Raw genomic sequence first — 113,842 nt, 5'->3', positions numbered from 1 at the left:
CGAAGGTCCGCGCGCGGAGACGTCGCTCGAAGGGCTCGCGAAGCTGAAGACGGTGTTCGCGAACAAGGGCTCGGTGACGGCGGGCAATAGCTCGCAGACGTCGGACGGCTCGGGCGCGCTGCTCGTCGTGTCGGAGAAGGTGCTCAAGCAGTTCAACCTGACCCCGCTCGCGCGCTTCGTCAGCTTCGCCGTGCGCGGCGTGCCGCCGGAGATCATGGGCATCGGCCCGAAGGAAGCGATTCCGGCCGCGCTGAAGGCGGCGGGCCTCAAGCAGGACGACATCGACTGGATCGAGCTGAACGAGGCGTTCGCCGCGCAATCGCTCGCCGTGATCCGCGATCTCGGCCTCGATCCGTCGAAGATCAACCCGCTCGGCGGCGCGATCGCGCTTGGCCACCCGCTCGGCGCGACGGGCGCGATTCGCGCGTCGACGGTCGTGCATGGCCTGCGCCGCCGCAACCTGAAGTACGGGATGGTGACGATGTGCGTCGGCACCGGCATGGGCGCGGCGGGCATCATCGAGCGGCTCTGATCGGCGCGCGCGACGCATGACCACGGTGCGCGGGCGGCGGGCTCGCGCACCGTTTTTTTGTCGATCGAATGAAAACAGTCATGGAGACGGCTCAAATGGATATCCAGGTCGAAAACGCAGGCGGCGTGCTGACGATCACGCTCGCGCGCCCAGCGAAGAAGAACGCGATCACGGCGGCGATGTACCAGACGATGGCCGATGCGCTCGCGGCGGCGCAGGACGACAAGTCGGTGCGCGCGATCCTGATTCGCGGCAGCGACGGCAACTTCAGCGCGGGCAACGATCTCGACGATTTCATGAAGGCGCCGCCGAAGGACGAGCACGCGCCCGTGTTCCAGTTCCTGCGCCAGATCGCGAGCGCGCAGAAGCCGATCGTCGCGGCGGTCGCGGGCGTTGCGGTCGGCATCGGCGTGACGATGCTGCTGCACTGCGATCTCGTCTACGCGGCCGATACCGCGCAGTTGTCGCTGCCGTTCACGCAGCTCGGCCTGTGCCCGGAGGCGGCGTCGAGCCTGCTGTTGCCGCGCCTCGCCGGCCATCAGGTCGCCGCGGAGAAGCTGCTGCTCGGCGAGCCGTTCGACGCGCTCGAGGCGCACCGGATCGGCCTCGTGAACCGCGTGCTGCCCGCCGCGGACCTCGACGCGTTCGCTGCGCAGCAGGCGGCGAAGCTCGTCGCGCTGCCGGCTTCGTCGCTGCGCGCGACGAAGGCGTTCCTCAAGAAGGGCAGCGGCGCGGAAATCGCCGCGCGGATGTCGGAAGAAGGCGATCAGTTCGGCGAGATGCTGCGCTCGCCCGAAGTGCGCGAGGCGATCACCGCGTTCTTCGAGAAGCGCAAGCCGGATTTCCGGCAGTTCGACTGAGCGCGATCGCGGCGGCGGCGCGCTACGCGGTGCCGTAATCGACGTAACCCGCCTCGCGGCAGAAGCTCACGAGCCGCAGCCCGGCCTGCCGCGCGATCTCGATCGCGAGCGACGACGGCGCGGAGATCGTCGCGACCATCGGAATGCCGACGCGCGCCGACTTGCGCACGAGCTCGTAGCTCGCGCGGCTCGACAGGAACACGAAACCGTTCGTCATGTCGGCGCGCGTGAGCGTCAGCGTGCCGATCAGCTTGTCGAGCGCGTTATGGCGGCCGATGTCCTCGAACGCATGGACGATCGCGCCCGACGCATCGCACCACGCGGCCGCGTGCAGGCCGCCCGTCTGCTGCGTGAGCGCCTGATGCGCGGGAAGCTCGCGCGCCGCGCGTGCGATCGCATCCGGCGCGAGGCGCGCGAGAAAGCCGGTATCGGGCAGGCGCTGCGGCACGAGATCGAGCAGATCGATGCTTTCGATCCCGCAAACGCCGCAGCCGGTGCGCCCCGCGAGCGCGCGGCGCCTTTCCTTCAGCGCGGCGAACGCCTGCTGGACGACCGTCAACTGCACTTCGGCGTGCGGCAGCGGCGCGTCGCCGTGCAGCGCGACCTCGATGTCCTTCACGTCGCTGCCGCGCCCGACGATGCCTTCCGACACCGCGAAGCCGACCGCGAACGCTTCCAGATCGCGCGGCGTGCACATCATCACCGCGTGCGAGATGCCATTGAACACGAGCGCGACGGGCCATTCCTGGCCGACGCGGTCGACGGCCGCCTCGATCGCGTCGCCGCGCCGCCTGCGCACCGAGAGCTCGACGATGCCGCTGGGTTCGACGGTTTCGGACAGACTCACGGGGGGCTCCTTCGATGGGACGGCTGGACGGGCGAGCGGGGCGCGACGCCGGGCGGCACGCTCGATGCCCGCGAAGGTTCTAAAATACTCCACACGGGCCAAACGTGCCGGCAAACGTCATAGTGGGTGCAAACATGGGACTGAGCGACGCGCCGTTGCTGTTCAATTTCGAAATCGAATCGTCGGAGGATCTGACCTACATTCCGATGATCGTCCGCTTCAACCTCGACCGTTTCGGGCTGAGGATCTCGCTCGAGCAATGGCAGATGCTGCCGCTCGAGGATCGCAGGCTGCTCGCGCGCTTTCCGGCCGACGAAGACGTCGTGATCGAGCCGAATTTCGATCATGCGCTGTTCGAGATGCTGCGCACGCACGCGAACGTCGAGCCGACCTGGTTTCAGCCGGACGAGCATCCGGCGTGGCGCAGCGCCGATGCCGTGCCGGACGCGCTCGTCGCGCAGAGCGGGCTCGCCGGCCTGCCGGCGCCGTCCGCCTCGCAGTGGTCGACGCTCACGCCGTTTCAGCGCTACGTGCTCGCGAAGCTGTCGCGCAAGCCGAAGCTCAACCACGACTTCGTTCCCGCGATGCGCGAGTTCGGCCTCGCCGCGCACTGAGCGGGCGAGGGGCGGCGGCACGCGCCGCCTTGCGATGCGCGCGTGCGTGCGGCGATGCGTGCGCCGCGCTTATTCGAGCGGCGGCAGCGCGCGCGGGCGGCGATCGGCGTCGGTCGCGACGTAGGTGAGGGTTGCTTCCGTCACCTTGACGATCTCGCTCATCAGGCTCATCCGCTGCGCGTAGACCTCGACGTCGACCGTCACCGACGTGTTGCCCGTCTTCACGATGCTCGCGTAGAAGCTGAGCAGATCGCCGACGAACACCGGCTGCTTGAACAGGAACGAATTGACCGCGACCGTCGCGACCCGACCGTTCGCGCGGCGGCTCGCCGGGATCGAGCCCGCGATGTCGACCTGCGCCATGATCCAGCCGCCGAACACGTCGCCGTGGACGTTCGCGTCGGACGGTTGCGGGACGACGCGCAGCGCGGGCGGTTTTTGCGGGAGTTGCATGGGCGAGTCGGTCATGGTTGAAGCTTCCATCTTGTAAGAAAAGCGGCCGGCTTGCGCGTATTCGGCGGCCGTCGCCGGAGATGCGGCGGACAGCGGCGTGAACCGGCTTCTGAGACAATACAGAGTTCTGAAATTGTACGAGAAAGTGTGGATTTGGGCCGGGCCGCGCAGGCCGGGCCTCGCCGCGCACGCGCCGCCGCGTAGCGTGATGCGCGCCGCATCGACGGCCGGCCAGGAAAGCCCGACACGCCCACTTTCACCGACGAAGCGAACCCACGAACTCCCCATGCGCCGCTATCCCGCTTCCTCCGAGCCCGCGCCCGCCGCGACCGGGCCGCGCAACGACTGGCAGACGATCCGCTCGCTGCTGCCGTACCTGAGCGCCTACAAATGGCGCGTCGCGTTCGCGCTTTCGTGCCTGATCGGCGCGAAGGTCGCGAATCTCGGCGTGCCCGTCGTGATGAAGCGGATCGTCGACAGCCTCGCGGCCGTCCAGCATCTGACCGCGCTCGGCCGCGCCGAGCAGTCGGCGACCGTCGTGCTCGCGGGCGGCGTCGGGCTCCTCGTGATCGCCTATGCGCTCGTGCGGCTGTCGACGTCGCTCTTCACCGAGCTGCGCGAGATCCTGTTCTCGAAGGTGACGGAAAGCGCGGTGCGGCGGCTCGCGCTGCAGGTGTTCCGGCATCTGCACGGCCTGTCGCTGCGCTTTCATCTCGAGCGGCAGACGGGCGGCATGTCGCGCGACATCGAGCGCGGCACGCGCGGCATCCAGCAACTGATCTCGTATTCGCTGTACAGCATCCTGCCGACGCTCGTCGAAGTGGGGCTCGTGCTCGGCTTCTTCGTCGTCAAGTACGAGGCGTATTACGCATATGTGACGTTCGCCGCGCTCGTCGCTTACATCGCATTCACCGTGAAGGTGACCGAGTGGCGCACGCATTTCCGCCGCACGATGAACGAGCTCGATTCGCGGGCGAACTCGCGCGCGATCGATTCGCTGATCAACTACGAGACCGTCAAGTACTTCGGCAACGAGGAATGGGAGACGCAGCGCTACGACGAAAACCTGAAGCGCTACCGGAAGGCGGCGATCCGCTCGCAGAATTCGCTGTCGTTCCTGAACTTCGGCCAGCAGGCGATCATCGGCACGGGGCTCGTGTTCATCCTGTGGCGCGCGACGCAGGGCGTGCTCGCGGGCAGGCTCACGCTCGGCGATCTCGTGCTCATCAACACGTTCATGCTGCAACTGTACATTCCGCTCAACTTCCTCGGCGTCGTCTATCGGGAGCTGAAGCAGAGCCTGACCGACATGGACCGGATGTTCGGGCTGCTGTCGGCCGCGCGCGAAGTCGACGACGCGCCCGGCGCAAGCGCGCTGAAGGTGAGCGGCGCGCGAGTGCGTTTCGAGCGGGTCGATTTCAGCTACGAGCCGTCGCGGCAGATCCTGCGCGGCGTCGACTTCACGATCGAGGCGGGCTCGACGACCGCGGTCGTCGGCCACAGCGGCTCGGGCAAGTCGACGCTGTCGCGCCTGCTGTTCCGCTTCTACGATCTCGATCGCGCGACGGGCGGCGCGATCACGATCGACGGCCAGGACATTCGCGACGTGAAGCAGGATTCGCTGCGGGCGTCGATCGGCATCGTGCCGCAGGACACCGTGCTCTTCAACGACACGATCTACTACAACATCGCGTACGGCCGGCCGTCGGCGACGCGCGACGAGGTGATCGCGGCCGCGCGCGCCGCGCACATCCACTCGTTCGTCGAGAGTCTGCCGAAGGGCTATGACACGCCCGTCGGCGAGCGCGGGCTCAAGCTGTCGGGCGGCGAGAAGCAGCGCGTCGCGATCGCGCGGACGATCCTGAAGAATCCGCCGATCCTCGTGTTCGACGAGGCGACGTCGGCGCTCGATTCGCGTTCCGAGCGCGCGATTCAGCACGAGCTCGACCAGATCGCGCGGCACCGGACGACGCTCGTGATCGCGCACCGCTTGTCGACCGTCGTGCATGCGGACCAGATCATCGTGATGGACCACGGGCGCATCGTCGAGCGCGGCACGCACGCGGAGCTGCTGCGCGCGGACGGCCTCTACGCGCAGATGTGGGCGTTGCAGCAGCAGCGCGCGGCGGCCGACGGCGCGGCGGCGGAAGAGGTTTGACGAAGCGGGGCGGGACGGGCGACGACGCCGCGCGTTTCGGCGAGCCGGTCGATCCGGCAGCGAAGCGACCGGGCCGGCGCTCTCAGCGGGCTGCCTTCAACGCCGCATCGAGCTCGCCCAGTTGCGCGGCCGTGCCGACGTTCTCCCACGCTCCGGTGTGGAGCTCGCCCGTCGCGCGGCGCGCGGCGATCGTCTCGCGGTAATAGGGGGCGAGCGCGCGGCGCGTGCCGGCGGGCAGATCGCGGAACATCCGCGTGTCGTACAGCGCGATGCTGCCGAACGTGACGCGCGCGGCGCCGTCGAGCGACAGCCGGCCGCTGCCGTCGAGCGCGAAATCGCCCGCCGGATGGAACGGCGGGTTCGGCACCATCACGAGATGCATGCCGGGCTCGGATGCCGAGGCGAGCGCGGCTGCAGGCTCCCGCAGCGCCGCGTAATCGAAGTCCGCATAGATATCGCCCGCGACGCCGACGAACACCTTCGGCCCGCCGCCGCCCTCGATGAGCGGCAGCGCCTGCGCGATCCCGCCCGCGGTCTCGAGCGCCTCGCGCTCGGCGGAATACAGGAGCCGCACGCCCCAGCGCGAGCCGTCGCCGAGCGCGGCCTCGATCTGCGCGCCGAGCCACGCATGGTTGACGACGATCGTGCGAATGCCCGCCGCGGCGAGCCGCTCGATCTGCCAGACGATCAGCGGCTTGCCGCCCGCGACGAGAAGCGGCTTCGGCGTCGTGTCGGTAAGCGGGCGCATCCGTTCGCCGCGCCCGGCGGCGAAGATCATCGCCGTATCGAGTGTGTGCGTCATCGTTCAGAACGTGTAGCCGACGTCGGCCGTCTTGCCTTCGAGATCGTCGAGGAGCCTCGCGAACGGCGCGAGCGGCCGGTAGCGCAGCGCGACGCGCTGCGCGTAGCCGAGAAAGCGCGGCAGATCGGCGAGATAGTGCGGCTTGTGATCGCGGTAATTGATGCGCGCGAACAGGCCGAGCACCTTGATGTGGCGCTGCAGGCCCATCCATTCGAGCTGCCGGTAGAACTCGCCGAAATCCGGCTCGACGGGCAGCCCCGCCTTCTTCGCTCTTTCCCAGTAGTACGCGAAGCAGTCGAGCTCGAACGCTTCGTCCCAACTGATGAACGCGTCGCGCATGAGCGACACCACGTCGTACGTGAGCGGCCCGTAGACGGCGTCCTGGAAGTCGAGCACACCCGGGTTCGGCTCCGCGATCATCAGGTTGCGAGGCATGAAGTCGCGCAGCATGTAGCCCTGCGGCTGCGCCTTCGCGCTCGCGATCAGCAGCGCGAACGTGCGCTCGAGCACGCCGCGCGCGTCGTCGGACAGCGTCTTGTCGAGATGCCGGCCGACGTACCATTCGGGCATCAGCTCCATCTCGCGGCGCAGGAACGCTTCGTCGAACGGCGGCAGCACGCCCTCGCGCGACGCGCGCTGCCAGCGGATCAGCGCGTCGAGCGCGTCGCGCATCAGCGGCCGCGCGGCGGCGGGCGCCGCCGGGTCGAGTGCCGAGATGTACGAGCGCGTGCCGAGATCGGTGACGAGCATGAAGCCCGCATCGAAGTCGTGCTCGAGCACCTTCGGCACGTGGACGCCGGCCGCGTCGAGCAGTTGCGCGATCTGCGCGAACTCGCGGCATTTCTCGGGCGGCGGCGCGTCGACGGCGATCGCCGTGCCGCCCGGCGCGGCCGCGCTCGCGACGCGGAAATAGCGGCGGAAGCTCGCGTCGGCGGACGCCGGGGCGAGCGACGCGAGGTCGAGCGCGTAGCGGTCGGCGAAAGTGGCGAGCCAGGCGGCGAGGCGGGCGAGACGGGGATCGGCTGGGGGCTGCGTCATTGAAAGTCGGGGAGGGGGAACGTCTTGCCATATAATACCCCACGACTTTTTTGACGCGTCCCGTGTCAATTCCCGCCGGCGCGGGCCCGCAGCCCGTCACGCCGTCCGTTTGCCCGTTTCCCCCGGTATGCGCGAAGCCGCAGTCACGGTTCGATTGCGCGGGCGCGGCATGCGGAGGCCGGGCTTGACAGGGGCGATTCGCCGAACGATAGATGCCGCCTAAAACGTTATTCCCGCTCGTCCCAGCTTGCGATGCCGCGCCGCGCAAAAAACGGCTCGCGGTCGCGCTTTTGGCCGTACCGGGCCTCGTGCCGGCGGTGTCGCAGGCCCAGTTGTCGGGCGCCGCGGCCGAGCCGCAGACGTTCGGCTCGCCGTGGGACCTGCGCCTCGCGCCGCAGCTCGACGAGCATCCGCAAAAACAGGGCGGCAAGCCCGCGACGTTCGTGCTCGCCGATCACACGGGCGGCACCGCCGACCAGGATCTCGCCGCGAAGGGTTCGGCCGAGATCCGCCGCGGCAACGCGGTCGTCAAGGCGGATGCGATCCACTACGATCAGGACACCGACATGGCCGACGCGTACGGCAAGGTCACGGTGGCCAACGGCGGCACGACGTTCTCGGGGCCCGAGGCGCATCTGAAGGTCGAGGCGAACCAGGGCTTCATGACGACGCCGAAGTACCATTTCACGGCGACGGGCGGCTCGGGCAGCGCCGAGCGCGTGCAGCTCCTCGACAGCGAGCGCTCGGTGTTCACCAACGGCACGTACACGGGCTGCCAGTGCGCGACGAATCCGGCGTGGTACATCAAGGGCAGCGAGTTCGATTTCGATACGGGCGCGGACGAGGGCGTCGCGCGCAACGGCGTGCTGTTCTTCCAGGGCGTGCCGCTCTTCGGCAGCCCGTGGCTCACGTTTCCGCTGTCGGGCGAGCGGCGCAGCGGCTTCCTGCCGCCGACGTTCTCGCTCGATTCGTCGAGCGGCTTCGAGCTCGCGCTGCCGTACTACTTCAACATCGCGCCGAACCGCGACCTGACGATCACGCCGCACGTCATCTCGAAGCGCGGGATCTTCACGCAGGCGACGTTCCGCTACCTGTCGACGAATTACTCGGGCACGCTGACGGGCGAATACCTGCCCGACGACCGTGTCGCGAAGCGCAACCGCTACGCGATCTACTGGCAGCACCAGCAGAATTTCGGCAACGGCTTCGCCGGCTACATCTACTACAACAAGGTCTCGGACAACACGTATCCGGAGGATCTGGGCTCGACGAACCAGTTCCTGAACGGGATCCAGACCGTCTACCAGCAGGAAGCCGGCCTCACGTACAACAACGGGCCGTGGTCGGTGCTCGGGCGCTACCAGCACTGGCAGACGCTCGCGCCGTCGATCGCGCCGTACGGGCGCGAGCCGCAGTTGAACGTGAAGTACACGAAATACAACGTCGGCGGCTTCGACTTCGGCGCGGAAGCCGACTATTCGCGCTTCCGGATCACGACGGCCGACCAGCCGGAAGGCGACCGCGTGATGTTCAACCCGTACGTGTCGTACGGGCTGTACGGTCCCGGCTACTTCTTCGTGCCGAAGGCGCAGTTGCACATCGCGTCGTACGACCTGACGACGACGACGGGCGGCGTGCCCGATCAGGCGAAGCGCTTCACGTACTCGATCCCGACGCTCAGTCTCGACACCGGGCTCGTGTTCGACCGCTCGGTGCGCCTGTTCGGCCAGGATTTCATCCAGACGCTGGAGCCGCGCCTGTACTACGTGTACACGCCGTACCGGAACCAGTCGAACGCGCCGCTCTTCGACACGGCCGTGTCGGACTTCGGGCTCGCGGAGATCTTCACGCCGAACACGTTCGTCGGCAACGACCGGATCGCCGACGCGAACCGCCTGACGGCCGCGCTCACGACCCGCTTCATCAATCCGACGACGGGCGACGAGCGCGCGCGCTTCGTGATCGCGCAGCAGTACTACTTCACCGATCAGCGCGTGACGCTTCTGCCGACCGAGGCGCCCGCGACCGCGCGGCACTCGGACCTGATCCTCGGCGCGTCGGTCAAGCTCGGCGCGGGCTTCGCGTCGGAGACGGCGTTCCAGTACAACGTCGACAACAACCAGCTCGTGAAGTCGAGCGTCGGCTTCGGCTACAGCCCGGGCGAGCGGCGCGTGATCAACGTCGGCTACCGCTACACGCGGCAGAATCCGACGCTCAGCAACGAGCCGATCAACCAGATCCTCGTGTCCGCGCAGTGGCCGCTCACGCGGCGGCTCTACACGGTGGGCCGCTTCAACTACGATCTCGCGAGCAGCCGGGTTGTCGACGGTCTCGTCGGCTTCCAGTACGATGCCGACTGCTGGGCGTTCGGCGTCGGCATCCAGCGCTACGCGAACGGCGTGAACTCGTCGGGGCAGCAGCATTCGTCGACCCGCGTGCTCGCGCAACTCGTGCTCAAGGGGCTGACGAGCATCGACAACGGCCTCGTGTCGGCGTTCCGCGCCGGCGTGCAGGGCTACACGCCGCTGCCGCCCGCGCCTGCGCCGCTGTCGCGCTTCAGCAATTACGATTAACCGCCGACGAGGCGTTCGCGGCGAGCGGCGTTTGCGCAGCCCGCTTTCAATGGAGTACCTGTGGCAATGAAGAAAACCCTTCGCTTCGCGGCTGTCGCATCCGGTCTGGTCGCGTCGCTCATCACGGTCGCGCCGCCGGCGTCCGCGCAGGCGCTGCGCGCGCAGGGCGCGTCGCTCGCCGACGAGGTGGTCGCCGTCGTCAACAACGACGTGATCACCGGGCGCGAGCTCGATCAGCGCGTGGGCCTGATCGCGCGCCGCCTGCAGCAGCAGAAGGCGCCCGTGCCGCCGACGGACCAGTTGCGCGCGCAGGTGCTGAACCAGATGGTGCTCGAGCGCATCCAGGTCCAGCGGGCGAAGGACGACGGCATCGTCGTCGACAACGCGACCGTGCAGGCGACGCTCGGCCGTCTCGCGCAGGCGAACGGCATGCCGCTCGACCAGTACAAGGCGCGCATCGAGGCGCAGGGCGTGCCGTGGGACCTGTTCGTGCGCGACGCGCGCACCGAGCTGATGCTCTCGAAGCTGCGCGAGAAGGAGGTCGACAGCAAGATCACCGTGTCGGACGCCGAGGTCGCGAGCTACATCGCGAGCCAGCGCGGCCCGAACGCGGGCTCGCAGCAGGATCTGCGGCTCGAGCACATCTTCGTGAAGGCGCCGACCAACGCGCCGCAGGCCGACATCGACGCCGCGCAGAAGAAGGCTGACGGCCTGCTGCAGCAGGCGCTCGCGTCGGGCGCCAATTTCGAGCGGCTCGCGAAGAGCCAGTCGGAAGCCGACGATGCGAAGAAGGGCGGCGATCTCGGCTTCAAGTCGCCGTCGTCGCTGCCGTCCGACGTCGTCGACGCCGTGTCGAAGCTGCGTCCCGGCGAGGTCAACCCGGCGCTCATCCGCGTGCCGGACGGCTTCGAGATCGTGCGCCTCGTCGAGCGCCGCGCGAGCCAGAATCCGGCCGCGTCGCCGAAGATCGTGCAGACGCACGTGCGCCACATCCTGCTGCGCGTCGGCGAAGGCAAGTCGGAATCGCAGGCGCGCCAGCAACTGATCGACATCCGCCGGCAGATCGAGGCGGGCGGCGATTTCGAGAAATTCGCGCGCACCTACTCGCAGGACGGCTCGGCGTCGCAGGGCGGCGATCTCGGCTGGATCAGCCCGGGCGAGACGGTGCCCGAATTCGAGCGCGCGATGAACACGCTGCAGGACGGCCAGGTCAGCAACCCGGTGCGCACCGAGTACGGCTACCACCTGATCCAGGTGCTCGGCCGCCGCGACGCGGAGGGCTCGGTGCAGCAGCAGATGGACATCGCGCGCCAGGCGATCGGCCAGCGCAAGGCCGAGCAGGCGTATTCCGACTGGCTGCGCGAGCTGCGCGACTCGTCGTACGTGCAGATCAAGCTGCCCGTCGTCCAGTAGGCACATAGGCGCATCATGTCCGCCCGTCCGCAGCCGCTGCGCATTGCGATCACGACCGGCGAGCCGGCCGGCGTCGGCCCCGAGCTGACGGCCCGCGCGCTCGCCGACGCGGCGGCGCGCTGGCCGGATGCGCACTTCACGGTGCTCGGCGACGCGAGCCTGATCGCCGAGCGCGCGGCGGCGGCGGGCGTCGACTGGGCGCGCGTGACGGCGGGCGGCGCGAACGCGCACGTCGCGAACGCGCATGTCGCCGTCGCGCATCGCGCGCTTGCCGCGCCCGCCGAAGCGGGCAAGCTGAATCCGGCGAACGGGCGCTATGTGCTCGATCTGCTCGATGCGGCGATCGACGGCGCGCTCGCCGGCGAATACGACGCGATCGTCACCGCGCCGCTGCAAAAGAGCACGATCAACGATGCCGGCGTGCCATTTACCGGCCACACCGAATATCTCGCCGAGCGCACGCACACGCCGCGCGTCGTGATGATGCTCGCGGGCACGGGCGAGCGGCCGCTGCGCGTCGCGCTCGCGACGACGCACCTGCCGCTCAAGGACGTGCCGGCCGCGCTGACGATCGACGGCCTCGTCGACACGCTCTCGATCGTCGATCGCGACCTGCGCCGCAGCTTCGGCCTCGCCGCGCCGCGCATCCTCGTGACGGGCCTCAATCCGCATGCGGGCGAGAACGGCTATCTCGGCCGCGAGGAAATCGACGTGATCGGGCCTGCGCTCGAACGCGCGCGGGCGGCGGGCATCGACGCGCGCGGCCCGTATCCGGCCGACACGCTGTTCCAGCCGCGCCACCTCGAGCACGCGGATTGCGTGCTCGCGATGTTCCACGATCAGGGGCTGCCGGTTCTCAAGTACGCGACGTTCGGCGAGGGCATCAACGTCACGCTCGGCCTGCCGATCATCCGCACGTCGGTCGATCACGGCACGGCGCTCGATCTCGCCGGCACGGGCCGCGCCGATCCGGGCAGCCTTGTCGCGGCCATCGACACCGCGGTGACGATGGCGCGCCATCGGCGCGCGGCCTGAGTTTTCGCGTCATCCGTTTTTCTATCTTTCGATGTCGAACAGCAGACAGCACCAAGGGCATTTCGCGCGCAAGCGCTTCGGGCAGAACTTTCTCGTCGATCACGGCGTGATCGACGCGATCGTCGCGGCGATTCGTCCCGAACGCGGCGAGCGGATGGTCGAGATCGGGCCGGGCCTCGGCGCGCTCACGGGGCCCGTGATCGCGCGGCTCGCGACGCCCGATTCGCCGCTGCATGCGGTCGAGCTCGACCGCGATCTGATCGGCCGCCTCAAGGCGCGCTTCGGCGAGCTGCTCGAGCTGCACGCGGGCGATGCGCTCGCATTCGATTTCGGCTCGCTCGCGCGGCCGGGCGACCAGCCGTCCCTGCGGATCATCGGCAACCTGCCGTACAACATTTCCAGCCCGCTGCTGTTCCATCTGATGGCGTTTGCGCCCGTCGTGATCGACCAGCACTTCATGCTGCAGAACGAGGTCGTCGAGCGGATGGTCGCCGAGCCGGGCACGAAGGCGTTCAGCCGGCTGTCGGTGATGCTCCAGTACCGCTACGCGATGGACAAGCTGATCGACGTGCCGCCCGAATCGTTCCAGCCGCCGCCGAAGGTCGATTCGGCGATCGTGCGGATGATCCCGCATGCGCCGCACGAGCTGCCGGCCGTCGATCCGTCGGTGCTCGGCGAAGTCGTGACGGCCGCGTTCTCGCAGCGCCGCAAGATGCTGCGCAACACGCTTGGCGGCTATCGCGATCTCGTCGATTTCGATGCGCTCGGCTTCGATCTCGCGCGCCGCGCGGAAGACGTCGGGGTCGACGAGTACGTGCGCGTCGCGCAGGCGGCGGGCGCGGCGCGGGCGGGCCGCTGAAAGCGATGGGCCGCCGGGCGGGCGACGCGTCGCGGGATCGCTCGTCCGGCGTCGGCGATCGCGCCGCCGTTTCCCGCTTCGCCTATGCCTATTTGCGACCGCCGCGCGGCGGCGCGTTGACGAGCGCGATGCCCGCGAGCACGAGCGCCGCCGCCGCGACGAAGCGCGGGCCGATCGCGTCGCCGAGCAGCAGCACGCCGAAGCTCACGCCGAAGAGCGGTGCGAGAAACGTGAACACGGAGAGCCGCGCCGCGCTGTAGCGCGTGAGCAGCCAATACCACGCGAGATAGCTCGCGAACGCGACGATCACGCCCTGATACGCAAGGCTCGCGACGGCGAGCGGCGTCACGTTCGCGAACGTCGTCTGGCGGGTGACGACGGCGAGCCCGAGCAATACCGCCGACGACACGGTCAACTGATAGAACAGCGTCTTGCTCGCGCTCGCGCGCGCGAGCGGCGTCGAGCGCACGACGACCGTCGTCGCCGCCCACATCACGCCGCCTAGTACGCCGAGCGCGTCGCCCGCGAGTCCGGCGAGCGCCGATGCGCCGCCGGCGGCCGGCCGCGCGAAGCCGTCGGCGAACGCGACCGCGATGCCCGCGAACGCGATCGCGACGCCCGACCATTGCAGGCGGCGCATCTTCTCGCCTGGCGCGAACAGGTGAAGGCCGAGCGCGGTGAAGCACGGCGCGGTGTACAGAAAGATCGCCATGCGCGCGGCGCTCGTCAGCGTGAGACCGAAGAACAGGCAGACGAATTCGCCCGCGAACAGCGTGCCCGCGACGATGCCGGCCGCGAACGTGCCGTCCGCGCGAAAGAGCGACGTGCCGCGCGCGCTCGCCCACGCCCATACGCCGAGCGCCGCGATCGCGGAGCGCAGTCCGGCCTGGAGCATCGGCGGGATCGCGTGGGTCGCGCTCTTGATCGCGACTTGCTGAAAGCCCCAGATCGCGCACAGCAGGACCATCACGCCGATCGCGCGCAGATCGAGCGACGGACGCGCCGGCGCGCCGGCGACGGCGCTCATCGGGCGCTCCTGAAGGCGGCGCGAGCCGCGGACGTGCCGGCGGCCGGGCGCCCGGTGGGCAGGCTCGGTTTCAGGAAGACCAGGAAGCGGGTTCGCACGGTTTGCAAGCCGACGGACTCGGCTGTTGGAAAGAGTGGTGGAAAGAGCGGTTCGATTCGCCGCGCGCTGCCGGGCTGCCCGACGCGACGATCTTAACCGATCGACATGCGCGCCGCGCATCGTCCCTGCCGCGCGGATGGGCGATGCGGCGCCCGGCGGAAATCGCGCGGGTCTGGTACATTCGCACGTTCAAGCAAGTCCCCACGGAGTACCCATCATGCGTTTGCTTCACACGATGCTGCGAGTCGGCGATCTCGACCGCTCGATCAAGTTCTACACCGAGCTGCTCGGCATGAAATTGCTGCGCCGCCAAGACTATCCGGACGGGAAATTCACGCTCGCGTTCGTCGGCTACGGCGACGAGCGGGACCACACGGTCATCGAGCTCACCCACAACTGGGACACGAAATCGTACGAGCTCGGCACGGGCTTCGGCCATCTCGCGCTCGAGGTCGAAGACGCGTACAAGGCGTGCGAGCAGATCAAGGCGCAAGGCGGCAAGGTCACGCGCGAAGCCGGCCCGATGAAGCACGGCACGACGGTGATCGCGTTCGTCGAAGATCCGGACGGCTACAAGATCGAGTTCATCCAGCGCAAGGCTCACTGAGCGCTGTTTCGCCGCGCGGGGCGCCGCGGCGCCCCGCGCCGGCCTGCGTTTGGGCGCGCGATGCGCTCATGCATGCGCGCGCCGCTCAGAGCGCCGGCAGCAGCTCCGGCGGATGGTGCTTCAGCGTGTGCCGCGCTTCGCGGAATTCCGGGAAGATCGATTCGACCGTCTGCCAGAACGCCGGGCTATGGTTCATCTCGCGCAGATGCGACAGCTCGTGCGCGACGACGTAGTCGACGATCGACATCGGGAAGTGGATGAGCCGCCAGTTCAGGCGGATCTTGCCGTCGCTCGAGCAACTGCCCCAGCGCGTCGCGGCCGACGACAGCGCATACATCGAATACGTGACGCCGAGCTTCTGCGCATACACGGCGAGCTGCTCGCCGAAGATCCGCTTGGCCTCGCCCTGCAGCCAGCCCTGCACGCGGTCCTTGATCTGCTGCTCGCTCGCGTGCGCGGGCAGCCCGAGCTCCAGCGTCGCGGCAACCGGATCGAAGCTGAGCGCGCCCTTCGCCGACGCGAGCACGATGCTGACGGGCCTGCCGAGATACGGAATCTGCGCGCCTTCCTTCCAGTCGATCTGCGGCAGCGCGCGCTGCTCGGCGCGCGTCTGCCATTCGGCGAGCTTGTTGAAGATCCAGCGGCGCTTCTCGGCGATCGCCGCTTCGATGTCGGCGAGCGTCACCCAGCGCGGCGCGGTGATCGTGAGACCGTTGCCGTCGATCGCGAAGCCGATCGTGCGGCGCGCGGAGCGCTTCAGCTTGTATTCGAGCACGCGGCCGTCGAGCGCGAGCGTGCGGCGGCGGGAGCGGTCGGCCTCGGGCGGCGTCGCGGGCGGGACGGGCGAGGCGGGCGGCGCGGCGGAAGGGGAAGCGGGGGGCGGCGCGGCGGCCGGCCCGTCGAAGAGCGGCAGGTCGAGCTGGCGGTGATCGAGAGCCACGACGGCCGGCCGTGGCCTGGGACGCTTCGGCATCAGTTCGCTTCGTTTGGCAGTGCGCAATGGGTGAAACTCGCTTGACTTCAGGGATGCGCGGCGTCGGACGCGCGCTCGGCGCCGCGTGCGCCGTCGCGCTCGTGCCGGTACGCGTCCGGATCGATGCGGCGCATTTCCGCTTCGATCCAGTTCTCGACGCGATCGTTCAATTGGTCGGGGGTGAGGCCCTGCGTGTCGATCGGCTTGCCGATCGACACCGTGACGGTGCCGGGGTACTTCGTGAACGAGTTGCGCGGCCACACGCGCCCCGCGTTGTGCGCGATCGGCACGACGGGCGCGCCCGCGCCGAGCGCGAAGCGCGCGCCGCCCGTCTTGTACTTGCCCTGGCTGCCGACCGGCGTGCGCGTGCCTTCGGGGAACATGATGACCCACGCGCCGTCCGCCATCCGCTTGCGGCCCTGGCGGATCACCGAGTCGAACGCGTTCTTGCCGTCCTTGCGGTTGATGTGGACCATGTGCAGCATCCCGAGCGCCCAGCCGAAGAACGGCACGTACAGCAGCTCGCGCTTGAACACGTAGCAGAGCGGCTTCGGCATCAGCGCGGGCAGCGCGATCGTTTCCCACGCGGACTGATGCTTCGGCAGCAGCACGGCCGGGCCGTCGGGCAGGTTCTCGTAGCCTTCGACGCGGTACCGGATGCCGGTGAGCCAGCGCGCGGCGAAGAGCGTCGACCTGCACCAGCCGACCGCCATCCAGTAGCGCGCGTTCGGGCGCAGGAACGGGAACGCGATGAAGCACGCGGTTGCGTACGGCACCGTATAGACGATGAAATAGACGAGCAGCAGCAGGGAGCGGACGAAGCGCATCGGCGTGACGTTACGGTGAGGGAGGATGCGCGCGGGCCCGCATCACTCGTGTTCTTCGGAAAGGAAATCGAGCGCGAACGCGCGCAGGTCGTCGTGCACGCGCGTGCCTTCCGGCAGCCCGCCCGCGGCGAGCGTCTTCTTGCCCTTGCCCGTCAGCACGAGATGCGGCCGAAAGCCGAGCGCCGCGCCCGCCTGCAGGTCGCGCAGCGAATCGCCTACGACCGGCGTATCCGCCGGGTCGATCTCGAAGCGCTCGGCGATCAGCTTCATCATCCCGGGCTTCGGCTTGCGGCAATCGCAATGGTCGTCGGCCGTGTGCGGGCAGAAGAACACCGCGTCGATCCGGCCGCCGACCGCGGCCGCCGCGCGATGCATCTTCAGGTGCATCGCGTTCAGCGTCGCCATGTCGAACAGGCCCCGGCCGATGCCCGACTGGTTCGTCGCGACGACGACGCGGTAGCCCGCGTGATTGAGCCGCGCGATCGCCTCGAGGCTGCCGGGCAGCGCGACCCATTCGTCGGGCGACTTGATGAACGCCTCCGAATCGACGTTGATGACGCCGTCCCGATCGAGGACGACGAGCTTCTTGCTGAGACTGATCGGCATCGCGTGGCTCCGGGCCTTCAGGCGGCGAGCTTCGAGATGTCCGCGACGCAGTTCATCTGCTGATGCAGCGCGGACAGGAGCGCGAGCCGGTTCGCGCGCAGCGCGGGGTCCTCGGCGTTGACCATCACGCCGTCGAAGAACGCGTCGACGGGCGCGCGCAGCGCGGCGAGCGCGGACAGGGCGCCCGTGTACGCGCGCGCCTCGAGCTGCGACTGCACGCGCGGCGTCACGTCGGCGAGCTGCTCGGCGAGCGCCTTCTCGGCCGCTTCGACGAAGAGCGCCGGCTGCACCGCGCCGTTCGCGCTGCTTTCCGACTTCTTCAGGATGTTCGAGATCCGCTTGTTCGCGGCCGCGAGCGCTTCGGCCTCCGCGAGGCGCGTGAACTCGCGCACCGCGTCGAGGCGCGCGACGATGTCGTCGAGGCGCGTCGGGTTCAGGCTCAGCACCGCGTCGACTTCGCCCGCCGTGTAGCCGCGCTCGCGCAGCAGGCCGCGCAGGCGGTCGACGAAGAACGCGTAGATCGCGTCGGTCGATTCGGCGACGCCCGGCACCGCCGCGAAGCGCTCGTACGCGGTGCGCAGCAGCCAGACGAGATCGAGCGGCAACTGCTTTTCGAGCAGCAGGCGCAGCACGCCGAGCGCGTGGCGGCGCAGCGCGAACGGGTCCTTCTCGCCCGTCGGCGCGAGGCCGATGCCCCAGATGCCGACGATCGTCTCGAGCTTGTCGGCGAGCGCGACCGCGGTCGACACGGGCGTCGCCGGCAGCGCGTCGCCGGAGAAGCGCGGCCGGTAGTGCTCGCTGCACGCGATCGCGACGTCTTCCGGCTCGCCGTCGTGGCGCGCGTAGTACGTGCCCATCGTGCCTTGCAGCTCGGGGAATTCGCCGACCATGTCGGTCAGCAAGTCGGCCTTCGCGAGGCGGGCCGCGCGGATCGCGACCGTCGCGTCGGCGCCGATCGCGGGCGCGATCTCGCCCGCGAGCGTTTCGAGGCGCTCGACGCGCGCGAGCTGCGAGCCGAGCTTGTTGTGATAGACGACGTTCGCGAGGAGCGGCACGCGCTCGGCGAGCGGCTTCTTCTTGTCCTGCTCGAAGAAGAACTTCGCGTCGGCGAGACGCGGGCGCACGACGCGCTCGTTGCCCTCGATGATCTCGCTCGGCGTCTTCGTCCCGATGTTCGACACGATCAGGAAGCGCGAGCGCAGCTTGCCCGCCGCGTCGGTGAGCGCGAAGTACTTCTGGTTCGTCTGCATCGTGAGGATCAGGCATTCCTGCGGGACCTGCAGGAACTCGTCCTCGAAGCGGCACGGATAGACGACCGGCCACTCGACGAGCGACGTCACTTCGTCGAGGAGCGCCTCGGGCATCACGACCTGGTCGCCGTTCGCGTTCGCTTCGAGCTGCGTGCGGATCGCTTCCTTGCGGCCCGCGAAGTGCGCGAGCACGCGGCCTTTCTCGCGCAGCGTGTCCGCATAGGCGCTCGCGTGCTGGATCGCGACGAGGCCGTCGGACAGGAAGCGGTGGCCGAGCGTCGTGTCGCCCGCGTCGATGCCGAACGCGGTGACGGGCACGATGCGATCGTCGCGCAGCACGGTCAGGCGGTGCACGGGGCGCACGAACTGCACGTCGGTGCCGTCCGGGCGCTGATAGGTCATCACCTTCGGGATCGGCAGCTTCGCGAGCGTTTCGTCGAGCGCGGCCTGCAGGCCGTCGGCGAGCGTCGCGCCGGGCGCCGCGTAATTGACGAAGAACGCTTCGGCCTTGCCGTCGTGCGCGCGCTCGAGATCGGCGATCGACAGGTTCGGGTGGCCGAGCGCCGCGAGCTTCTTCGCGAGCGGCGCGCTCGGCTTGCCCTCGGCGTCGAGCGCGACCGATACCGGCAGGACTTTTTCGCGGACCTGCTTCTCGGGCGCGACGGCGCGCACGTTCTGGACGACGACCGCGAGGCGGCGCGGCGTCGCGTAGCGTTCGAACGCGAGCTCGCCTTCGATCAGGTCGCGTGCGGCGAGGCGCTGCGCGATGCCTTCGGCGAACGCGTCGGAGAGGCGCGCGAGCGCTTTCGGCGGCAGCTCTTCGGTCAGCAGCTCGACGAGCAGGGATGCGGAATGGTTTTGCGTCATGGTGTGAAGAATCTCGTCAGTCCTGATCGATCTTGCGTTCGGCTTTCAGCGGCGGCGCCCACGCGGGCTGCGCGGCCTCCTGCGCGTCGGTGGTCAGGCCCGGCACGCCCGGCACCGGGTTGCCGATCATCGGGAAGCCGAGCTTCTCGCGCGAATCGTAGTACGCCTGCGCGACGAGCCGCGACAGCGCGCGGATGCGGCCGATGTACGCGGCGCGCTCGGTCACGGAGATCGCGCCGCGCGCGTCGAGCAGGTTGAACGTGTGGCCGGCTTTCAGCACGAGCTCGTACGCGGGCAGCGCGAGCTGCGCCTCGATCATCCGCTTCGCTTCGGATTCGTAGCTGTTGAAGAACGTGAACAGCAGTTCGACGTTCGCGTGCTCGAAGTTGTACGTCGACTGCTCGACTTCGTTCTGGTGGTAGACATCGCCGTAGGTGAGGCGCCGCAGCTCGGGGCCGTTCGGGCCCGGCTCTTCCCACTCGGTCCAGATCAGGTCGTAGACGTTCTCGACTTTCTGCAGATACATCGCGAGGCGCTCGAGGCCGTACGTGATCTCGCCGAGCACGGGCTTGCAGTCGAGGCCGCCCACCTGCTGGAAGTACGTGAACTGCGTGACTTCCATCCCGTTCAGCCACACTTCCCAGCCGAGGCCCCACGCGCCGAGCGTCGGGTTCTCCCAGTCGTCCTCGACGAAGCGCACGTCGTTCTGCTTCAGGTCGAAGCCGAGCGCTTCCAGCGAGCCGAGGTACAGGTCGAGGATGTTCTCCGGCGCCGGCTTGAGCACCACCTGATACTGGTAGTAGTGCTGCAGGCGGTTCGGGTTCTCGCCGTAGCGGCCGTCCTTCGGGCGGCGCGACGGCTGCACGTACGCGGCGCGCCACGGCTCGGGACCGATCGCGCGCAGGAACGTGTGCACGTGCGACGTGCCGGCGCCGACTTCCATGTCGATCGGCTGGAGCAGGGCGCAACCCTGCCTGTCCCAATAGGACTGGAGCGTCAGGATGATTTGCTGAAACGTAAGCATGAGAGGCCTTCGTGGCGCCGGGCGCTCCGCTTCGGGCAGACGGCGGGGGCGATGAGCCGCGCCGGCAGCTCGCGCGGCGCGCGGCTTGGGTCTGTGCTGAAACGCGTAATTTTACCGGATCGGCGGGCGGGTGCGGCCGCAACGGGGTGAGGCCGCCTTCATGCGCGTGCGCGGGCGGGGAAATCGCCGGAAAACACGCGGGCGTCGAACGCGGCGCGGCGGCGCGCGGCTCGTGCGGCAGGCGTCAGCCGCGCCGGCGCAGCCCCGGGCCGAACGCGAAGCCGAATGCGAGCAGCAGCAGCGACAGCGCGAGCACCGTCGCGTTGCCGCTCGTCACGTACGGCGTGCGGCCGGCGGTGCCCTCGATGCGCACGTCGAGGGAGCCGATCGTGAAGGGCTTCAGCCGGCCGATCACGCGGCCCTGCGCGTCGATTGCGGCCGTCATCCCGGTGTTCGTCGCGCGCAGCATCGGCCGGCCCGTTTCCAGCGAGCGCATCCGCGCGATCTGCAGGTGCTGGTCGAGCGCGATCGTGTCGCCGAACCACGCGAGGTTCGTCACGTTGACGAGCACGCCGGGCGACACCGGGTTGTCGCGGATCGTCGCCGCGATCTCCTCGCCGAAGATGTCCTCGTAGCAGACGTCGGCCATCACCGGCTGGTTGCGCACGATGAACGGCTGCTGGACGGGCGCGCCGCGCGCGAAATCGCCGAGCGGCATCTTCATCAGGTCGACGAACCAGCGAAAGCCCCACGGGATGAACTCGCCGAACGGCACCAGATGATGCTTGTCGTAGCGGTAGATGTCGCGCGAATGCGGCGTCACGCCGTACAGGCTGTTCGTGTAGTCGACGATCCGGCCGTCGTCCGTCACGGTGCCGCCGACCGCGCCGAACAGCACTGCTGTGTTGGTCGCGTCGCTGAAATTGCGCACCGCGCGCGCGAACGGCTCGGGCAGTTCCTGGATCAGCACCGCGATCGCGGTCTCGGGCGTGACGACGAGGTCGGCGGGTTTCTCGGTGATCATCTTCTGGTACATCGCGATCGCCGCCTTGATGCCCGCTTCCTCGAACTTGATGTCCTGCTTCACGTTGCCTTGCAGCAGGCGCACCGTGAGCGGCGCGTTCGCGGGCACGGTCCACGGCACGAGCGCGAGCAGCGGGCCGAGCGCGACGAGCGCGGCGGCCGCGAGCGCCGGCGCCGCGACGCGCGGCGCGCGCAGCGCATGCGGCGCGGCGCCGGCCGGCGCGTCGATTCGGCTGTTTCCGCCGCCGCTGTTGCGATCGTTGCCGCGGCTGCGGCCGCTTTCACGCGCGCGGACGATCGCCTGCACGACGAGCGCTGCGACGAGCGCGAGCACCCAGCCGATCCCGTAGACGCCGACGATCGACGCGTAGCCGGCGAGCGGCCCGTCGACTTGCGCGTAGCCGCTCGCGAGCCACGGAAAGCCGGTGAGCACGTTGCCGCGCAGCCATTCGCCGACGGCCCACGCGCTCGCGAACGCGAACGCGCCGTGCCAGGTCGGCGAGAACGGACGCGGGTCGGCCGCCTTGCCGTTTCGCGCGTGCCCCGCGCAGAACGACCAGAGCCCCGCCGAGAACGCCGGATAGATCGACAGGTACAGGCAGAACAGCACGAGTGCGCCGCCCGCGAGCGGCGCGGCCATCTCGCCGTACACGTGCATGCTGATGTAGAGCCACCAGATGCCGGTGACGAAGTTGCCGAAGCCGAACGCGCCGCCCGTGGCCGCCGCGTGCTTCCAGCTCGTCGTGCGCGTCAGTTGCGCGAACAGCCATGCGAACACGACGAGCTGCAGCCAGCCGCCGTGCGGCGTCGGCGCGAACGTCAGCGTGTTGGCCGCGCCCGCGAGGAGCGCGGCCGGATAGTGCCAGACGGGCAGCGCACGGCCGGCGGCCGTTGCGGAGACGCTCGATTGCGAGCGGGTCGAGATCGGTTCGGCCATGCGTTGCGTCGAAGGAGCGGGTGGGGAGGCGTGGGCGCGTCAGTCTTCGCCGGCCGAGCCGCTGCGCCGGCCGGCGAGCGGCGCGCGGCGCACGAGCAGCACGTGAATCTGGCGGGCGTCGCCGCGCTGGATCTCGAACAGCAGGTCGCCCAGGCGCACTTTCTCGCCGCGATGCGGGACGCGGCCGAAATGGTGCGTGATGAGGCCGCCGATCGTGTCGACTTCGTCATCGGGGAAATCGGTGCCGAACGTTTCGTTGAACTGCTCGATCTCGGTCAGCGCGCGCACGCGGTAGCGGCCGTCGGGCGCGGCGATGATGTTGCCGGCTTCCTCGTCGAAGTCGTATTCGTCCTCGATGTCGCCGACGATCTGCTCGAGCACGTCCTCGATCGTGATGAGGCCGGCGACGCCGCCGTATTCGTCGACGACGATCGCGAGGTGGTTGCGGTTCACGCGGAAGTCGTGCAGCAGCACGTTCAGCCGCTTTGATTCGGGGATGAAGACGGCGGGGCGCAGCATCCCGCGCACGTCGAATTCATCTTCCGCGTAGAAGCGCAGCAGATCCTTCGCGAGCAGCACGCCGATCACGTTGTCGCGGTTGTCTTCGTATACCGGATACCGCGAGTGCGCCTTTTCGAGCACGAACGGGATGAAGTCCTCGGGCTTGTCGGCGATGTTGAGCGCGTCCATCTGCGCGCGGGGCACCATGATGTCGCGTGCGCACAGGTCGGACACCTGGAACACGCCCTCGATCATCGACAGCGAATCGGCGTCGATCAGGTTGCGTTCGTGCGCATCCTGCAGGATTTCGAGGAGCTCGGCCCGCGAATCGGGCTCGGGCGAGATGAAGTCGGTCAGACGCTCGAGCAGTGAGCGTTTTTCAGGCGGTTTGTCGGCGGATTTTCGACTGGGATACGAATCGTTCATGGTGGTGCGCCCCGCGAATCGGGAGCGCGCTGTCACGGAATAGGCAAGGATACACCAAGGTCGTGGCGCGTCCGTGTCGACGGGCGGGCGCGCTGGCCGAAGCGGCATGTCGCGCGGTTCCGGCCGGGCGGCGCGGCCTCGGGCGTGCTTCCATCGTAGCGCAGAAACGCCTGCGCGGGCAGCGGCGGAAAAAAAAGGTTCATCGCAGGAAACCGTGGAGGGTTTGATGGCGATTGCGTAACCTGACGCCTGACTTTAAGGAGGTCAGGAGGCAGAATTGCTCGATCGCAAGGCACTTCAAGCACTGGGTTGCTGGACCGGCTATCGGTTAGAGGGGGTGGAATGGCCGGAAGGAGAAGGCCGTACGCTGTCGCTGTATTTGAAGCCGGTCAGCAAGGTCATGTACTGCGAACAGTGCGGTGCACGCTGCCAGCAGATTCATGAGACGACGGTTCGCCGGGTGCGCGATCTGCCACTGTTCGAGTACCGGGTGGTACTGCACGTCCCCCGCCGCCGAGTCTGGTGCGAACGCTGCGGCGGTCCGCGACTGGAGAAACTGGCGTGGCTGGGCCGTTACCAGCGAGTGACGGAGCGATTTGCCAAGGCCTGCGAGAAACTGCTGCAGGCGGCCAGCGTGCAGGCGGTCGCCGCCTTCTACGATTTGGGCTGGCACACGGTCAAATCGATCGACAAGATGCGCTTGCGAGCGCGTGTGGCTGATCCTGACTGGTCGACGATCCGCTATCTGGCGATGGACGAGTTCGCGCTCCATAAAGGTCATCGCTACGCCACGGTGGTGGTCGATCCGATTGGTCGGCAAGTGCTCTGGATTGGAGCGGGACGCTCGCGCGAGACGGCCAGAGCCTTCTTCGAACAGCTTCCCCAGGGTGTTGCCGAGCGCATCGAAGCAGTGGCCATCGACATGACCACGGCCTACGAGTTGGAGATCAAAGCGCAGTGTCCGCAGGCTGAGGTCGTCTACGACCTGTTCCACGTCGTGGCCAAGTACGGGCGTGAGGTGATCGATCGGGTACGGGTCGATCAGGCCAATCAGTTGCGCCATGACCGGCCGGCCCGGAAGGTCCTGAAGTCCAGCCGCTGGTTGCTGCTGCGCAACCGCCACAACCTGAAGCCCGAGCAGTCCGTGCATCTGAAGGAACTGCTGGCCGCCAATCAGCCATTGTTGTGCGTCTACGTGCTACGTGACGAACTCAAGCGGCTCTGGTTCTACCGCAAGCCTGCCTGGGCGGAAAAGGCCTGGGAACAATGGATCGAGCAAGCCCGGCAAAGCGGAATTGCCGCGCTGCAACTGTTTGCGCAGCGCCTGCAGGGTTACTGGCACGGAATCGTGGCCCGCTGCCGACATCCGCTTAATACCAGCATCGTCGAAGGCATCAACAACACCATCAAGGTCATCAAGCGTCGGGCTTACGGGTACCGCGACGAGGAATACTTCTTTCTCAAGATCCGCGCCGCGTTCCCCGGTAATCCGCGATGAACCAAAAAAAAGCGGCGGATGCGATGCGGCGCGCGCGGCCGCTCGTCGCACTGGCCGTCCGCGTTCGCGTTCGCCGACGGCCGATGGCTTCGAACGCTTCAGCCTCCGGCGGCTACCGGCATCTACCGGCAGCGCGCGAGCAGCGCTTCGAGCGCGCGGTCGGGCATTCCGCTGTCGCGCAGCGCATCGACGGTGCGGCTCACGTAGTCGAGCGTCGTGCCGTAGCGGCCGCTCGCGCAGCCGAACACGGCTCTCACGACGTCGTCGGTCAGCTTGCCGGTGTAGGTCGGCACGTCGCGCCGCATCACGAACGCGAGCGCGCGGACCCGCTCGCCGCCCGCGAGCGCGCACGGCAGCCATGCAGGCCGGTACGAGCCCATCGCCATCTCGCGCCGCCAGAGCGCTTCGAGGTGCGCCACCGCGGTGCCGCCGGCGAGCCGGAACGCGAGCCCCGTGCACGAGCCGCCGCGGTCGAGCGCGAGCACGAGCCCAGGCTGCTCGGGCGTGCCGCGGTTCACGCGCGACCACAGGTAGAGCCCGCGGTGGTAGCCGTGGACCTTCGCGCGCAGCGCCTCGACGGCCGGCATCCCCGGGTTCCAGATCAGCGAGCCATAGCCGAACAGCCACAGGTCGCTCGTGCGATCCCAGCCGGCGAGCGTCGCGTCGAGCGATGCCGCGAGCTCGTCGTCGCTCAGGTGGCGCGCCTCGCCGAGCGACGGAGGATAGGGGCAGCGGGTGGAGGCGGAGCGGTTCACGGCGGCGGAGCGGTCAGCGCGGCGCCAATCAGCGGTACGGATTCGGGAAGCCGAGCTTCGCGAGGATGTCGATTTCGAGCGCTTCCATCTCGGCCGCGTCTTCTTCGCCGCGCTCGTGGTCGTAGCCCTGCGCGTGCAGCGCGCCGTGCACGAGCAGATGCGCGTAATGCGCGACGAGCGTCTTGCCCTGCTCTCGCGCTTCCTTTTCGACGATGGGGCAGCACAGCACGAGATCCGCGACCGTGACGCCGTCCGGCTCCTCGCCGTACGCGAAGGTCAGCACGTTCGTCGCGTAGTCCTTGTGCCGATAGCTGTGGTTGAGCGCGCGCCCCTCGTCGGCGCCGACGAAGCGCACGGTGAACTGAGCGTCGGAGAAGATCGCGGGTTCGAGCCATTCGGCGATCACCTTGCGCTTGGGCAGCGGCTTGCGCTGCGCGTCGCCGATCTCGTCGCCGTACTGAACCGCGAGATCGAGCTCGGGCTCGCGGTCCGGCGCGTCTTCGCCCGCCTCGCCCATGTCGCCCGCCTCGTCGTGCGCGAAGCCGGGGTTCTCGTCGGCGCCGGCTTCGACCGTCACGCTATCGTAGTGCTCGGGGCGCAGCGCGATCGTCGCGCGCCGCGACGGGTCCGCGTGCTGCGCGACGATCGCGACGGCCGCGTCGCCCGAACTGCCGGACAGGTCGAACGTCAGGCTGCGGCCGTCGGCGAAATCGACGCGCAGCGCCTGCGCTTCGACCGTCCTGACTTTGCCCTTCGCATCGAACAGCGACAGGCGGGGACACTCGGGTTGCGCCGCTTCGGCGCGTACGGACTTGGAGGAACGGGACGATTTCATCACGCTGACGTCGGTTTGAACGCGGTTGAGGATACACCAAACGGACGAGCGTCCGGAGGGCGTTTCGCCGATCGCCGCAGGCCGGCGAGCGACCGGCGCGGGGCCGTTCGGAATGCCGGCGGGTGGCGCTGCGGGCGGTGTGGCGGCAGGCATTTTGCGACGCGAATGGCCGATGCGCGGTCGACGGTTCGCCGATATGCGTCGCGCGTGCGCCTCGCCCGGCTGGAGAGCATCGCCCGGGCGCGGCGCCGGCCGGCGCGCGGTTGTCGAAGGAACGACGCGGGATCGGCAAGCATGGCGCCGTGTGGCTCGGAATCCGATGATCACCCACGGCTGCGCGGTTCTGATCGATGCTGTTGCAATGCGAACGGCGAACGATCGATCGGACATCCCGGCGATCAAAGTGACCCATCGGCCCTATCGGCCCAATGGGCCCAATGGGCCCAATGGGCCCAAATGGGCCCGTGCCCCGATGATCAAGCGCCTGAACGAACGGCGCAAAGCGGACACGGTGCATGGAGCGCGCGGCTCGCCGAGCGCGTCGCGCGACCGCGGCCGTCTGCCGACCGCGTCGGCCGCCCACCGGACCGGCTCGCCCGTCTCCGCCCCGCTTATTCGTCCTTGTGCTGCGCGTGGAACTCGTCGTAAGCCTCGACGATCCGCGCGACGAGCGGATGCCGGACCACGTCCGCGCTTGTGAAGCGCGTGAGCGCGATGCCGCGCACGCCGGAGAGCACCTGCTGCGCCTCGACGAGCCCGCTCTTGTGCCCGCGCGGCAAGTCGACCTGGCTCGTGTCGCCCGTGACGACCGCCTTCGAGCCGAAGCCGATCCGCGTGAGGAACATCTTCATCTGCTCGGGCGTCGTGTTCTGCGCCTCGTCGAGGATGATGAACGCGTGGTTCAGCGTGCGGCCGCGCATGTACGCGAGCGGCGCGATCTCGATCATCTGGCGCTCGAACATCTTCGCGGTCTTGTCGAAGCCGAGCAGGTCGTACAGCGCATCATAGAGCGGCCGCAGGTACGGATCGACCTTCTGCGCGAGGTCGCCCGGCAGGAAGCCGAGCCGCTCGCCCGCCTCGACGGCCGGGCGCGTCAGCACGATGCGCTTGACCTGGTCGCGCTCGAGCGCGTCGACCGCGCACGCGACCGCGAGATACGTCTTGCCGGTGCCCGCCGGCCCGACGCCGAACGTGACGTCGTGCGACAGGATCTGCTTCAGATACTCGCGCTGCGCGGGCGTGCGCCCGCGCAGATCGGCGCGGCGCGTGTAGAGCTTCGGCGCCGCTTCGTCGGCGTGCGGCGCTTCGCCGATGTGCACGACGGGCTCGTCGAACGGATGGTCCGGATCGCCGCGAAAGCGCACGTCGAGCGCTTCGGTTTCGCCTTCGCCTTCGCCTTCGCCGTTGCCTCTGCGCCGCGGATTGCCCGGATGGCGGGCCTCGACGAGCGCGAGCTGGATGTCGTCGACCGACAGCGGATCGCGCGCGCGGTTGTAGAAGTTCTCGAGCGCCACGAGCGCGGTTCTCGCGCCGCGGCCGCGAATCGCGATCCGGTGGCCGCGCCGCGAGAGCGTCACGTCGAGCGCCTGTTCGATCTGCCGCAGATTTTCGTCGAGCGGGCCGCAGAGATTCGCGAGGCGCGCGTTGTCGTCGCGCGGCGCGGTGAATTCCAGTGCTTGAGCAGTTTTCAAAGTGGCGTCGGGTTCCTGTAGCGTCAGTGCGTGGCGGCGCTCGCGCCGTCGTGCGCGAGCACGAGCTCGCCGCGCAGCGAGTGCGGATACGCGTGATTGATCTTCACGTCGATCATCTGGCCGATCAGGCGCGAGTGCGCCGCGAGCGGCGCGGGGAAATTCACGACCCGGTTGTTCTCGGTGCGGCCCGCGAGCTCGTTCGGGTCCTTGCGCGACGGCCCCTCGACGAGGATCCGCTCGACCCTGCCGACCATCGACTGGCTGATGCGCGCGACGTTCTCCTCGATCGTCGCCTGCAGATGTTGCAGGCGTTCGAGCTTGACCCCGCGCGGTGTGTCGTCGGCGAGGCTCGCGGCCGGCGTGCCGGGGCGCGGGCTGTAGATGAACGAGAAGCTCGTGTCGTAGCTCATCTCGTGCACGAGCGCCATCGTCTTGTCGAAGTCGGCCTCGGTCTCGCCGGGGAAGCCGACGATGATGTCCGTCGACAGCGACAGGTTCGGGCGGATCGCGCGCAGCTTGCGAATCAACGATTTGTATTCGAGCACCGTGTAGCCGCGCTTCATCGCCATCAGGATGCGATCCGAGCCGTGCTGGACGGGCAGGTGCAGATGGTCGACGAGCTTCGGCACCTTCGCGTAGACGTCGAGCAGGCGCTGCGTGAATTCCTTCGGGTGCGACGTCGTGTAGCGGATCCGCTCGATGCCGGGGATGTCGGCGACGTATTCGATCAGCGTCGCGAAATCGGCGACGTCGTGCGCGCCCGCCGGCAGCGCGCCACCGAATTTTCCACGGTAGGCGTTCACGTTCTGGCCGAGCAGCGTGACTTCGCGCACGCCCTGATCGGCGAGGCCGGCGATCTCGGTCAGCACGTCGTCGAGCGGGCGCGAGACTTCGTCGCCGCGCGTGTACGGCACGACGCAGTAGCTGCAGTACTTCGAGCAGCCTTCCATGATCGACACGAACGCGCTCGGGCCCTCGACGCGCGCGGGCGGCAGGTGATCGAACTTCTCGATCTCCGGGAACGTGATGTCGACCTGCGCGCGGCCGCTTTCGCGGCGCGCGTCGATCATCTGCGGCAGGCGGTGCAGCGTCTGCGGGCCGAACACGAGGTCGACGTACGGCGCGCGCGCGACGATCGACGCGCCTTCCTGGCTCGCGACGCAGCCGCCCACGCCGATCAGCAGATCCGGCTTCGCCTCCTTCAGCTCGCGCACGCGGCCGAGATCGGAGAACACCTTCTCCTGCGCCTTTTCGCGCACCGAGCAGGTATTGAACAGGATGATGTCCGCGTCTTCCGGGGTGTCGGTCTTCTCCAGCCCTTCGGCCGCATTGAGCACGTCGACCATCTTGTCGGAGTCGTACTCGTTCATCTGGCAGCCGAAGGTCTTTACGTAAACTTTCTTGGTCATGAGGATTCGCCGTTCGCAGTGGTTGACCTGGGGGCGTCGTTCAAAATGAATCAGGGGGACGGATCAGCGCGCCGCCAGCCGCGCGATGCGTACGGGAAGATGCCGCCGGGAAAGCTTTCCATTATAGCTTTTCAGGCCCCGCCGGGCGGGGCAGGCTGGCCCGGCGTCACCGGCACGCGTTCAATAGATCCTCGAGCGCCTTTTCCTCCCGCGCGAAGCGCTCGACGAGAAAATCGAGCAGCACCCGCACGCGCGGCGCCATGTAACGCTTGCTGTGATAGATCGCGTGCAGCGGCGCGTCGTGGTGCCGCCACTCGGGCAGCAGCACCTTGAGCCGGCCCGCGCGGACGTCGCGCGCGATGTCCCAGATCGATTCCAGCGCGATTCCGTAACCGCGGATCGTCCATTCGCGCGTGAGGCCGCCGTCGTTCGTCTCGTGCGCGGTTGCGAGCGGCACCGTGTAGGTCTGCGTGTCGTCGCCGCGCGTGAAGCGCCACACGTTGATCGGTCCCGACGCGACCGTGATCACGTTGCATGGAAAGCGGGCCAGATCGAGCGGCTCCTTCGGCGAGCCGTACTTGTCGACGAACGCGGGCGACGCGCACAGCACGCGCCGGTTCGCCGCGAGCCGCCGCGCGATCAGCGCGCCGTCGGGCGGCGCGGCGAAGCGGATCGCGAGATCGATCTCGTCTTGCCACAGATTCGACGACGAATCCGATGCCGTCACCGAAAACGTCACGTCCGGATAGCGCGCGTTGAATTCGTCGAGCCAGTCGAGCAGTTGATTGCGCCCGAAATCCGCCGTCGACGACAGCCGCACCTTGCCGCTCACGACGTTGCGCCCTTCCTGCAGCATCGCGTCCGCGTCGTCGAGCGCCCGCAGCGCTTGCCGGCAGCAGTTCAGGTATAGGCGGCCCTCGTCGGTGAGCCGCAGCCGCCGCGTCGAGCGCTCGAACAGGCGCGTCGACACTTGCGCCTCCAGCTTCGCGAGCCGCGCGCTCGCTGCGGCGGGCGTCAGGTTCAGCTTGCGCCCGGCGGCCGACAGGCTGCCGAGCTCCGCCGCCTCGACGAACAAGCGGATGTCGCCCAGTTGATCCATGCTATTTCCAGATAATTTTTGAAAATGATTCAAATGCTACGCCAATTATCAAAAATCTTCGGATTCGGGACAATGCGCGCTCGTCAGATTTTTTGATGCGGTGCGGCATGGGTCGCGCCGCGTCCGTCCCGCACCGGAGCGTCTCATGCCTTTACCGTTACTCGCGCTCGCGATCAGCGCGTTCGCCATCGGCACCACCGAATTCGTCATCATGGGCCTGTTGCCCGACGTCGCGCGCGACCTCGCGGTCACGCTGCCGTCCGCCGGCCTCCTCGTGAGCGGCTATGCGCTCGGCGTCGCCGCGGGCGCGCCGCTCCTCGCCGTGCTGACGAGCCGGATGCCGCGCAAGGCCGCACTGCAACTGCTGATGGCGATCTTCATCGCCGGCAACGTGCTGTGCGCGCTCGCGCAGAGCTACGGGATGCTGATGATCGCGCGCGTCGTCACGTCGTTCGCGCATGGCTCGTTCTTCGGCATCGGCGCGGTCGTCGCCGCATCGCTCGTGAGCGTCGACAGGCGCGCGAGCGCGATCGCGCTGATGTTCACGGGGCTCACGCTCGCGAACGTGCTCGGCGTGCCGTTCGGCACCTTCGTCGGTCAGACGCTCGGCTGGCGGGCGACGTTCTGGATCGTCGCGGCGCTCGGCGTCGCGGCGCTCGCCGGCATTGCCGCGCTCGTGCCGAAGCAGCGCGACGCGGCGGGCGCGGCGCTCGGCCGCGAGCTGCGCGTGCTCAAGGAGCCGCAGGTGTGGCTCGCGCTCGCGATGACGGTGCTCGGCTTCGGCGGCGTGTTCGTCGTGTTCACTTACATCGCGCCGATCCTCGAGGACGTGACGGGCTTCTCGCCGCACGCGGTGTCGCTCGTGCTCGTGCTGTTCGGCGCCGGGCTCACGGTCGGCAACATGATCGGCGGCCGGCTCGCGGATCGCGCCCTGATGCCGTCGCTGATCGCGATTCTCGTCGCCCTGATCGCCGTGATGGCGGTGTTCGCGAAGACGAGCCATCTGCCCGCCGCGGCCGCCGTCACCGTGTTCGTCTGGGGAGGCGCTGCTTTTGCGACGGTTCCTCCGTTACAGTCTCGTGTCGTCGAGAAGGCCGCGCACGCGCCGAATCTCGCGTCGACGCTGAACATCGGCGCGTTCAACGTCGGCAATGCGGGCGGCGCATGGCTGGGCGGCGTCGCGCTTTCGCACGGGGTGCCGCTCGACGCGCTGCCTTGGGTGGCGGCCGTCGTCACGCTCGCCGCGCTCGCGGTCACGGTGCTCGCCGCGCGGCTCGATACGCGCGTCTCATCGGGTGCGGCTGCAACGGCGCAATGACGCATTGCAAAACGCAGTCCTCTGCGATCCTGATAACAGTGTGAAGATAACTTTGTTTGATGGCCCCGTAGCGGATGTTAGTCTTTGCCTCACCTGAAACCGCTGGGCCCGCTCGGGCCCTGGAGGCGACGTCATGCATTCACCGTTGGCGCTTGTGCGCGATGTGTCTTCACCGGATGCCGCTGCGGCGGCCGACGCCGATGCGTCGCACGCGTCGTTCGATGCGCTCGAGCGGCTCGTCGGCGTGAATCTCGCGCGGCTGCGCGCGGAACGCCAATTGTCGCTCGACGCGCTCGCGCGGCTCTCCGGCGTGTCCCGCGCGATGCTCGCGCAGATCGAATCGGCGCGCAGCGTGCCGTCGATCAAGGTGCTCTGCAAGGTCGCGGCCGCGCTGAAGGTGTCGGTCGCCGCGTTCCTGCGCCGCCATGCGGTCAACGGCTTCGAGCATTTGAGCGCCGAGCGCGCGGTGCGCGTCGTCAGCTCGAACGGGCGCTTCTCCGCGCGCGCGCTGTATCCGGAAGGCGAGCCCGCAGTCGCCGAGTTCCACGAGCTGCGGATCGCGCCCCTGCACACCGAGCCCGGCGCGCCGCGCGCGCCCGGCACCAGCGTGAATCTCGTCGTCAGCGAAGGCACGCTCGAAGTCAGCATCCACGATCGCCGCCAGTTGCTCGCGACGGGCGACGCGATCGTCTTCGACGCCGATCAGCCGTACGCGCTGCGCAACCCGGGCGACACCGAGGCGCGCGCGTTCCGCGTGACGGTGAACGCCGAAGTGCCGCCGCGCTGGCACGTGCCGGCGTGACGTGATGTCGCGATTCGCAGCGCGCCTGCGCGCGGCGCGGTTTAGACGGATTCGTCAGTAGGGCCTTGTCGGGTTCCCGCTGCGGAGAATCCGTAGCTGTTGTATGCTTCACCGGCCGGTTCGTCCGGCAATCAGTGCGTCTTCAGGGCGGGGCGAAATTCCCCACCGGCGGTAGGCCGGCATGTTGCCGGCGAGCCCGCGAGCGCCCGCGCGATGCGCGGGGTCAGCAGATCTGGTGCGATGCCAGAGCCGACGGTCATAGTCCGGATGAAAGAAGATGTGCAGATAGTCATGTGCGCCCAGCCTCGTCCGCGGCGCGCGCGATGTCATGCGCGCGGTGCGGAAGCGGCGTCGCGCTGTCTGTTTGCTGAGCCCTGAAACGTTTTTCGCCCCAATCTTTTCCGCGAGGAGCGTTTCACATCATGTCGTTTCCGTTGCCTTCGAAGTCGGCGCCCGCCGACGCTTTCTCCGATTTCCCGTTGCTCGATGCCGAACCGGCGCCGCCGCGCATTGCCGCCGCGCTCGCCGCGCTGCGCGAAGGGCGCGCGGTCGTGCTGCAGGACGATCACGACCGCGAGAACGAAGCCGATCTGATCGTCGCCGCCGAGCGGCTCACCGACGAGACGATGGCGCTTTTGATCCGCGAGTGCAGCGGCATCGTCTGCCTGTGCCTGACGGACGAAAAGGTGCGCGCGCTCGAGCTGCCGCCGATGGCGCAATTGAACGAGAGCAAGAACGGCACCGCGTTCACGGTGTCGATCGAGGCGCGCGCCGGCGTGACGACGGGGGTGTCGGCCGCCGATCGCGTGACGACGATCCGCGCGGCGATCGCCGACGATGCAAAGCCGCACGACATCGTGCGCCCCGGCCACGTGTTTCCGCTGCGCGCGGCGCCGGGCGGCGTGCTCGCGCGGCGCGGCCACACCGAGGGCACCGTCGATCTCGCGATCCTCGCCGGGCTGAAGCCCGCCGGCGTGCTGTGCGAGCTGATGAATCCGGACGGCACGATGACGCGCGGCGCGGATGTCGAGCGGTTCGCCGCGCAACACGGGCTGCCGATGCTGACGATCGCCGAGCTCGTCGAGTTTCGCGAACGGCTCGCGTCGTTGCGCGAGCGGGAACGCGACGCGTGCTGCGAGGATGTTGCCTGATCGGCTCCGGTTCGGCGGGCGATACGCGATCCGCGTGCGGCGCGCGAGCCGCGCCGCACGCGAAGCGGCTCCGCCCGGCTACGACTGCGCGTCGCCGAATTCGCCGCGCACGCCCGCCTCGACGAGCGCGGGCAGCTCGTCCATCGAGCGCATGATCCGTGTGACGCCCATCTTGCGCAGCGCATCCTCATAGCCGCCGGGGATGTGGCTCGCGCCGACGAACGCGATCGTCTTCATGCCGGCCGCGCGCGCCGCGTTCAGCCCCGATACGCTGTCCTCGACGACGACGCAGCGCGCCGGCTCGACGCCGAGCGTGCGCGCCGCGTGCAGATACACGTCCGGATAGGGCTTCGGCCGCGCGACCTGCTCGGCGCTGAACACGCGCTCGCCGAACACGTCGGTGAGCGCCGCGCGCTTGAGCGAGTTGCGCACGCGTTCGAGCCGGCTGTTCGACACGACGGCGGCGGGCAGCGCGATTCTTGTCAGCGCGTCGCGCACGCCCGCGATCGGCGCGAGCCATTGCGCGAGTCCGATCTCGATGTTGTGCTCGATCGTATCGAGGAAATCCGCCGGCATCGCGATGCCGTGGCGCGCTTCGAGACCCGCGAGGAAGCGCGATGTCTGCTGGCCGAACGCGGCTTTCGCGTCGGCCGCGAAATCGATCGCGGGGAACGTGGCCGACAGCGTGTCGAACAGCACGCGATCGGCGATCACTTCGCTGTCGACGAGCACGCCGTCGCAGTCGCAAATGAGGTGGTCGAGCATAGGGACAACAAAAAGGGTGAGGCGACGAAGCGCCATGATACGTGCTTTGCCGGCGGCGGGCGCGGTTTGTCGAAGGCGGCGGGGGCAGGGGCCGCGCGGCGTGCGGTGCGGCGCGCTCGTTCGCGCGCGCCGCCGCTACGCCGCTACGCCCGCCGCGAGCGCTTGCGGCGTGATCTTCAGCATCACGACGCCGGCGATGATCGTCGCGATGCCCACCCATTGCAGCGCGCTCGGCCGCTCGCCGCGCACGAAGAAGCCGAGCAGCGCCGTGACGCCGCTCGCGAGCGAGCTCAATACGGTGACGATCGCGACGTGTCCCGTCGTCGAGCCGTATGCGAGCGAGAAGAAGCCGACGAGGCTGAACACGCTGATCGACAGGATCAGCAGGACGATCGAGCCGGGCGGCGCGGACAGGTTGCGCGCGCGGGCGAGCGCCGCGAACAGGATCACGACGGCCGTCAGGTAATAGATCCACAGCGCGCTGACGACGCCCAGGCTCTTGACCGCGAACGCGCCCTGCAGCCAGAAGCCGAGCCCGAACATCGCGGCCGACAGCAGCGCGAAGCCGATCGACGCGGGCGATTCCGTCTTGCCGTCCGCCGACTTCGAGATGCTCGCGAGGCTCGCGCCGACGATGCAGAGCGCGAGGCCCGCGATCGCGAATTGCGTGATCGACTGGCCGGTCGCGAGCGACAGGATCGTCGTCACCGCGCCGTACAGCGACACGATCGGCGCGACGACCGACGCCTTGCCGATCGCGAGCGCCCTGAGCAGCGCGGCCATCGCGATCAGGTTGCAGACGGCCGCGAGGATGCCGACGCCGAAGCCCGCGTCGATCGTCGCGATGCGCAGCGAAGACGGATGCAGCGCGAGCGACGCGGTGAGGATCAGGAACCCGAACGACTGGCTGTAGAACAGCGACTTCGTGACGCCGACGCGTCGCGCCGCGTGTCCCGCGAGAAAATCGGTGCTGCCCCAGCATAGTGCCGACAGCAAGCCCATCAGAATCGCCATGTCGTTCCCTCGTCTGTCTATCGTGTGTCTTTCCATCTTCCATCGTCGTGCCGGCGCTTGCGCGTCGCGCGGCTCAGCCGAGCTCGACGCGCACGGCGTCGGCGAGCGCGCGCGCGTGGCGCATCGCTTCGTCGCAGGTTCGGCCGTGCGCGAGCACGTAGCCGATCACCGAGCCGAAATTCCTAGATGCGCACGTCGATTCGAGCGGCAGCTTCCGGAAGCCGCTCGCGACGTAATGCGCATTGCCCGGCGCGAACGTCACGTCGCGCACGACGCCCGCCGCCGGCGCGAACACGAACGCGTCCGCGACGAAGTCGTAGCGAGCGGGCTCTCGCGGCGCGACGGGCCGATCGATTCCGCAGACGAAATCTATCAGATGCCCGACCATGTCGATACCCGTCGTCAGCGCGATCTGCCTGACGGCGCGCGCGCCCGCGATCCGCAGGTTGATCTCGACGAGCACCGGCCCGGCTTCCGCGAGGATGAATTCGACGTTCAGCGCGCCGCCCGCGAGGCCGAGCAGGTTCACCCAGTCGACGATCTCGTCCGCGATCGCTTCTTTGTCGACGGCGGGCAGATCGGACGGATGCGAGATGCCCGTCATGCACAGGCTGTCGTGCGGCGACACGAAGATCCGGTTGATCCCGAGCACGTGCCAGCGGCCGCCGTTGTGCAGCAGCTCCGCGCCGTAGAAGGGCCCTTCGACGAAGGCTTCGGCGAGGAACTCGCGGTGCCGGGTGCCGAGCATCGACACGCCCTCGCCCGAGCGGAAGCGCTCGACGGCGGCGCGATAGTCGGCCTCGTTCGTGCACAGGCTGACGCCGTAAGCGCCCGCGTCGCGCAGCGGCTTGAGCACGCATGGAAAGCCGATGTCGGGGCGCGGCGCGAAGCGGTCGGCCGACAGCACCTGGTATCCCGGCTGCCGGTAGCCGTGCTCTCGCAGCTTGTCGCGCACGCGCGCCTTGCCGTATGCGTTGCGCAGCCCGGCCAGCGACGGATGCGGCAGACCGAGCACGTCGGCGAGCTCCGACGCCGGAATCATCACGTCGTCGTAGCAGCCGAGCACGGCGCCCACCGGCAGCCGCAACGCGTCGATGCGCTCGCGCATCGCGCCGGCGTCGCGCGTGTCGACGTGATGGACCGCGTCGAAGAGATTCAGATCGAGGTCGTCGAACAGCACCTTGTTCCTCGCGTGCATCGACGTGAACAGCACGGGCGCGTAGCCGAGCGAACGGATGTAGCCGATGCCCGCGCATTCGATCGGGCGGGCTTCGACGAACAGAAAGGTCTTCATGGGCATTCCCCGGGCGGGCGCGACGGCGCGGCCGCCGCCGCGACGCGGGCGGCGCGCGGTTCGCCGCGCCCGTGCGTCACGAGATGAAGTTGAAATATCCGGATTCCGAAAAATCCTTGCCGGCCTGCTTGAACCGCTGCGTCGGAAACGGGAAGTTACAGTCCAGATACTTCTGCGCGAAGAAGAGCGCCGAGCGGTCGGACAGCCCGATTTCGCCGAGCCGTCTCGCCGCGTCGGTGGGCGGGGCGTCGCCGAGACTGTCGATGTGATCGATGATGACGTTCTTCACGCCGCTGCCGTCTGGCATCCGGATTTTCGGGCGATCGATGATGTAGTCCGGCAGCACGTCGCGGAACGCCTCGCGCAGGATGTGCTTCTCGACGCCGCGGTGCAGCTTGTAGGAAAAGTCGAGGCTCAGCACGTAATCGATCAGCTCGGCGTCCATGAACGGCACCCGCGCCTCGACCGTGTTGCGCATGCTCGCGCGATCGACGCGCTGCAGATCGGTCCGGTGCAGGTTGTTGAGCCGATAGAGCGACAGCGCGCCGGGCTGCGCGTGGGTCTTGAAGAGATCGTAGCCGCCGAAGATCTCGTCGCTGCCCTCGCCGCAGAGCGCCACCTTGAAGCCGAGCTTGTTCGCGATGTAGTAGCCGAAATGCGCGATCGTCGAATCGATTGCGTCGATCTTCTCGAAGAATTCGCCGTAATAGACCGCGTCGTCGATGTTCTCGAGCAGGTCCTGCTTCGTGAACGTGTAGATCACGTGGCGAATGCCGTGCTCGGCGCAGTAGCGGTGCGCGATCTCGATGTCGTTCGAGCCGGGCAGGCCGAACGAGATCGCGGTCACGTCCGGATGATGGCGATGCGCGAGCTGCAGCACGATCGCGCTGTCGATGCCGCCGCTGAACATCACGCAGATCGGCAGGTCCGTGTCGACGCGGCGCCGCACCGAATTCTCAAGCAGCGCGCGCACGCGCGCCTTCGCTTCGTCGAAGCTGTCGCGGCTCACCGGATGGCTGTTGTCGTACGACACGTACCTGATCGTTTCCTGGCCGTCGAACAGCGTGCCGGGCGCGAGCGTTTCGATCCGCGCGTTCACGTGCGTGAGCGCCTTGAGCTCCGACGCGACGTGCCAGACGCCGTCGCGCTGCGCGTAATAGAGCGGCTTGATGCCGACGTGGTCGCGCCCGATCAGGAATCTACCGTTCAGGTTGTCGAACAGCACGAAGCTGAACATGCCGTCGAGCTTCGTCGCGAACGACGGGCCGTACTCGAGGTACGCGCGCAGCAGCACTTCGGCGTCGCCCGCGTGGCTGAAGCGGTGGCCGCGCGCGGCGAGCTCGTCGCGCAGTTCCTTGTAGTTGTAGATTTGCCCGTTGAGCACGACGTGCAGGTCGCGCTCGTGATCGGACACCGGCTGGCGTGCATGGTCGCGCTCGACGATCGCGAGGCGGTTCGTCGCCAGTCCGAAGCGTTCGCGAATCAGATTCTCGTTGAAGCGCGACGCGTCTCCGCGGTGCGCGATCTTCGACATCAACGCGGTCAGCGAACGCTCGATGCCGTCGACCGCCGCGCGCTGCGTGCTGAAAATTGCCCCAATTCCGCACATGTCTTTTCTCTCTCGTGAGTGGATTCGATGGCGCGGCCGGCGCTCACGCGCGCGCCGCGGCGACGTTCGGATAGATCAGCTCGTCGACGTTCGCGCCGATCGAGCCGATGTCGGCGAAGTAGTCGGGATACGTCTGTCCGACGTGATGCGGCTCCTTGATCAGCACCGGATGCTCGCAGTGCAGGCCGATCGTCGTGAGCGCCATGATGAGCCCGTGGTCGTAGTGGCCGTCGACGACCGCGCCGCCGCGGTAGCCGCGCGGATTGCCGTGGATGATCAACTGATCGAGCTTCTCCTCGGAGCGCACGCCGAGCTTGTCGAGCTCGCGGCGGAAATCCGAGATGCGGTCCGATTCCTTGTAGCGGATGTGCTCGATGTTGTAGAACGTGCTCGTGCCGTCAGCGAATGCAGCGCGGCCGGCGAGCGCGGGCACCGCGTCCGGCGCGAGCGAGCCGTCGAAGTCCTGCGCGCGGATCGACGCGCCGCCGCGGATGCGGATCCGGTTGCCGGGCAGCTCGTCGATCAGCGTGCCGGTGTCGGTCAGATAGCGGATCACCGCGCCGCTGCCGAGCTCTTCCTCGAAGAAGCCGTTGAGCGTGACGTCCGACGCGAGCGAGCCGCACAGCGCGAGGATCGCGGCCGTGCTCGCCGGGTCCGCGCCGACCGTGAATTCGGACGGCTCGAAGCGGTGGCGGCCCGGCACGAAGAAGCGGCGAAAGGGCGCGTCGTACTCGACGGCGACGCCCGCGTGCGCGAGATTGTTGATCGTCGTGTGCACCATCGACGGCGCGGTGATGTGATCGACCACGTCGATCTCGAGATCGCGCTCGCCGATCGCGCCGAGATAGAGCAGGCCGCTCAGGAACTGCGAGCTCTTCTTGCACGACACTTCGGTATGCCTGCCGAGCTCGCGCGTCGAGCGGATGCTGATCGGCAGCCGGGCCTCGGGGCCGACCGCTTCGCATTCGACGTTCAGCCGGCGCAGCGCGGCGACCATCTCCGCCTGCGAGCGCACGCCGAGCGAATAGCGGTATTGCGTGACGAACTCGGTGTCCGGCAGGTAGCCCGCGACGCCCATCAGCAGGCGCAGCACGACGCCGGAGTTGCCCGGATCGAAGACGATCTTGCGATCGACGTGCACCACGTCGACGCCCTTGACGACCGTCGTGTCGCCCTCGCTCGAGAACGACGCGCCGAGCCGCTCGCAGTTGTGCTTCATCGCGTTCGAGTTGAAGCCCGTCGCGACGTTGCGGATCGTGCTGATGCCGGGCGTGAGCGCCGCGGTCAGGAGCGCGCGCGTCGACGAGCTCTTCGACGCGGGAAGGTCGATGGTGCCGCTCAGCGTCGAAGTGTTCTTCACTTCGACGAACGACGGCTGGAGACGATCGCTGGTGGTCATGGCTACTCCGTAATCGTGAATGGGCGAGGGGCCGGCCGGCTAGGCGATTTCGGCGCCCAACGTCCTCAGGGTGTCGATGAATCGGGGAAATCCGTCGTCGAGCTTGTCGGTGTCGCGGACGACCGATTTGCGCCGCGCGCCGAGCGCCGCGACGATGTTCGCCGCGCAGATCCGGTGATCGCGATAGCTCGGCAGCTCGGCGCCGCCTTGCAGCGGGCCGTCGCTCATCACGTCGATCTTGTCGAAGCGGCCGACGTCGTTGAACACGAGCGCGCTGCGTCCGCCCATCGCGCGAAGGTTCTCGTTGATCACGAACGCGCGCTGGCACTTGTGGTTGTTGATGCCGTCGACGCCGCCGAAGCGGATCGAATCGCCGAGATTCGATGCGGCCGCGATGATGTTCGTCGCGGCAGACGGCAGCTCGTGCAGCGACAGCTCGCGCGGCGCGCGCCGCGCGGCGCGGTCCCGCTCGCATTCGATCCGCAGCGTATGGCGGACGTCGTCGCGGGTGAGCCGGATGCCGAGTGCGCGATAGACGTCGAACAGCGCCTCTTCGTTGAGCGTATCGCCCGGCCGGTAATTCGCGATGTCGATCGCGCTCGGCGCGCCGACGCTCAGCGCGGCGGACGCGAGATAGCTGAGCGACGTGAAATCGGTCGGGATGCCGATGACGATGTCGTCGGCGCGATACTCGCCGGCTACCAGCCTGCCCGGCGCGCGAACCACGGTGCCGTGCAGCAGCGACATCGCCTTGATCGTCATGTCGATGTAGCCGGCCTGGCTGCCGTCATCGGCGACGCGCAGCGTCCGCTCGGCCGAGAACGGCGCGACGAACAGCGCGAACGAGATGAACTGCGTGCTTTTGCGCGTCGTGAGCGCAAGGCGCTCCGGATGCGGTTGGCGCGAGATCGTGACGAGATTGCCCGCTTGGCGGCGTGCGTCGATGCCGAGATGCGAGAAGAAGCTGTCGTCGAACACGCTGTCGCGGCTGAACAGCGAATCGTTGCAGCGGATCGTGACGGGCCTGTCCGACAGCGAGGCGAGCGCCGCGCTCATCCTGAAGAGCATGCCGGAGCCGGCCGCGTCGATCGTGCCGCTCGCCTCGACGTCGCCGCCGACGCCGCGCAGCGTGAGCGACGTGTCGCCGCGCTCGACGACGGTGAGGCCGAACTGTCGCAGCGCGGCGAATTGCAACTCGGTCTCCGCGCACCACGATACGTTCTCGATCCGCGTCGTTCTGCCGTTCAGGAGCGCGAGCAGCAGCGCGCGCTGAACGTGCGGCTTCGAAGCGGGAAGCGTCGCGGCGCCCTTGAGTGCGCCGCTCGGGTAGACGGTTGCGTGGCTCATGGCTGCCTCGTATCGGAAAGTCAGTCGCCGACGATCGCCGTCGCGGTGATCTCGACGTAATGCCGGGGCTCGACGAGCGACTTCACCGCGACCGTCGTGTTGACCGGGCGGATGTCGCGAAAGCGCTCGCTGAACGCGCGGCAGTAGTCGTCGAAGTGCTCGAAGCCCGTCAGGTGCGTGACCGTGCTGACGACGTCGCTCAGTTCGGCGCCGAGCTCGTTCAGGTACTTTTCGATCTTGTCGATGATGAACGCGGTCTGCTCGTACGCGTCGTTGCCGATCACGGCGGCGCTGCCGTCCGACGCGACGCAGCCCGCGATGTATACGTGATTGCCGACCCGCTTGCCGCGGGCGTAGCCCATCTTGTCCTCCCAGAAGGAGGGGCTGAAGACGGTTTTCCGGAATTCGCTCGTATCGATGGTGGACATGGTTTTTGCTCGCAAATGAATGGCGTGGAAACAGGAATGGATGGGCGCGATATCGCGTGATTGAGTGAGTCGAGGTGACTAATGGCCTCCTTTGACGATTTTCCGAATGTCAGGCTTGTGCGGCGCGTGAGTTGAATCATTGAGGACGAGCGCCGCCTTCCCGCGTATCGAAGCGGGCCTTGAATGAAACCGGCGGCCGATTCGCCGTGCCGCAACACGGTCAGCCGTTCGCGTTCACGCGAACAGCACGGCGAAGCCAGGCGAAATCGACGGGATCAGGATGGTGGCAGGCTGGCGCGCCGGGACGCGGCGCGCGTGCGCGCGGCGGGCGGCGCGATTGCGAGGGCCGGCTCGCGTGGCGAGCCGAGGGGACGGCAAATCACATTCGATGCAACGGGTCTTGCGATCATGGCAATCCTTCTGGATAGGGGTTACCGGGTCATCGCGAACACTGGAATCGATGCGACACTGATTTTGTCCGGGCCGATTCACGCCGGCCTGCGCAAATCGATCGACGTGCGCAGGCCGGAAATATTGGTATCGATTGGTTTGCTGATTATTTTGATGGCGGGGGATCAGTTCAATTAGGGAAATTGACAACTGATAAAAATGCCAGGATTAACTTTACTTCAGATGGATTTTGTATATTTGATTTGGCGACATAATATTCGGATTGGGCGACATAAAACTCTTTTTTATAAGAATGAAATTGAATGTCAAATCGGGGCGAGGTCTTTGAAACGATTTCGAATCGTTTCGGCGCGGCGCGCACCGGAAACGAAAACCCCCTCGCGCGTCGCCGAGCGAGGGGGCCGGGGTGCCGCCGACTTGCGGCGGAAGGGTTGCGGCGCGGCGCGCGGCCGCGCGGCGTTCAGTGCGTCGTATGCAGATACAGGTACAGGTTCGCCGCGAGCACGCCGCCGAGGAGCGGCCCGAGCACCGGCACCCATGCATAGCGCCAGTCGCTGTCGCGCTTGCCGGGAATCGGCAGCAGCGCGTGCATGATGCGCGGAGACAGGTCGCGCGCGGGGCTCATCGCGTAGCCCGTCGGGCCGCCGAGCGAGATGCCGATGCCGAGCACGAGCAGGCCGACGGGCAGCGCGTCGAGCGCGCCGAGGCCGACTTGCGGCGACGCGAGATACAGCACGCCGAGGATCAGCACGAACGTGCAGATCGCCTCCGTCAGCACGTTGTGCGTGACGCTGCGGATCGCGGGCGCCGTGCAGAACACGGCGAGCTTCAGATCGGGATCGGCCTCCTTCGCGAAGTGCTGGCGATACGCGAGCCACACGAGGAACGCACCCGCCATGCCGCCCAGCATCTGCGACGCGATATAGCCGCCCACCTTCGCCCAGGCGAACTTGCCCGCGAGCGCGAGGCTGATCGTGACGATCGGATTCAGGTGCGCGCCGGAGAACGACGCGGTCACGTAGACCGCGACGAATACCGCCATCGCCCAACCCATCACGATGACGATGAGGTCCGCGCCTTTGCCTTTGGTCTTCGCGAGCAGCACGTTCGCAACGGCGCCGTTGCCGAGCAGCACGAGGAGAGCCGTGCCGATGAACTCCGCGATATATGGTGACATGATGTGTCTCTCTACCGGTATGGCGGGCTCGCGGCTTGCGTCGCGCGGCCCGCCTGATTGTTGTGAATGTGTCGTTGAAATGTGATCGATACGGATGCCGAACGAACGGGCTTACTGCGTGTCGTCCGCCCACGCCTTCGCCGCGCGCACCGCGCGCTGCCAGCCGGCGAGGCACGAGCCCACCTGTTCGCGCTGCATCGAAGGCGCGAAGCGGCGCTCGAGCTGCCATTGGCTGTGCAGCTCGTCGACGTTCTGCCAGTAGCCGATCGCGAGGCCAGCTAGATACGCGGCGCCGAGCGCGGTCGTCTCGGTGATGCGCGGGCGCACCGCGTCGACGCCGAGCAGGTCGGCCTGGAACTGCATCAGCAGATTGTTCGCGCTCGCGCCGCCGTCGACGCGCAGCTCGCCGATGCGGATGCCCGAGTCGGCTTCCATCGCCTTCAGCACGTCGAGCGACTGGTACGCGATCGAATCGAGCGCCGCGCGCGCGAGGTGCGCGGACGTCGTGCCGCGCGTGACGCCGAAGAGCGATCCGCGCGCGCGCGCGTTCCAGTGCGGCGCGCCGAGGCCGGCGAACGCCGGCACGAGATAGACGCCGTCCGTGTGCGGCACGCCGGCCGCGAGCGCCTCGATCTCCGCCGCGCTCTTGATGATCCCGAGCCCGTCGCGCAGCCATTGCACGACCGCGCCCGCGATGAAGATGCTGCCTTCGAGCGCGTAGTTGACCTTGCCGTCGACCTGCCATGCGATCGTCGTGACGAGGTTGTTCTGCGATTCGATCGGCGTCTCGCCGGTGTTCATCATCAGGAAGCAGCCGGTGCCGTAGGTGTTCTTCACCATGCCGGAGCTCGTGCACATCTGGCCGAAGAGCGCGGCCTGCTGGTCGCCCGCGATGCCGGCGAGCGGGATCTTCGATGCGAACACGGTCGTCTTCGTCGGCCCGTAGATCTCCGACGACGCGCGCACTTCCGGCAGCATGCTGCGCGGAATCTCGAGCGCGTCGAGGAGCTCGTCGTCCCAGTCGAGCGTGTGGATGTTGAAGAGCATCGTGCGCGACGCGTTCGTCACGTCGGTCACGTGCAGCTCGTGCTTCGTGAAGTTCCAGACGAGCCAGCTATCGACCGTGCCGAACGCGAGCTTGCCCTGGCGCGCCTTCTCGCGCGCGCCTTCGACGTTGTCGAGAATCCAGCGGATCTTGGTGGCCGAGAAATACGAATCGATCGGCAGGCCCGTCTTCGCGCGCACCTTCTCGCTCAGCCCCTGCGCCTTCAACTGGTCGCAGAAATCGGCGGTGCGGCGGTCCTGCCAGACGATCGCGTTGTAGATCGGATGACCCGTCTCGCGATCCCAGACGATCGTCGTCTCGCGCTGGTTCGTGATGCCGATCGCGGCGATCGCCGTGCCGTTCAGGCCGACGCGCGTGACGGCCTCGGCCGCGACGCCCGCCTGCGTCGACCAGATCTCCTGGGGATCGTGCTCGACCCAGCCTGGCTGCGGATAAATTTGCTCGAATTCCTTCTGCGCGATCGACACGATGTTGCCTTGTCGGTCGAACAACATGGCGCGGGAACTGGTCGTGCCCTGGTCGAGCGCCAGGATGTACTGATCCTGCATGTGTCTCATCTCCATCCGTACGTAGTTGTGATTGGCGCCGCGGGCGCGGCGCATTCCTGATGCTTCCCTGCCGTCGTGCGTCGCACGTCGTTGCCGGCGTCGTGCGCGCCGGTCAGTGCGCGGCGCTCGCCGCTTCGCGCGCGGCGCCGAACCAGGCGTCGAGCGCGGCCGTTACGTGCTCGAGCGTGCCCGGCGCGACATGCAGGCCGAGCTTCGAACGCCGCCACAGCACGTCGTCCGCGCAGCTCGCCCATTCGGCGTCGCGCAGATAACGCAATTCCGCTTCGTAGAGACCGGGCGCGAGCTCGGCGCCGAGCCCGGCGAGCGACTTCGCCTGGCCGATCACGCGCTCGGCGCGCGTGCCGTACGCGCGCGCATAGCGGCGCGCGAGCGCGGCGGGCAGCCACGGGTGGCGTTTCGCGAACGCTTCGGCAAACGGCGCGAAGCGCGCGTTCGCGATGTCGCCGCCCGGCAGCGGCACGCCCGCCGTCCATGCGCGGCGCGCCGCGCCGAGCGCGCCGCCCAGCATGTCGGTCGCCTCTTCGGCGAGCTTGCGGAACGTCGTGATCTTGCCGCCGAACACCGACAGGAGCGGCGCGCCATCGCCGCCGTCTAGCTCGAGGCGGTAGTCGCGCGTGACGGCGGACGGGTTGTCCGCGTTCTCGTCCTCGAGGAGCGGGCGCACGCCCGAATAGGTCCAGCACACGTCGGCGGGCGAGATCTTACGCTTGAAATAGCGATTGATCGACTCGCACAGGTAGCGCGTTTCGTCGCGGTCGATCGCGACGCGCGACGGATCGTCGCGGTACTCGACGTCGGTCGTGCCGATCAGCGTGAAGTCGTGCTCGTACGGAATCGCGAAGATGATCCGCTTGTCCGGATTCTGGAAGATGTACGCGTGGTCGTGATCGAACAGGCGCCGCGTGACGATGTGGCTGCCCTTCACGAGCCGCACGCTGTGCTGTGCGCCGCGGCCGAGCGCGCCGTGCAGCACTTCGCCGACCCACGGGCCCGCCGCGTTCGCGACCGCGCGGGCGCGCACGTCGAGCGTCGAGCCGTCGGCGCGCTGCAGCCTCGCATGCCATTGCCCGTCGCGGCGCTCGGCCGATACGAGCTTCGTGCGCGTGAGGATGCGCGCGCCGCGCTCCTGCGCGTCTAGCGCGTTCAGCACGACGAGCCGCGCGTCGTCGACCCAGCCGTCCGAGTAGACGAAGCCGCGCTTGATCGAATCGACGAGCGGCGCGCCCGCCGGATGACGGCGCATGTCGATGCCGCGTGAGCCGGGCAGCAGCTCGCGTTTCGCGAGATGGTCGTACAGGAAGAGGCCGATCCGGATGAGCCACGCGGGGCGCAGGTTCGGCATGTGCGGCATCACGAAGCGCAGCGGCCAGATGATGTGCGGCGCGGCGCGCAGCAGCGTCTCGCGCTCTTGCAGCGCCTTGCGCACGAGCCCGAATTCCTTGTACTCGAGGTAGCGCAGACCGCCGTGGATCAGCTTCGTGCTCGAAGACGACGTGTGCGACGCAAGGTCGTCCTGTTCGCAAAGGAGTACCGACAGGCCGCGGCCGGCCGCGTCGCGCGCGATGCCCGCGCCGTTGATTCCGCCGCCGACGACGAGCAGATCGTAACGATTCTGTTGAGTCACCCGCTGATCCTAACGTTCGTATGACAGAAAATGAGCGAACCAGAAATGTTCGTATTCGAAATTTAACGAACATAATCGAAAAAGTAAAGTTCGCTTTTGAGGGTCGGGTGGCGCCGCGCACGTTCCCGGACGATACTGGCGGCTGACCAACGAGCGAGGGGATACTGATGCGTACGATGATCGCGGCCGGCGCGCTCGCGCTGCTGGCCGGATGTGCGGGCGTACCGGCCGGATTCGGTAGCTGGGGCGGACCGTCGTTCGCGGAGCTGCAGCGCGGTTGCGGCGACGTGCGCGATTACGGGGACGACGCGCGGTCCGTCTATTCGGCGGTGTTCGATGCGTGGGTCGCGAAGCGCCACGGCAAGCTGACCGATGCGCGTTTCTGCGCGTTCGAAAACGAACTCGCGCAACGGCACGCGGTGCTCGGGACGAGCGCCGACCCGGCCAAGCGCGGCCGCTGGGTGAGCTATCTCAACGACGCGCGCGCACAGGCGCTCAGTTGGCGCGCGGCGGTGGACCCGTCGCTGCGCGGCGGTTGAAAGGCGGGAGAGGAGTGGGCCGCAAGGGCGCTGCCTGGCACGGGCCGCGCCCTTGCGCCCGGAACATCACGAATAGCGGAGCTTGATCGATCGCAGGGCCGCATCGCCGATTTCGGTGACGCAGTATTTCCTGCCGGAGCCGAGCGCTTCCAGCTTCACGAGTTGCTGCTCGAGCAACGCGTCGAGTTCGTCGCGGTCCATGTCGGCTTGGTCGGGCGCATCCTTCACAAGCAACAGCGTGGCGAATTCATGCGGACTTAGCATCGTTCTCTCCATGACAACCGTACTGTCCCGGGCGCAAATGTCCGGTCGAGTGACCCAGCAAGGGAAGGCGTGGGGGGAAAAGCCGCTGTCCCGGCCTTGGCGTTATTGACGTCGCCCCGGTTGCACGCGCGCGCGCAACCGCGCCGGGGATTTGGAGTGTAGTCAAGCGCGCCGGCATCTACAAATCGCACCCCGATAATTTTCTGATTGACATCAAGGAAATCCTCAGGCGGTTGCACCGATGCGGCAATTTCTTGATTTCACTTGAAGTTTTGGGTGCGACGCAGCATCACGCGGCGCCGTTCGCGCGGGTGGCCGCTCAGTCGGCGACGTAGACCTGCGTGCCCGCCTGCGCGATCGTCTCGGCCATCACGTCGGGCAGCGGCTTGTCGGTGAAGAGCGCGTGGACCTGACTCAGATGCCCCTGCCGCACGAGCGCCGGGCGGCCGAACTTCGAATGGTCGGTGACGAGATAGACGGTGCGCGCATGCTGGATGATCGCCTCGGCGACACGCACCTCGCGCGTGTCGAAATCGCGCAGCGTGCCGTCGCTTTCGATCGACGACGTGCCGATGATCGCGTAGTCGACCTTGAACTGGCGAATGAAGTCGATCGCGAGCTCGCCGACGATGCCCTTGTCCCACGGCCGCACGATGCCGCCCGTGATCAGCACCTCGCATTCCGGATAGCCGCTCATCATGCTCGCGACGTTCAGGTTGTTCGTGATCACGCGCAGGCCGCGATGCCGGTTCAGCGCGCGCGCGACTTCCTCGGTCGTCGTGCCGAGGTTGATGAAGAGGGACGCCTGATCGGGGATGTGCGACGCGGCGAGCGCCGCGATCCGGCGCTTCTCGTCGTGGAACATCCGCTGGCGCGCGGTGTACGACACGTTCTCCGAACTCGTCGGCAGGCTCGCGCCGCCGTGGTAGCGGCGCAGCAGGTTCAGGTCGGCGAGCCAGTTGACGTCGCGGCGAATCGTCTGCGGCGTCACGTTGAAATGGGCGGCGAGATCGTCGACAGTGACGAAGCCGTCGCGCTGCACCCATTCGAGCAATTCCTGTTGACGCGCATTCAGGGTGAGGCGGGGGTCTCGTGTCATGTTCGCGGATTTCGATTCGGCTCGGTGGGACGGGAAACGGGGACGGCCAATCCGCATTGTAAGGGCTGTTCGCGCCGGTCTCGGTCTAGACTCGATTCATGCTGTCCATGCATCGATTCATGTGACAAATGAATTTGTCGGGACCGCGCAATCGCGCTGGAATGTCCGTTTCGGTCCTGTTTACAGTGTGCGTGCGATGAATCTTCACTCGAACATGTCCTGCGCGCCGTTCTCGTGGCGCAATCCGTATCCGACCACGCGCGTGCCGGTGTTCGCGCGCAACGTCGTGTCGACATCGCATCCGCTCGCCGCGCAGGCGGGGCTCAGGATGCTGTGGAAGGGCGGCAATGCGGTCGATGCGACGATCGCCGCGGCGGCCGCGATCACCGTCGTCGAGCCGGTGTCGTGCGGCCTCGGCGGCGACGCGTTCGCGCTCGTCTGGGACGGCGCGAAGCTGCACGGCCTGAACGCGTCGGGCGTCGCGCCCGCCGCATGGAGCGTCGACTACTTTCGCCGGCGGCACGGCGAGGCGGGCAACGGCCTCGCGCGGCAGCCGATGCGCGGCTGGGACACGGTGACGGTGCCCGGCGTGATCGCCGGCTGGGAAGCGCTGCACGCGAAGTTCGGCTCGCTGCCGTTCGCCGATCTGCTCGAGCCGGCGATCGAGCTCGCGGAGCGCGGGCATGCGGTCGCGGCCATCGTCGCGCACAAGTGGGCGGCCGCCGTGCCCGATCTGAACGGCCAGCCGGGCTTCGCGGAAACCTTCATGCCGCGCGGCCGCGCGCCCGGGGTGAGCGAACTGGTTAGACTGCCGGGCCACGCGAAGACGCTGCGCACGATCGCCGCCGAAGGCGCGCGCGCGTTCTACGAAGGCGGCATCGCCGAGTCGATCGCCGCGTTCTTTCGCGACGGCGGCGGCGCGCTGACGGCCGACGACCTGCGCGCGTACCGGCCCGAGTGGGTCGAGCCGATCGGCAAGGACTTTCGCGGCTACACGGTGCACGAGATCCCGCCGAACGGGCAGGGGATCGCCGCGCTGATCGCGCTCGGCATCGTCGAGCGCTTCGGTCTCGACGACCTGCCGCTCGATTCGGCGGATGCGCAGCACGTGCAGATCGAGGCGATGAAGCTTGCGTTCGCCGACATCCATCGCCATGTCGCCGATCCGCGCGCGATGGCGGTCACGCCCGCGCAGATGCTCGACGACGCGTATCTCGACGCGCGCGCGAAGCTGATCGACGTCAATCGCGCGACGCATTTCTCGTTCGGCCTGCCGCGCGCGGGGGGCACGATCTATCTGTCGGCGGCCGACGAGCGCGGGATGATGGTGAGCTTCATCCAGTCGAACTACATGGGCTTCGGCTCGGGCCTCGTCGTGCCGGGTACGGGGATTGCGCTGCAGAACCGCGGCTGCGGGTTCTCGATGGACCCGACGTCGCCGAACGTCGTCGAAGGCGGCAAGCGGCCGTTCCACACGATCATTCCGGCGTTCGTCACGCAGCAGGCGGACGGCGTGCGGCACGCGGTGATGAGCTTCGGCGTGATGGGCGGCGACATGCAGCCGCAGGGCCATCTGCAGACGATCGTGCGGATGCTCGGCTACGGCCAGCAGCCGCAGGCCGCGTGCGACGCGCCGCGCTGGAAGGTGAGCCGGTCGTTTTCGCTCGACGTCGAGGCGACGCTCGATGCGTCCGTCGTCGCTGCGCTCGCCGCGCGCGGCCATGCGATCCAGGCGATCGACGATCCCTACATGGACTTCGGCGCCGGCCAGTTCATCCGGCGGCTCGATCGCGACGAGCCCGACCGCGGCTATGTCGCGGCGAGCGACAGCCGGCGCGACGGCCTCGCGGCGGGCTTTTGACGCGTACCGGCGCGCACGGCGCGCGCGGTTCGTTGCAGGCGAAACGATATCGAAAGGCATTTCAAAGGAGGCTTTCGATTTCGTTCGCCTTTTCGAACTACGGGTCTAATATTGCGTGATGATTGCTGTGGAACTGCGATTGCCGGTTAAGGTCAGTGCTTTGAAGCACGATCAAAAAAGTCCGGCTAAGATGGCCGGACGTGTCGAATAACCGATTTCAACGCGCCGCATGCGGCGGGATCGCGAGCCGAGCGCCGCGCGATCCGTCCGGATGCGAAGCAGCGTTTGGGAGCGCGAAACATGCTGGCTGATTCCGATACCACGCGAGAGATGCCCTGGCGCATCGAAGACATCGACCTGACGCGCATCGACCGTCAGCGCGCCGCGGCGAACGAGGATCTGCTGCTGCTGCTGTGCGCGGCGTCGTTCATCGAAAGCGGCTCCGATCTTTACACGAGCAATCTGAGCCAATTCTTCGACGACGATCCCGAAGTGTCGGCGTGGCTCAACGCCGAATGGGAACACGAGGAATTGCAGCACGGCCGCGCGCTGAAGGCGTATATCGCGCACGTGTGGCCCGAATTCGACTGGGATCTCGCATTCGCGAATTTCTTCGAAGAGTATTCGAAAACCTGTTCGGTCGAGGCGTTCGAGAAGACGCGCGCGCTCGAGATGGTCGCGCGCTGCGTCGTCGAGACGGGCACGGCGACGCTCTATCGCGCGATCAACGAGTGCTCGGACGAGCCCGTGCTCAAGGAGATCACCGATAACATCCGCACCGACGAAGTCCGCCATTACAAGCATTTCTTCCGCTACTTCAAGAAGTACAACAAGGTCGAGGGCAATGGCCGGCTCGCGGTGCTGGGCGCGCTGACGAGGCGCGTGCTCGAGATCAAGAGCGAGGATTCGGAGATCGCGCTGCGGCACGTGTTCGCGATCCGCTATCCGGACCGCGTGGGCGATTCCGCGTATTGCCGCGAGCGCACCGCGCGCGTGAACGCGCTCGTGCGGCGCTATCTTTCCGCCGACATGTGCGTGAAGATGCTGCTCAAGCCGCTCGACTTGCCCGCGAAGATCCAGCCGGGCGTTCACTATCCGCTGACGAAGCTCACGCAGCACGTGTTCTTTCGCTGAATGCCGGCGGCGCGTCGCGCGGTATGCTGCGGGTTTCACTCGACGCGACGCGCAGCAGGAGAGAACCCCGTGACCGATCCGGACCGACGCACCCTCGAACGGACGACGTATGACGCGTGGCCGCGCGCCGCGCTGGCGCTGTTCGACGGCGACGATCTCGCCGGCAAGGCGGGCTTCACCGCGTCGCTCGTCGTCGTCGATCGCAGCAACGATCCGCCGCAACCGCGCACGACGCTGCTGAGCGCGGGCGAGTTGTATGCGCCCGATGCGCGGACGCTGCGCTTCTCGCTATGGCCGCAGTCGCGTGCTGCGCGCGCGCTCGCCGTGCATCCCGACGCGACGCTCGCGTTCGTCGCGGACGACGCATTCCATCAGGCGCGCCTGCACATCGATTCGTTTGATTCGTCCGATTCGTCCGACGACAGGCTTGCGCGCTTCACGGCCACGCTCGTCGGCGGCGAAGCGCAGCGGGTCGGCTATGCGCGCCTGACGTCCGGCATCGCGTTCGAGCTCGCCGGAGCCGACGCGCCGGCCGTGCTCGCGCGCTGGGCGCGCCAGATCGCGCAGCTCAGGCGCTGAACGACGCGCGGCCCGCCCGGCACGATGCTCAGTGGCCGCGCTGGCCGCTGCGCGATGGACGGTTGCGGTTCGCATGCGCGCCGCCGCCGTTCGAATTGCCGGAATTGCCGTTGCCCGCCGGGCGGCCGCTGCCGCCGCGCGCCTGTTGCGGCTTGGCGGGCTTCGCCTGCGCGCCGCCGTCGCGTCGCGCGGCGGGCTGACCCTGCTGCGCCTGCGGCTGGCCCGCCGCGCGCGGCGGGCGATTGCCGCGACCGCCGCTGCCCGCGCCGCCGCCGCTGCCGCCGCCGTTTCCACCGCGCTGCCCGCGCCGCTGGATCGGCTCCGGCTTCGCGTTCGGATCCGGCTCGAAGCCCGGAATCACTTCCTGCGGAATCTCGCGCTTGATCAGCCGTTCGATGTCGCGCAGCAACTGCTTCTCGTCGACGCACACGAGCGACACGGCTTCGCCGTTCGCGCCCGCGCGGCCGGTGCGGCCGATCCGGTGCACGTAGTCCTCGGGAACGTTCGGCAGATCGAAGTTGACGACGTGCGGCAACTGATCGATGTCGATCCCGCGCGCGGCGATGTCGGTCGCGACGAGCACCTGCAGCGTGCTGTTCTTGAACTCGGACAGCGCGCGCGTGCGCGCCGACTGGCTCTTGTTGCCGTGGATCGCCATCGCGCTGATGCCGTCCTTCGCCAGTTGCTCGGCGAGCCGGTTCGCGCCGTGCTTCGTGCGCGTGAACACGAGCACCTGGAACCAGTTGTGCTCGCGGATCAGATGCGTGAGCAGCTCGCGCTTGCGGTCGCGATCGACCGGGTGGATCTTCTGCGCGATCGTCTCGGCCGTCGTGTTGCGGCGCGCGACTTCGATCAACGCGGGCGAATCGAGCAGGCTGTCCGCAAGAGACTTGATCTCGTCGGAGAAGGTCGCCGAGAACAGCAGGTTCTGGCGCTTCGCCGGCAGCTTCGCGAGCACGCGCTTGATGTCGTGAATGAAGCCCATGTCGAGCATCCGGTCGGCTTCGTCGAGCACGAGGATGTCGAGGCTCGACACGTCGATCGTCTTCTGCTGCATGTGATCGAGCAGGCGCCCTGGTGTCGCGACGACGATGTCGACGCCGCGCTTCAACGCATCGATCTGCGGATTGATGCTGACGCCGCCGAACATCACGGCCGAGCGCAGCTTCACGTACTTGCTGTACGCGCGCACGCTTTCCTCGACCTGCGCGGCGAGCTCGCGCGTCGGCGTGAGGATGAGCGCGCGCACCGCGCGGCGCGCGCTGCGGTTTTCGGCGTAGAACGTGTGCAGGCGTTGCAGGATCGGCAGCGTGAAGCCGGCCGTCTTGCCGGTGCCCGTCTGCGCGCCGGCGAGGAGATCGCCGCCGCCCAGCACGGCGGGAATGGCCTGAGCCTGGATCGGCGTGGGCTGCGTGTAGCCCAGCTCGTTGACGGCCCGCACGAGCGGTTCGGCGAGTCCGAGAGAAGCGAAAGACATAGAAACTCTTGATTATTGGTAAGGCGGCGTCCTCGCGCGGCCCGCGCGGAAAGCGGACGTCGCCGGAAAAACAAAAGGGCGCGGCCGCGGTTTCCCGCAGCCGCGCCCCGTTAGCGTCACCCGATACTCAGTCGAGCGGCGCGGAACGCAGGTCGCTCACCTGTTGCGGTGAAACCGGCGAACCGTTGTTGCCCCACGACATCCGGATGTACGTGACGACCGCCGCGACTTCCTGGTTCGACAGCGACTGTGCGAACGGCGGCATCCCGTACGGGCGCGGATTCTTGAGCGTGCTCGGCGGATAGCCGCCGTTCAGCACCATGCGGATCGGGTTCACGGCCGATTCCATCATGATCGAACGATTCTGCGCGAGCGGCGGGTAGGCGGTCGGCTTGCCTTCGCCCTGCGCGCCGTGGCAAGTCGCGCAGTTGTCCGCGTAGATCTTCTTGCCGTGCTCGAGGAGCGTCGTGCCGTACTGCTGCGACGGCTCGTACTGCATGTTCTTCGGCGCTTCGGCCTTCTGCGGGATCGACTTCAGGTAAGTCGACATCGCACGCGTGTCCTCGTCCGTCATGTACTGCAGGCTGTTGTGGACGACGTCCGCCATCGGGCCGAACACCGCGCCCTTGTGCGACACGCCCGCCTGCAGCAGGTCGGACAGCTCCTGGACGTGCCAGTCGCCGAGGCCGAGCTCCTTGTCGTTCGTGAGCGACGGCGCGTACCAGTTCTGCAGCGGGATCAGGCCGCCCGCGAACGCAGCCGAGCTCACCGGGCCGCCCATCATGTTGATCGACGTGTGGCACATCGAGCAGTGGCCGAGGCCTTCGACGAGATACGCGCCGCGGTTCCATTCGACCGATTTCGTCGGGTCCGGCTTGTACTCGCCTTCCTTGAAGAACAGCGTGCGCCAGCCGATCAGCAGGTTGCGGTTGTTGAACGGGAAGCGCAGCTCGTGCGGACGGCTCGGCGCGTTGACGGGCGCGACCGAGCGCAGGTACGCGTAGATCGCGTCCGAATCCGCGCGCGTGACCTTCGTGTAGCTCGCGAACGGGAAGCCCGGATAGAGCAGGCTGCCGTCCTTCGAGCGGCCCGTGTGCATCGCGCGGTAGAAGTCGTCCGACGTCCACTTGCCGATCCCGTATTGATCGTCCGGCGTGATGTTCGGGGTGTACATCGTGCCGAACGGCGTCGCCATCGGCAGGCCGCCCGCGAACGACTTGCCGCCGCGCACGGTGTGGCACGCGATACAGTCGCCGACCCGCGCGAGGTATTCGCCCTTCTTGATGAGCGCGGCCTGGTCGGCGGGCGTCGCGGCGATGGCGGCATTGCCGTGCAGCGTGTCGTTGCCCGGCCACAGGACGGGCACGAGGGCCGCTGCCGCGACGATCGCGACAGCCGAGAGTGCAAACAGGGACTTGCGTTTCATTGTGTCTGTCTCCCTTGCCTTATTGCGGTTCGCTGCCGCAGGCGAGCGGAGTCTTCATCGAGCGGGCCGGGGCCGGCACGGGGTTGGCGGGCGCCGGCTGCGCGGCGAGCCACGCGGTCACGGCGGTCACGTCCTCGTCGGACAGCTTGCTCGCGACGTCGTGCATGCAGTCGGGCGCCTTTGCATGACGCGTACCCGAGCGCCACGCGCCGATCTGCGCGCTCAGGTAGTCGCTGTGCAGGCCGACGAGACCTGGAATCGCGGGCTGCATGCCGGTCAGCGCGGTGCCGTGGCACGCGACGCACGCGGGCAGCTTGCGCGCCGGATCGCCGTGCAGCGCGAGCTGCTTGCCGCGCTCGACGACGGCGGCGGGCGCCGTCGGCTTCGTCGGCGCCGGGTACGGCGGACGCTGTTCCGAGAAGTGCTCGGCGATCTCGCGCAGGTAATCGTCGCTCAGGTACGTGAGCAGATAGTTCATCGGCGGGTACTTGCGGCGACCGTCGCGGAAGTTCACGAGCTGGTTGTACAGGTACTCGGCCGGCTTGCCTGCCAGACGCGGGAAGTAATCGTTGTCGGTGCCCTGCCCGTGCGTGCCGTGACAGGCCGTACAGCCGCGCACGCGCTCCGCCATCGAGTCGGGCGCCTTCAGGGGCGCCTTCGCGGCGGCCGGCTCGGTGGGCTTGGTCTGCGCGTGCGCAGTGCTCAGAAGGCCCGCTGCGCCCATCAACACAACGGCGAGCAGCGGACGGAAAAGGCGTCTAGAAGACACACGGGACTCCATTGTTATTCGTCGGGGACCTGACCGGGCTCCGATCGGCTCGGCATGACGGCAAGAACTAACGAGGGGCAGGCAGCCGGGCTGCTGCGACGCGGAATTCTATCATCGATGGGTAATGGCGGCTATTTGACGCGGAGGGCACGGTTCCAAGCCGTGGTCGGGTTGCGACAATATGACGCGCGAATGGCGCTCGGGACCGGGCGAATGCCGGACAAGCTGCGCAGCGGGCGGCGAAGCCCGTACACTTCCGGGGGGGCGCGGCATCGGGGCGGATGGCCGATGCGCCGCCGCCGATTTCTTTCCTTTCATGCGAGTCGATGAAGTCTTCTTTTTCCTGTTTGCCTGAAAACAACGGCCGATCCTTTCATGCCTTGCGCGCGCGGCGCGTCGGGGCCGTATCCGGTGCGCGCGGCGCGGGCGGTGCGCGATGAAGCTCGACAGCCTCTGGTTCGGCCAGGCGGCGCTCGCCGCGCTCGGCGACGTCGCGTTCGCGGTCGCGGTGGGCTCCGCGCTCCTTGGCGCGTGGCTCGCGAACGACGGCGCGAAGAGCGTGATCGCGCCGTCGCATCCCGCGTGGCGCCAGTCGCTGCGCTCGCTCGCCGTCGCGGCGGCCGTGCTCGTTCTCGCCGACGTCGGCTGGCTCGTCTATCAGGCCGCGTCGATGAGCGGCGCGGGCCTGCGCGGCGCGTTCGGCGCGATTCCGGTCGTGCTCGCGCAAACGCACGTCGGGCATGCGTGGGCCGTCTTGTGCGGCGGCGCGCTGCTGCTGTTCGTCGTCGCGCTCGCGCGGCCGGGCGGCCCGCTCGCGGGCGCGCTCCTCGCGCTCGCGACGCTCGTCGTCGCGGCGGGCAAGGCGTCGCTCGGGCACGCGGCCGATTCGGGCGCGTTCTCGGCCGCGGTCGGCGTGCAGACGGTGCACGTCGCCGCGACGGCCACCTGGGGCGGGCTCGTGATCGCGGGCGGGATGGCCGTGCTGCCGGCGCTCGGCTCGTCGATCGCGCGCGGCGCGATGATCCGCATCGCGCAGCGGCTGTCTGGCGCGTCGATCGCGGCGCTCGCGTTCGTGGTCGTCACGGGCGCGCTCAACACGATCCGCGGCACGGGCGGCGATTTCGCCGCGCTCGACGGCAGCACGTGGGGCCGAGTGTTGCTGCTCAAACTCGCGCTCGTCGCGCTCGCGCTCGTGCTCGCGGCGCTCAATCGCTTCTCGGCGCTGCCGCGGCTGCGCCGCACCGCATCGACCGAGGACGCGCACACGTTCCGCAACGTGCTGCATCTCGAGGCGCTCGCGATGATCGGCGTGTTCGTCGCGGCGGCGATGCTGTCGTTCACCGCGCCGATCGCGGCGGGCTGACGCGGAGCGCTCGCCTGGAGCGAGGGCGGGGCGGGCCGGGTGGGTATCGGCCATCGGCAGCGAGGCGTGTCGCCCGCCGCCGAAATGCGATCCGCTGATTTGCCGATCAGTCGATCAACCGATCAACCGCTCGCATCGTCACCACTCGGCGACGCTGCCGTCCGCGTGCCGCCACACCGGATTGCGCCACCGGTGCCCGGTCTTCGCCATCTCGCGCACCTTCTCCTCGTCGACGTCGATGCCGAGCCCCGGCCCCTGCGGAATCGCGACGAAGCCGTCCGCGTAGCGGAACACCTCGGGGTTGCGAAGATAGTCGAGCAGATCGCTGCCCTGGTTGTAGTGGATGCCGAGGCTCTGCTCCTGAATGAACGCGTTGTAGCTGACCGCGTCGAGCTGCAGGCACGCGGCGAGCGCGATCGGCCCGAGCGGGCAGTGCAGCGCGAGCGCGACGTCGTAGCTTTCCGCGAGCGCCGCGATTTTCCGGCACTCGGTGATCCCGCCCGCGTGCGACGCGTCGGGCTGCACGATGTCGACGTAGCCGCCTTCGAGGATGCGCTTGAAATCCCAGCGCGAGTAGAGCCGCTCGCCGAGCGCGATCGGCGTGCTCGTGTGGTTCGCGATGTCGCGCAGCGCCTCGGCGTTCTCCGACAGCACGGGCTCTTCGATGAACATCAGCTTGTACGGATCGAGCTCCTTCGCGAGCACTTTCGCCATCGGCTTGTGCACGCGGCCGTGGAAATCGACGCCGATGCCGACGTAGGGGCCCACCGCGTCGCGCACCGCCGCGACGTTCGCGATCACCTTGTCGACCCGGTCGAACGTGTCGATGATCTGCAGCTCTTCCGAGCCGTTCATCTTCACCGCCTGGAAGCCGCGCTCGACGACCGCGCGCGCGTTGTTCGCGACGTCGCTCGGCCGGTCGCCGCCGATCCACGAGTACACCTTGATCCGGTCGCGCACCGGGCCGCCGAGCAGCGCATGCACCGGCGCATCGTGGTGCTTTCCCTTGATGTCCCACAGCGCCTGGTCGATGCCCGCGATCGCGCTCATCGTGATCGGGCCGCCGCGGTAGAAGCCCGCGCGGTACATCACCTGCCAGTGGTCCTCGATGCGAAGCGGGTCCTGGCCGACGAGGTAGTCGGCGAGTTCGTGCACGGCCGCCTCGACCGTGTGCGCGCGGCCTTCGACGATCGGCTCGCCCCAGCCGACGATGCCCGCGTCGGTCTCGATCTTCAGGAACAGCCACCGAGGCGGCACGACGAAGGTTTCGAGGCGGGTGATTTTCATGGCGGGTGTCTCCTGTCTGTCGGCTTGAATCATGCGTGAATCGTACAGCGGCGTCGCGCGAAAGTAGTATCGATCGCGCCGTTGTGCACATAGTGAGCGCGGCGGCGCGGCGCTTCGCGGGTTTGCGCGGGATCGCGCGACTCGGGTCGGGTGCGAATTGTCGCTTTCGCGCACGTCGCACGTCGTTCAGCGGTTGCGATTCGCCCGGCCGGGCGTTACCGTACGCCACCGGCCGGTCGTCCGGACGCGGCGCCGCCGCGTCGGAACCGATCCAGGGAGGCGATGATGCTTTACACCGGCAGTTGCCATTGCGGCAAGGTCAGGTTCGAGGTGGAAGGGGAGATCGACGGCGCGTGTGCGTGCAACTGCTCGATGTGCATGCGCAAGGGCTCGCTGCTGTGGTTCGTGCCGCGCGACGCGTTTCGCCTGAAGACGCCTGATGAAGACGCCGCGACCTATCTGTTCAACAAGCACGTGATCCGCCATCGGTTCTTCCCGACCTGCGGGATTCATCCGTTTGCGGAAGGCACGGACCCGAAGGGCAACGCGATGGCGGCCGTCAACCTTCGCTGCGTCGACGGCATCGATCTCGACGCGGTGAGCGTCCGGCATTTCGACGGACGCGCGCTCTGAGCGCATCGGGCGGCGTGCGCGGCATGCTTCGACGCGCGCCGCGCCCGCGGTCTCGCATCGTCCGGCTCAACGCGGCTGCTGCCGGACGATGCGCTTGGGCACCCAGCGAATCGACGAGCCGTCGGCGGCCGGATTCGGCGCCCTGCATTCGGCGATTTCGAGCCGGTATTCGTAGCCGGGGCGGTAATCGTTGCCTTCGATGCCGCTGTACCAATGCCGCCACGGCTCGTTCGGGTTCGTGCACACCTGCAGGCAATCCATCGGCGCGACGTAGACGGTCTTCGTAGACGGTCTTCGGCGCGGCTTGCGGCGCGGCCGTCTGCGCGGCGGGCGCGTTCGTCACGTTCGCCGCGCGCGGACGCGCTCCGCGCTCGCGCGATGCGCTGACATCGTCGCGTCACGCATCCCGTCATAAGGTGTCGGCGCTGACGCGCGCGGCAACCGCCGTTCGCTGTCGTTCCTTTCCCGCAGACCCCCGACAATCGGACGAAACCATGCCGAACAAGCCAGCCCCCGATGCACCGCCGACCGAGCATACTTGCGCCGTCTCGCGCCGCGGCTTTCTCAAGTTCGCGGGCGTATCCGGGCTCGCGACCGCCGCGAGCGGACTCGCGGCCACGCGCGCGGCGGCCGCCGCGCCCGACGGCACCCCCGAGCAGATTCATCTGACCTGGGGCGACGCCGACGCGCACGAGATCGTCGTGTCGTGGGCGTCGCTCGCGGCCGCGACGAACCCGCGCGTGCGCTTCGCGGGTCCGAACGAGGCGTGGCGAACCGTCCACGGCGTGCAGCGCACGTACACGGATGGCCTGAACGGCGAAGTCGTGTTCACGTATCACGCGCGGCTGCGCGGCCTGAAGCCGGGCGCCGTCTATCGCTACGAGGTCACGGCCGACAACGACAGCAACGCGGCGCAGCCGTTCGCCGCGCGCTTCGAGGCCGCGCCGCACGGCCGCGCGCCGTTTCGCTGGACGAGCTACGGCGACCTGGCCACGCCGAACACGGGCTGGGTGCTGTCGTCGCCGCAGAGCCGCTTCGCGGTGCAGGCGGTCGAGCGCTTCCAGCCGCTCTTTCATCTGCTGAACGGCGATCTCTGCTACGCGAACCTGAACCCCGCGCATCAGCCGGCCGTGTGGCGCGACTTCGGCAACAACAACCAGGCGTCCGCCGCGAACCGCCCGTGGATGCCGTGCCCCGGCAATCACGAGATCGAGTTCCACAACGGCGCGCAGGGCCTCGATTCGTATCTCGCGCGCTACACGCTGCCGGAGAACGGCACGCGCTTTTCGGGCCGCTGGTACAGCTTCCGCGTCGGCGCGGTGCTGTTCGTGTCGCTCGACGCGGACGACGTCGTCTATCAGGACGCGGCCGCGTTCGTCGCGGGCCCGAACCCGCTCGTGCCGGCGGCGAGCACCGGCAACGAGGCGATCGCCCCCGGCACGTCGCTCTACGTGCGCGGCTACAGCCGCGGCGAGCAGACGCGCTGGCTCGAGGAAACGCTGCGCCGCGCGTCGCACGATCGCGACGTCGACTGGATCGTCGTGCAGATGCATCAGGACGCGCTCAGCTCGTCGAAGACGGGCAACGGCTCGGACAAGGGCATTCGCGAAGCGTGGCTGCCGCTGTTCGACCGCTACGGCGTCGACCTCGTGCTGTGCGGCCACGATCACGACTACGAGCGCAGCTTCCCGGTGCGCGGGTGCAATCATCGCGCGGGCGTCGACGCGGCGACGGGCGAGGTCGTCGACACGCTGCAGCCGCGCCCCATCGTCACGACGGACCCGGCCGACGGCAGGTTCGACACGTCGCACGGCACGATCCACATGATCCTCGGCGGCGGCGGCACGAGCGCGCCGCTCGACGTGTACGGCGAGAATCCGGCGACCGGCCTGCCGCAGGCGCGCGTGTTCACGAAGCCGAACCGGCCGGTGCCGGGCACGGCGCCGAACACGTTCGTGCGGCACGGCGCGGACGCCGTGGAGGACGCGATCTGGTCCGCGCGGCGCGACACGGGCACGGGCTACGGGATCGCGGTGTTCGATTACGAGCCGGGCGAGCACGGCGGTCACTCGACGATCACCGTGAACTACTATCACGCGCCGGGCGCAGACCAGAAGCCGACGGCCGAATACGAGCTGTTCGAGACGATCGTGCTCAGCAAGCCGCACCGCGCGTAAGCGGCGCCGCCGGCGCGGCGGCGTGCTCGGCCGCGCGCGCCGCGCCGCACGCCCCGTCGCGCGCGGCTGCCTGCGCGGCCGGGCCGGGCTTGCGCCGGATCGGCAGCGTGACCGTCAACGTCGAGCCGCGGCCGACGCGGCTCTCGACGTCGATGCGCCCGCCGTGATGCTCGACGATGCCGTGCGAGATCGACAGCCCGAGCCCCGTGCCCTGGCCGACCGGCTTCGTCGTGAAGAACGGATCGAAGATCCTGCCGATCACGTCGTCCGGAATGCCCGCGCCCGTGTCGGCGATCGAGATCGACACGGTGTGGTCGTCGTGCGTCGTGCGAATCGTGATCGTGCCGTGCGTGCCGATCGACTGCGCGGCGTTGACGAGCAGGTTCATGAACACCTGGCTCAACTGCGCGGCGTTGCATTCGACAAGCGGCAGGCTGCCGTATTCGCGCACGATGTCCGCCTTGTACTTGAGTTCGTTGTGGACGACGTTCAGCGTGCTTTCGAGGCTCGCATGCAGATCGGCGAATGCCCACGCGTCGCCGCTCGGCCGCGAGAAGTCGCGCAGGTCGCAGACGATGCGCCGCACGCGCATCGCGCCGTCGATCGATTCGTCGATGAGCGCGATGATGTCGCCGCGCACGTAGTCGAGATCGACGTCGCGCGCCACCGCGGCGAGCGGCGCGCGCGCGTCGGCCGCGAGCGTGCCCGTCAGCGCTTCCTGCGCGGCGATCACGTCGAGGAGGCCCCGGACCCAGCTCTTCAGCGTGTTCAGATTCGCGTTGACGAAGCCGATCGGGTTGTTGATCTCGTGCGCGACGCCCGCCGCGAGCTGGCCGATCGACGCGAGCTTTTCCGATTGCAGCAACTGCACGTGCGTTTCCTCGAGCCGCCGAATCAGGCGGCGCTGCTCGTCCTTCTCGTGCTCGAGACGCGCCTGCGCGGCCTTGCGCTCGTCGATCTCCTGCTCCATCTTCCTGCGCGTTCGCTGCAGCACGTGCGTCGTGCGCTCGTACTGCCGCAGCGCGCCTTCGAGCTCGCTCGTGCGCTTCGCGACGAGTTCCTCGAGCGCGTCGGTCATCCCGCGCAGGAACGCGGTGCGCGCGTCGAAGCGCGATACGACGAGCGTCGCGCTCAGGATCGTCGCGGTGAAGAGCGCGATCGTCGCGCCGAGCCAGGCGCCGCTGATCTCGCCCGCCGCGCCGCACACCGCGTTCGCCGGAAAATGCGCGGCCGCCATCCCCGTGTAATGCATGCCGGTGATCGCGATGCCCATCACGCCCGCCGCGGCGATCCGCTTCGCGAACACGCGCGGTTCGTTCTCGCTGCTCAGGCGGTGCGCGATCCATAGCGCGGTCGTCGACGCGCCGATCGCGATTGCGATCGACGCGACGAAAAGCGTGAAGTCGTAGGCGATCGCGGGCTGCATCCGCAACGCGCTCATGCCGGTGTAGTGCATGCCAGCGATGCCGATCCCCATCAGCACGCCGCCCATCGCGAGCCGCTCGCGCGTGAGCGCGGCGCGCGTGACGGCGCTGAGCGCGAAGTACGACACGACCACCGCGATCGCGAGCGACGCGAACGTGTGGCCGAAGTCGTAGCCGAGCGGGATCGGCAGCGAGAACGCGAGCATCCCGACGAAGTGCATCGCCCAGATGCCCGTGCCCATCGCGGCCGCACCGCCCGCGAGCCATGCGCGCCGCATCCGGGACTGATCGATGAGCGTGATGAGCGCGCTCAGGTCGAGCGCCGTGTACGACGCGAGCGTCGCGATCGCGAGCGACAGCGCGACGAGCGGGAGGTCGAAGGTTCCGTGCATGGGCGTCGGTCTTTCCTGGTGCGTGCGTGCGTGCGGGCGGCGGGCGCGGCGCGCGCGTCAGCGTTCGCGCCCGGCGGCGGCCGCGGCTTCGGCGAGCGGCGTCGTCTGGATCAGGATCGTGAACGGCGTGCTCTCCTGCGCCTCGTAGCGCCGCACGAGCGCGACCTGGTGCGCGGACACGACGCTGCCCTTCGTCATCAGCAGCACGCCGCGGCTCGTGCGCAGATCGTCGGCGAGCCGCATGCCTTCGAGCAACTGGCCGCTCGTGATCTGCGCATACGGCGTGTTGCAGCCGAGCGTCGCCAGATCCTTCACGAGCGCGGCGAAGCGATCGACGATCTGCGGGTCATAGCGCAGGCCGGCCTGCGACTTGATGAGCGCGACCGCCTGCTCGGGCTGCAGGCGCTGATTGACCACGCCGCCGCGCTGCAATCCCTCGTAGTCGCGCGCGATCGCGAGGATGCGCGAGCCGAGCGGAATGTCGTCGCCCGCGAGGCCGTCCGGCGTGCCGCGTCCGTTGAAGCGCTCGTACTGATGGCGAATGATGTGCGCGACGTGATTGAGTTGCGCGACGGGCGTGAGCACCATCTGCGCGCGCAACGGATGCTGATGGAACAGCCGGCTCTCTTCCGCGCTCATCCGGTCGATCGATCTGCGCAGCAGCTCGTCCGGCAGCGACAGCTTGCCGATGCCGTGCAGGAGGCCGGCGAAATGCAGATCCTGCGCCTGCAGCTCGCTCATGTCGAACGCGAGCGCGAGCCGCTTCGCGAGTTCGCCGAAGCGCCGCGATTCGCCGCCCATCACGCCGCAGCGCAGCTCGATCATGTTCGCGCCGACCTGGATCATCGTCATGAAATTGCGCTTCAGGTCGCGCTGCGCATCTTCGAGGAACATCACGGTCTGCCGGATCTCCTCGGTGCGCGCGCGCACCTGCGCTTCGAGTTCCGTGCTGAATGCGACGAGCTCCCCGTTCTGCTTCTGCGTGAGCGCGAAGAGGCGCGCGGCCTCCTGGCGCAGCCGTCTTTGCTCGAGCGCCTGCTTGACCGTCAGCAGCAGGTCGTGATCGTCCCACGGCTTGTTCAGGTAGCGATACACGCCGCCTTCGTTGATCGCGCTCACGACCGCGTCGATCTCGGAATAGCCCGTCAGCAGGATGCGCATCGTGTCCGGATGGAGCGTCTGCGCGCGCGCGAGGAATTCGGCGCCCGTCATGCCGGGCATCCGCATGTCGGAGACGATGAGGTCGACCTCGCCGGCGGCGAGCACGTCGAGCGCCGCGGCGCCGCTCCCGGCCGTCACGACCTGGTAGCGCGCGGTGTGCAGCAGGCGCTTGAGCGCGGACAGGATGCTCGGCTCGTCGTCGACGATCAGGATCACGGGCGCGGCGGGCGCGCCGCCGTCCACGCCCGCGGGCGCGGAACCGGCGCTGCGCGCATGATCGGCCCCGCGCGGGTGCGGCGCGTCCGGCGCGATCGTCGTTGTCGATTCCTCGGGTCCGTTCACGAAGCCTCCGCTTCAATTTTTGTCATCGGCTAGCTGCGATATCGGCGTGCGCGCGTGCGCGCTTGAGCTAAAAAAACGGGGCGTTAGCGTATCTACCTAGAGCGTGTGCCCGCGGCGCCCCGCGATGCGCGCGAACGGAGCGTGCGAGCCGAAAGAATCGGGTCGACTGTTTCGGACGCGCGCATCGGCTCCGCACGTGTCGATTTCAGGACAATTTCGACCGATACGGTGCGCGCATGCTCGCGCAGCCTTTCGTCTTACCTCCCGTTACACAATCGACACCATCGTTGCACCTCGGTCGCGACGCACCTCCTAGAATGCACTCGACGGGTTGCGCCGCATCCGAGTCCGCAGCCGGTGCGCGCGGCGAAGGCGCCGCATGTCTCGCCGCGCCGTGCCCGGCCGCAGCATCGCAGCCCCGATCGTCGATCCGTTGATGAATTTCACCCTAAGGAGAACGTATGACTCGCCGTTCCGCTTTTTCTCTCGCCGGCGTGTGTGCCGCCGCGCTGTTCGTCTTCGCGACCGCCGCATCCGCACAAAACGCACCGTCGCCCGCGCCGACGCAGCCGCGTCCCGAGGCGGCCGCCGATGCCGGCACGCGACTGCACGAAGCCGATCAGGCGTTCGTCGCCGATGCGACGAAGGCCGTGTCGACGCAGCGCGACGCCGCGCGCATCGCGGATTCGCGCTCGAGCGATCGCGCCGTGAAGGCATTCGCCGAACGCGTCGCGAGCGACAACGAGAAGCTGTCGCAGGCGTTGCGCGCCGCGAGCCCGCGCGGCGTCGACGTGCCGCACAACGATCCGGACCCGGCCGTGCTCGACAGCATCAAGAACCTGCGCGGCGACGCGTTCGACAAGGTGTACATCGAGCAGGTCGCGCTCGAAGGCAACCGGAAGGCGCTGTCGGTGTTCCAGGCCGAGATCGCGTCGGGCCGCAACGAGCAGTTGAAGAACGCCGCGCGCAAGGGCTTGCCGGTGATCCAGGCGCATTACCAGCAGGCTCAGGAACTCGCGAGCCGCAAGCACCTGGCGAGCGACGCGTCGAAGTGACGGCGATCGATCGCAGGGCGCCGCCGCGCTCGCGGCGGCACGCGCCGCGGCGACGAACCTGCTCGCCGCGCGCCGTGCATTCGGCGCGCGGGACCGCAAACGAACAGGCGGCGCGTGAGCGCCGCCTGTTTTCGTATCGACGCCGCAATGCACGGCGCACGCCGCTCAGAACGTCTGCCAATCCGTCTGCGCGTTCGTCGTCGCTCGTGCGGGGGCGTCCGCCGGCGACGCGCTCGCCGGCGTGAGCGACGGGGCAGGCGTCGCGCGCATCGCGGGCCGGGTCCGCGCGACGCTCGCGCGGTGGCGCATCGCGTGCTCGGCGCCGGCTTGCGGCGCACGCGCATCATCTCTGCGCGAATGCGCGCGCCCGTTCATGCGAAACACGGCCACCGCATCGACGAGCCGCTGCGTGCGGCGCTTCAGCTCATCTGCGGTCGCCGCCGATTCCTGCACGAGCGCGGCGTTCTGCTGCGTCATCTTGTCCAACTGCGTGACGGCGACGTTGACCTGGGCGATCCCGTCGGACTGCTCGCGCGTCGCCGAGCTGATCTCGCCGATCAGGCCCGCGACCCGCGCGACCTGCGAACGGATATCGTTCATTGCTTCGCCCGCCTGATCGACGAGTGCGCTGCCCGCCGCGGTTTTCTGCACGCTGTCGTGAATCAGCGCCGCGATTTCCTTCGCCGCGTTCGCGCTGCGCTGCGCGAGCGTGCGCACTTCGGCCGCGACGACCGCGAAGCCGCGCCCTTGCTCGCCCGCCCGGGCCGCCTCGACGGCCGCGTTCAGCGCAAGGATGTTCGTCTGGAACGCGATGCTGTCGATCACGCCGATGATCTCGCTGATCTTGCGGCTCGACGCGCTGATCTCGCCCATCGTCGTCACCACCCTGCCGACCACCGCATCGCCTTTTTCGGCTGCGTCGCTCGTCGAGCCGGCGAGCTGACTCGCCCGTGTCGCGGTATCCGCGTTGTTGCGCACCGTCGCGGTCATCTGTTCCATCGACGCGGCGGTTTCCTCGAGACTCGCGGCCGCCTGCTCGCTGCGGCTGCTCAGATCGTCGTTGCCCGCGGTGATCTTGCCGCTCGCGCTCTGCAGGCCGGACAACTGATCGCTTACGTCGTCGACGAGCGAGCGCAGATTGAGCCCGGCCTGATTGACCGCGCGCATGATCATGCCGATCTCGTCGACGCGGTTCAAATGGACGTTGTCGCCCGCCTGGCCTGCGGCGACCGCGAGCGATTGCTTCAGAACGCGTTGCAGCGGCGCCGTGATCTGCGCGGCGAGCCAGAACTCCGCGAGCAGCAACAGCGCCGTTTCGGCGGCGGCGAAGCCGTCGAGCATCGCGCCGTGCAACCCGAAGAGGAACGCCGTCGATACGGAGCCGGCGAGGAGCGCGAGCAGCGCGGCGCGAACGCGCCAGCGCGCGCTGAGTGTCTGCGGCAGCGACATCCATCCGAGGAGCCCGGTGCGCACGACGAGGCCCTGATGAAACTTCCGGCCGCGCGTGCGATGCTCGCGAAAGTCGCGATTGAGCGCTTCCGCGCGCTCGATTTCGTCGCGCGACGGTTTCGTGCGCACCGACATGTAGCCGACGAGCTGCGCGTTGCGGATCACGGGCGTCGCGTTCGCGCGCACCCAGTAGTGGTCGCCGTTCTTGCGGCGGTTCTTGATGATCGCGGTCCACGAGCGGCCGGCCTTCAGCGTCGTCCACATGTCGGCGAACGCTTCGGCCGGCATGTCAGGATGCCGAACGATGTTGTGCGGCTCGCCGAGGATGTCGTCGCGCTCGAACCCGCTCACCTGGACGAACGCGGCGTTCGCGTATGTGACGTAGCTCTGGGGGTCGGTCGTCGACATCAGCGTCGCATCGTCGGGAAAATCGTATTCCCGCTGGGTCACTGGAAGATTGGCGCGCATGAAAGGCTTTCTCCAAAAGATCCGGAACGTCGTATGTCGCGAATGCGGCGAATGCGCAGTCCGGCGACATGATCGGGTTTACGGACGATTTCGCGAGAGCTGAGTGGGTGGAATCCATGATGCTTGCTTGATGTGGGTCAACGCGTGCGCAATCGTTTGCGGTTCGACGCGGAGGCGAAAGAAAATGATCGGATTCCATATTGTCTGCGCTAAGCGAAGCGGCCGGACGCGCGGCGGCCTGCGCGTCAGCCGCGCGACGATGGTCTTTGCCGAGCAGCTTCGCCATGATGTAGGCGGACGGCATGCACGGCAGCGAGTTGAACAGCACGATGATCGTGAGCGCGGGGCCCTTGACGCCGAATGCCGAGGCTCACGTCGATCCAGAGCGTCAGCAGCGGCACGAGCAGCAGCTTGATGAACGACGATTGCAGCACGGGGCCGCTCGCCGCTTTCGCGGCCTTCATGTCGAGTCCCGCGCCGACGGCGCGTCGGGTCGCGTCAGCCCATCAACCGGTCGAGCAGCGGCGACGAGAACACGCGCCGCGGATCGTAGCGCTCTAGCGTGCGCAGCGCCGCGTCCCAGTTGTCGGCGGGCGACAGCCCCTGCCGGAACAGATCCGGGATCGCCGTGCCGAGCATCGTGCCGTCGCTCCATGCGGCGGTGTCCGCGTAGCCCCAGCCCTTCGACCATTCCGGCCGCACGGTCGCGTAGTCGCCGCTGTAGTTCGACAGCATCCACTGCTCGTTCTCGCGATAGAAGCGGTTCGCGTCGGGCGTGCCCGGTATCGTCAGGATGTCGAACCAGATCGCGGCGTTCCAGTCGGGATGGTCGGGCCGCGGCCGGATCGCGGACAGCGACGGCGGCACCGCGCCCGGGCCGACGTCGTTGGGCGCATCGACGCCCGTCACGCGGATCTCGACGGGGCCGTTTACCGGATAGCGGCCTGCCGCGCGATAGTCGGCGATCCGCTGCCGATACGCGCCGACGAACTCGTTGATCACGCGCTGCACGTTCTCGCGGCGCGTGAGCACCGCATAGCCGTTCGCGATCACGCGCAGCGTCGTCGGCCGCACGTAGTGCAGCACCGAGCGCGACCATCCCCACAGATTCGTCAGCGGCCCGAAGAGATTCGTCAGGCCGAGATACGTGATCGTGTACTGCGTCTTGCCGAAGAGCGGCGCCAACTGGACTTCGCCGTTCAATACGATGCGGCTCACCAGATCGGACAATTCCTGCGATATCGAATCGGAAAACGGATAGTTGTACGGCTGATCGACGACGCGCGCGCCGGACGGCGGATTCGGCCGGACGGTCCAGACCTTCAGCCACGGATAATCGGTGAACGGAAACCAGATCGCCTCGATGCGGCCCGAGCGCCGCACGAACGATTCGACGGTTCGGCCTCGCTTGCCCGGCGGCGCGAACAGCTCGGTGACGGGGATATCGACGAAGCTCTCGCATTGCAGCCGTTGATTCGCGCCGACCTGCAACGTCGCGTCGACGATGAACGCGCGGCCGACGTGCGCGAGGAACGGGCCGATGTCCGGATCGGCGCGATCGAACGTGCGAAGCGCGTAGCGGCCCGACGATGCATCGTGGACGACCGCGGTCAGCGCGAGCACCGCATTGCTGAGCGAGCCGTACGTATGCCCGGGCGGGCGCGTTTCGTCCGCTGCCGGCAGCGCCGTGCCGTGCGCGCCGATCGCGAGCGCGCCGCCGAGCGTGATGTCGCCGGGCGCGGGTACCGCCGCCATCCCGAGCCCGTGCTGCTCGAGCGTCGCGAGCAGCGTGTCCAGCGAAACGCCCGCTTGCGCGATGACGCGCGCGGGCGTCGCCGACGTGTCGACGGACACCGCGCTCAGATGCTTCGTGGTGTCGACGAGAATCGTGCGCTCGTGCGCATCGTTGGCGGCAACCGTGAGCGGCGACCAGTTGTGCATGTGGCCGAGCGGCCGTGCGCGATAGCCGTTGTCGGCCGCCCAGTTGACGATCGCGACGACGTCGGCGGGCATCGTGGGCGCGGCGGTCCACAGGTCCGCGACCGCGATCTCGCCGCTCCAGTTGCGAAACGCCTGCTTGTAGAGCGGGATGCCGGAAGGAAAATTCGGCGGCGTCGCGCCCGCGGGTTGCGCGTGTGCGGCAATCGGCCGGATCGGCGTCCACCCGGCGACGATGCCTGCGCCGGCGAGACGCGCGACGTCGCCGAGAAACGCGCGGCGACGAACACGCGAAGCGGGATCTCCGAGGATCTTTTTCATGGGCTTCTCGAAAGTTGGTTGATTGCGCAATGAAGGAGTGAAACTTTTCCGTGAATCGAAATACGTTTCCCTCTTTGACTGCGTGCATGTTGTTCGAAGCGCGTCATTGTTTTTGAAAAGATCGTGGCCGGCCGACCGAAAGCCATTGGATGATAGGTGGCCGCGTGCATGCGTCAAGCGAATCGAAGCATCGATCGCGCGGGGAAAGAAGCGGGTGGAGGAACGGCGGGGCGACCGCATCGACTCGGCGTGGATTGGGGTGAATCGGCCAGCGCGTGCCGCCGCCGGTTCTGCCGCGGCGCGCGCTCCTGGCAGGAAGACACGGTTTGTATGCGCGATGTGCGTTCGCGGCGCGCGCAGGCCCGCAACGGCGCATGGCGCGACGGGCGCTTGCTCGGCGCCCGCGTCGCGCGCTTGCGGCGCAGGCTCGCTGTCCGCCGCGTCTTGCCCGCCCAGCACCGCGCGCGCTCGATGTCGAGTGCGCGCTCCCAGCGAGCGACCGCGAGTCGGCTCGCGCCCGCGCGCTGATCGATTTTCTCGTCGCGCGCCTGGGCGCGCCGGCGCTGGCGGGCGGTCAGCCGGCGGGCGCGCGGGACGCCGCGCGTGAGATAATCGCGCTTCCACCGTCAGCGATGATACGGCCCCGCCGCCCCCGATACGTTGAATCTCCAGCCCGTTTCCCTCGACCAGATCGACGATTTCGACGAGATCGTCGACGTGCGCACGCCGCTCGAATACGCGGAGGACCATATTCCGGGCGCGCTGAACGCGCCGGTTCTCAGCAACGAAGAGCGCGTGATCGTCGGCACGATGTACAAGCAGGTGTCGCCGTTCGAGGCGACGCGCGTCGGCGCGGCGATGGTCGCGCGCAACATCGCCGCGCATCTCGACACGACGTTCGCCGACCGTCCGCGCAACTGGCGGCCGCTCATCTATTGCTGGCGCGGCGGCAAGCGCTCCGGATCGATGACGGTCTGGTTCAACATGATCGGCTGGCGCGCGCGGCAGCTCGACGGCGGCTACAAGTCGTACCGCCGCTCGGTCGTCGACGCGCTCGGCCAATTGCCCGCCGGGTTTCGTTACGTCGTCCTGACGGGGCACACGGGAAGCGGCAAGACCCGGCTGCTGCACGCGCTCGCGCAGGCGGGCGCGCAGACGCTCGATCTCGAGGCGCTCGCCGCGCATCGCGGCTCGCTGCTGGGCGCACTGCCGAGCAGCGAGCAGCCGTCGCAGAAGGCATTCGACACGGCGCTCGTCGGCGCGCTGCGCGGCTTCGACCGCGAGCGGCCCGTGTTCATCGAAGCGGAGAGCCGGCGCATCGGCGCGATCATGCTGCCGCTCGCGCTGCTGACCGGCATGCACGCGGCGGATTGCGTGAACATCGAGACCGAACGCGACGAGCGCGTCGCGCTGTTGTTGCAGGACTACGGGCATCTGTTCGACCAGACCGCGTTCTTCAAGATCCAGCTCGAGAAGCTCGTGCCGCTGCACGGGCATGCGCGGATCCGCAAGTGGCACGAGATGCTCGACGCAGGGCTGCGCAGCGAGCTGTTCGAGGAGCTCGTCGACGTTCACTATGATCCCGCCTATGCGCGCAGCAGCGGCGCGCACTTCGTTCGCCTGCCGCAGGCCGAGCGCTTCCCGTTCCGGCCGACCGCGAGCGACGTCGTCGAGCAGGCGCGGGCGTTGCTCGCGCATCTCGATGCGGCGGGCGCGAGCGCTTGCAGCAAGCGGGCCTGAACGGCGCGGCGCGCGCGGCCTGCGACGGGCGGCGCGCCCGGCGAGCCGGCCGCCGTTGCGTTGCCGCGCATTGCGTGCGACCGCGCGGCGTTCGCGTCGGCGGCACTACCCGTTCGCAGCCGATATTCGTCAATGCCCGATCGAATCGCCGCCGTCGGGCGAAGCGGGCTGTGTCGGCGCACCGCCGCCGGCGGATGCGCCCGGCGCTGACGCGCTCCTGTCCTGCTTCCTGATGGTGTGTTCGACCGCATGTTGCGCGGCGGGCACGACGACGGTCGGAAAGATCACCGCGAGGGCGACCCACAGCACGACACCTGCAACCATGATCGATCTCCAGAAGAATCGCGCGGCGCCGGTGCGCGCATCGATGCCGCGTTCGGATGCGTGCGAGCCGCGCGCATGGCGGCATGGGGAACGTCGGCCCGCTCGGCGCAACTCGCGCGACGAGGCACTGCGACCACTGTACGAGCAACGCCGCGCCGCCTTTTGATCGAACTCAATCGGGCCGAAAAACGCTCGGACTGCGAAGCGACGGCGCAAGCGCGTCATGAGCGTGAGCAGGCGCTAGCCGCGCGCGTCGTCCCCGTCGCGTCGGAACACGCGCGCGTCGTCGTCATAGTCGTAGAGGCCCGCGAAGCGTCCCCAATCGATCGCGACGCGCAGCGTATTCGCCGCGTCGAGCGGATTCAACCGGTCGAGCAGTTCGAGCTCGAAGCGCTCGCGCGGCGCCTGATGGCCGGCGCGCTCGTCGAGCACCTGACGAATGTGCGCGGCGAGCGCAACGAAGTGCTCGAGATGCTCGCGAAACAGCCGCTTGCGCTCGCTCGCGTCGCCCTGCGCGTAGACGCGGCCGGCGGCCGTGAGCCGCAGCGCGCCGTCGCGCAGCTCCGCGAACTCGAGCACGTGCAGCGCGATGGCGAGCGGCAGCAGATCGCCGACCGGCATCGCGAGCGCGGATGCGAGCCGCGGCAATTCCGCGCAGCCGTCGCGCGCATGCGCAACGAATGCGTCGACGAAGCTGTCGAGCCGATGGCTCGACACGTTCGGCAACCGCTGCGCGGGAACGCCCGGCTTGCCGTTTCGGGCGGCGACCGCATCGGCGATGCGCGACGTGAGCGCCGCGTAGATGTCGTCGACGATGTGCTGCAGTTCCGGATCGAGCCGATTGCGCGGATAGCCGAGCGGAATCGGCACCTCGGCGAGGATGCGGCCCGGATGCGCGCCGAGCACGAGAATCCGGTCGCACATCAGCACCGCTTCCTCGATGTTGTGCGTGACCATCAGCACCGCGTCGATCGGCAACTGGCGCGCGTGCCAGAGATCGAGGAAATCGGTGCGCAGCGTGTCGGCCGTCAGCACGTCGAGCGCCGAGAACGGTTCGTCCATCAACAGCAGCGCCGGATCGCCGACGAGCGCGCGCGCGAAGCCGACACGCTGGCGCATGCCGCCCGACAGCTCGCGCGGATACGCGGATTCGAACCCGTCGAGCCCGATCAGCTCGATTGCCGACATCACGCGTGCGCGTGCATCCGACGGCGGCACGCGGATGGCGTCGAGCCCGAGCTCGACGTTCTCCTCGACGGTGAGCCACGGATAGAGCGCGAAGGTCTGGAACACGACCCCGATGCCGGCGGCGGGACCGTCGAGCGGCGCGCCGCGATATTCGACGCGCCCGCTCGTCGGCTTCACGAGCCCGGCCGCGATGCGCAGCAGCGTCGACTTGCCGGAGCCGGAGCGGCCGAGCAGCCCGAGAATCTCGCCTTCGCGGACGGTCAGATCGATGCCGGCGAGCACGGGCAGCGGCTCGCCCGACGGCTTCGCGAACGACATGCTGACGCCGCGCAGCGCGATCACGGGCGCACGGGCGTCGTGCTGCGCATCGTCCGCCGAAGCGGGCGGCGGGGCGTAGGCGGGGAGTGTCGGCTCGGGCATGGGCTCACCTAGTCGAGGCGGGAGCGGCGTTCCGCGAACGCATAGAGCGGCCGCCAGATCAGACGATTCATCGCGATCACGAGCAGCGACATCGCCGCGACGCCGAGCGCGATCCGCGGATAGTCGCCCGCCGCGGTCGTTCGCGCGATGTACGCGCCGAGGCCGGCTGCGTCGATCGTCGTGTGTCCCCAGACGACGAGTTCAGACACGATGCTCGCGTTCCATGCGCCGCCCGATGCGGTGATCGCGCCCGTCACGTAGTACGGCAGGATGCCGGGCAGCATCACCTCGCGCCACCACGTCGGCGTGCGCACGCGCAGGCTCGCCGCGGCTTCTTTCAGATCGTCGGGGAACGCGGTCGCGCCGGCGATCACGTTGAACAGGATGTACCACTGCGTGCCGAGAATCATCAGAGGACTGAGCCAGATCGCGGGCGCGAGCCCGAAGCGCACGATCGCGAACACCGCGAGCGGAAACAGCAGATTCGCGGGAAATGCCGCGAGGAACTGCGCGACGGGCTGCACGAGCGCGGTCGCGCGCGGCCGCAGTCCTATCAGCACGCCGACCGGCACCCACACGACGGTCGCGACGCCGATCAGCACGAGCACGCGCGCGAGCGTCAGCGCGCCGTTGCGCGCGACGTCGACGACGTCGAACCACGACAGCGCGGGCGCCGCGATCCGCAGGAGCGCGACGCCGGCATAGACGGCGAGCGCCGCGCAGAGCGACAACCACACGATGCGCGCGATGCGCCGCGACAGCGCGCGTTCGCGCGTCGACAGCCGCAGCGCGCCGAGCGACAGACGGGCGCGCGCCGCGCGATGCAGCGTCGCGCCGAGCGGTGCGCCGACGCGCTGCGGCAGGCTTGCGCGATGGAGCAGATCGAGCAGCCAACTGCGAGGCGCGGGGCCGCTTACGGTCTGATCGCAGCGGAACTTGTGCGCCCACGCGACCATCGGCCGGAACAGCAATTGATCGTAGAGCGTGATCGCGATCGTCATCGCCGCGATCGCCCAGCCGACAGCGGCGAGGTCGCGCTCCGCGATCGCGCGCGCGACATAGGCGCCGACGCCCGGCAGCGCGATGTGCAGACCGCCCACCGAGATCGCTTCCGACGCGACGACGAAGAACCAGCCGCCCGACATCGACATCATCGCGTTCCAGACGAGGCCCGGCATCGCGAACGGCACCTCGAGCCGCCAGAAGCGCTGCCAGCCGGTGTGCCGCAAGCTGCGGCTCGCCTCGTCGAGATCGTGCGGCACCGTGCGCAGCGACTGGTAGAAGCTGAACGCCATGTTCCACGCCTGGCTCGTGAAGATCGCGAAGATCGCAGCGAGTTCCGCGCCGAGTGTGGTGCCGGGCGCGATCGACAGAAAGAACACGACGGTAAACGACAGGTAGCCGAGAATCGGCACCGACTGCAGCACGTCGAGGAGCGGGATCAGCACGGTCTCCGCCGTGCGGCTCTTCGCGGCAAGGGGCGCATACGCGAACGTGAACGCGATCGACGCGCCGAGCGCGGCGAGCATCCGCAGCACGGTGCGCAGCACGTAACCCGGCAACGCGAGCGGCGACAGCGAAATCGCCTCGGGGCGCGCGATGTCGAGCGGCAGCGACATCTGGCGCACGCCGGAGCCGAGCAGCACGATGAGCGCGAGCACGAGCAGCAGCGCGACCGCGTCGCGCCACCCGAGCGTGCGCAGATGCCGGCGTCCGCCGGCGAGCAGGTCGGCATGATGCGCCATGTCCACCTCGGTTCGAATGGCCGCGCTCCATCGTCGGCGAAAGCCCGGCGCGCGGGCTTGATGTGCGTCAAACGTATCGGGGCCGCCGCGCCGCGCTTCGGAAATGACGCGGGCGCATGTGTGCGGATCGGGTTATTCGCACTGCAACTTCTGCGCGGAGCGCGTAAATTGAAAGAGACGCGTCGTCCAGGAGCGGCGGCGCGATCGCGGCCGCAATCGTTGACTCAACGCAAGGTTTCGGCGAAACCGCGGTCGACAATGATCGATCAGCGCGCCCTGCGCGGCGTCGCGCGACGGCCCGCCGCGAACGCGCGCGACGGGGCGGCGGTCGTCCGGAGACGATTCATGCATCCTGCGAAAACGCCCTTTCTCGCTGTGCGGGATCTCGCGCGCCCGTTGCGCGGCGACGCGGCCGATTTCGATGCGTTGATCGACATGGCGGACGATGCCGACGTGGTGCTGCTCGGCGAATCGACGCACGGCACTGACGAGTTCTACCGTATGCGCGCGCGGATCACCGCGCGCCTCGTCGACGAATGCGGTTTCGACACCATTGCGATCGAGGGCGACTGGCCCGACGCGTGGCGCGTGAATCGCTATGTGCAGGGCGACGCCGCGATGGCCGATGCCGACGCGGCGCTCGCGGACTTTACGCGTTTTCCCGCATGGATGTGGCGCAATCGCCCGATGCGCGAATTCGTCGGCTGGCTGCGCGATCGCAACGCGACGCTGCCGCGGCAATCGCGCGCGGGCGTCTACGGGCTCGATCTGTATAGCCTGTACCGCTGCGCCGACGCGGTGATCCGCTATCTCGACGATGTCGATCCCGGTCAGGCCGAGCTCGCGCGGCAGCGCTACGCGGCGCTCGACCACGTGCGCGAGCCGGGCGCATACGGCCACGCGGTCGCCTGCGGCGCGCGGCCTGCCGCGACGGCCGACGTGCTCGCGCAACTGCGGCAATTGCGCGAGCGCGAAGCGGCGTATCTCGCGCAGGACGGCATCGACGCGCTCGACGCGCAGTTCTTCGCGGAGCACAACGCGCAAGTCGTGGTCAACGCGGAGAACTATTACCGCGCGATGTTCGGATCGTGCGCGAACACGTGGAATCTGCGCGATGCGCACATGCGCGACACGCTGTTCGCGCTACGCCGCCATCGCGCGCGTTGCGGCTGCGCCGGGCGCGCGGTCGTCTGGGCGCACAACTCGCACGTCGGCGACGCGCGCGCGACCGAGATGCATCTGCGCGGCGAATGGACGCTCGGCCAGCTCGTGCGCGAAGCGCTCGGCGAACGCGCGCTGTCGATCGGCTTCACCGCGTACACGGGGCACGTATCGGCCGCATCGCGCTGGGACGGCGACGTCGAGCGGAAATGGATGCGCTCGGCGCTGCCCGACAGCTACGAACATCTGTTTCATGCGACGCGGCTCGACCGCTTTTTCCTGCCGCTGCGCGAGATCGTCGCGCAGCCGCTTCGCGAAGCGCTGCTTGAGCGCGCGATCGGCGTGATCTATCTGCCGGAGACGGAGCGCGACAGTCACTATTTCATGTCGTCGATCACGGGACAGTTCGACGCGCTGTTCCATCTCGACGAAACGAACCCGCTCGAACCGCTCGCGCCGCCCGGCGCGTGGCATCCGCGCGAGGCGCCGGTGTCCGCGCCGTGACGGCGAGGCGGACGTGGAGAATGCAATGCAGATTCAGGAAGTACGGATACCCATCGGAAAAGTCGAGCTGAACGGCATGCTCGCGATGCCCGAGCATGCGTCGGGCATCGTCGTGTTCGCGCACGGCAGCGGCAGCAGCCGGCTCAGCCCGCGCAACCAGGAAGTCGCGGCGGTGTTGCAGCGCGCGGGGCTCGCGACGCTCCTGTTCGATCTGCTGACGATCGAGGAGCAGCGGCGCGACGCGGTGACGGCCGAGTACCGGTTCGCGATCGCGTTTCTCGCGCGCCGGCTCGTGAGCGCGCTCGACTGGCTGCGCGAGCGGCCGGACGTCGGCAAGCTGCCCGTCGGCCTGTTCGGCGCGAGCACGGGCGCGGCGGCCGCGCTGATCGCGGCGAACGCGCGCGGTCGCGTCGTGCGCGCGGTCGTCTCGCGCGGCGGCCGCCCCGATCTCGCGGGCGACGCGCTGCCGCGCGTGCGCGTGCCGACGCTTCTCATCGTCGGCGAGCGCGACGACGAAGTGCTCCGGCTGAACCGCGTTGCGGCCGGCTGGCTGATCGGCGAATCGAAGCTCGTCGTCGTGCCGGGCGCGACGCATCTGTTCGAGGAGCCGGGCACGCTCGACGAAGTCGCGCGCGTCGCGGCCGAGTGGTTCGTCGTGCATCTCGGCGACGGCCGGCGGCCGGCCGCAGGGGCCCGAAGATGACGAAGCCCGCGCGCGACAGCGCGCTGCTGACCGACCTGTACGAATTCACGATGCTGCAGTCGTACTTCGACTGCGGGATGAACGACACGGCGACGTTCGAGCTCTTCGTGCGCAAGCTGCCCGCGCATCGAAATTTCCTGATGGCGGCGGGGCTCGAGCAGGCGCTCGATTATCTGGCGGACCTCACGCTCGATGCGCACGAGATCGAAGCGCTCGCGAGCACGGGGCTCTTCAGCGGCGGCTTTCTCGCGTCGCTCGAATCGCTGCGCTTCACGGGCTCGGTGCGCGCGATGAGCGAGGGTACGGTGTTCTTCGCCGACGAGCCGATCCTGCAGATCACCGCGCCGATGCGCGAGGCGCAACTGATCGAGAGTCGCGTGATGAACCTGCTGCATTACGAGTCGATCGTCGCGAGCAAGGCCGCGCGCGCGGTGCTCGCGGCGCCGGGCAAGACGCTCGTCGATTTCGGGCTGCGCCGCGCGCACGGCGCGGAGGCCGCGCTGCTGTCGGCGCGCGCGAGCTACGTCGCCGGCTTCGCGGGCACGGCGACGCTGCTCGCCGGCTTGCGCTACGGGATTCCGACGTACGGCACGATGGCGCATTCGTATGTGCAGGCGCACGACGACGAATCGCTCGCGTTCGAGCATTTCGCGCGTTCGTTTCCGCGCAACGCGATGCTGCTCGTCGACACGTACGACACCGAAGCGGCCGTGCGCAAGGTGATCGCCGTCGCGGGGAAGCTCGCGCGCGACGGCGTCGAAGTGAAGGGCGTGCGGCTCGACAGCGGCGATCTCGCGCAGCACGCGATGCGCGTGCGCGCGCTGCTCGATCGCGCGGGGCTCGTCCGGGTGACGATCTTCGCGAGCGGCAATCTCGACGAGTACCGGCTCGCCGAGCTGATCGGGAAGGGCGCGCCGATCGACGGCTTCGGCGTGGGCACGCGGATGAACACGTCGGCGGACGCGCCGTATGCGGATTGCGCGTACAAGCTGACCGAATACGCGGGTGTGCCGCGCCGCAAGCGCTCGGAGGGCAAGGCGACGTGGCCCGGACGCAAGCAGGTGTTCCGCCGCTATCGCGACGACGGCGTGCTCGACGGCGATTGCCTCGCGCTGCACGACGAGGCGCATGCGGGCGTCGCGCTGCTGGAGCCGGTGATGATCGACGGCGAGCGCGTCGCGCCGCCGCCGAGCCTCGCCGACGTTCGCGCGCATGCGAGCGCGCAGCTCGACGCGCTGCCCGCGGCGCTGCGCGATCTCACGCGCGCGGCCGAGTATCCGGTCGCCGTGACCGACGCGTTGTCGGCGCTCGCGCAACGGCTCGACGCACAGGCGGCGAGCGACGCGTCGCTCGCGTAGCGCGGCGCGCACGGGCTGCGCGAATCGCCGCGCATCGACGCAGATCGTCGCATGCGCAGGCATGTGCCGGGATGCGTCGGCACGCGTCGGCATGCAATCGAACGAGCCGCGGGATGGCGAGATCGTCGTCCGCGCCGCGGCGAAGGAGGCGTGATGAACGATTATTTTCGCGATCGCGTCGATGCCGGCAGACAGCTCGCCGCGCATCTCGCCGATTATGCGAACCGCGACGACGTCGTCGTGCTCGCGCTGCCGCGCGGCGGCGTGCCGGTCGCGTTCGAAGTCGCGAAGGCGCTGCGCGTGCCGCTCGACGTGCTGATCGTGAGGAAGCTCGGCGCGCCCGGCAATCCGGAGCTCGCGATGGGCGCGATCGCGACGGGCGGCGTCGTGCTGCTCGAGCAGTCGGTGCTGCGCGCGATGCGCGTGACCGAGCGCGAGCTCGCCGACACGATCGAGCGCGAGCGCGACGAACTCGCCCGGCGCGAAGCCGCGTATCGCGGCGATCGCGCGCCGCCCGCGCTCGAAGGGCGGACCGTGATCGTCGTCGACGACGGCATCGCGACTGGCTCGACGATGCTCGCCGCGCTCGAGGCGGTGCGCGCGCGGAAGCCGGCGAAGCTCGTCGCGGCGGTGCCCGTCGCGTCGCCGGGCAGCGCGCAGAAGGTGAGGGCGGCGGCGGACGCGATCGTCTGCGTGATGCGGCCGGACTGGCTGATGGGCATCGGCCAGTTCTATCTGAACTTCGATCAGACGAGCGACGACGAGGTGCGCGCGCTGCTCGGCCGCGCGCGCGAGCGGGCGCAGCCGGGCGGAAAGGACGCGCCGCCCGCCGAAGCCGGTCCTGACGATTGAAGGCAGCGGAAGGCGGCGCGCGGCGCGGCGTGGAGCCGTCTTGCGCCGCTCAGCCGTGGGCGGCCGCCTGCGCGGGCGAGCCGTTAGGGGCGGCGTTCGCGCCCGGCTGCGCGGGCGCGGCCATCAGCGGCTGCAGCGCCGGCGCGAGCGATTTCAGCAGTTGCACCGCCATTGCGCTCGTGAAGTCGTAGCGCGCCGCATACGGCTCGTGCGTGTAGGCGGTCAGCACGCCGAAGAACCGGTCGCCGAGCGAGAACGCGAACGTCGCGCTGCGATTGACCTTGCGCGATTCGATGAGGCGCGCGCCGCGCGCGTACACGTTGAAGCGCTGGTCGCCCGTGCCCGTCTTGCCGTACACGGGCAGCGTCTCGCCGTCCGGGAACGTGAGGCCCTGCGCGAGGCGGCGCCCCGTGCCTTTCTGCACGACGTCGCCGAGCAGCATGTGCACCTGATTCGCGATCTCCGGCGACAGCAGCGGTTGCGGCTGCGCGGCCGCGCGGACGAAGCGCGTCTCGTACGGCGTGCCGTGCGCGAACTCGAGCGACGAGATCCGCTCGTTCGGCACCTTCGCGCCATTGTTCGCGATCAGGCCGACGAGCTTCGCGAGCGCGGCCGGCTGATCGCCCGACGCGCCGATCGCGGCCGCGTACGACGGCGTCAGGTGATCGAACGGATAGCCGAGCGCGCGCCACGAATCGCCGATCGCGTCGTATGCGCGCAGCTCGACCATCCGCTTGATGCGGCGGTCCTGCGTCGCGTGATAGCGCGTCTTGAAGAGCCACGAATACGAGGCGATCCGCGCGTCGCGGCTCGCCTTCTGCACGTCGTCGAGCGACGCGTCCGGATGCTTGCGCAGATACGCGAGCGTCCACAGCGCGAGCGGGTGGATGCCCGCGATGTAGCCGCGGTCGTTGAGGTTGAAGCGGTCGATCGCGTACTTCGTGTAGAGCTTGTCGAGCGCGTCGTCCGACAGCTTCGCGGCGGCCGGCGTGCCGTGCAGCGTCCCGCGCATCTTCGCGTCGAACCACGCGCGCGGCGCTTCGGGCGCGACGCTGCGCAGTACCGTCGCGACGCGCGGCGGCGATTTGCGCACGTTCTCGAGCATCGCGGAGAGCGCGTCGTCGTCGGGCTTGCCCGCGTACTTCGCGTAGAAGCGCTTCACGTATACGCGGCTCTCGGAATCGACGAAGCGCATCAGATAGCGCTGCCGCTGCGCGGGATCGTCGAGCCACGACGACGACGGCCCGCTCGTGCGGATCATCTCGTAATGGACGATGTCGCGCATCAGCCGCACGAACACGAGGTTCACCGAGGCCTGGAACGCGACGTGCACGGTCAGGATCCTGCCGTTGTCCGACTTGTCGAAGTTCGTGAAGCTCTGCGCGCCGCCGCCCGTGTAGAACGTCTCGCCCGGGCTCGCCGAGTACTTGCGCTCGACGGACGCGGCGAGCATCGCCTGCAGCGAACGGTCCTGCGTGTGCGCGAGATAGTCGAGCGCCCAGCGCGTGAGCGCGTCGGTCGGATCGGGCTTCACCTTCGCGAGCTCGGCCGCGCTCAGGTTCGCGTAGCGCGTGTGCAGCTCGGAGATGATCTGCAGATACGTGACGATCGTGCGCAGCTTCGCGGTCGAACCGAGATTCAGGCGCGCGCCCTGGTTGATGTCGAACGGCTGGTCGACGCTGTCGGTCTGCACACGCAGCAGGTTCGCGCCGTTGCGGCGTTCGTACAGCGTGAAGCTGTACTGGATCTTCGACGGATCGTCGCCCGGGCGCAGCATCTCGAAGCCGTAGAGGCCCGCTTCGCGCGCGCCGTCGCGCGTCGCGGCGCGCGCGAGGCCCGCCGCGACCGCCTGCTGCACCTTGTTGTTCAGCGTGTCGGTCGCGCGCAGGTCGAGCCGGTCGAGCTGATAGACGTTGTCGATGCCGAGCGCGCCGAGCAGGTGCGAGCGCGCGGACGTCACCGCCTTGCGCGCGACGAACGAGCGCGCGTCGGCGTCGGCGGCGGCGGGCGCCGCGCTGCGCTCGATGTGCGCGGCAAGCGCCGCGTCGCGCAGCGCCGGCGTGATCACGCCGCCCGTCGCGAGCAGGCGCAGGTAGCTGTCGGTGAGGCGCTGCAGCGTCGGGTAGCCGCGATTCAGGAAGTACGACGGCGCGCGCTGCGCGATCATCAGCGAGAGCACCTGCCGGAACGCGGTGCCTTGCGCGGCGACGTTCTCGGGCGTCGCCGGCGCGGCGAGCAGGCGGTTCACTTCCTGGAAGTCGCGCCCGTACCACGCGGCGAGGCCGTCGCCGATGCCCGTGACTTCGCCCACGCGCGCGCGCGCGGCGAGCGGCACCGAGTTCAGGTAGTGAACGACGATCGCCTGGCGCGCGGCCATCGTCTGCGGGCCGTTCAGATACGCGCGCACCGAAGCCGACGCGATCTGCCGGAGCTTCTCGGGCGGCGTCGCGGTGCGGCCGTCGGGCGAGTGGCGGAATTTCTCGAGCTGCGTCGCGAGCGTGCTGCCGCCGGGCGTCGCCTGATGGCGGTCCACGAAGCGCAGCCCCTGGTCGGCGAGCGCGCGGCTGAAGCGCCCCCAGTCGATCGCCGGATTGCGGTTCGGCTGGCTCGGGTCGAGCAGGTAGCGATCCTCGATGAAGAGAAGCGACTGCACGACGAGCGGCGGGATCGTCTCGAAGTCGCCGTACACGCGGTGCGGATAGGTGACGTCGAAGAGCGGCGAGCCCGTCGAGTCGACGATCGACAGGCCGGCCTGATCCTTTTCGTCGTATGGCAGGAACAGGCGCTCGTCGGCGAGCGACAGCATCCGGTCGGACGCGCGCGCCTGCGCCGCGACGACGAAGCCGCGCGACAGCAGCCGCGCCTGGAACGACGGCAGCAGCGCGTAGCCGAGGCGCAGGTCGTACGGGCCGTTGTCGGGGAAGCGGATGCGGTTGCTCGCGCCTTCGTCGACGCTATAGCCGACGTCGCGCGTCAGTTCAGACAAGAAGCGCGCCTGCAGCCGGGAGGTTTCGATTTCGATCTGGACCAGGCGTGCGACGATCGCAAGCGCGATCGCGACGATCACGATCACTGACCATTTGAATCCCTTCCAGAACGACAGCGTTCCGGTCGGGCGAAGCGCAATCCGAATCAGCGGCCGATTCATGGCGGCGTCTCCCGGCGGGCCGCGGCACGTGCCGCGGCCATTTCGATAAGTTTAGTACCGAATCGCGCAAGTCACTGTACGGGTTGACTCTGAAAAACCACAGTCGCTGGCAACGTTTCCGCTTTCGCGCGGCTTGCGGCTTGAAGGGCCGCTGCGCCCGGAAATGGGGCGTCGCGCGCGATCCGGGCGAACGGACGCGATGTGGCGCCGTTTGCGCGCGTGTGACGGCCGTGACGGCTTGACCGGGCCGCGCGGGCGACGACGTGCCGCTACACGAGCTGCGCGATCGCGCTGCGCGGCTCGCATCGATGCAGCTCGCGGCCCGTGTCGCGCGAATACACGACGAGCTGGATGAAACCGTTCGGCGGCGCATGCAGCGCGAAGAAGCTGTCCATCACGTCGACGAACGCCTTCAGGCTGCTCGTGACGAAGGCGGCCTCGTTCAGCGTCAGCGCGATTTCGATGCCGCGCACGAACGTCGGCATCGGTTTCACGGCCATCCAGCGCACGGCGGCCTTGTGATCGAGATTCGCGATCGCGTCGATTTGCGGCACCGCGCCCGACGAGCGCGTCGCGTACTGGACGAGCAGCGCTTTCAGCGCGCCGAGCCCCGACGGTTGCAGCAGCAGCGCGTGCGGCGTCATCGCCGCGATCATGCGCCACAGCGCGCCGTGGTCGCGCGCAAACCGGCGGGCCGGCGTCGGCCGGCGCAGGAGCGCGATCCGGCCCGGCAGATTGTCCTTCTCGTTGAGCAGATCGCCTTCGGCGTCGCCGATCGGCAGCGTCTGCGGATAGTCGCCGTTCGTGCAGGTCAGCTCGACGTTCAACTGATCGGCGCGCGGCCTGACGGGCGCGCCGTCGGCGTCGACGAGCGCAAGCGCCGCGGGCGCCGCCGGCTGCGCGCCGTGCGCGAAGCGGTCGCGCGCCGCGACCCAATGGACAGGCTCCTTGCGGCCGCGCTGCCCGTGCAGCAGCGAGCGGTACGGCGTCACGTCGACGCTCGCGCCTTGCTCGCCTTCGCGCGCGATGCGCACCGCGTCGATCGAGCGCACCTCGATGCCGTTCGATTTCAGCGCCTGCGGCGTGACGGGGTACGCGGTCGCGGCGTCGCGCAGCGAAATCGGCATCGCGTCCTGGCTGAACAGATTGACGATCGGCGTACAGAACAGGCGCAGGTTCGACGCGGCGAGCGTGTCGAGCGCGCGCGCGTGCTGCGAATCCGGCGCGACGTCGACGACGGGCAAGTGCAGCGACAGGCGCCGGCACGGCCCCGCCGCGCGTGCGATGCGCGCGACGTCGATGTCGACGAAATCGAATTTCGCCGGGAATGCGAAATATTCCATCAGCAGCCGGAACGGCGACGCGCTGCACCCGGGATCGAGCAGCGCGTCCTCGTCGGCGAATCCGACGGGCGCGAGCGGCACCTTCGATAGCGGCTTCCAGCGCCCGTCGCCGTCGAGCTCGATGAACGCGGCCGGCGTGCGCATCGCGAGCGTGTCGGCGAGCGCGGCGACGAGCGGCGCGTCGCCGTGCAGGTGCACGCGCAGGCTGCGCGCGCGCAGCGCCGTGAGCACCGGCTGCGCGGTCAGCGCATCGAACGTGATCGACACGATGCCTGCCGACGACGGCGGCATTTGCGCGGCGGACGGCGCGGCCGACGCCGGACGAAAGCGCGCGTCGACGATCGACACGGGCGCGAGCGCCACGTCGTAGGCGGTGCGGAACCGGTTCGCGCCGATGCGGCTCTCGAGCGTGGTGCCGCGCTCGATCGTCACGCCCTCCGTCAACTGGCTGAACAGCGAAGCCGCGTCGAACTGCGCGATCGAGCACGCGGGAAACGGGCGCAGATAGTCGGGGCACACGGTTTCGACGAGCGCTTCGGTGAACTCCGGATACTCGTCGTCGAGCGCCTCGCCGATCTGCGCGCCGAGGAGCGCGAATGACTGGAGCATGCGCTCGACGTGCATGTCGTCGGTCTGGCCGTCGGCGATGCCGAAGCGCGTCGCGATCTTCGGATGGCGGATCGCGAATTCGCGCACCGAGTGCCGCAGCAGCGCGATTTCGCGTTCGTAGTAGGGAAGGAGGTCGTTCATCGGCAAGAGGCGGTCCGGGTGAGGCCGGTCGGCGCGCATCGCATCGGCGCATCGCGGCGCAGCGAACGGGAAAACCTTGCCGTCATCGCCGGGATACGCGCCAAATGGCTGCATCATTGCCGCCTCGCGCTCGAATCGGCATGCGTTTCACGCGCTTCATCAAACCAGGATTGGCGGGCGACGAGGATGAACATTCCGCGTAATCGTGCAGCCGCATGATGTGAAAGGTATTTTTAATGTCTGAAAACAGTCGTCGCGGCAATCGTGGAGGCGACGCTGTCCGGCCCGGATTCATGTCCGGCAGATTGTCTGCGCAATCACGAATTATCGCAACCGTTATTCCGCCGGTATCGAAGCGCGCCGGCGGCGGTCATCGAATTGGAACATTCGGAGACGGCGATTGATTATCTATCGTCCGATTGGCGCGCGAATGCGAAACCGGTCGCGAACGTCGAATGCCGATATTCGCGGCGGGCGGAAGCGGGCGGCGAACGCACGCGACGCCTTGACGGAAGCGCCGCCGCTGCAGAATATTCGGGGGCAGGTCGCGCGGACGGCACGCGACGCGATCGAGCGGTTCGAGACGACCGATATCGACGAGCGGCGAAGGCCGCCCAACCTGCCGGCGCGCCGGCGCAACCTACGGACTCGCGCAAATCATGGCTTCGACCCGGAACCGCATGCAGCGCCGCCTGAAGATCCTGTCGGGCCTGATCCTGCTCTGTCTGCTGCTTGCGATCGCGGGCGCTGCCGCTTACCTGCGCGCGAGCCTGCCGCAGCTCGACGGCGACGTTCGCGCGCCCATGCTCGGCGCGTCGATGACGGCCGAGCGCGACGCGCTCGGCGTGCCGACGATCGCCGCGCGCGACCGGTTCGACGCCGCTTACGGAATCGGCTACCTGCATGCGCAGGACCGCTTCTTCCAGATGGACATGCTGCGCCGAAGCGGTGCGGGCGAGCTGTCGGAGCTGTTCGGGCCGATCGCGCTCGACGTCGATCGCGACCATCGCCTGTACCGCTTCCGCGCGCTTGCGGCCGCCGCCGTCGCGCATTTGCCGCCCGACGATCTGCGCCTGCTGCAACGCTACACGCAGGGCGTGAACGACGGGCTCGCCGCGCTGCGCGCGCGGCCGTTCGAATACGCGCTGCTGCGCATGCAGCCACAGCGATGGCGGCCCGAGGATTCGCTGCTCGTGATCTGGGCGATGTACTTCGACCTGCAGGGCAAGCTCGCGTCGCGCGCGTTCGCGCGACATTGGCTGCAAGCGCATTCGACGCCCGGGCAGCTCGCGTTTCTGCTGCCGGCGTCGAGCCGCTTCGATGCGCCGCTCGACGCGCCGCTTGATGCGCCGGGCATCGCCGCGCCGGGCGCGCCGGTGAGCGCGACCGCGCCGGCCTGGCTGCGCGACGCGCGGCCGGCGGCGTCGATCAGCAGCGTGTCGGTCGACGCGCAAACGTCGGTCGGCAGCAACAACTGGGTGATCGCGGGCGGCCGCACGGCGAGCGGCGCAGCGATCGTCGGCGACGACATGCATCTGTCGCTCGGCTTGCCGAACATCTGGTACCGCGCGATGTTCAAGCTGGGCGGCGGCGCGGGGGCGGCCATGCGCGTCGTCGGCGTGACGCTGCCCGGCTTGCCCGCCGTCGTCGTCGGCAGCAACGGGCGCATCGCTTGGGGCTTCACGAACGGCTATGCGGACTGCCTCGAACTGCTGCCGCTCGAGCGCGACGTTCGCGATCCGAATCGCTTCAGGCTCGGCGGCGCATGGCAGACCGCGCGCGAGACCGTCGAGACGATACGCGTGCACGGCGCGGCGCCCGTCGCGCTGACCGTGCTCGACACGACGGCGGGCCCCGTGCGCGACATCGGCGGCAAGGCCTACGCGGCGCACTGGATCGCGCAGGCGAGCGGCGCGGCGAATCTCGCCTTCGCGAAAATGATCGATGCGGCGGGCGTCGAGGACGCGATCGGCGTCGCCGCCGCGGCGGGCCTGCCCGCGCAGAACATCGTGATCGGCGACAGCGCGGGGCGCATCGGCTGGACGGTCGCGGGCGCGCTGCCCGATCGCCGGGGGCAGGGGCGAGGGCGGGGCGGAGCCGACGCGTCCGGCAACGGCGGCGCGCCGTCGTGGCGGACGGTATTGCCGCCCGACGCGCATCCACGCATCGTCGATCCGGCGGCCGGCCAGTTGTGGACCGCGAACAACCGGCAGCTCGCGGGCGACGCATACCGGCTGATCGGCGACGGCGGCGCGGATCTCGGCGCGCGCGCGAGCCAGTTGCGCGACGGCCTGACGGCGCTCGGGCGCACCGGCGAGCGTGCTGCGTACCGGCTCGATCTCGACGATCGCGCGCTTTTCATGTCGCCCTGGCGCGATCGGGCGCTGCGCGTGCTCGACGAAGCGGCGCTCGCCGGCCATCCGGCGCGCGCGGAATTCCGCCGGCTGCTCGCGAGCGGCTGGACGGGGCGGGCGAGCGTCGACTCGGTCGGCTACACGCTCGCGCGCGGCTATCTATATCGGCTCTACGACGTGCTGTTCGGCGGCCTCGACGCGCGCCTGAAGCAGCAGCAGCGCGACGCCGATTACGCGTTGGCGAATCCGCGCTGGCCTGCCGTGATCGCGCGGCTGCTCGACGAGCAGCCGGCCGCGTGGCTGCCCGCGGACGCGGCGAGCTGGCGCGACGTGCAGCTCGCCGCGATCGACCGGACGATCGCGGCGCTGACCGCGAAGGGCGCGCCGCTCGCCGACGCAACCTGGGGCGAGCGCAACACGCTGCGGATCGCGCATCCGTTCGCGCGCAGCGTGCCGCTCGTCGGACGCTGGCTGTCCGCGCCCGCCGATCCGGTGCCGGGCGACGCGAACATGCCGCGCGTCGCCGCGCCGAAGTTCGGGCAATCGGAGCGGATCGTCGTGTCGCCGGGGCACGAGGAGCGCGGCCTCTTCAACATGCCGGGCGGACAGAGCGGGCATCCGCTCAGCCCGTTCTTCCTCGCGGGGCACGACGCATGGGTGAAGGGCGAGCCGCTGCCGCTGCTGCCGGGGCCGGCCGAGCACACGTTACGCTTCGTGCGTTGATTCAAGATGCGAACGATCGGGCGGGCGCGCGCCCGCGGCATCGCCGATGTCGACGCCGACGCCTGAGCCGGCGCGTGCGTTGCGAACGCGCGGCGTGCGAAACGTTCGACTATTCGGCGAAAGCGAATAGTCGCGAAGCGGCTTGAATCCGGGCCGCCGCGTGCTCTATTCTGTTTTGTTGGCGATTCGAAGGGGAAGGGCATGGACCGCATTCAGGCAATGGAGGTCTTCACCCGCGTGGTCGATGCGAACAGCTTCACGCGGGCCGCGGAGACGCTCGGGATGCCGCGCGCGTCGGTGACGACGATCATCCAGAATCTCGAGGCGCTGCTCGGCGTGCGCCTGATGCATCGGACGACGCGCCGGCTGTCGCTGACGCCGGAAGGCGCCGCGTATTACGAGCATTGCATCAAGATCATCACCGAGATCGCGGAGACGGACGCGAGCTTTCAGGTCGGCAACCGCAAGCCGAGCGGCGCGCTGCGCGTGCACATGCCGAGCTCGCTCGGCCGGCGGCTCGTGATTCCCGCGCTGCCGATCTTCCGCCAGCGCTACCCGGACATCGTGCTCGATCTGGGGCTGTCCGACCGCCCCGTCGATCCGGTCGAAGAGGGGATCGACTGCATGATCCGCGTCGGGCCGCTCGAGGATTCGTCGATGGTCGCGCGGCGCATCGGGATGCTCAAGCGCGTCACCTGCGCGTCGCCCGACTACCTGAAGCGCTTCGGCGAGCCCGTGGAGATCGCGGAGTTGGCCGCGCATCATGCGGTGAATTTCCGCGCGAGCCACGGTTCGCGGCCGGTGCCGTGGGTGTTCGTGATCGACGGCAGGCCGGTCGAGGTCAGGATGAACGGCGCCGTGACGGTCAACGATTCGGATGCCTACGTGACCTGCGGCGTCGAAGGCTTCGGGATGATCCAGCCGACGCTCTTCATGGTGCTGCCGCACCTGCTCGACGGCACGCTGCTGGAGGTGCTGCCGGGCTTCAATCCGAAGCCGAAGCCGATCTCGATCGTCTATCCGGACAACCGGCATCTGTCCGCGAAGGTCCGCGTGTTCGCCGACTGGATCGCCGAGCTGTTCGACTCGACGCCCGCGCTCGAAGGCGGCGAAGACTGGCGCAGCAGCGTCGCGGCGCGCGAGAAGCCGGCGCAGCGCAGGCAGGTCGCGGCGTAGTGGCGCGTCGCGGCGTGGCGGAGCCGGGCGTTGGCGCGGGTGGCCCGGCTTTTCAGCGCCGCAGCCGGTTCACGATGCCGCTGAGCGTGTCCAGATGAATCGGCTTGGGGATGAATGCATCGAAGATCGCGTGGTCGCCCGCGAGCATCGCCGATTCATACGCGCTCACGCCGAGTATCGCCGTCTTCGCCGCCGCGTCGGGCGACGTCGCCCAGCGAATCTGCTCGGCCACTTCGAAGCCGCTGATGTCGGGCAATTCCAGATCCAGCACGACGATGTCATGCCGGCATTCGCCGAAGCACCGCAGACCGTCCCTACCGGTGGCGCGCAAATCCACCTGGATGCCGAGCGCCGTCAGCATCGCGCCGAGCGTTTCGCGCGCGTTCTCGTTGTCGTCGACGACGAGCGCGCGCAGATCGCGATGCGGCATCTGCAATGACGGCTGCGCGTCGTTATCGGGCGCGTCTGCGCTGCCGGGCAGCTCGACCGGCAGCGTGACGACGAATTCGCTGCCCTCGCCGACGGCGCTGCGAACGTCGACATGCCCGCGCAGCGCGACGACGAGCTCCTGGACGACCGCGAGCCCCATCCCGATGCCGTCGACATGACGCACGCCCGGATCGTTCACGCGAAAGAACGGCTCGAAGATCTTCGACAGCAGATTTTTCGCGATGCCGACGCCGGTGTCGCGCACCGTGATTTTCATCGTTCGACTGGCGGGCGTGCCGGCCAGCTCCGCGGAGATCGCGATCGTTCCGCTGTGCGTGTATTTGATCGAGTTTTCGACGAGGTTGGACACGATCTGCTGGATCAGCTTGCGGTCCGACTTCACGACGAGCCCGGGCGGCTCGACGCGCAGCGACGCACCCAGGTGCTTGTCGCGGATCCTGCCGCGCAGCGGATCGACGACGTCGGCGAGCAGCGGCGCGACCTCGACGGTCTCCGACTGAACCGACCGATTCGTCGACCGGAGCTTGATGTAGTCGGTCAGGTCCTTCACCTGCGCTTCGAGCGATGCGGCCGAGTTCTGCAGGCGCTTGATCGTCTTCATGTTCGCGTCGGACTGGGGCCGTGCGAGCAACACTTCGATCGAACCGCAGATCGCCTGCAACGGCGTGCGCAGTTCGTGGCTGACCATGCCGAGGAACGCGTTCTTCGCGGCGATCATCTCGAATGCGCGATCGGACGCCTTGCGTTCCGCGTCGAGCGCCGCCTGCTGCTGCTCGAGCAGACTGCCGCGCGTGCGTATCGTGTAGAACAGCAGCAGGAACAGCGCGCCGAGAATGACGCCGAGCACGCCGCCCAGCATGACGATCGCGCGGCGCTTCTCCTTCAATTGATGAAACGTGAAGTCGCGCTGCTCCATTTCGATCGCGCGAAAATAATTCGCGAGCGCGTTCACCTTGGGCCAGTGCCGGGCGAGGTCTTCCTGCACGCGCTTCGCCTCGTCGGGGCGCTCGCGCAGCGCCGGAACGTCGCGACGCAGGCTCGCCATGAAGCGGGACAACCCGGCGATGTCGTCACGGGCCTTCGGGATGCTCAGCCAGTACGCGGAGACTTCGGACGGCCGCTCGAGGAAGCCGAACGACGCCTCGAGGCTGTCGAACTGAAGCAGCACGTTGTCGAAGTCGCGATCCTGGCGGGCCGCATAGAGAATCAGTTGCCGGTCGAACCGGCTGAACGAGTTCCGGTATTGCGCGGCGGTCCAGAACACGCCTTCGCGCGGGCCTTCCAGAATGCCTTCCTTGACGGACGTTCCGAGCAGGTCGTACAGCAGGAACGCCCACGCGGCGAAGCCCAGAATCCACAAGGATCCCAGGGTGACGATGATTTTTTCGTTTCGCCATTTGACCTGGCTCATTTCACCGTGAGTCCGATGATCTGCCATGCGAACTTCGCTTCGCTGATCGGCGTCTTCAGCTCATCGGGGAACTGGTCGCGCGGATACATGATCCACAGCGGCCCGTAGTTATTGTTGTCGAGCACCTTGCCGTTCATCGTCCGCGCGAGGATCACGCCGTATTTGTCGGCGTCGGAGGCGGGAATCGTGAACGTGTATTCGTCGATGCAATGGAACTCGATTTGCGTGCCGGTCGCGCCGACGGTCTTCAGGATGTCGCTCAGGCGCGGGCCGGTGAACGTCGCCTTCGGCGTCCAGCTCGTGGACGTCGTGATCGAATGCTGCGGCAGCGCCAGCAGCGCCGCTTCGGAAAAGACATACGCACGGCGTCCCGTCTGATTGGCGTGCTTGATGTTGCCGTCGACGGTGAACTTGAACGGGGCAGCGTGAGACGAGAGCGCGACGCCAAGCAGCAGCGCCAGCGCGAGGCTCTTTATCCAGTTCGTCGAAATCCGCATGGTTTCTCCTCGCAAAGTGGTGGTTCAACTCGCCTGCGCGTTGGGCGGATACGCAATCTTCAGCGCGCGCGCGACCTCGGCGAACAGGATCGGCAGCCTGACCGGCTTCTCCTCGCAGCGGGCATTGAAGCTCGACACGATTTCCGCGATCTCGTCTTCGCTCGCCTCGCCGGTCGAGATCTTTCCGGTCAGCAGAAAGATCGGCGCATCGGCATTTTCGCTCGCGCGGATGCCGCGCACGAGATGCGCGGCGGTTTCCGCGCCGAGCATCCAGTCGAGAATGTATCCGTCGAAGTCCTCGACTGCCAGCGCCTGGCGAAACGAAGCGCTGTCGTAATACGCGATCGCGGCGACGCCCTTTTCGGCGAAGTACTCGCAGATCGTTTCGGCGACGTCGGGCGAGTCGTCGACGACCGCGATCCGCACTTCGTACGCGCTGCTTTCGCTCGAGCGCAGCTCGATCACGTCGACCGGATAAGCGCGGCCTTCGGGCGCGTGCTTCCTTTCGTAGACGACCCAACTGTCCTGCCACTGGAGCGCGACGAAATCCGAATCGGCCTGGCTGCTTGTCCTCGTCGCGATCGCCGCGCGACACCGGAAGCGCCGCGTCTCGATGACGAGCGTCGCGTCGTGCATGTCGACGGCCGGATTCGGCGAGGCGCCCTTGTCGTCGAGCAGGATCGCGGGCGGCACGCCGAAGTACGACGCGATGTCCTGAAGCTGCGACAGATTCCACGGAATCTGCCCTTTCATCTTGCGCGTGACGACGGAAAAACTCAGGCCGAGGATGTTGGCGATCGTCGTGTTGTGACTGCGCGGCGCAATGCCCGTCCGAGTGAGGAGATCGCGGACTTTGGTGGCGGTGATCAAGTCGGCGTTGGCCGAATCGGGATGGGTCATTTCGGTGCGCTCCTCGGTGGATTTTGGTGGAAGAATAACAAAAGTGACGTGATATGCAAATTTGTTTCGTTTGAATTGGCTTGACATGCCAATTTTCTGCATTATTATGACGTTCTGCGTCACCATTGTTCGATGCGTCATGTCCGATGACGGGCGATACATGGCGATACATGGCGATGTCGGCTTCCGACGCGAAAGAAAAAACGGGTGCGTCGGGCCGAACGACTAGACAAGGGGAACCTGAGAGAGGTCTTGTGCAATAGCGTCCGATGATGGCGGCGTCGCATCCGCTGCGTCGGGCGGTATGGCTTGGTGCGGGTTCGAGCGATTTCAATTTGCAGCTCAAAAAAGACTCGAGGTCACGCCCAAATGCGCTGCCGTTTGTTCGCGTCGTCGCTGCTGTTGTGGCTGGCCGCGTATGCGCAGAATCCGTCCGCGAGCGACATGGCACGGATATGCGACGATCACGGCTGCTTCGATCGGCCTTAAAAATCAGATGTCCTATGAGTCGAAAAAGGACGATGCCGAGCAGGAGGACCCGCGGATCGCGGCGCTGAAGGAGCGCGCGAAAACCGAGCCGAAGGCGGCTTACGACCTGAGCCTGCGCTACTTCCGCGGCGACGGCGTTCGGCAGGACAGCTACCAGGCGCTCGGCGTCTTCTATCTGTTCGGCCTCGAAGAGATGGGCGCGCACGCGCGCGGACGAAGAGGATTGCAAGTGACGCACGCAATGGCGTGACGTCTATACGGCTACTGGTATTCGGGCTATCCGTACCTCGGCGTCTGGCGACAGACGGACTGGTCCTGGTATTGACCGTGTGCCGGCGTCAACGGGGCGATCGCAGGAGACCAACTCATCGCGCGCTTTGCCGAGGTGGCTTAACAGGGTTCGCACGAACGCGCAAGCCGAAAACAAAGACCAGCGACATCGATAACGACATGAAGACCATCTTTTCCCCCCACTCATTCTCAAGACGGCGGGCGCAATGCGGACTGGTGGGGGCCGTTCGGCAGCGCGACGAAGGTGACGAGCATCGATCCGCTGCTGCGCCTCGCCGTGCAGCGGTCGAGCCGCTTCGTCATCACGTCGATCGGCAATCCGAAGCGCGACGCGCGCCTGATGCGGATCACCGGCTTGCAGCGCAATTCCGGCGAATACCGCGCGGGCTCGAAGCAGCACAAGGGGCAGCGCGTCGCGGCCGATTACTGCATGGACCCGCAGATCGTGATCGACGATTCGCCGGTCGGCGGCATCGGCAGCATGATCGGCGGGCTGACCGGCGACAGCGCGGTGTCGATGCTTGCGGGCGGTGTGAAGACGAAAGCGTCGGTCGTCATGCTGACGCTGTTCGACATCCGCTCGGCGGTGCGGATCGCGGCGGCCGAGGGGAGTTCGACGACGCCGGAAGGCAAGGCGACCGTGGTCGCGTTCTCATCGACGCATGGAACAAGTTCGTCGTCGCGGTGCGCAATTGCAAGGCGCAGGACGTGAAGGGCGGGCTCGGGCGCGGCGGGCAATTGCAGGTCAACTGACGCGGGGTGCGCGCGCCGCCGGCGGGCTCGCTTCGGGCGACGATCGGCGACGGCGCGCAAGGTCTTTCGTCTTCGATTGGAGAGAGGCGGCGGCGCGCTGCCGTCTTGCCTGCGGCGACTTGCGGGCGAGGTCGAAGGCGAGGGGGGGCGGCATTGCAAGCCGAGAATCCGGTACGGGGACCGGGATTCCGGCTTGGCAAGGGGTTCGGGCTCGTGGCGGGCGTGGGCTTCTTGTTCGGTTCGGATCGCGCGAATGCTGGCAGTGATGACGGCAGGCGGGCGCTTCGATGGATGCCGGCCAGGTGGTGGTGACTTGTGCGCGGAGAAGCTGCGCCAAGTGGCTGGCTAAGTAGTGAAGATGAAGCCCCTGGTAATCGGTCGATTCCAGGGGCTTTGATTTTGGGGGAGTGGGTGGGTTGAAAGCCCGGCGCGACGAATTCTGATTCGGCGCGTGACGGGGCGCTCGCCCAAGCTCCGCGCTCCGGTCGCTCGTCGGTTACGGTCCGAAAACGGGTGGGAGACGGGCTCGGCGATATAGCGCGCAGTGTCCCGCGCAAGCTTTCGCCGTTTCGCCAATCGTCTCGAAGAAGCGGGCATCTTGCCACCTTACATGCACGGGTGATCCTCCATCGCCTCGCGCGTGTGCCGCGAATCGGCCTATCGGCCCGCAGCGCTTGCGCGGCTGAGGGCCCGCGCATCGACGGCTCACCTCTCTGTTTTTCTCGACGTTCACCGCGCATCGCGCGTCGGCGCTTCATCACGATTCGATTCGTAGAGACGGGTGACGAGTGCGAAGCCACGGCTCGACTCGGCGGTCTTTGGCGCGTGTGACTGCACGCGGTTCTCCGCCGCCCGCTTGCGTGCCGGCGGGCGCGCTATACCTTCGTCTAGCTGTCGGCGCGGTGGGCGCGGCGATACGATGGGTTTCAGCAGGCAAGCAGCGAGACGGACAAACAGTCAGATTCGATTACTCAGCGAGGGCGCGACATGTCATTTCACCTTTCCGATGAAGAAGTGGCCGCGTTCGACGAGAACGGTTTTCTCGTCGTCCGCGATTTGCTGGACGCCGAAGCACTCGCGTCGATGCATGCGGCGATCGCCGAGATCATTGGCGCTGCCAACGACTTGCGCGAAGTCGCGGAACTGGAGCCGGATGATCCGTCGATCATCCGGCGCATCTGGGAACCGTCGAAGCGCCACGCCGCCTTTCGTGCGATACAAGAGGACCCGCGCATCGTCGATCGGCTCGAATCGCTGATCGGGCCGGATATCGTCTTTCACCACAGCAAGCTCAACATGAAGGGGCCGCGCGTTGGTTCACCTGTCGAGTGGCACCAGGATTTTTCCTATTATCCGCATACGAACCCGAAACTGGTCGCGTGTCTCGTCTACCTCGACGACGCCGGCGAGGACAATGCATGCCTGCGCGTGTTGGCCGGCTCGCATCGCGCGTCGATCTACGATCATACGGAGCACGGCTATTTTCGCGGCAAGGTCGCCCTCGCGAATCTGCCGGCGGGGTGTACGGAGATGACGGCCTCCGGCGGCGCTGGCACGGTGGTCTTCCTGCATTGCAAGGCTTTGCATCGTTCCGACTCGAATCGCTCGGAACACTATCGCCGCTGCTTCATTCCCGCGTACCGCGCCGCCGACGCGCTGCCGATCTACTACGGGCCGCATGCCGCGCACAACGAGCCGGGAACCTATCTGCTGCGCGGGCAGCGCCGTCCGGTCGCGCTGAGCGAGGCCGGGGAATACCCGCTGCCGATCACGGAGAAGGCCTTCAACTCGCTCTATGCGCTTCAGCAAGGCGAGCACTTGCTCGCCGACGAACTGCACACTCGCTCGAGCGGATACGCGACGCACGTGCAGGCCGCAGCGCAAAAGTGACGAGGGCGCGATGAATCCGCATGTCCTGGTGATGAACCGCTGGCCGCAGTATCGGAACGATCGTCAGTGGGATCATGAACTCTGCTGCTACGACGACATCGTTGCGCCGCATTGCGATGTCAGCTATCTGTGCGACGATGAGGGCCGTCGCGGCGTGCCGGCTACGGCCGATCCCAGCCGCGTGCATGCCGTCGCCGATTTCGACGATATCGGCGCGTTGCTCGAGCGGGTGGCGAGCGTGATCGACATCCACGGGCCGATTACGCACGTGCTGGCGTTTTCGGAATATTTGCTCGATTCGGCGGCAGTCGTCAGGGCGCATTTCGGCATTCCGGGGCATTGGCCCGACGACGTCGACCGGTTTCGCGACAAGACCGAGATGAAGCGGTTGCTGCGGGCGGCGGGCATTCGCGTGCCGGCGTGGTTCGCATGTGACGGAGCGGACGACGTCGATGCGCGCGCGCTCGAACTGGGATTTCCGCTGATTCTGAAACCGGTGCGCGGCGCGTCGAGCAAAGGCGTGCTGAAAGTGGCGTCCGCTGATGCGTGGCGCCGCGTCGTCGAAACGAGCGATCTTCGCGGGTTCGAGATCGAGGAGTATATCGACGGCGACATTCTCCACGTGGACGGCGTGGTCGATGCCGCCGGGCGGAGCGTGTTCGCGTCGGTCAGCCGGTATGTCTCGTCTTGCCTCGATTTCGAATCCGGCGCGCCGCTCGGCTCGGTCGTGCAGACCGAATCGCCCGCGACGGCCGCGTGCCGCTCGTTTGCGGCCGCCTGTCTGCAGGCGCTCGGATTGCGCAGTTCGGCATTCCATCTCGAGTTGTTCGACCGCAACGGCGAACTCACCTTTCTCGAAATCGGTGCGCGCGTGCCGGGCGCCGACGTGCCGTACGTCCTGCATCGCGTTTTCGGCGTCAATCTGTTCCGGATGTGGGTCGACGTCGTGCTCGGTCGCCCGATACAGCCGCTGCGGCCGGCGGCCACGAGCGGCGGCTGGCTGACGATTCCGCGCCCGGGCCCGCTGCCGCGCAAGGTGATCGCGGCACCCTCCCTGATCGGACGCGTGCCGGGACTCTATCGCGAGCTGGTTCCCGCCGCGGGCGAGATGCTGGCCGACACCGGCGGCGGCTATACGCACCTGCAGGGCGGGCGTTTTCTCGTCGAAGGCGACAGCGAAGCGCAGGTGCTCGCTTCGATGAGCGCGATCAGGGCGCAATACGTGCTGGAAACTGTCCCCGCGTAAAGCGCTTTTCCGTTTGACCGTTCAATGGAGGCTCTGGATGCAAACCTTATCTCATGCCGAACTGCTCGCGAAGAAGTGCGTGGTTTTTGCCGAAGGTTGCTTCGGATTGTTCACGAGCAAGGTCGCGGCGTCGTATCTTCGCTACCGGCCCGACCGCTGCCTCGCCGTGATCGATAGCACCCAGGCCGGCAAGCGCGTGGAGGAGGTGATCGGCTACGGCGGCGACATCCCGATCGTGGCGGACATCGAGCGCGCGCTGGAATTCGATCCGGAGGTGCTGTTCATCGGCAAGGGGCTGCATTCCGCGCAATTGCCGCCGGGCTGGAAGGAGCCGATTCGCATCGCGATGCAGCGCGGCCTGCATGTGATCAACAGCATCCATTTCAGACTGCGTACCGATCCCGATCTCGCAAAAGCCGCGGACGAGGCCGGTATCGTGATCTGGGAGACGAAGGAGCCGGTTCCGCTCGAGCTCAACAAGGCGCGCGTGCTCGAGCTGAACTGTTTCGTTGCGCACACGTGCGGCAGCGATTCGAATATCGGGAAAAAGACCACGGCGCTCGAGATTACCCGCGAGGCGAACCGACGGGGTATCCGCACCGGATTCGCGGCGACGGGGCAGACCGGCATGCTGATCTCCGGCACCGGGATCGTCGTCGATTGCATTCCGAGCGATTTCGTCGCCGGCGCCGCGGAAAGGGTGGTGCTCGACGCGGCCGTCGGGAACGACTGGGTCGTGCTCGAAGGGCAGGGATCGCTCAATCACATCGGCGCGAGCGGCATTGCGCTCGCGCTGCTGCATGGCGGTTTGCCGCATGCGTTGATCTTTTGCCACCGGCTCGGGCTCGAGCGCACGAAAGTCTGGAATACGAAGATTCGGCCGCTTCCGGAGCTGATCCGTCTGAACGAGGCGCTGACGGTTTTCGAACGGCCAGCGAAGGTCGTGGCGATCAGCGTCAACAGCGCGGGCCTGAGCGACGACGCGTACCGTAGCGAAGTGCGGCGGCTGCAAGAACAGACCGGCTTGCCCGTCGTCGATCCGTGCCGTGACGGAGCTGGCCTGCTCGTCGATGCGCTGCGCGCGTATCAGCAAATGCACGATGCGCGCCGGCCGGTTGGGGAGGCCGCGCAATGAAAGACGCGATCGTCTTGTTGATGCACCAGGGCAATTCGTTTACGCGCGAGCTGAATGCGCTGCTCGCCACGCGCGACATCGCGATCGTCGCGATCAGTTCGCTGCCGCCCGATCAGGATGTGTTCGATCGCAACAAGCCGCTGCTCGACGACTGGGTGCTCGCCGAGCGCGCCGAGCTTGCGCAGGCCGACATCGACGAGGCGGTCCGGACGTTCGAGCGGCGCGGATACCGGCTGCTGGCGGCCATCGCGACTTTCGAGGGCTATCGCTTGCTGATGGCCGATTTGAATCGCGCGCTCGGTACGCGCGATGCGCCGCGCGAGGCGCTGGAGCTCGGGCTCGACAAGTTTCGCTGCCGGGACTTTCTCCGCCGTGCCGGATTGAGCGCTGTCGAGTGCATTCCGCTTGACGCCGACGCCGACGGCGACCCGGCGCGGCTCGATCTGGACCCGTCGCGCCGCTGGTTCGTCAAGCCGGTGCGCGGCGCCGCGTCGTTCGGATGCTTCATTCTGGATAGCGCGCGCGATCTCGACGATCTGCCGAGAATGCGCGCGCAGATGCTTGGCGACCGAAAGCTGTCGGCCATCTTCATGGGCAAGTACGGCTTCTTCGCGGAGGAATACGTCGAGGGGCCGGAATTCAGCTTCGAGCTCGTCGCGTCCGGGCAGCCGCGCGTCGTTTGCATTCACGAGAAGGCGCGGGTCGAACGGCGGCGGCGAACGACGCTCGAAAGCATGTCGATTTCGCCGCCGATTTCATTGCCGCGCGACACCTTGCTGGAAGGCGCGCGATTCGTCTGCGAATGCCTGACGCGCATCGGTCTGACGGAGGGCGCGTATCACGTCGAGATGAAGTACTGGGAGGCGAAGCAGCGCTGGGAAATCATCGAGGTCAACCCGCGCATGGGCGGCAGTCTGATCAACGCCAGCACCGAGCGCGTGACCGGCGTGTCGATGCTCGAGATGTGGCTGCGGGCGCTGCTGTTGAAGGACGACGCCGAGCGCGCGGTGCTTCACGCGTTCATCGATCGCGTGTCGCAGCTCGCGCGCCTCGACGATCCCGCCGAGCAGCGGGCCACCGTATTCGTCAGCAAGTACGGTGAAAAAGGCCGCACGATCGAGTCGATCGGCTATGACCCGGCCGGATGCGCGCCCGACTTGATCGAGCTGCACGGCAAGCCGGGGCTCACCCTCGAGGATTCGGATCGAGCGATCTGCGTGATGGACGCGCTCTGGGCAGTCGACAGACAGACGCTCGCGCAATCGGTCGAACTGCTCGAGCGCGAATCAGATGCGCGTTTCCGGATCAGCTATCGCGAATAGCGGATGCCCGCCGGCTTGCCGCCGGAGGGTGCGTTTTTTCTCAATCCAGTCCAAATCCAGTCGAGAGCTCATGCTCATGATCGATCTATCTCATCCGGCGTTTCAGGCGCATCTCGGCGGAAAGCTGCAGGTGACGGGCAGAGTGGGCATCGAGACCCGCGAAGACCTCGCCCGTGTCTATACGCCCGGTTTCGCCCGAGTCGCCGCAGCGATTCATCGCGACCCGGAACTGATCCGGCGCTATACGATTCGCCAGAACACCGTCGCGATCGTGACCGACGGCACGGCCGTATCCGGCATCGGCGACGTCGGGCCGCAGGCCGCGCTTCCGGTGATGGAGGGCAAGTCGCTCGTGTTCCGCCGTTTCGCAGGCATCAACGCGGTGCCGATCTGCGTCGACACGCGTGACAGCGGCGAGATCGTCGATACCGTGGCCCGCATCGCGCCGGCTTTCGGCGCGGTGATGCTCGAGGATATCGCGGCGCCGCGCTGCTTCGAGATCGAGGCGCGGCTCGAGTCGATGCTCGGCATTCCGGTATTGCACGACGATCAGCACGCGACCGCGATTTCGGCGGGTGCCGCGCTCCTCAATGCGCTGAAGCGAATTGGCAAGCGGATCGATGAAATCAAGGTTGTGATGGTGGGGGCAGGAGCGGCCGGCACCGGCTGCGCGAAGCTGTTCAAGCAGCTCGGGGTGGCGCGGCTGATCGCGTGCGACCGCGCCGGCGCGATCCATCGCGAACGGGCCGATCTCAATATCGCGAAGGCGTGGTTTGCCGAGCATACGAACGACGCGTGCGAGACCGGCACGTTGCGCGACCTGCTGGCGGGGGCCGACGTGTTTCTCGGCGTGTCGGGGCCGGGGGTGGTGACGGCGGGTGATATCGGCTCGATGGCGCGCGATCCGATCGTCTTTGCGCTGGCGAATCCAGAGCCGGAAATTCTGCCGGCGGACCTGCGGACGACGTCGGCCATCGTCGCGACGGGCCGCAGCGACCTGCCGAACCAGATCGACGGCGGGCTGGCCTATCCGGGGCTCTTCCGCGGCGTGCTGGACAGCCACGCGCGGGCTTTCACAGACGCGATGAAACTGGCCGCCGTGCACGCGCTGGCAGGCCTCGTCGACGTGGATCAACTCGACGCCGGCTGCATCATTCCGGACATCTTCGACGAGCGGGTCATGCCCGCCGTCGCGGCAGCGGTAGCCGGTGCGGCATGACAGCGCTGCCTGGAACCGGCGCGGCCCGCGCGGACGGCATGGCGGCGGCTTGTCGCCATGCCGGGCGTTACGCTGCAAGATGCTCGGCAGCGCTTTTCAACACGACCTGCTTGAGCTGATCGAGCGCGGGCGACAGCTTCCGGTGGGCACCATGCAGGCAAAGGTCGACCGAAGGCAGTTCCGGGAGGCCGTCCTGCGTACCGAGCCGCCGCAGCGCGGACGGAATGCCCGCGGCCGTGCGCAGCGTGATGCCGAGGCCCGCGGCGACGCCCGCCCACAGGCTGTTCAGGCTCGCGGTGGTGTAGGCAAGCCGCCACGAGACGTTCGCGTCGTCGAGCGCCTGCACGCCTATGCGGCGGAACAGGCAGGGCGGATTGTAGAGCGCGAGGTCCAGCGGGCCGTCGGAGCTCGAGAGGGGTTCGACGTTCGCCGGACCGATCCAGGTCATCGGCAGCCGCGCGACGTGCTCGGCGTCGGGGCGCGTCTGATGATCGAGGGCGAGGACCAGATCTAGCTCCCCTTTGTCGAGACGTTCGAGCAGCAGGCGATTGGGTTCGACCGCAACTTCGACGCGCACGGCGGGATGGGTTTTCTTGAATGCGCCGAGGACGGCGGGCAGCCAGGTTTCCGCGAAATCGCCCGGCAGCCCGAAACGTACGCTGCCTTCGAGCACGGCGCCGCGCACCGAGCGTATGGCTTCGTCGTTGAGGTCGAGAATGCGTTTCGCATAGGAGAGGATCACGTCGCCCGCGTCGGTCAGCACGAGTCCGCGCCCTTGGCGGCGAAACAGCGGCAGGCCGACTTGTTCCTCGAGCTTGCGGATTTGCTGACTGATTGCGGATTGGGATCGGCCGACGCGCTCCGCCGCGCGATTCAGGCTGCCCAATTGATGAGCGGCCAGCAGCGTTCGCATCACATCCATATCGAGATTCGGTGGAGACATGATTCAGTTTTCCCGCAGCGTCGATGCAGAATTATCGCATTTCTTCCTGAACCGTTTGGCTATCATCAAGGCGATGGTTGCGTCTAAAAACGGAAGCCGGTTTTGTGCGAATGAAACATGATTTTTGATTGACTGGATGACGATTCGGGAGTTTGAACATGACAGAAGGGCGAACGCTGATTAAATCGGCAATGGCGCTGGCAATTTCCGCAGGGATATTCGCGACGCCGGCGGTATTCGCCGCGGGCGATTCTGCGGCGTCGCTTGCCGGCACCTGGACCCTTGTCGCAGCGGACGTCGAACATCCGGACGGCACGCGTGCCAGGGATTACGGCACCGCGCCGTCCGGCCTCATGATGATCGATCGCGAGGGACGTTATTCGGTGCAGATATTCAAGGCGGAACGCAAGCGCTTCGTTTCGGGCGACAAGCGCTCGGGAACGAATGCAGAATACAGGGATGCGGTGATGGGATCGAGCACGCACTTCGGCACGATCGAAATCGACCATGCCGCGCACTCGCTGGCTTTTCATGTTCAGCATGCGTCATTTCCGAACTGGGAGGGCGAACGGCAAATGCGCACGTATGAACTGAACGGCGACGAATTGAGCTATCGCGTCGTCGCGCGTCCGAACGGCGATGTGCCGATATCGGTGTGGAAGCGGGCGCAATGAATCCGTTCGCAAGACGCGGATTTCGTGGTTCGCAAGCATGCGGAACGCGGGCGGGTGTGGCTGTCTGCACGACCCGATCGTCGATCGAGTCATGCGGATAACTATGGAGATGCCGTTGCAAGTCTCGACCGTATGGGAATGGGCGTGGGTGCCTATCGTGCTGTGCGCCGCGTTCGGGCGCACCGTGCGCAATGCCGCGCAGCGCAGCCTGACCGAGCAGGCGGGAACGTTGCCGGCGACGCTGGTGCGCTTTTTGTACGGCTTGCCGTTTTCGCTGCTCTGGGTGCTGCTGTTATGGCGGGCGGCGGGCGGGCTACCCATCGTCACGCCTGCCTGGGCGGGCTGGTTGACGCTCGGCGCGGTCGCGCAACTGGGCGGCACCGCGTTGCTGCTGATGGCGATGAAGCAGCGAAATTTCGTCGTGTCGGTGGCTTTCTCGAAGACCGAACCGTTGCAAGTGGCGTTGTTCTCGCTGCTGGTCCTGCATGAAGCGCCGAGCCGGATCTCGATGCTCGGCATGCTGATCGCGATGTTCGGCGTGATCCTGCTGACCTGTCCGAAACCTGGGCAGCACGCGGCGGCTGCGAGTGCGGGCGGCCGGCTGGGCCTGTCCGCCGTCTATGGTCTGGGCGCGGGGGCGTCGTTCGCGCTGATGGCGGTCGGCTATCGCGCAGCGGCGCTGCACCAACCGGGCATTACGCCGTGGCTGAACGGCGCATGGGGTGTGCTGTGGGCGCAGTTGATCCAGTCGGTCCTGCTGGGCGGATATCTGGTGCTGACGAATCGCTCGGGGTTGCTCACGATCATTCGGATCTGGCGTTTTTCGCTGACGGTCGGAACGGTCGGCGCGCTCGCGACGATCGGGGAGTTGACCGCGCTCGCGTTGCACGGCGCGGCGGATGTGCGCACGCTCGGGCTGATCGAGGTGCTGTTCAGTTATCTGGTGTCGCGCAAGCTGCTGCGCGAAAAACTCGGCGCGTTCGAGCGCTGGGGGCTGACGCTCGTCACCTCCGGGCTCATCGTCGTATGCGCGCAGTTCTGACGGTTCGGGCGGCGGCGCCCGGCGCATGGCGACTCGTCGCCGAGCCGGGGCCGACGCGCAAGACGAGGGAGGGGGGTCATGTCGTCTGTATTGACGTTTCGCGAGTTGACGGCCACCGCGGTGCGGTTGCCGATGTCGAACCCCATCCGCACGGCGAGCGGCCTGATCGCGGACGCGCCGTTCGTGTTGATCGACCTGCATACCGAGCAGGGGGTGACGGGCCATGCCTATTTGTTCGTATTCACGCCGATCGTGCTCAAGCCATTGTCGACGCTGATCGCGTCGTTCGGCGAGCTGCTCGAAGGAAAGCGGCTCGCCCCGCTTGATGCGCGCGATCTGCTCGAGTCGTATTTCCATCTGGTCGGCAATACCGGGCTCGTCAGCATGGCGGTGGCCGGCGTCGAGATGGCGCTTTGGGATGCGCACGCCCGCGCGCTCGGCGTGCCGCTCGTCCGTGCGCTCGGCGGCGCGCCACAGCCCGTTCCGGCTTATTCGAGCATCGGCATGCTCGGCGTCGACGCTAGCTGCCGGCTCGCGGAGCAATCGCTGGCGCGCGGTTTCCGCGCGATGAAAATCAAGATCGGCTACGTGACGCTCGAACAGGACCTCGAAGTCGTCCGAGCGGTGAAATCCGTGCTCGGAGATCAGTCGATGCTATGCGTCGACTACAACCAGGGATTGACGCTGGACGAGGCGATTCGCCGTTGCCGCGCGCTCGACGAGTTCGGATTGGGCTGGATCGAGGAGCCGACCCGACAGGATGACTACGCAGGGCATGCGCGCATTGCGCGCGAAACGATCACGCCGATCCAGATGGGCGAGAATTGCTTCGGGACGAGCGAGCTTGCGAAGTGCATTGCCGCCGGCGCATCGGATCTGCTGATGTTCGATCTGATGAAGATCGGCGGCGTGTCGCGCTGGCTGCACGGCGCGGCGTTGGCCGATGCGGCGTCACTGTCGGTCAGTACGCACAATTATCAGGAATTCAGCGCGCACCTGATGGCGGTCACGCCGACCGCGCACTGGTTGCAGTATTACGACTACGCTGATCCCGTGCTTGCCGAGCCGATGCGGATCGTCGACGGGAATGCGCTTCCGAGCGAAACGCCCGGAAGCGGCGTCGAATGGGACCAGGCGGCGCTCGCTCGCTATCGGATTGCGTGAATTCCATACGAGGGGCGGCATCGAGTTCGGGGCGCGCGGCGGGCGATGTCGGATGGCACCCGGCGGACCGCGCGCCGCCGCCTCGTCCCCGCGTGGTCGACGATATGGGAAGTCGAAGCCGGGCTCGGACGATCCGGCCTTTCGGCGGAAGGCCGGGCGATGACTCGGACGAGTCTGTCAGGGTTCGGGGAAATAGGGATGACGGTGTGTACGATTCGCAGACGGCGCAAGCCTCGCGCTCGCTCAGTACACGTTGGTCGATTCTTCACCCATTTTGTCCCGGATGAGATCGATGCCGCGCACGGCCGCCGTGGTGCGGTTCCGGACACCCAGCTTCTTGAACAGCACGCCGATGTGCATCTTCACGGTCACGATTTCGATGCCGAGCAGACGTGCAATGGCCTTGTTCTGGTAGCCCTGGATGATGTAGGTCAGGATTTGTTGCTGCCGGGACGACAGTTTCGGAGGAGTCTGGCCGGATTCGCTGTCCAGCGTCGGCTGCGAGGTGGGTTGCCAACGGTGCTTGGGAGACGTACACGAACTTTCCGACGGCATCGCGTGGCGTTGCGATCGGGCGCGGCTGTCGGCTTGCGACGCATGCGTATCGCTGCCGTCGAGTTTGAATCGATTGTCCACGGGCATCTCCGAGGTGGTGGGGAGGAAGTATGACGACGCGTGAGGCGCCGTCCAACAACGTCGATTCAGTCGTCCGCGGCGGCGACGTAGTAGTGGGCCGCGGCGAGGCTTTCCACGCCGAGCTTGCGGAATTGGTCGATGAAATCCGGAAACGAGCACGACACGTCGGCATATCCGTCGAGGCTGCAAGCGTTGTCGAAGCGCAAGGCGGCGACGAACAGCGACATGAAGTTCCGGTGGTCGCCGTTGCTGCTGAGCGAAACGCCGCCCGCGTAGCGATCCCTGCCGCGCGTGACGAAGCCGTCCGTGTGGCCGTCAGGGTGACGAATGATCTCGATATCCGCTCCCAGTTTGCGGACTTCTCCCACCATCGATTCGATGCGCGACGATTTATGAAAGCGAGTGACCGAGCCGCCCCGCACGGTCAGTTTCCCCTTGACGAAGAGACTCAGTGCGACGAGCGTCGGAATGATGTTGGGTCCGCTGCTGACGTCGAATTCGAAATTCCCCTCAAGATCGGCATTCGAGCTGTCCACGTCGAGCATGTGGCCTGACGCATAGCGCAGACGGACGCCGAGCGCCTCGACGATGTCGACGAAGAGTCTTTCTCCTTGCAATGTCTTTTCCTGAATGCCGGCGATCCGATAGACGCCCGGAAAGAGCGCGCAGGCCATCAGAAGGTAGGATAGCGAAGTGAAGTCGGCGTTGATATGCGTGTCGAAGGCCCGGTATCCGCCCGGTGATACGCGGTATGCGGTGTAGTCCGGGCTGGCTTGCACGTCGATTCCGGCGAGTCTCATGAAATCGAGCGTCTGGTCGATATACGACTGGGACAGGACGGGCGGCGTGATCCGGATGTCGACGCCGCGCTGCCCGAGCGGAGTGGTCATCAGCAACGCAGTGACGAACTGTGAGCTGATGTCGCCCGCCAGCGTGCAATGTGAGCCGTCAAGCGCCTTGCCCCAGTTGATCACGGGTGCTTTGCCGTCGTCGCCGAGATAGGTGAAGTTTGCGCCGAGCGCGTGAAGGGCGTCGAACAGCGGCTTCATCACACGCCGGCGCAGCGTTGCGTCACCGGTGAGAATCGTCGGAATGCCGCGCATGCTGCTTAACGCCATCATCGTTCGAAACACGAGGCCGGAGCCTTTTGCGTCGATGACGTGAACGTCGGTGCTGAAGCGGCCACCGATGCCCGTGATCGTCAGCGTATCGGGGGTTTCGTCGATCGTTGCGCCGAGCTTGCGGCAAGCGGCCTTCATCGTTTCCGTTTCGATGCAGCGCAGGTCGTTGTGCACGACCGAGGTGCCGTGGGCGAGACTGGCGGCGACGATTGCGCGCTGGGTCTCCGGTTTCGAGGCGGGAACCCTCATATCCCGCCCCAATGTTTTAATCGGTTCGACACGTAAGTACATACTTCCTCCAATTGATCTGAATTTCACGGATCTTGTAACGAGGAATCGGTTCTGGAAACGCGTACGCGATCCGCCTGCCGGCGCACCGGCAGGCGGAAGGGACAATGCCGACGAACCGGCATCCGGGGCGCGCACTGCCGCCCGGTCGCGGTCAGGCTGCGGACTTCTGCGGCGCCAGCACGGTGTCTTCGTAGATTTCGCGGAAGAACATCGCAAGAATCTCCTGAACGTCATCGATGTACTTGAATACGGCCTCGTAATCGTCTTCGCTGAGGATGAGCTGGTTGAGGATCTTCCACATCTCCATCGAATGATCGTCTCGCGTGTCGACGACGAGATGTGCCTCTTGCCCCTTGATCAGATCGTGGCCGAGCGTCGACTGAAGATTCCTCACGATGTCCGGTTGCAGCTTGGCTTGCGTGTATTCGACGAGGTAGTTCGATACCACGGGTGCCATCGGGTGTTCGTGCTCGAGGGTGTAGTAGAAAAAGCCTTCGAAGAGCTTGGTCGACAGATACGGCTCGGTGTTCAGGATTTCCTCGATCGATACGCCGGCTGCCTCGCAATCGCGGATGTAGAGCCTGTCGTGCAGCATTTCGTCGGCTTGATAGTGCGCATAGTCCTGGGCAGCCGACGGCGAAATCTGCGCGATTTTGTAGATGGCCTTGGCTTGGCTCGCGCGCGACAGGCGAATGCGCCACACATGTTCGATCAACGTGCGGCGATAGTAATTCATGTTGATATTCTTGTCTTTCATGTGTGACGCATAGGGAATCGACTGACGCCATTCCTCCATTTTTTTGTCGAGATATCGGTCGATTTTTGTCTTGCGTTCCAGTCCTTCCGATTCGGAGAAGAAAGGTGCGGGATGCATGATGCCGGAATTGCGGACTCGGTTCATTGGATGCCTCCGGTGACGATCGCGAGAAATGAAGCTCGGTGAAATGGACGGGCGGTCGGCGACCGCGCTATTGCGGGAACAACTCGAATGGAGATACCTCGCTCGTAGACGTGTGATCGGTTGGCGTCTCTGGAATCTGCCGGGGAAACCTTGTTTTTAGTGCTTGCTGAATTTGGGTAAGGGCGGGAATCGCCTGATCACGGCGAGTTTGCGCTATCGCTCTTATCTGGTAATAACAGCGAAACCATGAAGGCCATAATATTCATCTAATCGATGGAGTGAAGATATCCGAAGGTATATGGCGTCATGAAATCGAGGAACGCCAATGGATATGGTCAGTAATTTTTTTGGCGGCTATTTGATGGGGAGTGGAATTAAGGCGGAAAATTCCGATCCATTCGCTCGTTCTGCACCAGAATGGAGCCTATTTATTGCGATACAGCTAGGCTGATATGCAATATGAGTCGGTGCCGACTGTCCTCACGTCGTTCTGCAGGGATCGGCTATACGGTGTGGTCGCTTCCCGAGGATCGGATGGCCGGGGAGCGTGTCATCGTCGATGGTGGATTTGTCCCCGTACCTCCGGACGCGGCCTTACACTTGAGTCGATGATTCGGCCCTGCGTCGGAACTCGCGTGGCGAGCGATATTTCAATGCGCTATGAGGATGCTGTTCGTTGTAATGCTCGAAGGCAATGGGGCTGGCCCCCGTTTTCCCGGATGCATCAGCTAAGCTGTTGTAATTCGAGAGGACAAAATGAGCAGAACAAGAAGACAGTTCACTGATGAATTTGAGCTAAGCGCGCAGCGGCGCGGCTGTGTAACGAGCTCGGTGCGACCGTCACGCGGAATTGCACGTGCCCTGGGCGTCGGCGACAACCCGTTGCGCCGCTGGGTCGGGCTGATGCGAGATGGCGCGATGGGAATGGACGCTAGCAAACTGCGGCGCTTTTACGCCCCGATTCTTGCCGCGCTGCTCAATCGCGGGATGGTCGCGCTAGCGACGGCATAACGCCTCGCTGAGCAAAACGAATTGTTCAGGGCCGACTTAGAGACGGTTTCAAAAAGAGTCCAAGGGGCTGTTAACTTTTTCAGCATCCTGTTAACCTTGGCCGTCGTGACAGACGGGCCAAGGAGATGGGTAAGCCAATCATTGATGACGAACTGTGGGCACTGATCGAAGCACTGCTACCTCCGCCAAAGCCGCGCCGCTTCAAGTACCCCGGTCGCAAGCCGGTAGCGGACCGTGCGGCTTTGACGGGCATCCTTTTTGTGCTGAAGACGGGCATTCGTTGGCGCGACTTACCGTCCGAAATGGGATGCGGCTCAGGCGTAAGTTGTTGGCGCAGGCTGCGCGATTGGCAGCAAGCCGGTGTGTGGGATCGACTGCACGCGGTGCTGCTGGCGAAACTGCGAGCAGCCGAGAAGATCGACTTCTCCCGTGTGGTCGTCGACTCATCGTCGATTCGTGCGGTTGGGGCGGGCGAAAAACTGGCCCGAACCCCACCGATCGAGCTCGACCCGGGTCGAAGCACCACATCGCCACCGACGCCAACGGAACGCCGATCGCGGCAATCCTGACCGGCGCCAATCGTAACGACGTCACCCAACTGGTTCCGCTGATCGAGGCCATTGTGCCGATCGGCGGCGTGCGTGGACGGCCTCTGAGCCGTCCTGCCCGCGTCTACGCCGACCGTGGTTACGACCACGACAAATACCGACGCATCCTTCACGAGCGCAACATCCCCACCAGCATCGCGCGGCGCGGTCAGCCGCACGGTAGTGGCCTTGGAAAAGTCCGTTGGGTCGTCGAACGTACTCATGCTTGGCTGCATCATTTCCGCCGTCTACGTATTCGCTTTGAACGTCGCGCCGACATTCATGAAGCGTTCCTCAAACTCGGCTGCTGCCTGATCTGCTGGAATACCCTGCGGCGAGCCCAGCAGTCTTTATGAAACCGTCTCTAAGTAAGCTGGCGTCTGTACCGCCCGCGCACCCGCGCGGTTCCGCATCTGGCATTAAGCTGCGGGGCGCAAACGAATGGCGCGACGGAGCCTACATGGATCGTTTGTGGCGTAGCGCAGGCGGCAGCAAGAGAAGGACGGTGCGCAACGATGCCCCGGCTTCCTTGTCGCGCTGCCGTCCAGTAGTGAGTTCGGGGGCGGCACCAAGGTTCAAGCGCCGAACCCCAATTAGACGCTAGTTGTCGACGTCGTTATCTGGATCCTCTTCATTTAGGCCGGCTCTGCACACTGCCGCTTGCTCGGAACCCCCAGGGCAACAATGGCCAAATATCGGGCATTTCGCAGCTTCCATCTCGATGTCCGGCTCTTCTGGGGCATCGTCGGGTATGCCATTTTCGATCTGCTCGGCAAGCATTTTCTGAATCTCAGGCGGCTTTTTTTCGTATGCTCCAGCTGCAAACTGCGCCCGCAAAAATTCGATATGCTTCGCGTGCTCTGCCCTAGTAATTGGAGGTAATGGCATAAATTCAATACAGTGCTCCCATATGCAGATCACCCCTGCCTGATTGTCGCAGGCATAATTTGGTTCAAACGTATCTATGTACCCCATGTGATTCGATATTCCACGAGAAATGCAAAGGTAGACGAGAAATACATGGGCAAATTCATCGTTGACGAACCCCACTGCTTCGTATGAGCGATGTCCTCTGCTTGAGTCCTGTTTGCCATTGAATGGCTGCGCGAACCCTAGTTTTAATAGTCTTTGAATTTTCTCGTTGCTGGAAGAAAGATCAGCGGTCACGTAGTCGAATGGATAGCCGTATCGGTCTGTGGCCCAAAGCGCGTCTAATTCTTCGTTCTTCAACGTCAAAAGACGCTCTGGCATCCCTCCGCTCAAATCGGCGTCAGTGCTGTTCTCCACGTGATAAGCCCATTTAAATCCATCTTCGTATAGTATGTGGGTGCCGTTTTTCAATCCTTTGTTGAGATCGGTGTGCAATAACTCGGCCATCACGCGATTGTGGTGGGCTGTTTCTTTTTTGGAGAGCAAGCCTAGACATGAAGAGCGAATTAGATCATGAACTGTATAATTCAGGCCGTCGAAGGTAAGCAGACTCTTCCGTCTCAGCTCTCTCAAAATTAATTTGAGAGAATGGCTTGAGGCAATAAATCCATCAATCCAGTCTGATGAAAAGCTGTATGGGATGACTGAAAGGCGTAGTATTGCGCCCCTTTGTTCATCCGGTAGATTTTCGATTGCCCTTGTCACTAAATGCTCGTGAGCTGCGCTGACGGTCTTGGCGCTCAGCTCTTCAAATCCTTGGTAGCTTTCATTGTTCTCGGAGAAAAGCTGGCAATAGAGTGCGATAGAGAGTGGATGCCCAGAAACCGTGTGCACAAGCTGCATTAATTCGGTTTCTTCAAGCTCGACACCGTTCTCCCGGAGTAGTTTCTCGCATTCCGGAGCGGCTAGTCCAAGCAGGTTGTGCTCGATAACCAGCCCTTGTTCGACGTGTGAGCCTAAATAAAGTGCGGGAATTTCCGTTGAGGTTAAAATAACCTTTCCACTATCGATCTTGGAAAGAAATATCCCAAAGGTATCCGCAAGTAGCAGCCTTAGTTCTTCCGATAGGTTGTTGATCCCGTCGAGAAAAAAGTAGGAGTCTTTTGTGTTCAGAGAGGCGGCTACTGCCTTGGCAAGGTTGGCTCTTTCTGCTTCGAGGATCGCGGACGCATGTCGTTGTTCCCCATGAAAAGACATGAAACTTGCTAGAAGTTTTGAAAAATCATTTATTGTGGTTAGCCTGTTGATTGAGCACCAAAACACACGCTTGCCGAGCTTGATCAGGTGCTTTGTTAGATCAGCAGTAAATGAGGTTTTGCCTACACCGCTTAGGCCGTAAATAACGTACAGCTTACTCTTGTCCTCAAGTAGGCTGTTGAGTGTTTTTTTGCTGGCGCTTCTTTCAATATATGTGCTGGCTTCGGGCACTGAAAGCCATGGCTCGGAGGCAAACGTTAGTCCATTGGTGTTGAACGTCTCCCGTAATTCTGCTTTTGTTATGTGGCTTGAATCTTTCGATAGATCGAAAATTACCTTCCAGAGATTTCGGTATAGGGGGTTTACTTCGCCGTCGAATTGAAAGGGGTGCCTTTGCAATATTTCTTTTATTTGCTTTTCTATTAGCTCGGCTGGATTTGAGTCGTCGCTGGAGGGTAGAAATCTTGTGAATATTTTGATCTTCTCAAGGAGTTTGAGAAAATTTTCTTCGGATACGCTCTTGGGCTTAAACTTGGCGATCGCTTCTTTAGATAACTCCCTCTCGCCCGATAGCACCTCTTTGAGTTCTACGACGTCGATGCTCCCTGCTGCATTTGAAACGAATGAAAAAGCCGAGATGCTTTTTGAATTCTTATTGTGAAATTTTTCGAAAATGTCGCGCAGTTCGCTTGGTGTCCAGTGATAACCTTCGTTCCTCTTTTTTACTTGTATGAAGTGGGAGGATCCGTCTTCAAAAAAAACATTCATGTCCTCTTCGTCTTCGGTGAGGCTCTCGAATTTAAATGAGGACGCGTCTCCGAAGTCGCCCTTCAGAGCTATCAGGGTAATTAAAAGAGAATAGGCTACTTGATAATCAACGCCTCTTAAATTATCTACTCCGCTCATCTTAGTCTTGGTCCTTATTGTGGTATTTGTGGGCGCGTTCATATGAAACATCCGCCGTATCAATGCTCCGACGCGCCGATTGCCGCGCTTAGTCTGAGTATCGCACGGAGTCTGGCTCGCTAGGTACGCTGCACCGCCGCTCCCGGAGGAAGTAGAACTCGCAATAGCAATCGCGGGAGAACCGGGCGCGGCCCTTTTTTGCGTCTGACGAGCGCGAGCTGCTGAGTCGCTCGGCGCGACGGCGCATAGGGTATCCCGTCGTTGTCCCATTCGTGTCCCGACTAGCGTCCCGTTGTCCCGTCTAGCGTCCTGTTGTCCCGACTAGCGTCCCGTTGTCCCGAACACTGTTGCCGCGAGGCCGCGAATGGGGTAGGGCGATTTCGTTGGCGTGAATAGAGGGCCTACAGCGGCTTGGCAATGGCGGGGTGGCTGCGGTCCAGCCGCACGCCGTGAGCGGCTCCATGAGGCCGTGACGCGGTCGCACGGGGGGTATTTGAGGGTCCGGCCCGCCCGCGCCGGCGGGCCGCTGCGGCGGCTTCTGCGCGGTCCCCTCCTCGCCTGCGGGCTTCGCTTGAGTGGGGGGGTTTTAGTGCACCGGGCCGTCCGGCTCGGCGGCCCTTGTGGCGCGGGGTTCCGGGCGTGTCGGGGTGCCCGGAAATCGTGCGTTTTGATGCGCCACGATGCGGATTCATGCAGTCGTTAGGCGGCCGGCGGAAGTCTCGGTGTATCGAGCACGGCCGCTTTGGCATTGAGCAACTCGCTTTCGGATACGTCGAAACGCCGAAGCCAGGCGTTGCTGCTGGCCTTGGAGTTGTAGACGGGAGCGTCGCCGTTCACGGTGCCACGCTGAAGGATCGAAACGGTATCTGCAACGAGTGGGCGCAAGGCGGCATTGAGCACGACATACGCAGGCGGAGCAGATGGCGCGGTGTCTGCGTGAGCTACGCCCGCTTCTGGCGCCACACCGGCGCGGATCATCAGCCCTTGCGCACATGGCACTAAGGCGTACCAGTCTTTCGGCAACGCGGATTGCAGCGCGTCGATGTCCCCGACCTTCCCGAGCATCGCCTTGTCGATGAGCGTGAGCCAGTCGACGGTTTTGATCCGGTCCGTGAGGTCGCGGACTTCCATGGCAAGTGGGTCGCCTATATCGACGCCTGGTCCGAGACGTTGTGCTAGATAGTATTCACTGCTCTCGTTTTCAGTGCGTCCGGTAGGGGATAAATTTATCGCCAGCCCCGCGTGCCCGTGGACCGCCTCGAGCATCGCAGCCACTGCCAGGAAGAGTTTTACGAATGCGTCGGGATCTTGGCGGACGAACGGACTAGGCAAACTGAAAACGGCAACATCCAGCCCGCGTGTACCGAGGTCAGCCTGGAACTTCTCAAGACAGAACGTCGTGAATTCGAAATATGAGGCATCGCGCGCTGACTCCCCGCCGACATAGCACGCGTCGAATCCTTCGTTTTCTCCCGTTCGTTTTTCGAGAGCCCGGAGGGACGGCGCCTTCGCAAATCTCAATGCGCGTTTGCCGTTGAACCAGAGCCATGTGACGGGATTGCTGTCTTGGCCTTCAA

General features: G+C 67.0%; 94 protein-coding genes, 4 pseudogenes and 1 riboswitch (2 of these 99 only partly in view). Of the genes and pseudogenes, 44 read left to right on the top strand and 54 right to left on the bottom strand.

The annotated features are described in order from the left end of the window. Both AQ610_RS15740 and AQ610_RS15735 read left to right on the top strand, forming a co-directional pair. Positions 1-532, top strand: the final stretch of a protein-coding gene (locus tag AQ610_RS15740) for an acetyl-CoA C-acyltransferase (protein ID WP_006024578.1). 668 nt of this gene lie to the left of the window's left edge; only the last 532 of its 1,200 coding nucleotides appear in the window; its start codon lies off the left edge, out of view; its stop codon occupies positions 530-532. A gap of 95 nt (positions 533-627) precedes the next feature. Next, a complete protein-coding gene (locus AQ610_RS15735) occupies positions 628-1,392 on the top strand; it encodes an enoyl-CoA hydratase (protein ID WP_009911268.1) in 765 nt (254 codons plus the stop codon). Between the two features lie 22 nt (positions 1,393-1,414). Here the strand turns inward: AQ610_RS15735 and fdhD are convergent, their stop codons facing one another. Further along, positions 1,415-2,239 carry a formate dehydrogenase accessory sulfurtransferase FdhD gene (gene fdhD / locus AQ610_RS15730; protein ID WP_006024580.1) on the bottom strand — a complete coding sequence of 275 codons (825 nt, stop codon included), beginning with the start codon at positions 2,237-2,239 and terminating at the stop codon, positions 1,415-1,417. A 134-nt stretch (positions 2,240-2,373) separates the two neighbouring features. On the opposite strand from fdhD, the gene AQ610_RS15725 reads away from it, so the two are divergent. Further along, the gene (locus AQ610_RS15725; protein WP_009911269.1) at positions 2,374-2,853 is read left to right on the top strand and encodes a nitrate reductase associated protein; all 480 of its coding nucleotides are present in this window, start codon (positions 2,374-2,376) and stop codon (positions 2,851-2,853) included. 69 nt (positions 2,854-2,922) lie between these two features. Here AQ610_RS15725 and AQ610_RS15720 read toward each other — a convergent pair whose 3' ends face one another. Next, entirely contained in the window at positions 2,923-3,321 is a 399-nt protein-coding gene (locus AQ610_RS15720) for an acyl-CoA thioesterase (RefSeq protein ID WP_009892921.1), read from the bottom strand. Between the two features lie 271 nt (positions 3,322-3,592). Between AQ610_RS15720 and AQ610_RS15715 the strand changes: the two genes are divergently transcribed. After that, the gene (locus tag AQ610_RS15715; protein WP_006024583.1) at positions 3,593-5,464 is read left to right on the top strand and encodes an ABCB family ABC transporter ATP-binding protein/permease; all 1,872 of its coding nucleotides are present in this window, start codon (positions 3,593-3,595) and stop codon (positions 5,462-5,464) included. Positions 5,465-5,546: 82 nt separating this feature from the next. Here AQ610_RS15715 and murU read toward each other — a convergent pair whose 3' ends face one another. Continuing rightward, positions 5,547-6,266, bottom strand: coding sequence for an N-acetylmuramate alpha-1-phosphate uridylyltransferase MurU (gene murU, locus AQ610_RS15710; protein ID WP_009911270.1), 720 nt, complete (start codon positions 6,264-6,266; stop codon positions 5,547-5,549). Between the two features lie 3 nt (positions 6,267-6,269). After that, positions 6,270-7,304, bottom strand: a complete 1,035-nt coding sequence (locus tag AQ610_RS15705) for an aminoglycoside phosphotransferase family protein (protein WP_006024585.1) — start codon at positions 7,302-7,304, stop codon at positions 6,270-6,272. A 212-nt stretch (positions 7,305-7,516) separates the two neighbouring features. On the opposite strand from AQ610_RS15705, the gene AQ610_RS15700 reads away from it, so the two are divergent. The 4 genes from AQ610_RS15700 (at position 7,517) to rsmA (ending at position 13,184) form a co-directional block, all read left to right on the top strand. Then, positions 7,517-9,877: an LPS-assembly protein LptD gene (locus AQ610_RS15700; RefSeq protein ID WP_006024586.1), complete on the top strand. Its 2,361-nt coding sequence runs from the start codon at positions 7,517-7,519 to the stop codon at positions 9,875-9,877. Positions 9,878-9,943: 66 nt separating this feature from the next. Beyond that, positions 9,944-11,290 (top strand): peptidylprolyl isomerase, encoded by a 1,347-nt coding sequence (locus tag AQ610_RS15695; protein ID WP_009911271.1) that lies wholly within the window; start codon positions 9,944-9,946, stop codon positions 11,288-11,290. 15 nt (positions 11,291-11,305) lie between these two features. Then, positions 11,306-12,325, top strand: coding sequence for a 4-hydroxythreonine-4-phosphate dehydrogenase PdxA (gene pdxA, locus AQ610_RS15690; protein ID WP_006024588.1), 1,020 nt, complete (start codon positions 11,306-11,308; stop codon positions 12,323-12,325). Positions 12,326-12,356: 31 nt separating this feature from the next. After that, positions 12,357-13,184, top strand: a complete 828-nt coding sequence (rsmA, locus tag AQ610_RS15685) for a 16S rRNA (adenine(1518)-N(6)/adenine(1519)-N(6))-dimethyltransferase RsmA (protein ID WP_006024589.1) — start codon at positions 12,357-12,359, stop codon at positions 13,182-13,184. Between the two features lie 88 nt (positions 13,185-13,272). On the opposite strand, the gene AQ610_RS15680 is transcribed toward rsmA, so the two are convergent. Continuing rightward, positions 13,273-14,211: a DMT family transporter gene (locus AQ610_RS15680; protein WP_006024590.1), complete on the bottom strand. Its 939-nt coding sequence runs from the start codon at positions 14,209-14,211 to the stop codon at positions 13,273-13,275. Between the two features lie 316 nt (positions 14,212-14,527). Between AQ610_RS15680 and gloA the strand changes: the two genes are divergently transcribed. Beyond that, complete coding sequence (gene gloA, locus AQ610_RS15675) at positions 14,528-14,917, top strand: lactoylglutathione lyase (RefSeq protein ID WP_009911274.1); 390 nt, start codon at positions 14,528-14,530, stop codon at positions 14,915-14,917. A gap of 85 nt (positions 14,918-15,002) precedes the next feature. Here the strand turns inward: gloA and AQ610_RS15670 are convergent, their stop codons facing one another. The 7 genes from AQ610_RS15670 to AQ610_RS15640 all read right to left on the bottom strand — a co-directional run bounded on the left by AQ610_RS15670 (position 15,003) and on the right by AQ610_RS15640 (position 23,351). Continuing rightward, complete coding sequence (locus AQ610_RS15670; RefSeq protein WP_043282012.1) at positions 15,003-15,890, bottom strand: M48 family metallopeptidase; 888 nt, start codon at positions 15,888-15,890, stop codon at positions 15,003-15,005. Positions 15,891-15,937: 47 nt separating this feature from the next. Continuing rightward, positions 15,938-16,717: a lysophospholipid acyltransferase family protein gene (locus AQ610_RS15665; RefSeq protein WP_006024593.1), complete on the bottom strand. Its 780-nt coding sequence runs from the start codon at positions 16,715-16,717 to the stop codon at positions 15,938-15,940. Positions 16,718-16,759: 42 nt separating this feature from the next. Beyond that, complete coding sequence (gene gmhB, locus AQ610_RS15660; protein WP_006024594.1) at positions 16,760-17,323, bottom strand: D-glycero-beta-D-manno-heptose 1,7-bisphosphate 7-phosphatase; 564 nt, start codon at positions 17,321-17,323, stop codon at positions 16,760-16,762. Between the two features lie 17 nt (positions 17,324-17,340). Continuing rightward, complete coding sequence (gene glyS, locus AQ610_RS15655) at positions 17,341-19,440, bottom strand: glycine--tRNA ligase subunit beta (protein ID WP_006024595.1); 2,100 nt, start codon at positions 19,438-19,440, stop codon at positions 17,341-17,343. A gap of 16 nt (positions 19,441-19,456) precedes the next feature. After that, the gene (gene glyQ, locus AQ610_RS15650) at positions 19,457-20,464 is read right to left on the bottom strand and encodes a glycine--tRNA ligase subunit alpha (RefSeq protein WP_006024596.1); all 1,008 of its coding nucleotides are present in this window, start codon (positions 20,462-20,464) and stop codon (positions 19,457-19,459) included. 244 nt (positions 20,465-20,708) lie between these two features. Next, positions 20,709-22,424: an apolipoprotein N-acyltransferase gene (gene lnt, locus AQ610_RS15645; RefSeq protein ID WP_006024597.1), complete on the bottom strand. Its 1,716-nt coding sequence runs from the start codon at positions 22,422-22,424 to the stop codon at positions 20,709-20,711. A 39-nt stretch (positions 22,425-22,463) separates the two neighbouring features. Beyond that, positions 22,464-23,351, bottom strand: coding sequence for a CorC family transporter (locus AQ610_RS15640; RefSeq protein ID WP_006024598.1), 888 nt, complete (start codon positions 23,349-23,351; stop codon positions 22,464-22,466). 277 nt (positions 23,352-23,628) lie between these two features. Between AQ610_RS15640 and AQ610_RS15635 the strand changes: the two genes are divergently transcribed. After that, a complete protein-coding gene (locus AQ610_RS15635) occupies positions 23,629-24,849 on the top strand; it encodes an ISL3 family transposase (protein WP_045554821.1) in 1,221 nt (406 codons plus the stop codon). A gap of 122 nt (positions 24,850-24,971) precedes the next feature. Here AQ610_RS15635 and AQ610_RS15630 read toward each other — a convergent pair whose 3' ends face one another. The 5 genes from AQ610_RS15630 to AQ610_RS15610 all read right to left on the bottom strand — a co-directional run bounded on the left by AQ610_RS15630 (position 24,972) and on the right by AQ610_RS15610 (position 30,638). Continuing rightward, positions 24,972-25,604 (bottom strand): gamma-glutamylcyclotransferase, encoded by a 633-nt coding sequence (locus AQ610_RS15630; protein WP_006024600.1) that lies wholly within the window; start codon positions 25,602-25,604, stop codon positions 24,972-24,974. A 28-nt stretch (positions 25,605-25,632) separates the two neighbouring features. After that, a complete protein-coding gene (gene ybeY / locus AQ610_RS15625) occupies positions 25,633-26,439 on the bottom strand; it encodes an rRNA maturation RNase YbeY (RefSeq protein WP_009911285.1) in 807 nt (268 codons plus the stop codon). A gap of 611 nt (positions 26,440-27,050) precedes the next feature. Then, positions 27,051-28,130, bottom strand: coding sequence for a PhoH family protein (locus AQ610_RS15620; RefSeq protein ID WP_006024602.1), 1,080 nt, complete (start codon positions 28,128-28,130; stop codon positions 27,051-27,053). 23 nt (positions 28,131-28,153) lie between these two features. Further along, positions 28,154-29,539: a tRNA (N6-isopentenyl adenosine(37)-C2)-methylthiotransferase MiaB gene (gene miaB, locus AQ610_RS15615; RefSeq protein WP_006024603.1), complete on the bottom strand. Its 1,386-nt coding sequence runs from the start codon at positions 29,537-29,539 to the stop codon at positions 28,154-28,156. Between the two features lie 166 nt (positions 29,540-29,705). Then, positions 29,706-30,638: a LysR family transcriptional regulator gene (locus AQ610_RS15610; protein ID WP_009911288.1), complete on the bottom strand. Its 933-nt coding sequence runs from the start codon at positions 30,636-30,638 to the stop codon at positions 29,706-29,708. Positions 30,639-30,783: 145 nt separating this feature from the next. Between AQ610_RS15610 and AQ610_RS15605 the strand changes: the two genes are divergently transcribed. The 3 genes from AQ610_RS15605 to ribB all read left to right on the top strand — a co-directional run bounded on the left by AQ610_RS15605 (position 30,784) and on the right by ribB (position 33,909). After that, positions 30,784-31,956: an MFS transporter gene (locus AQ610_RS15605; protein ID WP_015601882.1), complete on the top strand. Its 1,173-nt coding sequence runs from the start codon at positions 30,784-30,786 to the stop codon at positions 31,954-31,956. 133 nt (positions 31,957-32,089) lie between these two features. Next, positions 32,090-32,758, top strand: coding sequence for a helix-turn-helix domain-containing protein (locus tag AQ610_RS15600; RefSeq protein WP_009911291.1), 669 nt, complete (start codon positions 32,090-32,092; stop codon positions 32,756-32,758). A gap of 134 nt (positions 32,759-32,892) precedes the next feature. Next, a riboswitch (FMN riboswitch) is annotated at positions 32,893-33,041 on the top strand. Between the two features lie 139 nt (positions 33,042-33,180). Continuing rightward, on the top strand, positions 33,181-33,909 hold the full coding sequence (ribB, locus tag AQ610_RS15595) for a 3,4-dihydroxy-2-butanone-4-phosphate synthase (protein ID WP_006024607.1): 729 nt from the start codon (positions 33,181-33,183) through the stop codon (positions 33,907-33,909). A 78-nt stretch (positions 33,910-33,987) separates the two neighbouring features. On the opposite strand, the gene AQ610_RS15590 is transcribed toward ribB, so the two are convergent. From AQ610_RS15590 to AQ610_RS15560, 7 genes are all read right to left on the bottom strand, one after another. Continuing rightward, positions 33,988-34,674, bottom strand: a complete 687-nt coding sequence (locus tag AQ610_RS15590; RefSeq protein ID WP_006024608.1) for an HAD family hydrolase — start codon at positions 34,672-34,674, stop codon at positions 33,988-33,990. 135 nt (positions 34,675-34,809) lie between these two features. Then, positions 34,810-35,688 carry a DMT family transporter gene (locus AQ610_RS15585; RefSeq protein ID WP_009911293.1) on the bottom strand — a complete coding sequence of 293 codons (879 nt, stop codon included), beginning with the start codon at positions 35,686-35,688 and terminating at the stop codon, positions 34,810-34,812. Positions 35,689-35,761: 73 nt separating this feature from the next. Continuing rightward, positions 35,762-36,982, bottom strand: coding sequence for an ATP-grasp domain-containing protein (locus AQ610_RS15580; RefSeq protein ID WP_006024610.1), 1,221 nt, complete (start codon positions 36,980-36,982; stop codon positions 35,762-35,764). Positions 36,983-37,058: 76 nt separating this feature from the next. After that, complete coding sequence (gene asnB / locus AQ610_RS15575) at positions 37,059-38,591, bottom strand: asparagine synthase (glutamine-hydrolyzing) (protein WP_006024611.1); 1,533 nt, start codon at positions 38,589-38,591, stop codon at positions 37,059-37,061. A gap of 43 nt (positions 38,592-38,634) precedes the next feature. Then, positions 38,635-39,990, bottom strand: coding sequence for a 3-phosphoshikimate 1-carboxyvinyltransferase (aroA, locus tag AQ610_RS15570; protein ID WP_006024612.1), 1,356 nt, complete (start codon positions 39,988-39,990; stop codon positions 38,635-38,637). Between the two features lie 39 nt (positions 39,991-40,029). Further along, positions 40,030-41,337, bottom strand: a complete 1,308-nt coding sequence (locus AQ610_RS15565) for a carboxyvinyltransferase (RefSeq protein WP_006024613.1) — start codon at positions 41,335-41,337, stop codon at positions 40,030-40,032. Positions 41,338-41,357: 20 nt separating this feature from the next. Next, on the bottom strand, positions 41,358-41,765 hold the full coding sequence (locus tag AQ610_RS15560; protein ID WP_006024614.1) for a RidA family protein: 408 nt from the start codon (positions 41,763-41,765) through the stop codon (positions 41,358-41,360). A gap of 183 nt (positions 41,766-41,948) precedes the next feature. On the opposite strand from AQ610_RS15560, the gene AQ610_RS33790 reads away from it, so the two are divergent. Then, a complete protein-coding gene (locus AQ610_RS33790) occupies positions 41,949-42,353 on the top strand; it encodes a hypothetical protein (protein ID WP_231748929.1) in 405 nt (134 codons plus the stop codon). Positions 42,354-42,636: 283 nt separating this feature from the next. Here the strand turns inward: AQ610_RS33790 and AQ610_RS15550 are convergent, their stop codons facing one another. The 3 genes from AQ610_RS15550 to glpD form a co-directional block, all read right to left on the bottom strand. Beyond that, positions 42,637-43,353, bottom strand: coding sequence for an MIP/aquaporin family protein (locus AQ610_RS15550; RefSeq protein WP_006024617.1), 717 nt, complete (start codon positions 43,351-43,353; stop codon positions 42,637-42,639). Positions 43,354-43,464: 111 nt separating this feature from the next. Then, positions 43,465-44,967, bottom strand: coding sequence for a glycerol kinase GlpK (glpK, locus tag AQ610_RS15545; RefSeq protein WP_009911296.1), 1,503 nt, complete (start codon positions 44,965-44,967; stop codon positions 43,465-43,467). Between the two features lie 112 nt (positions 44,968-45,079). Next, entirely contained in the window at positions 45,080-46,612 is a 1,533-nt protein-coding gene (glpD, locus tag AQ610_RS15540) for a glycerol-3-phosphate dehydrogenase (protein WP_006024619.1), read from the bottom strand. Positions 46,613-46,779: 167 nt separating this feature from the next. Between glpD and AQ610_RS15535 the strand changes: the two genes are divergently transcribed. Beyond that, positions 46,780-47,151, top strand: a complete 372-nt coding sequence (locus tag AQ610_RS15535; RefSeq protein WP_006024620.1) for a hypothetical protein — start codon at positions 46,780-46,782, stop codon at positions 47,149-47,151. A gap of 66 nt (positions 47,152-47,217) precedes the next feature. Here AQ610_RS15535 and AQ610_RS15530 read toward each other — a convergent pair whose 3' ends face one another. Beyond that, a complete protein-coding gene (locus AQ610_RS15530) occupies positions 47,218-47,415 on the bottom strand; it encodes a phage tail assembly chaperone (protein ID WP_009911297.1) in 198 nt (65 codons plus the stop codon). 319 nt (positions 47,416-47,734) lie between these two features. Further along, positions 47,735-48,514, bottom strand: a complete 780-nt coding sequence (locus AQ610_RS15525) for a DeoR/GlpR family DNA-binding transcription regulator (protein WP_009911299.1) — start codon at positions 48,512-48,514, stop codon at positions 47,735-47,737. 196 nt (positions 48,515-48,710) lie between these two features. Between AQ610_RS15525 and AQ610_RS15520 the strand changes: the two genes are divergently transcribed. The 3 genes from AQ610_RS15520 to AQ610_RS15510 all read left to right on the top strand — a co-directional run bounded on the left by AQ610_RS15520 (position 48,711) and on the right by AQ610_RS15510 (position 52,088). Continuing rightward, on the top strand, positions 48,711-50,375 hold the full coding sequence (locus AQ610_RS15520; protein ID WP_015601076.1) for a gamma-glutamyltransferase family protein: 1,665 nt from the start codon (positions 48,711-48,713) through the stop codon (positions 50,373-50,375). Positions 50,376-50,675: 300 nt separating this feature from the next. After that, positions 50,676-51,509, top strand: coding sequence for a ferritin-like domain-containing protein (locus tag AQ610_RS15515; RefSeq protein WP_009911302.1), 834 nt, complete (start codon positions 50,676-50,678; stop codon positions 51,507-51,509). A 69-nt stretch (positions 51,510-51,578) separates the two neighbouring features. Continuing rightward, positions 51,579-52,088 carry a hypothetical protein gene (locus tag AQ610_RS15510; protein WP_006024627.1) on the top strand — a complete coding sequence of 170 codons (510 nt, stop codon included), beginning with the start codon at positions 51,579-51,581 and terminating at the stop codon, positions 52,086-52,088. A gap of 28 nt (positions 52,089-52,116) precedes the next feature. Here the strand turns inward: AQ610_RS15510 and AQ610_RS15505 are convergent, their stop codons facing one another. From AQ610_RS15505 to AQ610_RS15495, 3 genes are all read right to left on the bottom strand, one after another. Beyond that, positions 52,117-53,565 (bottom strand): DEAD/DEAH box helicase, encoded by a 1,449-nt coding sequence (locus AQ610_RS15505; protein WP_006024628.1) that lies wholly within the window; start codon positions 53,563-53,565, stop codon positions 52,117-52,119. A 127-nt stretch (positions 53,566-53,692) separates the two neighbouring features. Continuing rightward, positions 53,693-54,991, bottom strand: coding sequence for a c-type cytochrome (locus tag AQ610_RS15500; RefSeq protein ID WP_006024629.1), 1,299 nt, complete (start codon positions 54,989-54,991; stop codon positions 53,693-53,695). Between the two features lie 19 nt (positions 54,992-55,010). Then, positions 55,011-55,772: a c-type cytochrome gene (locus AQ610_RS15495; protein ID WP_009911308.1), complete on the bottom strand. Its 762-nt coding sequence runs from the start codon at positions 55,770-55,772 to the stop codon at positions 55,011-55,013. A gap of 424 nt (positions 55,773-56,196) precedes the next feature. Here AQ610_RS15495 and AQ610_RS15490 point away from each other — a divergent pair, with 424 nt between their 5' ends. Further along, the gene (locus AQ610_RS15490; protein ID WP_006024631.1) at positions 56,197-57,123 is read left to right on the top strand and encodes a CopD family protein; all 927 of its coding nucleotides are present in this window, start codon (positions 56,197-56,199) and stop codon (positions 57,121-57,123) included. A gap of 138 nt (positions 57,124-57,261) precedes the next feature. Here the strand turns inward: AQ610_RS15490 and dgoD are convergent, their stop codons facing one another. After that, a complete protein-coding gene (gene dgoD / locus AQ610_RS15485; protein WP_009911311.1) occupies positions 57,262-58,410 on the bottom strand; it encodes a galactonate dehydratase in 1,149 nt (382 codons plus the stop codon). Positions 58,411-58,695: 285 nt separating this feature from the next. Here dgoD and AQ610_RS15480 point away from each other — a divergent pair, with 285 nt between their 5' ends. Next, the gene (locus AQ610_RS15480; protein WP_009911312.1) at positions 58,696-59,043 is read left to right on the top strand and encodes a GFA family protein; all 348 of its coding nucleotides are present in this window, start codon (positions 58,696-58,698) and stop codon (positions 59,041-59,043) included. 66 nt (positions 59,044-59,109) lie between these two features. Here the strand turns inward: AQ610_RS15480 and AQ610_RS15475 are convergent. After that, positions 59,110-59,410 (bottom strand): annotated as a pseudogene (locus AQ610_RS15475) (DUF4377 domain-containing protein); the annotation flags it as partial. 127 nt (positions 59,411-59,537) lie between these two features. Between AQ610_RS15475 and AQ610_RS15470 the strand changes: the two are divergent. Continuing rightward, positions 59,538-61,220 (top strand): purple acid phosphatase family protein, encoded by a 1,683-nt coding sequence (locus AQ610_RS15470; RefSeq protein ID WP_006024635.1) that lies wholly within the window; start codon positions 59,538-59,540, stop codon positions 61,218-61,220. Here AQ610_RS15470 and AQ610_RS15465 read toward each other — a convergent pair. Then, the gene (locus tag AQ610_RS15465; protein WP_006024636.1) at positions 61,198-63,036 is read right to left on the bottom strand and encodes a histidine kinase; all 1,839 of its coding nucleotides are present in this window, start codon (positions 63,034-63,036) and stop codon (positions 61,198-61,200) included. The two genes, AQ610_RS15470 and AQ610_RS15465, sit on opposite strands and share 23 nt — an antisense overlap. 57 nt (positions 63,037-63,093) lie before the next feature. Further along, the gene (gene nosR / locus AQ610_RS15460; RefSeq protein ID WP_006024637.1) at positions 63,094-64,539 is read right to left on the bottom strand and encodes a response regulator c-di-GMP phosphodiesterase, NosR family; all 1,446 of its coding nucleotides are present in this window, start codon (positions 64,537-64,539) and stop codon (positions 63,094-63,096) included. Between the two features lie 461 nt (positions 64,540-65,000). Here nosR and AQ610_RS15455 point away from each other — a divergent pair, with 461 nt between their 5' ends. After that, positions 65,001-65,594 carry a DUF4142 domain-containing protein gene (locus AQ610_RS15455; RefSeq protein ID WP_009911317.1) on the top strand — a complete coding sequence of 198 codons (594 nt, stop codon included), beginning with the start codon at positions 65,001-65,003 and terminating at the stop codon, positions 65,592-65,594. A 165-nt stretch (positions 65,595-65,759) separates the two neighbouring features. Here AQ610_RS15455 and AQ610_RS15450 read toward each other — a convergent pair whose 3' ends face one another. The 3 genes from AQ610_RS15450 to AQ610_RS15440 form a co-directional block, all read right to left on the bottom strand. Beyond that, positions 65,760-67,511 (bottom strand): methyl-accepting chemotaxis protein, encoded by a 1,752-nt coding sequence (locus tag AQ610_RS15450; RefSeq protein WP_043282018.1) that lies wholly within the window; start codon positions 67,509-67,511, stop codon positions 65,760-65,762. Between the two features lie 245 nt (positions 67,512-67,756). Next, on the bottom strand, positions 67,757-67,975 hold the full coding sequence (locus AQ610_RS15445) for a hypothetical protein (protein ID WP_006024641.1): 219 nt from the start codon (positions 67,973-67,975) through the stop codon (positions 67,757-67,759). 34 nt (positions 67,976-68,009) lie between these two features. Then, a complete protein-coding gene (locus AQ610_RS15440) occupies positions 68,010-69,770 on the bottom strand; it encodes a cholesterol oxidase substrate-binding domain-containing protein (protein WP_006024642.1) in 1,761 nt (586 codons plus the stop codon). Between the two features lie 660 nt (positions 69,771-70,430). On the opposite strand from AQ610_RS15440, the gene mnmH reads away from it, so the two are divergent. Then, the gene (gene mnmH, locus AQ610_RS15430) at positions 70,431-71,510 is read left to right on the top strand and encodes a tRNA 2-selenouridine(34) synthase MnmH (protein ID WP_006024643.1); all 1,080 of its coding nucleotides are present in this window, start codon (positions 70,431-70,433) and stop codon (positions 71,508-71,510) included. A 129-nt stretch (positions 71,511-71,639) separates the two neighbouring features. On the opposite strand, the gene AQ610_RS15425 is transcribed toward mnmH, so the two are convergent. Beyond that, positions 71,640-71,834 (bottom strand): hypothetical protein, encoded by a 195-nt coding sequence (locus AQ610_RS15425; protein ID WP_009911321.1) that lies wholly within the window; start codon positions 71,832-71,834, stop codon positions 71,640-71,642. On the opposite strand from AQ610_RS15425, the gene AQ610_RS36130 reads away from it, so the two are divergent. Next, on the top strand, positions 71,833-72,000 hold the full coding sequence (locus AQ610_RS36130; protein ID WP_009911322.1) for a hypothetical protein: 168 nt from the start codon (positions 71,833-71,835) through the stop codon (positions 71,998-72,000). The two genes, AQ610_RS15425 and AQ610_RS36130, sit on opposite strands and share 2 nt — an antisense overlap. Positions 72,001-72,074: 74 nt before the next feature. Here the strand turns inward: AQ610_RS36130 and AQ610_RS15420 are convergent, their stop codons facing one another. Together AQ610_RS15420 and AQ610_RS15415 are read right to left on the bottom strand one after the other, a co-directional pair. Further along, positions 72,075-73,340: an ABC transporter ATP-binding protein gene (locus AQ610_RS15420; RefSeq protein ID WP_045554915.1), complete on the bottom strand. Its 1,266-nt coding sequence runs from the start codon at positions 73,338-73,340 to the stop codon at positions 72,075-72,077. Between the two features lie 110 nt (positions 73,341-73,450). Beyond that, complete coding sequence (locus tag AQ610_RS15415; protein ID WP_009911324.1) at positions 73,451-75,187, bottom strand: ABC transporter permease; 1,737 nt, start codon at positions 75,185-75,187, stop codon at positions 73,451-73,453. Positions 75,188-75,532: 345 nt separating this feature from the next. Between AQ610_RS15415 and AQ610_RS15410 the strand changes: the two genes are divergently transcribed. From AQ610_RS15410 to AQ610_RS15395, 4 genes are all read left to right on the top strand, one after another. Beyond that, positions 75,533-76,852, top strand: coding sequence for an erythromycin esterase family protein (locus tag AQ610_RS15410; RefSeq protein ID WP_043282161.1), 1,320 nt, complete (start codon positions 75,533-75,535; stop codon positions 76,850-76,852). Between the two features lie 25 nt (positions 76,853-76,877). Then, complete coding sequence (locus AQ610_RS15405; RefSeq protein WP_015601239.1) at positions 76,878-77,555, top strand: dienelactone hydrolase family protein; 678 nt, start codon at positions 76,878-76,880, stop codon at positions 77,553-77,555. Next, positions 77,552-78,913, top strand: coding sequence for a nicotinate phosphoribosyltransferase (locus tag AQ610_RS15400; protein WP_006024649.1), 1,362 nt, complete (start codon positions 77,552-77,554; stop codon positions 78,911-78,913). Before AQ610_RS15405 ends, AQ610_RS15400 begins: the two co-directional genes overlap by 4 nt. Positions 78,914-79,066: 153 nt before the next feature. Further along, the gene (locus AQ610_RS15395) at positions 79,067-79,765 is read left to right on the top strand and encodes a phosphoribosyltransferase (RefSeq protein ID WP_009911333.1); all 699 of its coding nucleotides are present in this window, start codon (positions 79,067-79,069) and stop codon (positions 79,763-79,765) included. 49 nt (positions 79,766-79,814) lie between these two features. On the opposite strand, the gene AQ610_RS15390 is transcribed toward AQ610_RS15395, so the two are convergent. Beyond that, complete coding sequence (locus tag AQ610_RS15390; RefSeq protein ID WP_006024651.1) at positions 79,815-82,913, bottom strand: transglycosylase domain-containing protein; 3,099 nt, start codon at positions 82,911-82,913, stop codon at positions 79,815-79,817. Positions 82,914-83,182: 269 nt separating this feature from the next. After that, a complete protein-coding gene (tssF, locus tag AQ610_RS15385) occupies positions 83,183-85,006 on the bottom strand; it encodes a type VI secretion system baseplate subunit TssF (protein ID WP_043282163.1) in 1,824 nt (607 codons plus the stop codon). Between the two features lie 659 nt (positions 85,007-85,665). Here tssF and AQ610_RS15380 point away from each other — a divergent pair. Beyond that, positions 85,666-88,083, top strand: coding sequence for a penicillin acylase family protein (locus AQ610_RS15380; protein WP_043282020.1), 2,418 nt, complete (start codon positions 85,666-85,668; stop codon positions 88,081-88,083). Between the two features lie 201 nt (positions 88,084-88,284). Further along, the gene (locus AQ610_RS15375) at positions 88,285-89,259 is read left to right on the top strand and encodes a LysR family transcriptional regulator (RefSeq protein ID WP_006024656.1); all 975 of its coding nucleotides are present in this window, start codon (positions 88,285-88,287) and stop codon (positions 89,257-89,259) included. Between the two features lie 52 nt (positions 89,260-89,311). Here the strand turns inward: AQ610_RS15375 and atsR are convergent, their stop codons facing one another. From atsR to AQ610_RS15360, 3 genes are read right to left on the bottom strand one after another with little or no spacing between them, the layout of a single operon-like run. Then, on the bottom strand, positions 89,312-91,120 hold the full coding sequence (gene atsR, locus AQ610_RS15370; protein ID WP_006024657.1) for a hybrid sensor histidine kinase/response regulator AtsR: 1,809 nt from the start codon (positions 91,118-91,120) through the stop codon (positions 89,312-89,314). Beyond that, positions 91,117-91,617 carry a putative pterin-binding protein gene (locus AQ610_RS15365; RefSeq protein ID WP_006024658.1) on the bottom strand — a complete coding sequence of 167 codons (501 nt, stop codon included), beginning with the start codon at positions 91,615-91,617 and terminating at the stop codon, positions 91,117-91,119. The genes atsR and AQ610_RS15365 overlap by 4 nt, the downstream gene beginning before the upstream one ends. Positions 91,618-91,641: 24 nt before the next feature. Next, complete coding sequence (locus AQ610_RS15360; protein ID WP_009916514.1) at positions 91,642-92,517, bottom strand: helix-turn-helix domain-containing protein; 876 nt, start codon at positions 92,515-92,517, stop codon at positions 91,642-91,644. 369 nt (positions 92,518-92,886) lie between these two features. On the opposite strand from AQ610_RS15360, the pseudogene AQ610_RS38160 reads away from it, so the two are divergent. From AQ610_RS38160 to AQ610_RS15325, 7 genes and pseudogenes are all read left to right on the top strand, one after another. After that, a pseudogene (locus AQ610_RS38160) lies at positions 92,887-93,331 on the top strand (sel1 repeat family protein). Positions 93,332-93,478: 147 nt separating this feature from the next. Further along, a pseudogene (locus tag AQ610_RS15350) lies at positions 93,479-94,050 on the top strand (hypothetical protein); the annotation flags it as partial. Between the two features lie 987 nt (positions 94,051-95,037). Then, positions 95,038-95,940, top strand: coding sequence for a phytanoyl-CoA dioxygenase family protein (locus AQ610_RS15345; protein ID WP_006024663.1), 903 nt, complete (start codon positions 95,038-95,040; stop codon positions 95,938-95,940). Positions 95,941-95,950: 10 nt separating this feature from the next. Next, positions 95,951-97,186 (top strand): ATP-grasp domain-containing protein, encoded by a 1,236-nt coding sequence (locus AQ610_RS15340; RefSeq protein ID WP_006024664.1) that lies wholly within the window; start codon positions 95,951-95,953, stop codon positions 97,184-97,186. 37 nt (positions 97,187-97,223) lie between these two features. After that, positions 97,224-98,321 carry an N-acetyltransferase DgcN family protein gene (locus AQ610_RS15335; RefSeq protein WP_006024665.1) on the top strand — a complete coding sequence of 366 codons (1,098 nt, stop codon included), beginning with the start codon at positions 97,224-97,226 and terminating at the stop codon, positions 98,319-98,321. Next, positions 98,318-99,643, top strand: a complete 1,326-nt coding sequence (locus AQ610_RS15330) for an ATP-grasp domain-containing protein (RefSeq protein WP_009916518.1) — start codon at positions 98,318-98,320, stop codon at positions 99,641-99,643. Before AQ610_RS15335 ends, AQ610_RS15330 begins: the two co-directional genes overlap by 4 nt. Before the next feature lie 70 nt (positions 99,644-99,713). Next, positions 99,714-100,862, top strand: a complete 1,149-nt coding sequence (locus tag AQ610_RS15325) for an NAD(P)-dependent malic enzyme (protein ID WP_006024667.1) — start codon at positions 99,714-99,716, stop codon at positions 100,860-100,862. Between the two features lie 67 nt (positions 100,863-100,929). On the opposite strand, the gene AQ610_RS15320 is transcribed toward AQ610_RS15325, so the two are convergent. Beyond that, positions 100,930-101,805, bottom strand: coding sequence for a LysR substrate-binding domain-containing protein (locus AQ610_RS15320; protein WP_015601957.1), 876 nt, complete (start codon positions 101,803-101,805; stop codon positions 100,930-100,932). Here AQ610_RS15320 and AQ610_RS37910 point away from each other — a divergent pair. From AQ610_RS37910 to AQ610_RS15305, 4 genes are all read left to right on the top strand, one after another. Beyond that, positions 101,804-101,926, top strand: coding sequence for a hypothetical protein (locus AQ610_RS37910; protein ID WP_006024670.1), 123 nt, complete (start codon positions 101,804-101,806; stop codon positions 101,924-101,926). The genes AQ610_RS15320 and AQ610_RS37910 overlap by 2 nt on opposite strands. A 37-nt stretch (positions 101,927-101,963) precedes the next feature. Continuing rightward, on the top strand, positions 101,964-102,479 hold the full coding sequence (locus AQ610_RS15315; RefSeq protein WP_043282021.1) for a lipocalin-like domain-containing protein: 516 nt from the start codon (positions 101,964-101,966) through the stop codon (positions 102,477-102,479). A 103-nt stretch (positions 102,480-102,582) separates the two neighbouring features. Next, on the top strand, positions 102,583-103,521 hold the full coding sequence (locus AQ610_RS15310) for an EamA family transporter (protein ID WP_009916521.1): 939 nt from the start codon (positions 102,583-102,585) through the stop codon (positions 103,519-103,521). 78 nt (positions 103,522-103,599) lie between these two features. Beyond that, a complete protein-coding gene (locus tag AQ610_RS15305) occupies positions 103,600-104,685 on the top strand; it encodes an enolase C-terminal domain-like protein (protein WP_009916522.1) in 1,086 nt (361 codons plus the stop codon). 243 nt (positions 104,686-104,928) lie between these two features. On the opposite strand, the gene AQ610_RS15300 is transcribed toward AQ610_RS15305, so the two are convergent. The 3 genes from AQ610_RS15300 to AQ610_RS15290 all read right to left on the bottom strand — a co-directional run bounded on the left by AQ610_RS15300 (position 104,929) and on the right by AQ610_RS15290 (position 107,634). After that, the gene (locus tag AQ610_RS15300) at positions 104,929-105,327 is read right to left on the bottom strand and encodes a response regulator transcription factor (protein WP_231748928.1); all 399 of its coding nucleotides are present in this window, start codon (positions 105,325-105,327) and stop codon (positions 104,929-104,931) included. Between the two features lie 59 nt (positions 105,328-105,386). Next, positions 105,387-106,733, bottom strand: a complete 1,347-nt coding sequence (locus AQ610_RS15295) for a 3-phosphoshikimate 1-carboxyvinyltransferase (RefSeq protein WP_043282023.1) — start codon at positions 106,731-106,733, stop codon at positions 105,387-105,389. A 151-nt stretch (positions 106,734-106,884) separates the two neighbouring features. Next, the gene (locus AQ610_RS15290; RefSeq protein ID WP_006024676.1) at positions 106,885-107,634 is read right to left on the bottom strand and encodes a hypothetical protein; all 750 of its coding nucleotides are present in this window, start codon (positions 107,632-107,634) and stop codon (positions 106,885-106,887) included. Positions 107,635-107,959: 325 nt separating this feature from the next. On the opposite strand from AQ610_RS15290, the gene AQ610_RS37905 reads away from it, so the two are divergent. Continuing rightward, positions 107,960-108,085 (top strand): hypothetical protein, encoded by a 126-nt coding sequence (locus tag AQ610_RS37905; RefSeq protein WP_257721670.1) that lies wholly within the window; start codon positions 107,960-107,962, stop codon positions 108,083-108,085. Positions 108,086-108,228: 143 nt separating this feature from the next. On the opposite strand, the pseudogene AQ610_RS38400 reads toward AQ610_RS37905, so the two are convergent. Further along, a pseudogene (locus AQ610_RS38400) lies at positions 108,229-108,336 on the bottom strand (integrase core domain-containing protein); the annotation flags it as partial. 54 nt (positions 108,337-108,390) lie between these two features. Between AQ610_RS38400 and AQ610_RS38395 the strand changes: the two are divergent. Beyond that, positions 108,391-108,645 (top strand): transposase, encoded by a 255-nt coding sequence (locus AQ610_RS38395; RefSeq protein WP_144411954.1) that lies wholly within the window; start codon positions 108,391-108,393, stop codon positions 108,643-108,645. A 125-nt stretch (positions 108,646-108,770) separates the two neighbouring features. Then, positions 108,771-109,588, top strand: a protein-coding gene (locus AQ610_RS31870) for an IS5 family transposase (protein WP_085954781.1) whose coding sequence is annotated in 2 segments (ribosomal slippage) — positions 108,771-109,119 and positions 109,119-109,588 — 819 coding nt in all. Because the reading frame shifts where the segments join, the coding sequence is not laid out codon by codon here. Between the two features lie 244 nt (positions 109,589-109,832). Here the strand turns inward: AQ610_RS31870 and AQ610_RS36120 are convergent. Continuing rightward, positions 109,833-112,307, bottom strand: coding sequence for a hypothetical protein (locus AQ610_RS36120; RefSeq protein WP_144411953.1), 2,475 nt, complete (start codon positions 112,305-112,307; stop codon positions 109,833-109,835). Positions 112,308-112,964: 657 nt separating this feature from the next. Beyond that, positions 112,965-113,842, bottom strand: partial view of a type VI immunity family protein gene (locus AQ610_RS15280; RefSeq protein WP_006024678.1) — the 3' portion only. Its footprint extends 217 nt past the window's final position; the window shows 878 of its 1,095 coding nt (coding positions 218-1,095); the start codon falls outside the window, past its right edge — the gene reads right to left on this strand; it ends in the stop codon at positions 112,965-112,967.

The organism is Burkholderia humptydooensis (genome assembly GCF_001513745.1).
Lineage (GTDB): Bacteria > Pseudomonadota > Gammaproteobacteria > Burkholderiales > Burkholderiaceae > Burkholderia > Burkholderia humptydooensis.
Note: the sequence above shows the minus strand (reverse complement) of the source record. Positions and strands in the feature narration are given on the sequence as shown.

What these genes read in the sequence shown, in the direction of transcription:
- AQ610_RS15735 (WP_009911268.1), top strand. Translation starts at nt 628, where the DNA reads ATGGATATCCAGGTCGAAAACGCAGGCGGCGTGCTGACGATCACGCTC.
- AQ610_RS15725 (WP_009911269.1), top strand. Translation starts at nt 2,374, where the DNA reads ATGGGACTGAGCGACGCGCCGTTGCTGTTCAATTTCGAAATCGAATCG.
- AQ610_RS15720 (WP_009892921.1), bottom strand. Translation starts at nt 3,321, where the DNA reads ATGACCGACTCGCCCATGCAACTCCCGCAAAAACCGCCCGCGCTGCGC.
- AQ610_RS15715 (WP_006024583.1), top strand. Translation starts at nt 3,593, where the DNA reads ATGCGCCGCTATCCCGCTTCCTCCGAGCCCGCGCCCGCCGCGACCGGG.
- murU (WP_009911270.1), bottom strand. Translation starts at nt 6,266, where the DNA reads ATGACGCACACACTCGATACGGCGATGATCTTCGCCGCCGGGCGCGGC.
- AQ610_RS15705 (WP_006024585.1), bottom strand. Translation starts at nt 7,304, where the DNA reads ATGACGCAGCCCCCAGCCGATCCCCGTCTCGCCCGCCTCGCCGCCTGG.
- AQ610_RS15700 (WP_006024586.1), top strand. Translation starts at nt 7,517, where the DNA reads ATGCCGCCTAAAACGTTATTCCCGCTCGTCCCAGCTTGCGATGCCGCG.
- AQ610_RS15695 (WP_009911271.1), top strand. Translation starts at nt 9,944, where the DNA reads ATGAAGAAAACCCTTCGCTTCGCGGCTGTCGCATCCGGTCTGGTCGCG.
- pdxA (WP_006024588.1), top strand. Translation starts at nt 11,306, where the DNA reads ATGTCCGCCCGTCCGCAGCCGCTGCGCATTGCGATCACGACCGGCGAG.
- rsmA (WP_006024589.1), top strand. Translation starts at nt 12,357, where the DNA reads ATGTCGAACAGCAGACAGCACCAAGGGCATTTCGCGCGCAAGCGCTTC.
- AQ610_RS15680 (WP_006024590.1), bottom strand. Translation starts at nt 14,211, where the DNA reads ATGAGCGCCGTCGCCGGCGCGCCGGCGCGTCCGTCGCTCGATCTGCGC.
- gloA (WP_009911274.1), top strand. Translation starts at nt 14,528, where the DNA reads ATGCGTTTGCTTCACACGATGCTGCGAGTCGGCGATCTCGACCGCTCG.
- AQ610_RS15670 (WP_043282012.1), bottom strand. Translation starts at nt 15,890, where the DNA reads ATGCCGAAGCGTCCCAGGCCACGGCCGGCCGTCGTGGCTCTCGATCAC.
- AQ610_RS15665 (WP_006024593.1), bottom strand. Translation starts at nt 16,717, where the DNA reads ATGCGCTTCGTCCGCTCCCTGCTGCTGCTCGTCTATTTCATCGTCTAT.
- gmhB (WP_006024594.1), bottom strand. Translation starts at nt 17,323, where the DNA reads ATGCCGATCAGTCTCAGCAAGAAGCTCGTCGTCCTCGATCGGGACGGC.
- glyS (WP_006024595.1), bottom strand. Translation starts at nt 19,440, where the DNA reads ATGACGCAAAACCATTCCGCATCCCTGCTCGTCGAGCTGCTGACCGAA.
- glyQ (WP_006024596.1), bottom strand. Translation starts at nt 20,464, where the DNA reads ATGCTTACGTTTCAGCAAATCATCCTGACGCTCCAGTCCTATTGGGAC.
- lnt (WP_006024597.1), bottom strand. Translation starts at nt 22,424, where the DNA reads ATGGCCGAACCGATCTCGACCCGCTCGCAATCGAGCGTCTCCGCAACG.
- AQ610_RS15640 (WP_006024598.1), bottom strand. Translation starts at nt 23,351, where the DNA reads ATGAACGATTCGTATCCCAGTCGAAAATCCGCCGACAAACCGCCTGAA.
- ybeY (WP_009911285.1), bottom strand. Translation starts at nt 26,439, where the DNA reads ATGAAATCGTCCCGTTCCTCCAAGTCCGTACGCGCCGAAGCGGCGCAA.
- miaB (WP_006024603.1), bottom strand. Translation starts at nt 29,539, where the DNA reads ATGACCAAGAAAGTTTACGTAAAGACCTTCGGCTGCCAGATGAACGAG.
- AQ610_RS15610 (WP_009911288.1), bottom strand. Translation starts at nt 30,638, where the DNA reads ATGGATCAACTGGGCGACATCCGCTTGTTCGTCGAGGCGGCGGAGCTC.
- AQ610_RS15605 (WP_015601882.1), top strand. Translation starts at nt 30,784, where the DNA reads ATGCCTTTACCGTTACTCGCGCTCGCGATCAGCGCGTTCGCCATCGGC.
- AQ610_RS15600 (WP_009911291.1), top strand. Translation starts at nt 32,090, where the DNA reads ATGCATTCACCGTTGGCGCTTGTGCGCGATGTGTCTTCACCGGATGCC.
- ribB (WP_006024607.1), top strand. Translation starts at nt 33,181, where the DNA reads ATGTCGTTTCCGTTGCCTTCGAAGTCGGCGCCCGCCGACGCTTTCTCC.
- AQ610_RS15590 (WP_006024608.1), bottom strand. Translation starts at nt 34,674, where the DNA reads ATGCTCGACCACCTCATTTGCGACTGCGACGGCGTGCTCGTCGACAGC.
- AQ610_RS15585 (WP_009911293.1), bottom strand. Translation starts at nt 35,688, where the DNA reads ATGGCGATTCTGATGGGCTTGCTGTCGGCACTATGCTGGGGCAGCACC.
- AQ610_RS15580 (WP_006024610.1), bottom strand. Translation starts at nt 36,982, where the DNA reads ATGAAGACCTTTCTGTTCGTCGAAGCCCGCCCGATCGAATGCGCGGGC.
- asnB (WP_006024611.1), bottom strand. Translation starts at nt 38,591, where the DNA reads ATGTGCGGAATTGGGGCAATTTTCAGCACGCAGCGCGCGGCGGTCGAC.
- aroA (WP_006024612.1), bottom strand. Translation starts at nt 39,990, where the DNA reads ATGACCACCAGCGATCGTCTCCAGCCGTCGTTCGTCGAAGTGAAGAAC.
- AQ610_RS15565 (WP_006024613.1), bottom strand. Translation starts at nt 41,337, where the DNA reads ATGAGCCACGCAACCGTCTACCCGAGCGGCGCACTCAAGGGCGCCGCG.
- AQ610_RS15560 (WP_006024614.1), bottom strand. Translation starts at nt 41,765, where the DNA reads ATGTCCACCATCGATACGAGCGAATTCCGGAAAACCGTCTTCAGCCCC.
- AQ610_RS33790 (WP_231748929.1), top strand. Translation starts at nt 41,949, where the DNA reads ATGAAACCGGCGGCCGATTCGCCGTGCCGCAACACGGTCAGCCGTTCG.
- AQ610_RS15550 (WP_006024617.1), bottom strand. Translation starts at nt 43,353, where the DNA reads ATGTCACCATATATCGCGGAGTTCATCGGCACGGCTCTCCTCGTGCTG.
- glpK (WP_009911296.1), bottom strand. Translation starts at nt 44,967, where the DNA reads ATGCAGGATCAGTACATCCTGGCGCTCGACCAGGGCACGACCAGTTCC.
- AQ610_RS15535 (WP_006024620.1), top strand. Translation starts at nt 46,780, where the DNA reads ATGCGTACGATGATCGCGGCCGGCGCGCTCGCGCTGCTGGCCGGATGT.
- AQ610_RS15530 (WP_009911297.1), bottom strand. Translation starts at nt 47,415, where the DNA reads ATGCTAAGTCCGCATGAATTCGCCACGCTGTTGCTTGTGAAGGATGCG.
- AQ610_RS15525 (WP_009911299.1), bottom strand. Translation starts at nt 48,514, where the DNA reads ATGACACGAGACCCCCGCCTCACCCTGAATGCGCGTCAACAGGAATTG.
- AQ610_RS15520 (WP_015601076.1), top strand. Translation starts at nt 48,711, where the DNA reads ATGAATCTTCACTCGAACATGTCCTGCGCGCCGTTCTCGTGGCGCAAT.
- AQ610_RS15515 (WP_009911302.1), top strand. Translation starts at nt 50,676, where the DNA reads ATGCTGGCTGATTCCGATACCACGCGAGAGATGCCCTGGCGCATCGAA.
- AQ610_RS15505 (WP_006024628.1), bottom strand. Translation starts at nt 53,565, where the DNA reads ATGTCTTTCGCTTCTCTCGGACTCGCCGAACCGCTCGTGCGGGCCGTC.
- AQ610_RS15500 (WP_006024629.1), bottom strand. Translation starts at nt 54,991, where the DNA reads ATGAAACGCAAGTCCCTGTTTGCACTCTCGGCTGTCGCGATCGTCGCG.
- AQ610_RS15495 (WP_009911308.1), bottom strand. Translation starts at nt 55,772, where the DNA reads ATGGAGTCCCGTGTGTCTTCTAGACGCCTTTTCCGTCCGCTGCTCGCC.
- AQ610_RS15490 (WP_006024631.1), top strand. Translation starts at nt 56,197, where the DNA reads ATGAAGCTCGACAGCCTCTGGTTCGGCCAGGCGGCGCTCGCCGCGCTC.
- dgoD (WP_009911311.1), bottom strand. Translation starts at nt 58,410, where the DNA reads ATGAAAATCACCCGCCTCGAAACCTTCGTCGTGCCGCCTCGGTGGCTG.
- AQ610_RS15480 (WP_009911312.1), top strand. Translation starts at nt 58,696, where the DNA reads ATGCTTTACACCGGCAGTTGCCATTGCGGCAAGGTCAGGTTCGAGGTG.
- AQ610_RS15470 (WP_006024635.1), top strand. Translation starts at nt 59,538, where the DNA reads ATGCCGAACAAGCCAGCCCCCGATGCACCGCCGACCGAGCATACTTGC.
- AQ610_RS15465 (WP_006024636.1), bottom strand. Translation starts at nt 63,036, where the DNA reads ATGCACGGAACCTTCGACCTCCCGCTCGTCGCGCTGTCGCTCGCGATC.
- AQ610_RS15455 (WP_009911317.1), top strand. Translation starts at nt 65,001, where the DNA reads ATGACTCGCCGTTCCGCTTTTTCTCTCGCCGGCGTGTGTGCCGCCGCG.
- AQ610_RS15450 (WP_043282018.1), bottom strand. Translation starts at nt 67,511, where the DNA reads ATGCGCGCCAATCTTCCAGTGACCCAGCGGGAATACGATTTTCCCGAC.
- AQ610_RS15445 (WP_006024641.1), bottom strand. Translation starts at nt 67,975, where the DNA reads ATGAAGGCCGCGAAAGCGGCGAGCGGCCCCGTGCTGCAATCGTCGTTC.
- AQ610_RS15440 (WP_006024642.1), bottom strand. Translation starts at nt 69,770, where the DNA reads ATGAAAAAGATCCTCGGAGATCCCGCTTCGCGTGTTCGTCGCCGCGCG.
- AQ610_RS36130 (WP_009911322.1), top strand. Translation starts at nt 71,833, where the DNA reads ATGATCGATCTCCAGAAGAATCGCGCGGCGCCGGTGCGCGCATCGATG.
- AQ610_RS15425 (WP_009911321.1), bottom strand. Translation starts at nt 71,834, where the DNA reads ATGGTTGCAGGTGTCGTGCTGTGGGTCGCCCTCGCGGTGATCTTTCCG.
- AQ610_RS15420 (WP_045554915.1), bottom strand. Translation starts at nt 73,340, where the DNA reads ATGTCGTTCGCGAAGCCGTCGGGCGAGCCGCTGCCCGTGCTCGCCGGC.
- AQ610_RS15415 (WP_009911324.1), bottom strand. Translation starts at nt 75,187, where the DNA reads ATGGCGCATCATGCCGACCTGCTCGCCGGCGGACGCCGGCATCTGCGC.
- AQ610_RS15410 (WP_043282161.1), top strand. Translation starts at nt 75,533, where the DNA reads ATGCATCCTGCGAAAACGCCCTTTCTCGCTGTGCGGGATCTCGCGCGC.
- AQ610_RS15405 (WP_015601239.1), top strand. Translation starts at nt 76,878, where the DNA reads ATGCAGATTCAGGAAGTACGGATACCCATCGGAAAAGTCGAGCTGAAC.
- AQ610_RS15400 (WP_006024649.1), top strand. Translation starts at nt 77,552, where the DNA reads ATGACGAAGCCCGCGCGCGACAGCGCGCTGCTGACCGACCTGTACGAA.
- AQ610_RS15395 (WP_009911333.1), top strand. Translation starts at nt 79,067, where the DNA reads ATGAACGATTATTTTCGCGATCGCGTCGATGCCGGCAGACAGCTCGCC.
- AQ610_RS15390 (WP_006024651.1), bottom strand. Translation starts at nt 82,913, where the DNA reads ATGAATCGGCCGCTGATTCGGATTGCGCTTCGCCCGACCGGAACGCTG.
- tssF (WP_043282163.1), bottom strand. Translation starts at nt 85,006, where the DNA reads ATGAACGACCTCCTTCCCTACTACGAACGCGAAATCGCGCTGCTGCGG.
- AQ610_RS15380 (WP_043282020.1), top strand. Translation starts at nt 85,666, where the DNA reads ATGGCTTCGACCCGGAACCGCATGCAGCGCCGCCTGAAGATCCTGTCG.
- AQ610_RS15375 (WP_006024656.1), top strand. Translation starts at nt 88,285, where the DNA reads ATGGACCGCATTCAGGCAATGGAGGTCTTCACCCGCGTGGTCGATGCG.
- atsR (WP_006024657.1), bottom strand. Translation starts at nt 91,120, where the DNA reads ATGAGCCAGGTCAAATGGCGAAACGAAAAAATCATCGTCACCCTGGGA.
- AQ610_RS15365 (WP_006024658.1), bottom strand. Translation starts at nt 91,617, where the DNA reads ATGCGGATTTCGACGAACTGGATAAAGAGCCTCGCGCTGGCGCTGCTG.
- AQ610_RS15360 (WP_009916514.1), bottom strand. Translation starts at nt 92,517, where the DNA reads ATGACCCATCCCGATTCGGCCAACGCCGACTTGATCACCGCCACCAAA.
- AQ610_RS15345 (WP_006024663.1), top strand. Translation starts at nt 95,038, where the DNA reads ATGTCATTTCACCTTTCCGATGAAGAAGTGGCCGCGTTCGACGAGAAC.
- AQ610_RS15340 (WP_006024664.1), top strand. Translation starts at nt 95,951, where the DNA reads ATGAATCCGCATGTCCTGGTGATGAACCGCTGGCCGCAGTATCGGAAC.
- AQ610_RS15335 (WP_006024665.1), top strand. Translation starts at nt 97,224, where the DNA reads ATGCAAACCTTATCTCATGCCGAACTGCTCGCGAAGAAGTGCGTGGTT.
- AQ610_RS15330 (WP_009916518.1), top strand. Translation starts at nt 98,318, where the DNA reads ATGAAAGACGCGATCGTCTTGTTGATGCACCAGGGCAATTCGTTTACG.
- AQ610_RS15325 (WP_006024667.1), top strand. Translation starts at nt 99,714, where the DNA reads ATGCTCATGATCGATCTATCTCATCCGGCGTTTCAGGCGCATCTCGGC.
- AQ610_RS37910 (WP_006024670.1), top strand. Translation starts at nt 101,804, where the DNA reads ATGATTCAGTTTTCCCGCAGCGTCGATGCAGAATTATCGCATTTCTTC.
- AQ610_RS15320 (WP_015601957.1), bottom strand. Translation starts at nt 101,805, where the DNA reads ATGTCTCCACCGAATCTCGATATGGATGTGATGCGAACGCTGCTGGCC.
- AQ610_RS15315 (WP_043282021.1), top strand. Translation starts at nt 101,964, where the DNA reads ATGACAGAAGGGCGAACGCTGATTAAATCGGCAATGGCGCTGGCAATT.
- AQ610_RS15310 (WP_009916521.1), top strand. Translation starts at nt 102,583, where the DNA reads ATGGAGATGCCGTTGCAAGTCTCGACCGTATGGGAATGGGCGTGGGTG.
- AQ610_RS15305 (WP_009916522.1), top strand. Translation starts at nt 103,600, where the DNA reads ATGTCGTCTGTATTGACGTTTCGCGAGTTGACGGCCACCGCGGTGCGG.
- AQ610_RS15300 (WP_231748928.1), bottom strand. Translation starts at nt 105,327, where the DNA reads ATGCCCGTGGACAATCGATTCAAACTCGACGGCAGCGATACGCATGCG.
- AQ610_RS15295 (WP_043282023.1), bottom strand. Translation starts at nt 106,733, where the DNA reads ATGTACTTACGTGTCGAACCGATTAAAACATTGGGGCGGGATATGAGG.
- AQ610_RS15290 (WP_006024676.1), bottom strand. Translation starts at nt 107,634, where the DNA reads ATGAACCGAGTCCGCAATTCCGGCATCATGCATCCCGCACCTTTCTTC.
- AQ610_RS37905 (WP_257721670.1), top strand. Translation starts at nt 107,960, where the DNA reads ATGGATATGGTCAGTAATTTTTTTGGCGGCTATTTGATGGGGAGTGGA.
- AQ610_RS38395 (WP_144411954.1), top strand. Translation starts at nt 108,391, where the DNA reads ATGAGCAGAACAAGAAGACAGTTCACTGATGAATTTGAGCTAAGCGCG.
- AQ610_RS36120 (WP_144411953.1), bottom strand. Translation starts at nt 112,307, where the DNA reads ATGAACGCGCCCACAAATACCACAATAAGGACCAAGACTAAGATGAGC.